We start from the raw sequence: 115,343 nt of genomic DNA, 5'->3' as shown, positions 1-115,343 counted from the left end.
ACTTTTATTTATTTATGGGAAAATTAGCCGAACAGCACAAATTCCAGTGTCAACTTCCGGAAAAAACAGACATTGTTAAATTCAGCCATTTCGAAGATGCTATGATTTATATTCGCCGAAACATTCGCCACCAAATCTCAGTGGAGCATCTTGCCAACTATATGCGTCTGGATCCTTCTCAGGTCTATCGTATTTTTATGGCAAATACGGGAAAATCTCCGAAACAGGTTATCAATGATATGAGAATGGAAAAAGCCTGCGAATTTCTTACAAAAACAGACCTCCCCATACGGGAAATTGCAGAATGGATGGATTATGAATATCAATCTCACTTCACCAAACAATTTAAAGCTAAAATGCATATGAGCCCCTCCCAATATCGACTTCTTTATAAAGTTTAAAGACAGATGAGGAACCTATACTGTATGATATCAACCTGAGTTTTATTAATCCCACTCCAGACAGACACATACCGGATAGTGGTCTGAAAGCCACACGCTCCCTTTTCTGTCCTTCCACTTTTCCACAGAAGTACAGGAAAAACCAGTCTTTTCCCCATTACGAACATAAATATAATCAATACTTTCTTCCTGTTCCTCTGATGAAAATCCATGATAGGTACTGCCAATTCCCTCTGTCAAATTCACATAATCCTTGTGTTCCCTCAAAATCTCCATCTCATCACTTTCCGGCTCTGCATTAAAATCTCCTGCCAGAATCACCGGAATACCTGCAAAATATCTTTCTTCCTCCAGTTTTCTCAAAATCTGAGAAAGCCCCAACTGCCTTGCTTTTGCCCCCAAATGATCCAAATGTGTATTCAGCACACGAAAAACTTTCCTTTCTGATAAGTCCTCAAGCACCAGTTCTGTACACACCCGCGGACATTCTGACTGTTCTGCATAACGACTTCCCGGCAAAAAGCAGTCCGGAGAAAGCCAGAAAGTTTCCATGGAAATCATATTAAAACTTTTATATTTAAAAGCTATGGCTACCTGCTCTCCGTCCAGTTCTCTGCTTCTTCCACATCCTACCACATAATAGTCACGCAGTGTTTCCTTTAACCATATAGCTACATGAGGAAGAACCTCCTGAAAGCAGATAAATATCCGGCTGCTCCCGCTCCAGCTTTTCCTCAATTTCCTGTTTCCGAAAACAAAAACTATTATCCTTGTCCTGATTATAATCACAGCGAATATTAAACGTTACAAATTTTAACATGCCTTATCCCTCTTTTCCTTCATACATTTCTATACCCAATTATAGTCTGCTTCCATACCTGTTTGCAGCTCTTGTTGATTCCACAATTTTCTGTATAATCCATTCCTTCCCTCATTGTTCTACCCTTACCGACAAGGTAATGGATATACAGAAGGTAAAGGAAGTAAATCCCTGTACCTCTCAATATTTCAGCCCCACTATTGGCTTAGAACCACAGAAAAACCCGTAGAACCGAAGTTCTACGGGTATCTTACGCTTGGACACAATGCACCTTTCGGTACTTCTATATTTTATTCTAATTAACTAAGGTAGTTCTTTTCGCTTTGCTCAAAGAACGGCTTTCTCACTAAATTCGTGCTATGCACTCATTAAGTGTTCAATGCCTACTCGATAACTGTAGCAACACGACCTGAACCTACAGTTCTACCACCTTCACGATATCAGACCGGTGTATTGCGGTGTTCAAATGGTGATTTTTCGTGTGATTTGTGTGGAAAATCCGCATTTTCCACTGTGTCCGTATGGTTTTTTGGGATTTTGTTATCATGGTGTTATCATGACAACCTATTCTTAATTCTATCTCCTTAAATATTTTCTTTCCTGAATATATGCTTCATATTCCGCAATAACATAATTGCACACTTCCTCCATATAATCACATCTATTTTTCAAATCTAAAATAGTAAAATTTCTTCCCACCTCTTTAGGTGTTTTATTTCCATGTGCAATATAATTACGATTATCTACCATTTCCTGTATGTAACCGCCAATTTCATTTCTCGGTAATACATTTTCTTTCATACCAAATGAATTAGCAATGCTTTTTAGTTGTTTATATCTTATATTTTTTCCATCTGTCGGCATCATATCATGAGAAATAACAACCTTGGGATTATTTATCATTTTATCTGATAACTTCCATCTTTTTTCCCATTTATGTTCATTACCTACATTATACATTCCATCATATTCATCAGAAAAAATCAAAGAATATAATTCATATGCACACTCATCAAGCTTTACATCTGCATTATTTAACTCATCTATTGTTGTTGATACCACCTGACGTATTGTTTCTTCGTAAATCCCATACATATATACAAAATATAACCCTTTTGTAATATTACAATATTGATTTCTCTCATCAATGTTAGCTAACCATAACTTCAATTCACAAACCTTACGAGTCAACTCATTTTTTATTTCATCAAACAACACTTTATCCCTCGAATTTATTTTTGCAGTATTCAATTCTCTTGATGACGCGTTCTTTTGTATTCGTAGCTCCTGTTGTATACTTTATAAGTTCACTATCTTTTATCCATTCTTCCACACCCTCTGTATTAATTGTTCCATTTTTAAGATATGCTAAAGCAGCTCCCACTGCAACAGCCTCATAAAGATTCAGTGGCGTATTTTTTCTTCCTTTACTAATTCCTTTTGGCAGCGCCATATTCAATGTCTTAAATACTTCACAGAATATTTTCTCATTTTTGCTGTAATTAAATTTTTTATCTGCTTTCTCCATGTAATCATTCAAAAAATCTCTTACACTATGAACAAAACTTTTCAAATCATACAAATATGCAAAAAATCTTAATACCAATTCCTCTCTAGTTCCGTCATTTTCTTGTCTTTCCGTTAAATGAACGCATTCGATAAAATCTTGATTCTTAGATAATTCTTTTATAAAATTATTAAATCCACCCCTATAAACACAACTTCTAATTTCCTGATCGGTAAGTGTAACACCACCTCTATTCAATCTTTCAAATAAATCAAACCTAACTTGTTTATCACTTTTATCGCTCAGCGTTGTAACTTTTATATTAGACAATCTGAATTTTGTTTGAATGTCTATCGGTAACTTGGTAAAACTTTTCCCATTAAATTCTGTCAATTTTTTTAATTGCTCTAATGTCAATTCGCTCAAATTGGGAGTTCCTATTTTTTCTCGCTCCTCATCTGTTCCAGCGAAACACAAAATAGTACTCACACGCTGTACTCCATCTATCAATTCCCATGTTCCATCCGCATTCGTAGCCATAAATAAACTGGGAATAGGAATCCCTAAAAATATTGATTCTATCAAGCTAGACTGCCTCTCCTTATCCCATCGAAATTGTCTTTGATATTCAGGGGCAATATTTATCAATTTATCATTTACCATACTAATCAATTCTTTTATCGAAAGATCGTAAGTATTAAAATCAACTTTCATTTTTTGCTCCATCAGTTGTTTCTGCAAATCCATTTTCACTATTTCCTCTTCTTAATATATTATGTTTATATGGTTCCAATTATTCATAAATATATCACTTAATTCAAACTATTTATTCCGCACTCACTTTGATACTAACAAGACTTTTCATCAAATTCTTCAAGAACTTCTCTCCATCTCGTCAGAACTTCTTTTCCAACAATAAGTTCATCTATAAGTCCCATGTTAAGCGTATCAATGAATCTACACAAATAAGATTTTCCTTTTACCCAGAAAGTATAATGACTATCAATAAACATCACATGATTTACCTGTTGTCCGGTTCTATCGTATATTTCATTAAATTCATATCCATCAAGTTCTGCTTCATACACAGCATCTGCAACTCTACTTCCAAATGACTTTGAATAATAATACTCTTTTATTTCCCACACTAGCTTAGGATTATAAATCGAAGGATATGCTCCATCAAACCTTCTGGAAGATGCTCCAATAATCTTTCTATTATTTAACAAATACACAAGCCCTCTTGGATCTGGATTAAATTCCTCATCTCCACCAAGCATTTCTTCTGCTATCATGGTAATAATTGCGGTAAAATAATTTACTTTTTTGATCTCTTTACGTTGTTTATTCATAATCAGCTTACATTTATATTTTCCGCTATTTCTCATTTCTTCAAATATCTGCTTAGCCTCATCAACGTCCATCAAATTTTTCTCAATCGTATTATTTAACAAGTCAGCTCTCATATTACAATATAAGACAGCTTTGTTAATTCTATCCGGAGAAACTTCAATATTCTCTTTGTCGCACAATTTTTCTATTTGCTCTACTGTATAAGTTAAAACGATTCCTTTTCTAGAATATCCCAATTTTTCGCTAATAAATCGTATAAAAAACCAAAACGATTTATCTTCTCTTCTAAATTCCTTAAATGCCTTCATATTGCTCCACCTCAATAAATAATTCCGACTTCTTCACTTGCAATGCATGCGCAATTTTGTCTATATTTTCCAAAGAAACATTACGCTTACCAAGTTCTATGTCACTTATATATGTCCTATGTAATCCGCATAAATCGCCTAGCTCTTCTTGTGATATTTTCTTATTTTGTCGTATTGCTCTTACTGCTTTTCCATAAGCGACACGTATTTCTTCCTGCATTGCTTGACACCTCCAATTAGTTAAATTATAATAGCACTGTAGACTTTGAGTCTACAGACTATAAGTTACATGTGAGGTTTGAGCAATGTCCAAAGTACCAGCATTATTAAAGTGGATCGGAAATAAGCAACGCTTTGCCGAAACCATTATTTCATATATGCCCGAACAATTTAATAACTACTATGAACCATTTTTAGGTAGCGGTGCTGTAATGGCACAATTACTATACCAAAACAGCACAACCAGCACCCCTAGTTTTACTCATTCATATGCCAGCGATATCTTACCATTTTTAATTGATATTTTTAATATCGTCAAATATGATCCGCAGCAAATAAAAAATTATTATTCAAAGGAAATTGAAGATTATTATAAAGATCCTAGTAACAAATACAATGAAATTAGAGATAGATTTAATAGCAATCACAATGCTCTTGATTTCTGTCTTCTATCACGTACATGCTACTCCGGAATAATCCGTTTCCGAAAAGCAGATGGGTATATGTCCACTCCCAAAGGTCCACATAACCCTATCAAGCCAGAAACCTTTTCAAAAAGAGTAGATTTATGGCACGATCTTATAAAAAACTCGACTTTTTCAACTATGTCATTTGAAGAATGTATGGATAAAGCACAACCTGGTGACGTAGTTTATTGTGATCCGCCATATACTCATAGCCAAAGCATTATTTATGGTGCTCAAACTTTCAATATAGAAACATTATTCAATAAAATAGCTGAATGCAAAGCCAGAGGTGTTTATGTAATGTTATCAATCAATGGCACACGGGAATCCAATAAAAAAGATATTTCTGTCACACCACCTATGGGTTTATTTGAAAGAGAAATTTTTGTCAACTGTGGTACCTCTATGATTGATCGATTACAAAACGCTGGTCAAACCATGCAAAATGAAGTTGTTCATGATAAACTACTTCTTACTTGGTAGATATTTCTTTACAAAGGAGATATACTCGACACTCGTCTCGTATCTCCTTTGTAAATATTTTTATTTTTCTAACACGAATATATATTCATGTGCCAACATTAAAAATGTTTTTTCTATATTATCCCAATATTCTGTAGCTTTGCAATTATACTGTTCTTTTATAATAATTTCTTTAAGTTTAAGTCCTGCATCAACAAATTTTTGCATAGAATTCATTCCCAGTGGTAGCACATAGCCTTTCTTCCGTATATCTCCAATCATAAATGCACATATTCCTTGCCTTTTTAGTACCCTATATGCTTCTTTTGCAACCTGTTCCAGTTCCTGCAAAAAATCCTCATATTTTAAATGAGAAATATCTCCTGGAATTTCTTTACTATATCGTATAATATCAGCATATGGTGGGTGGGTACAGATAAGATCTATACTTTCGTCTTTTATAAATGATAAATTGTTTGCATTTCCTTGTTTGGTGAATATTTTTGATTTTTCTTGACAAGTAAAATTTAGATTTGTGTTAGATAATTTGACAGCTTCAGAATTTATATCAACGCCAATTGCATTTCTTCCCAATAACTTTGCTTCAATCAACGTTGTGCCACTGCCTAAGAATTGATCTAGTATCCAGTCTTTTTTCTTTGAGTATCGTAAAATGATATTTCTAGGAATATACGGAGACCAGTTTCCTCTGTATTTTCCTGAATGCGTAGCCCAATTTCCTCTTTCAGGAAAAGACCATATTGTCGTATCTTCTAATTTGAATCTTTCTGGTGTTTCTCTTATAACAATCGCTCCCTTCTTTTTTGCTCATTATACTTCCACATTGTTTATTTGTCCATGAAAAATCTCCATCCAAATATTAATTATCAACTATAAATGAGCAAATATTGAAATTTGCACAAAACTACCCTACCAGTTTCAAAACAGCTTCAAGTGACGCGCCATTTTTTATGAACTGGTGCAGATTACCGATTCGCTCTGTTTTGACTTGATCTTGAAAATACCGGTATCCTTCCTCGAAGGTATTGTATTTCCCAGAATGCATACAGCACATGTAATGAACCAATGACATGATCAGCCAATACCGCTCGATTCCCTGCCGTGAGCGGATCTGACATTTGTCCAGCGCAAGTTTGTTTTTGCTCTGACGGAAAAATAATTCGATTGGCCACCGTTCTGTATATGTGTCAAGGATTTCCTGTGTGGATATTCCGGCATTTGTGGATATAAATACCCTCAGCGATTTCGGATTTCCAAAAGCTTCCCGGGGATAGCTGATAATAACCACCGCGTTTGGAATATCATTGAGTTCTCCTTCGTAGCGATACACATAGAATTCACGGCCGCCAACGGTCACAAGGCTGACAGCACGGTCTGTTTTTCTCAAATGAAGGGCAAACTCACTGACTTTCTGGCGGATTCCGCATGGATAGATGACCCGGTTGGTCTTCAGCGCTCCAATCGTATAAAATCCTTTCCGGATAAAACTCTCCATTACCTTTACGGAGGTATACCAGCTGTCGCATAGGAAATAGGAAATCACCGGTGCCACAGGAAGTTCATCCGCAATCTCCTGGACAATCTGTATCTTTGACTTTGATTTGTCATACAGGATGTCGGCATAATTCAGTATGAGCCCATTACAGGAAAGCATGACAGAAACAATCTGATGCCCATAATCCTGACAGCCCTTTAAATGGGATTGATGAAAGTACGCCGCTTCAATTGGATGCCCGGCCTGTAACGAAGGCCTGGTATGCGAAGCAATCGTATCATCCACAATACAGAAAACAGGCTGTCCTGAGCGTTGCGCTTCCAGATAAATAACCTGTATGACGGCATTTTTCAAAGTATCCTGGAGAGCGGAATCATTCCACTTGCCGTGGTTCAGGAAATAGGCGGTTGTGGTTCTATGCTGGTTACTTACTTCGGCGAAATCTACAGTTTTCCCCCTGTAACCACGGAGGAAAACGGAAACAATGATAGTCATCAGATGGTTTAGGTACACATCGGATAAAAATAAGCCGAGTTTTAAGGTTTTAAAGTAATTGTAAATACTGTTAGAATGATGTATACTGTTTGCAACGGGCACCCCCTTGTTGTTTGAGTATGTTGTTTGTTGGTACTTCAATTATACATCATTCAACAGCGGGTGTCTTTATTTTGTGCAATATTTGGTATTTACTCATTTATAGTTATCAATAAATATTTTGAACAGAGATTCCTTTTGCATTATAAATAATATATTATTTCTTTCAATGCTATTTCTTCAGCATTTGCTTTGATATTATTCATCCTTCTCACCCATTCCATCTGATTCTGCGTCTTTAGTTCTTCCGTAACGCCCCACCGTTCAGCCATCTGCTCCACCAGCATCTCAACTTTTTCTCTTGCTTCTTTGTCTACCTGATTCAAATGCTCCGTCAGTTTCCCGGTCAGTACCAGATATTGATACCTGGCACTCCTGTGTTCCTTCAAAAACTGTTTTCGCATTATTCCATACTTCCCATATGTAGGTTCTTCCTCATTGATTTCCAGGTCTGGCAGATAATAATCTCCATGCAGTGTGTAGTTCAGTCCGTTCTTTTCATCATAAATCTGTTTCTTCATATTCTTACAACTCCATTCCTCTGTACTTTGCTTTATTCTTCTTAATTTTTGCATTGTGTTCTTCACTTCGTTCTCTTGCCCATTGTATACGGTCACCTATTTTTTTCGGCATTTGCTCCTTCTGTTTTCTCGCTTCAAGTTCCGCCTGAATCCGGATATCGTCCTGTACCAGTCTTTCTACCATATCTTTCCCCAACATGCGTAAAAGCCGATTATATCTGTCCGCAAGTCCTTGCAACATTTCTTTCTCACCAGATAATTTCTGATAATCCTTCTTAACTTCTGCCAGTTCCTTTTTTATGTTCTCATGCTCCTGCTTTTTCTTCTGAAACTTACTTTTCCAGTTATCTCTTTCTCTGGTAAGTTCTTTCACCTGTGCAGCCATCGCACCTATTTTATTTTTCATTTCAATGAATAACGGTTTGATTTTCTTATCCCGGTAAGTTACCGCACGTTCTAACGTAGTAGCTTCCGGTAGAAATGTTTTGATCATTCCATATTCTTTTATTTCCTTACTGACATTATCCATCACTGGTTGCAGGAATTCTCTTCTGTCCTCCAGTTTTTTCAATTCCGTTTCTACTTTCTCCGCACGTTTTTCCGCTATCTCTTTATCTTTCTGGAACTGAATTTTTTCTTCTTCCAGTAGCTTAATATCTGCCCTTGCGTCCGCAATCTGAGAAGTCAGGCCTTCATTCTCTGCTGTCAGATTTTCTTTTTCCTGTTCCAGTTCCTGCACTTCCTTCTTACGTTCTTTTTTTTTGAAATTGTAAACATCCAGATGCTCTTCATGTGTACCTTTCTGCTCCCATTCAATTCCATGCTGCATTGCAATTTCTGCCAGCACTTCTTTTTCATGATTTATCCACTGGTTCAGTTCTGTGTCATGCTTATTTCCACCTTGAAATCCAAGACTTTTTAATGCCTGTTTCAGTGAAACTCTGGTATCCATTCCTTTTCCCTTCCAGTTGGTCACATAAGGAACAAAGTCAATATGCAGATGCGGAGTAGCTTCGTCCTGATGCAGATAGCAGCTAAATACCCGAAGTGTCGGATTCCGCTTCTGGAAGTCTTTCACATATTCGTCCAGTATCTTTACAGCCAGATTTCCTTCTGATGTTCCCACTGCCATATCCTCACGATTTCCTATCTGGAAGATTACTTCATGGAACAACTTCTCCTGTTTGCCCTGGCGGATTTTTTCATAATAATTTGCAATCTGCCGGTCCTTTCTTTTCCCGACATTGTATCTCTCCGCAGCATCGTCAAACAGTTCCTTATAAACTTCTTTCAGATTCTCATTATTATAACAAATGTTCAATTGCACTCTGTCCGGATCTACATTTTCTGCTACAAAATCCCGTCTGTTATGAGCCAGTGAACCGGCTCCGATCATGCCACTGATTGTCCGTTTCATCATAAATTTTCTCACCTCTTTTCTACTCGAGTGCCAGACATGGCACATAATTTTTATTTACGCCAGTTATGGCGATATTTAAGAAATTTTCACCGGATACGGCAGTTTTGTTACTTTTGTCAAAAGTAACGCAAAAGCACTTTCGACAGCCGTACCGTCCATCAAAAGTCCCCTTGCGCCCTGCCGGGGGCTATTTATTTCGATATCTTTGCCTGCACATATTCCAAATCTCCACAATAAGGTGTCCCCACCAGATACCATTCTCTTGCCAGATTCATCACCTACCAGCACTTCCAGTCCTTCTCCACAGTGAAATCCTGTATCAATCCATAAGTCTGATGATAATAATCCATATCTTCCATTACTACTGTTGTATCCTAATCTTCCCTGTTTCATCATTTTCTGCTCCTTTCCAATTTGTAAACGGAATTTGTAAACGGGGCTCAAAAGATTTTAAAAGTTAACTTTTTAAGTTTTTCCTTCAAGTTCCGTTTACATCGTTTACAATAATCTTTACTCAAACGGTATCTCCAACTGTTCCGGTACTTCCATAAAGCCGTCTTTATCTTTCTTCACAGAATCTTCCATCCTTTTCCATGAACGCTGTATTCCATATTCCTTTCCGAACCGATGTGTACCATGTGGTTTCCAGCCTTCAATTGCATTGTTCATAATATTAGCAATCTCTTTACTTTCCCACTGTTTCATTTCTCCAGTTCGATGTAGCGCTTCATCGAACAGAATTCTGGTACATACATACTCGTCATCGTAGTCATCAAGAAATGCCTGTATGATTCCGGCATTGGTATCTTCCGGCATAAATTCTTTCTGCAGACGCTTTGCCTCTTCCTCAATTTCCTTTGTAAATCCTAAGAACACATTTCCCTGTCGATACAGTACCATTGCCTCTGCCCAGGCCTGTTCGATATAGGCTTTGCTCTCTGCCTCATTGTCCAGAATATGAACTTCTGCTTTCGGCATATCTGTCATCACCGGAGCAAATCGTCTGTTTCCGGTTCTGTCCAGAGGAAGAAAATTCAGATCATTTGATGTTCCGCAAAATACACACTGTCTCGGTCTATCCTCCGGGTGAACTTCATAAGGCACTTTATAAGTTTCTTTCTGTCTGCTCAGAAACGATTTTATCTGTTCAATATTCTTTGCTGTGACAGTTGCCTTCATTTCTCCCATTTCGATAATCCAGTGGTTCTGCAGTTTTCTGTAAATATTTTCATCGTCCAGATGATCCAGATTGTCGCTGAACCATTCTTCTTTTATCGCCAGATATTTGAAAAATGTGGACTTTCCGGCTCCCTGACTCCCAACCAAACACAACATAATATCATATTTTATTCCCGGTTCATAAATTCTTGAAATCGCTGCCAGCATGTGCATTTTCATTACTCCGATTGTATATTTGCTCTTTTCTGCTCCCAGAAAATGTGGAAGCATATTTTCTATTCTTGGAATTCCGTCCCAGACCAGACTCTCCAGATAATCCCTAATTGGGTGATATTTATTTTCATTGGAAACAATATCTACTCCTGCTTTGATCACACGCTCACTTGTCAGTTCATAATTTTCTTCCAGATACATCTTCAAATTATTTTCATCAGTATCTGTAACCGTAGGACTATTATTCCTCCGCTCCCAGGGAACCTCTTTTACAATGTCCATTCTTCCAGAAAGTTCATTTCGTTTAATCGCTTTTTTCAATACCGGATCATTTTGAAGTACGGTTACACAATTTCTAATTGTCTGCTTTATTCTTCCTTTATCCGTATGCTCCAACATATTATTGACATCTTCTGTTGTAAGCATTTCCTCGTTCACAATATCTTCTAATTCCATCAAGGACTTCTCGCTGATATTCGTTAATTCTTTCTTCAATTTTTTCAACCTCCCTTCTCTTCATCTTGAAAAACTCTACAATCTCTTCTCCTGTTCCAAACATCAGCACGTCCAGATAGTCATTTATCTTTCTTTCATTTTCCAATGCCTCCGTAAATAATTCGTGCCACTCTTCTTCTGGTTCTGGTCTGTAAAACTCTTTCCAAAACTGAATCCATTTCAGATATCTGATCAGCACGTCTGTTGCATGTTTCAACCACTGCTCCAGTTTTTCTCTGATCATCACAACTTTAGGTTTCTTTGATATCAAAGTATTCCTGCTTTGGTGCGTCCTTTTGTATTTGTTTCTGTCTTCGACTTTTATATCCAGTCCAAAATCTTCTATCAGCTTTTTCGCAGCTTCATACTGTGATATTCTAAATAACCTTGCTGTAAAATCTATTGCATCACCACCCACTCCACATGCAAAGCAATGATATATTTTATCTGCCTTCATACTTGGATGCCGGTCTTTATGAAACGGACAACATGCCATTCCATTTCTTTTTACTTTAATCCCATAATGCTCTGCAGCCTGTCTGGCTGTCACACATTCTTTTACCTGTTCAAATAATGTCACTTCTACCTCCTGCCCCTCCGAGCAAGTCTCCGATGAACAGATATTCGGGAATTGTTGTATCTTTCAATTCGTGATATACTTAATCTGCCAAGATGGTATATCAGTGAATCTGATTATCAGAGAACTTGCTCAGATATTTTATCTGGGCTTTTTCTTTTTGTCTGTCAGTAGTCATAGCTTTTGCTCCTTACACAAATCTCCTTGTAGGAATAATAATGATTTCAAATTTGCTTCCGTCCTCTAATTCAAGAAGAATCACATAATCTGAATCTCGATCAGGTAAAATGGAACTTATCTTCAACTTTTTACTGTAGTTAATTGCATCGAATATTTTTCCGACTACTTTCTTTGTTTTCATTTGCTTCTTTTCCTCCGTATTAACGTTTATTGTCCAGCATCTCAGCAACTTTTTTCTGCTGTGACGGGTATAGATGCCCATAAGTGTTCAATGTCATCTGAATATCTTTGTGCCCCAGCCTTTCCTTGATAATCAATGGCTCTACCCCTTGATAAATAAGATAAGCCACATGACTGTGCCGGATATCATGCACTCTGATTGGTTTTACACCAGTCAATGCTTCATATTTTTTGAGACGTTTCTGCAGTGTTCTCGCCACAATCGGGAACAACCGCTGATCTTCCGGAAATCCATAATGCTTCTTTGCATACTCCTGTACCTCTTCCTTAAGAAAATTGGGAATATCAATAGTACGGACCGAATTTTCTGTTTTTGGAGTATCAATCACATCTCTTTTCTTGATCCGGTTATAGGTCTTATTGATATGCAGGAGATTTCCACTCATATCAAAATCCGAAAGACTCAATGCTAGAAGCTCTCCTTCCCTAATTCCTGTCCAGAACAGAATTTCAAATATCAGATAATCTTCACTCCCCGGCTCAATCCCGGCGATAAATCTGTCATATTCTGCTTTCGTCCAGAACTCCAGCTTATTTGCATCCGATTTCCCTATCTTTTTTACTTTCTTACATGGATTTTCCTTCAGATTGTAAATTTTCTGTGCATGATTAAACAGTGCATTTAACTGATTCTGGATCATACGCTCATAAGTCTTGCTGTATCCTTTTTCCTGAATGGCATTCTGCCACTGGATAATCTCTGCCGGTGTAATTTCATTCATTTTTCTTGTTCCAAAATATGGAACAATGTGCTTGTTCATCATGTGCTGCTTATTACGGATTGAATTTTCTTTCAGTTCATTCTTTTTATCTTCAAAATAGACTTGAATAAAACTGTTCATCTCCATTTTCATATCCGCTGCAGTCTTTCTTATGAATTCCTTTTCATAATTCAATGCTTCTTTCTTTGTCTTGAACCCTCTTTTCAGCTTCTGCGTTTTCTTACCTGTCCAGTCAATATAGCGGAAGCTCACATACCAGGTTCCCTGTGTTTTGTCCTTGTAAGCTGACATCTTAAAACCTCCTTCACACTGCTCTCTGAGAGCACCCATAAAATTTTGTTTCCCAGTAGGGACGTGGAATCTTTCCACGAACTGCCACATATCCTTCCTTTGCCAGTTCATCATTAAGCTGCTTCAGAATGGAATATGCTTTACTACGTTTCACGCCTAATTCTTCCATGACATCATCAACAGTCATCATATAATTAGTTCTCATAGCGTCCTCCTTTCCAGTCACTTTTGTGACTCTTTCGTTGTTCTCTTATAATAATTCACTTTTGTGAATTTGTCAATAAACATTTGCGAATTTATTTTTTCCATTCCATCCTGTATTTTTGAAATCCTCGAAAATCAACCTCTTTTGCATCATTCACTTTTGTGCTAAAATAAAATCACAAATATCATTAAGGAGGCAGCATTATGGTTGGTAAAAAAATCCGGGCATTCCGGGAATTTAGAGGATACAGTCAAATACAGTTAGCCGAGCTGTCCGGCATTAACGTAGGAACGATCAGAAAATATGAACTGGGAATCCGGAATCCAAAACCGGATCAGTTAGAAAAGATAGCAACTGCACTGGGATTAAATGTAAGTGTTTTTCTGGATTTTAATATTGAAACAGTCGGAGATGTACTCTCTCTGTTGTTTTCTATTGATGATTCAGTGAACCTCTCACTTGCTGAAACACCTGATCAGAAGGTTGCGCTGACATTCGATAATCCTACAATGCAGGACTTTTTCAGGAAATGGTGTCAATTTAAAAATATCTATGAAAAGGAAAAAGCTGAAATATTAGCTATCGAAACTGAAGATAAAAGACAGGAAGAACTGGATAAACTGAACGCTACCCAGGAAGAATGGAAACTACGTGCCATGGGAACTACGATAGGTTGTCATACCATCGTTAAGAAGGGCACTGAAGGTAATGACATCAAGACCTATGATCTGACTTAAGGAGGTATTAAATCATTTTGCAGAACACACCTGATTATCTATTCCATTATACAAATATTGAAACTCTCTCACTGATTTTAGCAAATCGTACATTTAGACTAACGTCTTTAAATCAGCTGGACGATCTTCAAGAGAAGGAAACTGGCGATACTCCTAATTTTGGTCAATTTTGTTATGTAAGTTCTTGGACTGATGACGAAACAGAAAGCATTCCTATGTGGAACATGTATTCATCTTTAGAGTCTGGAATTCGTATTAAATTAAGAGCAAATCCTTTTAAACTTTATAAAAATAGCCCTAATGATATCTCGAAAATAAAGCTTTTATCAATAATTGATTCTTCTACTGAAGCTTTTCAACAATCATACATCCCTTTGCGGCGTATGCTAGAACAACAATTTTCATGCTTACATGCCATGACTCCGTCATTTCTTCATCAGGTCAAATACACAAATGATCAAGCTAAATTATATCCTAATCTTATACTTAAGCACGATAACCAAATATTAATGATGCCAGATCAATTAGGATTATATAAAAACAAATACTGGAGTTTTCAAAAAGAGTGGCGTTACAAATTAATGTGCTTTCCTATAGGACCGGATAATTCTATGGAACAACTCAACATCATGGCTTCATTAATGGTAAATGGTATAGTAAAACAACCTTTTTCTTATTATGATTTAAAATTGGATGATGATGCCTTTTCACATATGGAAATAACATTAAGTCCTAAAATCAGTCCCGGTTATCGTCTTATAGTAAACAGCCTTATCGAAAAATATAATCCTACTGCTCAAATTTATAACAGCAGTTTAATTGGATTAGTATGATTTTGTTATCATTCTGTTATCACAAACGGTTGTCAGGATACTCTCCCGGCAACCGTTTTTCTATACTGTTCGTTATTCTTTTCCACTCTTTTTTATATTTCCACGCAACAGAAAAACCCCGGAAGCCTTTCGGCTCCGGGGTAATCTTACGCTTGGACACAATGAGCATTACTGCTCTAATCTATATTAAGATTTAATTACTCGATAACTGTAGCAACACGGCCTGATCCTACAGTACGTCCACCTTCACGGATAGCGAATGTAAGACCCTGAGCCATAGCGATTGGGTGAATCAGTTCGATTGTCATTTCTACGTTATCACCAGGCATGCACATTTCTGTACCTTCTGGTAACATACAAACACCTGTTACGTCTGTTGTTCTGAAGTAGAACTGTGGACGGTAGTTGTTGAAGAATGGTGTATGACGACCACCTTCGTCTTTTGTCAGAACGTAAACCTGAGCTGTGAATTTTGTATGGCATGTGATTGTTCCTGGTTTAGCAAGAACCTGTCCTCTTTCGATTTCGTTTCTCTGAACACCACGAAGAAGAGCACCGATGTTATCACCAGCCTGAGCTTCGTCTAACAGTTTACGGAACATTTCGATACCTGTTACAACTACTTTACGTGTTTCTTCTTTCAGACCAACGATTTCAACTTCTTCAGATACATGAAGAACACCAGCTTCTACTCTACCAGTAGCAACTGTACCACGACCTGTAATAGAGAATACGTCCTCTACAGGCATGATAAAGTCTTTATCTGTATCACGCTGTGGGTCTGGAATCCAGCTGTCAACAGCGTCCATTAATTCCATAATCTTATCGCCCCATTCTCCGTTTGGATCTTCAAGAGCTTTTAAAGCAGAACCCTGGATAATTGGAGTGTCATCACCTGGGAATTCGTACTCATTTAAGAGTTCACGGATTTCCATATCTACTAATTCAAGTAATTCTTCATCGTCAACCATATCACATTTGTTCATGAATACAACGATGTAAGGAACACCTACCTGACGGGAAAGAAGGATATGCTCTTTTGTCTGAGCCATAACACCGTCTGTAGCAGCTACTACTAAGATAGCACCGTCCATCTGAGCAGCACCAGTAATCATGTTCTTAACGTAGTCAGCATGTCCTGGGCAGTCAACGTGAGCGTAGTGACGTTTTTCTGTTTCATATTCAACGTGAGCTGTAGAAATTGTGATACCACGTTCTCTTTCTTCCGGAGCTTTATCGATGTTTTCGAAATCTGTAGCTGTGTTACCAGCAACTCTTGCTGCAAGAGTTTTTGTGATAGCAGCTGTTAAAGTTGTTTTACCATGGTCAACGTGTCCAATGGTACCAATGTTACAATGCGGTTTGCTTCTTTCAAATTTAGCTTTAGCCATTTTGAATGTCCTCCTTGTTTAACATGCGCCCCGTTTGGGCAAATAGTTTTTTTGATTTTGTTGCCTCATAACGAGGCGGTTGATATAGTCAACCTGCTATCCTTGATTATATTGCAAATCAAGGATATTTGCAAGTTTATTTTAACTATTTCTTATTTGTCAGCTTTTCCTGACAGAACCTTTTCCTGTACAGATTTTGGAACTGGTTCATATTTTTCAAAGAACATGGAATAGTTACCACGGCCCTGTGTTCTGGAACGTAAGTCTGTTGCGTATCCGAACATTTCAGCCAGGGGAACGAATCCGCGAATCATCTTACCACCGCCGATATCGTCCATACCTTCGATACGTCCACGACGGGAGTTGATATCACCGATAATATCACCCATGTAATCTTCCGGAGTTGTAACTTCAACTCTCATGATTGGCTCAAGAAGTACTGGTGACGCTTTTGCCATAGCATCTTTAAATGCAAGAGAACCTGCAATGTGGAATGCCATTTCAGAAGAGTCGACTTCATGGTAAGAACCATCATATACGTTAGCATGAACGCCTACTACCGGGAATCCACCCAGAATACCAGCTTTCATAGCTTCTTCGATACCTTCGCCAACTGCAGGGATGTATTCCTTCGGAATAGCACCACCAACAACTGTGGATTCGAACTTGAACAGTTCTTCACCGTTGGCATCCATAGGCTCGAATTTAACTTTACAGTGACCGTACTGTCCACGACCACCGGACTGTTTTGCATATTTGCTGTCAACATCTACAGCTTTTGTAAATGTTTCTTTGTAAGCAACTTGAGGAGCACCTACGTTTGCTTCTACTTTGAATTCACGAAGCAGACGGTCTACGATGATTTCCAGGTGAAGCTCACCCATACCAGCGATGATTGTCTGTCCTGTTTCTTTATTTGTATGAGCACGGAATGTTGGGTCTTCTTCAGCAAGTTTTGCTAAAGACTCACCTAATTTACCCTGACCAGCTTTTGTCTTAGGCTCGATAGCAAGCTCGATAACTGGTTCTGGGAATTCCATAGACTCCAGAATTACCGGATGCTGTTCGTCACAGATTGTATCACCTGTTGTTGTAAATTTCAAACCAACAGCTGCTGCGATATCACCGGCATATACTTTATCTAATTCCTGACGTTTGTTAGCGTGCATCTGAAGGATACGTCCAACACGTTCTTTCTTTCCTTTTGTAGAGTTCAGAACATAAGAACCGGAGTTGATTGTTCCTGAATATACACGGAAGAATGCAAGCTTACCAACAAATGGGTCAACCATGATTTTGAATGCAAGAGCTGCAAATGGTTCATCATCTGAGGAATGTTTTTCCATTGGGTTTCCATCTAAGTCTGTACCCTGAATAGCAGGTACGTCTACCGGTGATGGCATGTACTCAATGATAGCATCGAGAAGCTTCTGAACACCTTTGTTTCTGTAAGCTGTACCACAGCAAACAGGAACAGCAGCACATTCGCATGTACCTTTTCTCAGTGCAGCTTTTAATGCTTCTGTAGAAGGTTCTTCGCCTTCCAGATATTCCATCATTAAGTCATCGTCTAATTCGCAGATTTTCTCTACCAGTTCTGTACGGTACAGTTCTGCGTCTTCTTTCATGTCTTCCGGAATATCTACGATAGAAATATCATCACCTTTTTCATCATTGTAGATGTAGGCTTTCATTTCAAATAAGTCGATGATTCCTTTGAATTCATCTTCTTTACCGATTGGTAACTGAATGCAGATAGCATTTTTACCTAATCTTGTTTTAATCTGTTCTACTGCGTTGTAGAAGTCTGCACCAAGGATGTCCATCTTGTTGATGAAAGCCATACGAGGTACATTGTAAGTGTCAGCCTGACGCCATACGTTTTCAGACTGTGGTTCAACACCGCCCTTAGCACAGAATACACCTACCGCACCATCAAGTACACGCAGAGAACGCTCAACTTCTACTGTAAAGTCAACGTGTCCCGGTGTATCAATGATGTTGATACGATGCTCTAATGCACCTGGTTTCGGTTTGCAGTTTTCCTGCAGAGTCCAGTGGCATGTAGTAGCGGCTGAAGTAATTGTGATACCTCTTTCCTGTTCCTGCTCCATCCAGTCCATGGTAGCAGTACCTTCATGAGTATCACCGATTTTATAGTTTACACCGGTATAGTACAGAATACGCTCTGTTGTGGTAGTTTTACCAGCATCAATATGCGCCATAATACCGATGTTTCTGGTTCTCTCTAATGGATATTCTCTTCCAGCCAATTGGATTTCCTCCTCTTAGAAACGATAGTGAGCAAATGCTTTATTTGCCTCAGCCATCTTATGCATGTCTTCTTTCTTCTTAACAGATGCACCTGTGTTGTTCATTGCATCTAATAATTCATTAGCCAGTCTTTCTTCCATTGTTTTTTCTCCTCTTTTACGGGAGTACAATGTAATCCAGCGAAGAGCTAATGCCTGACGTCTGTCTGCTCTTACTTCGATAGGTACCTGGTAGGTAGCTCCACCGATACGTCTTGCTTTAACCTCTAATACAGGCATGATGTTGTTCATTGCTTCTTCAAATACTTCGATTGCTGGTTTTCCAGCTTTTTCTTCCACTCTGGCGAATGCACCGTAAACAATTTTCTGAGCTACACCTTTCTTACCGTCCAGCATAATGCTGTTAATAAGTTTAGTAACTACCTTGCTATTGTACATTGGGTCAGCCAGAACGTCTCTTTTCTGAGTATGTCCTTTACGTGGCACGTTACTTCCCTCCTTAATCATTTCCGATTAAATCATAGGTACTCACACAAACTATTCTGTATGTTCGCACTCGGTAACTTCTCTATATAAACCCGCAGCCACTCCTGGGCTTATGGAATCCCGGTACAATTTTAATAGTTCTTTGTGACTTCTATGAATTCATCATAATAAAAGCCTCTGATTTGCTTTTACTATTTCTGGATTTTTAAAAGTTACTTATTATTTTTTAGGTCTCTTAGCACCGTATTTAGAACGAGCCTGGCGTCTGTTAGCAACACCTGCTGTATCTAATGTACCACGAACGATGTGGTATCTGGTACCTGGTAAGTCTTTTACTCTACCGCCTCTGATAAGAACAACGCTGTGCTCCTGTAAGTTATGACCTTCTCCAGGAATGTAGCTTGTTACTTCGATTCCGTTGGAAAGACGAACTCTGGCGATTTTTCTAAGAGCAGAGTTAGGTTTTTTAGGTGTAGCAGTTTTAACAGCTGTACAAACACCTCTCTTCTGTGGAGAAGACATATCAGATGTCTTTTTCTGTAAAGAGTTGTAGCTCTTCTGAAGTGCAGGTGCTGTAGACTTTTTAGCTGTAGTCTGACGTCCTTTTCTTACTAACTGGTTAAATGTTGGCATTCCTTTCACCTCCTGTAAAATTTGCACGTCCTTCTTTCTACTAAGAAGGAACTAGTGGCTGCCAGTTATTCAATTCTGAATAAACTTTTTTGCACACAAAAAACTTACGTCTTTTATGCACGCTCTCTCATTATAGCCACGAAAAAAGCCTGTGTCAAGGGCTTTTTTTATTTTTTCTCCTGTAAATCCCTGTCCCTAAAAGCTGTTTTTCCTCTTTATAAAATCAAAACAGAAAAAAAGCCGCCCCGTGAACTGCATACAGAAAACTCTCACGAATTTCCTCTGCCTTTCACCGGACAGCCCCTTTACTTTTCAGTCTTTTCTTTATTGCCTATTATCTGTTCTGATAATCCTCTGCTGTGTAATCTTCTAACGGATTCCAGTTTTTAAATTCAAAATCTGCTGCTGAAACCTCTGCTCCGGCTTCCTGTGCCTTTGCAATGCCACTTTCCCATTCTTTCTGGGTGTTTTCAGCCAGTGTTTTCAGAGATTCTTTATAATCAGTCTTTCCTGTAAGAACACCCTGCACAATCTGTCCCAGGTTTGGAGATACTTCTGTAATGTTTGCGTATACAACTGCTGCATCTGCGTTTCCTACGATTGGATCCGGGCAAAGTTTACCCTGTTCCAGAGCCAGTGTGTAGTAATCTTTCATAACACCGTCTTTCATGTATTTTTCATTTACGCCTTCAATTGCAGATACAAAACCACCGTCTTCTACAACGCCTGCCTGATATTCTTCAGAGTAAAGTCCCTGGAGATATTTTGCTGCCAGTTCAGGATTTTCAGATGTTTTGGAGATACCCATCCATGGCTGTGCGCCGATGTAAGGAAGTCCGCCCTTAGCACCGTCGTCCGGTACCGGCATTTCCATAACGCCAAACTCTAAATCCGGGTTTTCTTTTTCCCATGTGGAAATACACCAGGAACCCTGAATCAGGAATGCTGCCTGATTCTGTGCAAACAATGCTCTTGCTTCCGGCGCTGCCAGGTTTGCAGAATCCGGGTGGAAGCTGCCGTCCTGAGCCAGTCCGCTGTAGAAATCAAATGCCTGAATCATAGCGTCGGAATCTAATACGTTCTTTCCGTCTACCATGCTGATAACGCCGATATCATTGGATTTGCTGCCTGCCAGACAGGATAATGCACGGATTGCGATTTCCAGTCTGTTTACCTGTTTTCCGCCTTCAATCATACCATAATATTTGCCTTTTCCGGCTTCTGTAACCTGTTTGCAGACTTCTCTGAATTCGCTCCAGGTTTTTGGAAGATTGTTTGTATCCACACCTGCGTCTTCCAGCACAGTCTTGTTGTAGAACACCAGGGTATTTACAATGTTTGCAGATTCCGGAAGTACATAAACTTCTCCGTCCATAGTGGTAATACCTTCATTTAATGCACCTTCTGCAAAGGTATCAAAAAATCCGTCTTCTACATAGTCATTCATTGGCATGTACCAGCCCTCTTCTACTGCTGTAGAAAGTTTCACACCACTTGGAAGTGCAAATAAGTCCGGCGCTGTATTTGCTTTAATAGAAGAGTTAATAGTTGTCTGATACTGGTCGCCTGCCAAAACCGTATACTCTACTTTACAGTTATTCTCTTCTTCAAATTTTTTGTTGTACTCTTCTCTTCTTGCTTTTGTAGAGTCACTCATATCTACAACCTGAAGTACAACCTCTCCGTCCCCTTTGGACTCTTTGGAATCTTCCTTCTTTTCAGAAGATGTTTCCTGTTTTGCTTCCTCAGAGCTTCCACCCACCTGAGGACCGCAACCTGCTGCTGATAAAACCATCAGACCAGCCATAGCTAATGCTGCTATTCTCCTTTTCATGTTAAAATACCTCCTTGAATTAAATATATAATATTTTTTTGTTTCTCAGCTCTTAACTGCACCTGCAACACCGTCTACAAAGTACCTCTGCAGACAGATGAATATCAGGATAATTGGCAGCACCGCAATACATGCGCCTGCCGCAATACCTGTCCAGTCTACTACGTTTTCGCCTCGGAGTGCGTAAAGACCAACGGCAAGGGTACGAAGTTCCGGTCTGCTTAAGGTTACAATCAATGGCAGAAGGAAAGAGTTCCATGTCCAGATGAACTGCATAATCACAACCGTTGCCATAATGGGTTTTGCAAGAGGGAACATGATGCTGGAATATGTTTTCAGAAAGCCGCTGCCATCAATGGTTGCAGCCTCTTCCAGTTCCTTGGGGATTCCTCCATAAAAACTGGAAAACAGCATCAGGAAAATCACATGACCGCCTCCGGCTTCCGCCAGAATCAGACCCAACAGATTCTGTTCCAGTCCCATTTCCTTTAATAGTTCGTAAATAGGAATTACTGTAAATACCAATGGAATGGTAATACTTGCCATAAAAATTCCCATGGTAAGTTTTTTGCCTACAAAGGTATATCTTCCCATAACATAACCTGCCGCAGAAGTTGCCAGAAGAACAATGACCACAACGCTGACCGTTACAATAATGGAGTTCTTAAAATACACGCCAAAATTTGCATTATTCCATGCTCTCACATAATTGTCAAAATTCAGACTCTTTGGTATCAGACTCAAACCGCTGGCAAAGAACTCGTCCTGCGTTTTCAAAGATGCGGTAATCATCCAGATAAAAGGGTATATCCAGATAAGCGCCACTACGGAAAGCAGTACATAAATCACAGATCTTCCAATTTTTCCTGCAATTCTTCCTTTTTTCATAATGAATTTTCTCCTTTCCTAAACATTTCTCTTCTTATTAAAATAAGCCTTCACCAGATTCAGAACAATACCAATGATGACTACCATAAGTCCAAACATCAGCGCTGCCGCACTTGCATAGCCAAGACGCGGGCTTCCGGTTGTACTGGAATAAGCTGTTCTGTATACAAAGGTTGCTACTACATCAGTTGCAAAGTACGGACCGCCATTTGTCATGGTCTGTACAATATCAAATACCTTCAGAGAACCGATAACGCAAAGCACTGCAATGACGCCGCCGATTGGAAGAATCAATGGAAAAACAACGTCTGTAAAAGTTCTGAACTTACCTGCGCCGTCAATTTTTGCGGCTTCGTATACGTCCTGGGATACGCTCTGCAAAGCTGCAATCCAGTAAATCATATAAGTACCTAAATCCTTCCAGATACCGATAAGCACTACGGTAAACAGCGCTGTTTTTTCATCGCCAAGGAAGTTAATAGTATCAATGCCAAGCATGGCTAAGACCTGATTCACAGGACCTGTTCCGCCGAAAATGAAAATCATGATAATTCCCACAATGGAAGCTGTTGTAACTACCGGAATAAAATACATGGTACGGAACACGGTTGCACCCTTGCGGATAATGCTGGTTAATATGTAAGCAATCACCAGGGAAAGTACCAGCTGAATGGGAACGCTTAAAAACATATACTTAAAGCTGTTCGCCACAGAGTTGTAAAACAACGGGTCTGCCAACAATTCCTTAAAGTTTCCCAGACCTACAAAGGTTGCATTCATAGTCATACCGGACCAGTCCAGTAAAGAGTACCATGCACTTGTAATAATGGGATAACCCTGAAACAGAATGTAAAGAAGCACTGTAGGAAGCATAAATACCCAACACCATGCATTCTTTCGCAAAATGCGTTTTTTCCTTACAGAATTCATGGCTTTGAATTCTGCCAAAGTTGTTTTCGTTTTCATATAGCCCTCCATTTATTTATTTTATATAATTATCTTTTTTGATTTTTTCTTTTCGTTTCCATGGGTATAATATACTATGTTATGAGCAATAAATCAACATTTATTTAACATTTTGTTAAATATAGTCAATTTCACTATGTGTTTTATGTATAATTTTCACATATACTTTTTATTTTCTTTTCGATATAATCAATATACAATTTATTACTTTTAATAATCAAATCACGGAGGGAGTAAAATGTATATCCGAATAGATTGTACATCTAATTCTGAAACAGTTTTATTTGCTGGTTCCGAATTAAAATATTACTTATCAAAAATAAATAATACCATTGCTTTTTCAAAGGATACCGACGCAGAAGAGGATAAAAATTGTAACAGAATCCTGCTTGGACTCTTTCCGGATTCTGAATGTTCCTCTGATGACGATGCATATGAAATAGAAATTTCTCATTTAAACGGGCATATCAAAGGCAGTAATCCCCGTTCTGTACTCCTGGGCATGTATCGGTATCTCACGCTTCTGGGCTGCCGCTTTCTAAGGCCTGGAAAAGAGTATGAATGGATTCCTTCTATCCCCCATATAGAAGAAATCCACATTTCCCGCCGCCAAAAGGCACTTTACCGTCACAGAGGCGTCTGTATAGAAGGGGCTGACGCACCTGAAAACATTCTGGAGTTTATTGACTGGCTTCCAAAGCTGGGCTACAATTCCTTTTTCCTGCAATTTGAACTCCCTTACGCTTTTTTAAACCTGTGGTACTCCCACAAAAACAACCCGCTGCTTACCCCTGAGGAGTTCACCCTTGAAAAAGCCGCCGAAATTTCCCTTCTTATTGACCGGGAACTACAGAAAAGAAATTTAAAACACCATCGTGTAGGACATGGCTGGACCTGCTCTGTCTTAGGCCAGAATACCCTGGGCTGGGTTTCCTCTGATGCCAGATTAAGCGATGAGCAGCTTTCCATGACAGCGCTGGTAAATGGAGAAAGAGGCTTTTATAAGGGAATCCCCATTAACACCAACCTGTGCTATTCAAGTCCAAAGGTGGTTTCCTCGTTTGTAGAAAAGGTTACCACTTATGCACAGATGCACCCGGAGGTAGATTATCTCCACATCTGGCTGGCAGACGCTTTTAACAACCACTGTGAATGCCATGCCTGCAAGAAGCATCTGCCTTCTGACCTGTATGTACACCTTTTAAACGAACTGGACAAAGCGCTGTCTGAGAAAGGTCTGACAGTTAAAATCGTATTTTTAATTTACGAGGAACTTTTATGGGCGCCTGAAAAAGAGCAACTTGCAAACCCTGACCGCTTTGTAATGATGTTTGCCCCCATAAGCCGAACCTTCCTTCACTCCTACGAGATTCCCGATGAATTTCCGGCGCCTCCTGAATATCAGCGAAATCAGATTACACTTCCCGTTAATCTGGGAGAAAATCTGTCCTTTTTGGCACAGTGGAAAAAGGTCTTTAACGGAGAATCCTTTGACTACGACTATCCTCTGGGAAGAGCCCACTATGGAGATATGGGATATGTACACATTGCTCACATTATTTATGAGGATATCCACCGCTTAAAGGATTTACATCTGGACGGATACATCAGCTGTCAGGAGCTTCGCTGTTTCCTGCCCAACGGACTCCCCAATTATATAATGGGAAACTGTCTGTTTGGAACAGACGCTTCTTTTGAAGAATTGGCAGAAGAATATTTCCAGGCTGCTTACGGAGAAAACTGGAAGGATTGCCTTACCTATTTATCAGAGCTGTCCTCCCTGTGTGACTGTGACTACTATAATGGTAAAAACAGTCGGCTGAATCCTCAGATAGCCGCAAATATGGAAACACTGTCTAATAAAGTTCAGAGTTTTCGCGGAAAATACTTTACGAAAAAAGAGCTTCTCGCAGTACCTGTACAGCAGCTTTTTTGGAAACACCTTGACTACCACAGCCAATATTGTATATTATTATCAAAAGCCCTCTCTTTTCTTGCAAAAGGCATGAAAAAAGAGGCAGAGGACGCCTGGAAGGACTTTACACATTACATCTGTTCACAGGAACAGACTTTCCAGAAGGCATTAGACGTTTATCGGGTTGTGGAAGTTTCCACAAATTATACAGGCTTTCCTCTTATCGAAGAATTTTAGTATGTACAGATACAGGAGGTTTCGCAGACTATGACCACTCAGGAAAACAGAAGTACCATTCTGGAATATATTTTTCGCCATGCTCCGGTTGCCCGTTCAACCATTGCAAAAAAAACGCAGATTACCCCTGCCACAGTAACTTCTATCACCGGAAATTTTATTCAGGAGGGTATTATACGGGAAATCGGCTCAGACGAAACACAGGGAGATTCCTCTCCCGGACGAAAAAAAATTCTGTTGGACATTGTGCCTGACCGGGTTTATGCCATGGGAGTGGAGTTTACCATGCGTCATGTGCGATTTCTCATCTGTAGCCTTCGAGGTATTTCTGTTTTTCAGACTTCTGCTCTTTTAGAAACAGAGGTAAAGGAGAACATTACAGAATTTCTTATACATAAAATTACGGAAATCTTAGACAGACTTCCTGAAATATCCAAATCACTCATTGGTATCGGCATTGCCGTTCCCGGACATATTGACCCCCAGCAGGATAAGGTGACTATAAACTCTTCCACCTATCCCGGCTTCAGCGGAAAGGAACTGAAAAATCGCCTCCCTTTCCCGATTATCTGTGAAAACAATGTGCGCTGCATGGCATTCGGCAGGTATTTGTTTGACAAAACCTCCCCGGAAACCTTTGCTTTTTTCCACATTGGCTTGGGTATGTTCTGCGCCATGATGAAGGATAGCCACCTCTTTCAGGGAACGAATTATTACGCCGGAGAAATCGGACATACCATTGTAAATCCGGAAGGCAAAAAGTGCGAATGCGGCAAACGGGGCTGCCTGCAGACCTATTGCAGTGAAACCTGGCTCTTAAAATACTGCCGGCTCCTCTACGAAAGCAACGCCAATACGGTTCTGACCTCTCTCAAACCTTCTTCCGAGGATCTGACCATAGAGGATATTTCAAAAGCCTTTTCTCTGGGCGATCCACAGATAGGAAATTATATTTCCACTGCACTGAAATATCTGGGAATTACCATTTCCAATCTGGCAATCATTATGAATCCCGACAGGATTTACCTGCACTGCTCTCTGTTTTCCAATAAAGAAATCAGTGAAGAGCTTATGGACTATATCAAACAGCAGCTTCTCTTTGTGGACGACCCCACAGACCAGACCGTACAGATTGTACCTTACAACCCTTTTGAAGGACCGAAAGGTGCCGCTGCTTATGCTATTAAGAACTTTTACATTGATACCATATAAAAAAGGCACGGAAAACTTTTCATTCGTTTTCCGTGCCTTCTTTTTATTCTTCTGTCAGTTCTGCTTCTTCTTCCTCTTCAGAAAGCTCTGCCTCTTCCAAGACTTCATCTTCTGTTACGGTTTCTTCTGCAGCTTCCAGTGCTTCCTCTTCTGCCTCGTCTAAATCGTCGTATTCTTCTTCCTCATCGCCATCTGTATCCAGCTTAATGTTTGCGTATGTCTTCATACCTGTACCTGCCGGAATCAGCTTACCGATAAGAACATTTTCTTTCAAGCCGATAAGCGGGTCAATCTTACCTTTGATAGCAGCCTCTGTAAGAACCTTGGTTGTTTCCTGGAAGGAAGCTGCGGATAAGAAGGAATTGGTTGCCAGGGAAGCCTTTGTGATACCCAGCATTACCTGCTGTCCCTCTGCCGGCTCTTTACCCTCTGCAATCAGTTTCTGGTTTTCTTCTTCAAAGTCCAGAACATCTACCAGTGTACCCGGCAGGAATTCTGTATCTCCGTTGTCCTCGATGCGGATTTTCTTCAGCATCTGACGAACAATTACCTCGATATGCTTATCGTTGATTTCTACACCCTGAAGGCGGTAAACTCTCTGAACCTCGCGAATCATGTAATCCTGTACCGCACGAACACCTTTGATTCTCAGAATATCGTGTGGATTTACAGAACCTTCTGTCAGCTCGTCACCTGCTTCCAGATAATCGCCGTCCTGTACTTTAATACGGGAACCGTATGGAATCAGGTAAGTCTTGGACTCACCGCTCTCATTGTCTGTAACAATAATTTCACGTTTCTTCTTTGTATCTTTCAGAGTTGCAACACCCTTGATTTCAGTGATGATAGCAAGACCTTTCGGCTTTCTTGCTTCAAAAAGCTCTTCGACACGAGGAAGACCCTGTGTGATATCGCCGCCGGCAACACCACCGGTATGGAAGGTACGCATGGTAAGCTGTGTACCAGGTTCACCGATAGACTGCGCTGCAATAATACCAACAGATTCACCAACCTGTACCGGCTCACCGGTTGCCATGTTAGCGCCGTAACATTTTGCACAAACACCAATCTTACACTTACAGGTAAGAATTGTACGGATTTTCACGGTATCGTATGGTTTACCTTCTGCATTCACGCCCTCTGTCACCACTCTAGCAGCACGTTTTGGCGTAATCATATGGTTTGCTTTTACGATAACATTTCCGTCTTTATCTTTAATTGTTTCACAGGAGAAACGTCCTGTAATACGCTCCTGAAGACTTTCGATTTCTTCTTTTCCGTCTGTAAAGGCTTTAATCCACATACCCGGAATTTCACCTGTACCTTCACAGCAGTCCACATCGCGGACAATCAGTTCCTGAGATACGTCAACCAGACGTCTTGTCAGGTAACCGGAGTCAGCGGTACGAAGAGCCGTATCAGACAAACCTTTACGCGCACCATGCGCAGACATAAAGTATTCCAGTACGTCCAGACCTTCACGGAAGTTAGACTTAATAGGCAACTCGATGGTGTGACCGGTTGTATCTGCCATCAAACCACGCATACCAGCCAGCTGTTTAATCTGCTTGTCAGAACCACGGGCACCGGAGTCTGCCATCATAAAGATGTTGTTATACTTATCCAGTCCTGTAAGCAGAGCCTTTGTCAGGGCATCGTCCGTCTTCTTCCATGTATCTACAACTTCTTTGTAACGCTCTTCTTCTGTAATCAGACCACGTTTAAAGTTCTTTGTAATTAAGTCTACAGTATCCTGTGCCTGTTTAATCATTTCCGGTTTCTGAGGCGGCACGGTCATATCAGAAATAGATACGGTCATAGCCGCTCTTGTGGAATATTTGTAACCCATTGCCTTGATTGCGTCCAGAACTTCTGCGGTCTTAGTTGCGCCATGGGTATTGATAACCTTTTCCAGAATCTGTTTTAACTGTTTCTTGCCTACCAGGAAATCCACTTCCGGAAGCAGTTCATTGCCCGGAATGCTTCTGTCCACAAATCCCAAATCCTGAGGAAGGATTTCATTGAACAGCAGACGTCCCAGTGTAGATGCCACTTTTCCTCTTAAAACAGTTCCGTCAGCCATTTTCTTCTCTGCGTAGATAAAAATCTTCGTCTGCAGAGTAATCACCTGGTTTTCATATGCCAGAATGGCTTCATTTACACTCTTGAACACCTTACCTTCGCCCTTGCTTCCCGGTCTTTCCTGAGTCAGATAGTAGATACCAAGTACCATATCCTGTGAAGGAACCGCTACCGGACCACCGTCAGACGGTTTCAGCAGGTTGTTTGGTGAAAGCAGAAGGAAACGGCATTCTGCCTGTGCTTCTACAGACAATGGAAGGTGAACCGCCATCTGGTCACCATCAAAGTCTGCGTTGAACGCTGTACAAACCAGCGGATGCAGCTTAATCGCTTTACCCTCTACCAGAATCGGCTCAAATGCCTGAATACCAAGTCTGTGCAGAGTAGGTGCACGGTTTAACATAACCGGGTGTTCTTTAATAACATCTTCCAGTACGTCCCATACAGCCGGTTCCAGCTTTTCTACCATCTTCTTGGCATTTTTAATATTATGGGCAGTACCGTTAGATACCAGTTCTTTCATAACAAATGGCTTAAACAATTCGATTGCCATTTCTTTCGGAAGACCACACTGGAAAATTTTCAGTTCCGGACCTACAACGATAACGGAACGTCCTGAGTAGTCAACACGTTTACCAAGCAGGTTCTGACGGAAACGTCCGGATTTACCTTTCAGCATATCGGAAAGGGACTTCAGGGCTCTGTTTCCAGGACCTGTAACCGGACGGCCACGGCGTCCGTTGTCGATAAGAGCATCAACTGCTTCCTGCAGCATTCTCTTTTCGTTGCGGACAATAATATCCGGTGCGCCCAGTTCCAACAGTCTTTTCAGACGGTTGTTTCTATTAATAATTCTTCTGTACAGATCATTTAAGTCAGAGGTTGCAAAACGGCCTCCGTCCAACTGTACCATTGGACGTAAATCCGGCGGAATAACCGGAACAACGGTCATAATCATCCATTCCGGTCTGTTTCCGGATTCACGGAAAGCTTCTACAACTTCCAGACGTTTTACGATTCTGGCACGTTTCTGTCCTGTAGAATCCTTTAAGCCTGCTTTTAACTCTTTGGATTCTCTTTCCAGGTCAATGGCTGCCAGAAGCTCCTGAATCGCTTCTGCACCCATGCCTACACGGAATTCTTCGCCGTATTTTTCTCTGGCGTCCTGATATTCTCTCTCTGTCAATACCTGTTTGTACTGCAGGTCTGTAGTTCCTGCGTCCAGTACAATATAGTTTGCAAAGTACAGAACCTTTTCCAGAGTTCTTGGGGACAGGTCAAGAATCAGACCCATTCTGGAAGGAATACCCTTAAAATACCAGATATGGGAAACCGGCGCTGCCAGTTCAATATGTCCCATACGCTCTCTGCGGACAGCTGCTTTTGTTACTTCAACACCGCATCTGTCGCAGATTACGCCTTTATAACGAATCTTCTTGTACTTACCGCAGTGACACTCCCAGTCCTTGCTCGGTCCGAAGATTCTTTCGCAGAAAAGGCCGTCCTTTTCCGGTTTCAATGTTCTATAGTTAATGGTTTCCGGTTTTTTCACCTCACCATGAGACCATTCCCGGATTTTCTCCGGGGACGCCAGTCCGATTTTAATGGCATCAAAGGTCATTGGCTTATATACCTCATTCTTTGCTGTTTCTGGCATTGTGGACTCCTTTCCTCCTTACTCTTCGTCAAGAGCATCTTCATCAAAGCCTAAGAATACATCGTCTTCATCAGCTTCTTCTTCAATATCTACCAGTTCTTCTCCCTCAAACTCCTGTTTGGAGAATCCATGGCTGCCGTAGTCCTCTTCTTCTCTTCCTCTGGAATCGCCTTCGATAATGGAACGCATGTCTGTATCGCCGTAATCCACGTTTTCCATGATTTCCACTTCCTGCATGTCCTCTCCCAGAACTCTTACATCAAGACCCAGGGACTGTAATTCCTTCAGAAGTACCTTAAAGGATTCCGGAACACCCGGTTTCGGAATATTATCGCCTTTGATGATTGCCTCATAAGTCTTCACACGGCCGATAACATCATCGGATTTTACGGTCAGGATTTCCTGCAGAGTATAAGATGCACCATATGCTTCCAGCGCCCAAACCTCCATTTCTCCGAAACGCTGACCGCCGAACTGAGCTTTACCACCCAGAGGCTGCTGTGTTACCAGAGAGTATGGACCAGTGGAACGTGCGTGAATCTTATCATCTACCAGGTGATGCAGCTTCAGGTAGTGCATGTGTCCGATAGTTACCGGACTGTCGAAATATTCACCTGTACGTCCGTCACGCAGTCTTACCTTTCCATCTCTTGATAGCGGAACACCCTTCCAAAGCTCTCTGTGAGCCTTATTTTCATCTAAGAACTGCATAACCTCAGGTCTTAAGGTATCCTCATATTTTGCACGGAACTCTTCAAAATCCTCTATATTTACATAATCGTTTGCAAGCTCCAGTGTATCCTGAATATCATTTTCGTTTGCACCGTCAAATACCGGTGTTGCAATATTGAATCCCAGCGCTTTTGCCGCAAGACTCAAATGAATTTCCAGCACCTGTCCGATATTCATACGGGAAGGTACGCCCAGAGGGTTCAACACAATGTCCAGAGGACGGCCATTTGGCAGGAACGGCATATCTTCTACCGGAAGTACACGGGAAACAACACCCTTGTTACCATGACGACCAGCCATTTTATCACCAACAGAGATTTTTCTCTTCTGTGCAATATAAATGCGTACCGCCTGGTTTACGCCCGGTGACAGTTCGTCGCCGTTTTCTCTTGTAAATACCTTTGCATCTACAACAATACCGTATTCTCCGTGAGGTACCTTCAGGGAAGTATCACGCACTTCTCTTGCCTTTTCGCCAAAGATTGCACGAAGCAGTCTTTCCTCTGCAGTCAACTCTGTTTCTCCCTTTGGAGTAACTTTACCAACCAGAATATCTCCGGCACGAACCTCTGCACCAATACGGATAATACCTCTTTCGTCCAGATCCTTTAATGCATCATCGCCGACGCCCGGAACATCTCTTGTGATTTCTTCCGGTCCCAGCTTCGTATCCCTTGCTTCTGCTTCATACTCTTCAATATGAATAGATGTATATACATCGTCCATAACCAGTCTTTCGCTCAAAAGAACGGCATCCTCGTAATTGTAACCTTCCCAGGTCATGAATCCGATTAACGGGTTCTTACCAAGCGCCAGCTCACCGTTTGAGGTAGACGGACCGTCTGCAATCACCTGTCCGGCTTCTACATGCTCTCCCTTAAACACAATCGGTCTTTGGTTGTAGCAGTTGCTCTGGTTACTTCTCATGAATTTTGTCAGATGGTAAACAGATTTTGTACCATCATCATTTTTTATAATAATCTCTTTTGATGCAGCACATTCTACTGTACCTGCTTTATCTGCAAGCACGCACACACCGGAGTCAACGGCTGCCTTGGACTCCATACCTGTACCAACAACCGGCGCATCTGTAGTCAGAAGCGGCACAGCCTGACGCTGCATGTTAGATCCCATGAGCGCACGGTTAGCATCGTCGTTCTGCAGGAACGGAATTAATGCCGTCGCAACGGAGAACACCATCTTCGGAGATACGTCCATGTAATCAAACATCTGACGTTCATATTCCTGTGTTTCTTCTCTGTAACGACCGGATACATTCTTGTGAATGAAGTGTCCTTCTTCGTCCAGCGGCTCATTCGCCTGTGCTACATGGTAATTATCCTCTTCGTCTGCTGTCATGTAAACAACCTCATCGGTAACGCGAGGATTCTTTTTTATCTGTTTTATCAATCTTTCTGTAAGGCGCCTCTACAAAACCATATTCATTGATTCTTGCATAGGAAGCCAGTGAGTTAATCAGACCGATATTCGGACCTTCAGGTGTTTCGATAGGACACATTCTTCCGTAATGGGAATAGTGAACATCTCGTACCTCGAATCCCGCACGGTCACGGGACAGACCACCTGGTCCAAGTGCGGACAGACGTCTTTTGTGAGTCAGCTCACCCAGCGGATTGTTCTGGTCCATGAACTGAGATAACTGGGAAGAACCGAAGAATTCCTTCACAGCTGCAGTTACCGGTTTGATATTAATCAGGGACTGCGGTGAAATACCGTCTAAGTCCTGTGTAGTCATTCTCTCACGAACCACTCTCTCCAGTCTGGAAAGACCGATTCTGTACTGGTTCTGCAAAAGTTCACCAACTGCTCGGATACGTCTGTTTCCCAAGTGGTCAATGTCATCATCTGTTCCAAGACCATATTCCAGATGCATGTTGTAGTTAATATAGATGCCAGAATATCTTCCTTTGTAATGTGCTTTGGAATCAATTCATGAATCTCTCTCTTGATTGCATCTTTGATATCTTCCAGCTCTTCGTTTTCTTCCAGAATCTTTGCAAGCACCGGATAATATACTAATTCTGTAACACCCAGTTCTTTTAATTCCTCTTCGCTTAAGTCCACATGGCTTCTGATATCCACTGCCATGCTGGAAAGCACCTTGATGTTACGCTCTTCGCCCTGAATCCATACATATGGAACAGCAGCGTTCTGAATCTGGTCAGCCAGTTCCTTTGATACAACAGTACCGGCTTCGGCGATAATTTCGCCTGTTGTTACGTCCACGACCTCTTCAGCAAGCATCTGCCCTGCAATACGATTACGAAGGAGTAATTTCTTATTAAATTTGTAACGTCCCACTTTTGCCAGATCGTAACGACGTGGATCAAAGAACATGCTTGTAATCAGACTCTCTGCGCTTTCCACTGCCAGAGGTTCGCCCGGTCGAATCTTTTTGTATAATTCCAGCAGACCTTCCTGATAGCTTTCAGAAGTATCCTTTGTAAAGCTGGCTAAAATCTTTGGTTCTTCGCCGAATAAATCTATGATTTCTGCATTCGTGCCAATACCAAGCGCACGAATCAAAACAGTAATAGGGACTTTTCTGGTTCTGTCTACACGCACATAGAATACGTCATTGGAGTCGGTTTCATATTCCAGCCATGCGCCCCTGTTCGGGATAACAGTAGAGGAATACAGGGTTTTGCCCAGTTTGTCGTGTGCGATTGCATAATAAATTCCCGGTGAACGTACTAACTGGCTGACGATAACACGTTCAGCACCGTTAATAACAAACGTACCGGTTGCTGTCATCAGTGGCAAATCACCCATGAAAATCTCATGTGTGGCAATTTCACCGTTTTCTTTGTTGTGTAATCTCACCTTTACTTTCAAAGGCGCTGCATATGTTGCATCTCTTTCCTTACACTGCTCGATGGAATATTTCTTTTCATCTTCACACAAAGTAAAGCCAACAAATTCCAAGCTCAATTTACCGCTATAGTCTGCGATTGGAGAGATGTCTTCAAAAACCTCATTTAAACCTTCGTCCAGAAACCACTGGTAAGAATCTTTCTGAACCTCGATGAGGTTTGGCATTTCCAGTACCTCTTTCTGGCGCTGGTATGACATTCTCATTGCCTTACCATTAGTTACGGAACGGATTCTGTTTTTCTCCATTGACGTTTCACCCCTTGTATGTTTTAATTTAAATTAATGCTGAAGTCTTTTTATAGACTTCTAGGCATAACTTGCCATAATAGTGCATTTCTCACTATATCATGCTTTGTCAAGAATGTCAATAGATTTCCGGGACATATTTTTTATTACATAGGACGCACTTTCCTATGTAATAAAAAAACTGCCGCACCGATGATTTGCATCACCATATGCGGCAGTTCTATTCTCTCGGAAATATTCAGAACACTTAAATTATTTAAGAGTAACTTTAGCGCCTTCTGCTTCCAGTTTAGTTTTGATTTCTTCAGCTTCTGCTTTAGATGCAGCTTCTTTCAGAACCTTAGGAGCTCCGTCAACTACTTCTTTAGCTTCTTTTAAGCCTAAGCCTGTAGCTTCACGAACGATTTTGATAACTTTAACTTTGTTTGGTCCAACTTCTGTTAATTCTACGTCGAACTCATCTTTTTCTTCTGCTGCTTCTGCTGCTCCGCCTGCTGCTGCTACTACAACACCTGCTGCTGCAGATACACCAAATTCTTCTTCACAAGCTTTTACTAATTCGTTTAATTCTAATACGGATAATTCTTTGATAGCTTCAATAAATTCAGCTGTTGTTAATTTTGCCATTATTATTTACCTCCAATTTTTCATTTATTATATGATTTGTTTTGCCCTCTGGGCGGTCACTCCACTAAAACTGCTTATTAAGCCTGCTGTTCAGCAATCTGGTTAAGCACACGAGCGAAGTTTGTAATAGGTGACTGGATACTTCCAAGCAATTTTCCAAGAAGTTCTTCTCTTGAAGGAACCTGGGAAAGTGCTTCGATTCCTGCCTTATCATAGTAAGCGTCTTCTACAACACCTGCTACTAATTCCAGTGTAGGAACTGTTTTTGCGTATTTAGCAAGGATTCTTGCAGGAGCTGTTGCATCTTCTGCACATACAGCTAAAGCATTTGTTCCTTCTAAATGCTGGCATAATTCTTCGCAAGCTGTTCCTTTGAATGCAAAGTTCATCATTGTGTTTTTGTAAACTTTGTAAACAACTCCAGCTTCTCTTAATTCCTTACGCATCTGTGTATCCTGTTCAACATTGATACCTTTGTAGTTTACTAAAACTACTGCTGCTGCATCTTTAATGCTGTTGGAAATCTCTTCTACGACAGGTTTTTTAAGTTCTACTTTTGCCATGAATGATTGCACCTCCTTATTTTTTTAGGCTGCGCTGCTCAAAATCAAGAAAACCTCTTTGCACAAGACAAAGAGGTTCAAAGTCAATCTTATATATCAAGAATGAATCTTTCCTCGGCAGGCGTTTTTATCCTTATGCCTTACGGCACCTGCTGTCTTCGGCAGCTATTCCTCTGATAAACTATCACAAAAACAGAGGATTGTCAACTGTTTTTTATAAATATTTTTTCAACTCTTCAACCTTATCCAGTTTTTCCCAAGGCAGATTCAAATCATTTCTTCCGAAATGTCCATAAGCTGCTGTCTGTTTGTAAATCGGACGGCGAAGGTCAAGCATTTTGATAATACCGGCCGGTCTTAAATCAAAATTTTCACGAATGATTTCCACCAGACGGTTATCAGAAAGCTTACCTGTTCCAAAAGTATCCACCATAACAGAGGTCGGGTGTGCCACACCGATTGCGTAAGAAAGCTGAATTTCACATTTCTTTGCCAGACCTGCTGCTACAATATTTTTTGCCACATAACGGGCTGCATACGCTGCAGAACGGTCTACCTTTGTGCAGTCCTTACCAGAGAAAGCGCCGCCGCCGTGACGGGCATATCCGCCGTAGGTATCTACAATGATCTTACGTCCTGTCAGACCGCTATCTCCGTGAGGTCCGCCGATGACGAAGCGTCCTGTAGGATTGATAAAGAATTTTGTATTTTCATCTACCATTTCCTGCGGAAGAATCACATCAAATACGTGTTTCTTAATATCCTCGTGAATCTGCTCCTGAGTCACTTCCGGGTCGTGCTGTGTAGAAAGAACTACTGCGTCCAGACGTACCGGTCTGTCATTTTCATCATATTCTACCGTTACCTGTGTTTTTCCGTCCGGTCTTAAATAAGTCAGCGTTCCGTCCTTGCGAACTTTTGTAAGCTGTAAAGCCAGTCTGTGCGCCAGAGCGATTGGGTACGGCATATATTCCTCTGTTTCATCTGTTGCAAATCCAAACATCATGCCCTGGTCACCGGCTCCGATCGCGTCCAGCTCTTCCTCTGACATTTTGTTTTCTTTTGCCTCCAGAGCTTTGTCTACGCCCAGTGCAATATCTGCTGACTGCTCGTCAATGGTTGTAATAACACCGCAGGTATCTGCATCAAAACCGTATTTTGCTCTTGTGTATCCGATTTCACGAACTGTATCTCTTACAATTTTCGGAATATCCACATAAGCGTTTGTTGTGATTTCACCCATTACCATTACCATACCGGTTGTGGTTGCTGTTTCACAGGCTACACGGCTCATTGGGTCTTTTTCCATAAGTGCGTCCAAAATGGCATCAGAAATGGCGTCGCACATTTTATCCGGATGGCCTTCTGTTACTGATTCAGATGTAAACAATCTTTTTTCCATGTATGAATTCTCCTTTTCTTTGTATGTATATTTTCTCCTGCCTGGGGGCTTCACGCAAAAATGAGCCCACCTAAGCGGACTCATGTATATTCGTAATATGAATCCTCTTATTGTTCGACTACTCGCTCAGGTTGGCACCTTCCGCTTGGCGGGGTTGCCGTGACTTCACAGTTCCTATGTAACTCCATCACTCTGAATAAGAGAAAATATAAATATTCAGTTGCAATACTACAATACAGGCTTTTTCGCGGTAAGTCAAGTCTTATTTATCCCACCCGCAGTTGAAACTTCTTCAATTCCTTTTCACTGGATACCTTCTCAATCTCTGCCCCAAGGCTTCTGAGCTTCTCCTCGAATCTCTCATAGCCTCTCTGGATATATACAATATCGTCCACAATGGTAATGCCTTCAGAAGCAAGTCCTGCAATAACCAAGGCTGCACCTGCTCGCAGATCCGGCGCGCTGACTCTGGCTCCGGTAAGCTTCTCCACACCGTCAATAATTGCGGTATTTCCTTCTACCTTAATGTTTGCGCCCATTCTTGCCAGCTCGTCCGCATATTTGAAACGATTCTCAAAAATACTTTCTGTTACAATGCTTGTCCCCTCTGCCAGCACCAGCGCTACAGCAAACTGAGGCTGCATATCTGTGGGATAGCCGGGATACGGCATGGTCTTTACATTTGTGCGTTTCAGACGCTTATTTGCCACTACACGCACGGCATCGTCAAATTCTTCCACCTGACAGCCGATTTCTTCTAATTTGGCAGTGGTTGCTTCCAGATGCTTTGGAATTACATTCTTCACCATAATATCACCCATGGTTGCCGCTGCCGCGCACATAAAGGTACCTGCTTCAATCTGGTCAGGAATAATGGAGTATGTGGTTCCATGAAGCTTGTCCACACCCTTAATACGGATAACGTCTGTTCCTGCACCCTTGATATTTGCACCCATGCTGTTCAAAAAGTTTGCCACATCAACCACATGAGGCTCTCTGGCTGCATTCTCGATGGTTGTATTTCCTTCTGCCATAGCAGCTGCCATCATAATATTAATGGTAGCGCCTACAGACACCATATCCAGGAAAATATGCTTCCCAGTGAGATGGTCAGCCTTTGCCACAACTGCGCCGTGAATAATATCTACAGACGCACCAAGCGCACGGAAGCCCTTTAAATGCTGGTCAATGGGACGACTTCCGATGTTACAGCCGCCGGGAAGGGGAACCTCCGCGTTTTTATATTTGCCTAACAAAGCGCCCAAAAGATAATAAGACGCTCTTATTTTCTTGATATATTCATATTCTACGCTGACATTTCCAATAGTAGCCCCTGCAATCTTTACTTCTGTGGGACCGATACGGTCAACGGTTGCACCAATTTCTCTGATAGCTTCCAATAAAACATTAATATCTCGAACATCGGGTAAGTTTTCAATGTGTACCGTTTCATCTGTCATAATCGCTGCTGCCAGAATGGCAAGCGCTGCATTTTTTGCACCGCCAATCTCCACTTCGCCGACTAACGGGTTGCCACCTTTGATAACATACTGTTCCATATACGCACCTCTTATTATTGACTGCACCTTTGCAGTATTGATATTTTCAAATTATTCTGTTAAATCTATAGAAAAAGCCATATCCGAATCAAAGTCTGTATTTCAAAATAGGTTGTTATTATTTTATGGCTTAACCATTATATTATAACAGATAAGCGCATTTGTAAATAAAAATTAACACTTTCAGCGTCTTCTGCCCATTTTCCCAGAGATATTCTCTATTATTTTTCCAGATTTTCCAATATTTTCTGTAAAGTTTCTTCAATATTCAGATTTTTCTCATCAACAACAATATCTGCGTATTTCTCATATAGAGGCGTTCTCTCATCATACAGGTCTTTTAAGGTCTGTCCCTTTCGCAGAACCACACCTCTGCATCTCAAATTCCCCAGTCTTTTTTTCAAAATTTCATAGTCCAGCTTCAAATACACCACTGTACCGATTTTCTTCAAATGCTCCATGGCCTCTGTGCAGTACACCACGCTTCCGCCTGTGGCAATCACTGTTTTTTCCATATCAATAGAAGCATTCACTCGATTTTCGATTTTGAGAAATCCCGCCTGTCCTTCCTGGGCAATGATTTCCCGCAGCAGTCTTTTCTCTGCCTTCTGAATCAGCAGGTCTGAATCTACAAATTCATAGCCCAGCACCTTTGCCAGAATCACACCTACCGTACTTTTCCCCACACCCGGCATGCCGATTAGCACCACATTCTGTTTATTCACAGTATCTCACCCCTTCTTTTTCGGCTGTTTTTTCTTTCTCTTTTTCTTAATGCTATATCCAAAGGTTCCCAGCTTTTTTCCCAGTCCGTAATATTCCCCATGGGAATAAACAATAGGATTTGCCAAAGCCAAGTCAAACTTGCCTTTTTCATCCATGTATGCAGTATCCACATGCACAGCCAGCACATCTGCAGTAAAAACGCTGTGACTGCCATATTCCTGAATTTCCCGCACCCGGCACTCAATAGACACCGGCGCTTCACCAATCATGGGAACACCCACATGACTTGCCTTTTCACGGGTCAGATGCAGTTCTTTAAACTTATCTACCTCTCTTCCTGACTTTACACCGCAGTAATCTGTGGCAAAGGCCAGCTTTTCCGTTGTCAGGTTGATCACAAATTCTCTGGTATCCAGAAGCATCTGATAAGAATAACGCTCCGGTCTTACAGAAATAGACACCATGGGAGGATTGGTACAGACGGTTCCCGCCCATGCAACTGTGATAATATTGTCATGCCCTTCCTCGTCTGCCACACTGACCATTACCACCGGCAGCGGATACAGCATATTTCCGGGCTTCCACTCTGCTTTTGCCATTTCAATCTCCTTTTCAAACCATTCCTAATTATTATTCTGCTGCAGGGTTCCGATAAAAGCAGGAATCAACTGTTTCTTCCTGGAAACTACCCCCGGAAGCACATAGCCTCCCTGACATTCTTTTACATCAAAGGATTCCTCTACCAGACGGCAACTTCCCTCTCCGTAACAAATAACTTCAGAGGATTCCTCTAAAATATTGGTAAGCATGAAAAAGACCATAGAAATTCCGTTCTTTCCACATTCATGCTCCATGAAAGGAATCAGCCGCTGCTTTAAATCTTCCAGCTCCTCTGCGTTCATGGAGCTTATCTGTCCCACGCCGAAATTCAGCTTATCAGAGGTAAAACGTTTGAAATCCTGATAGAAGATAACCTCTGTGGTCTTTCCTTTCAGGTTGCTGCCTGCTGTAAACATTTCCTTTGCATGCTCCTCAATGTTAATCCCTGCAATCAGAGCCAGCGCTCCTGCTGCCATTTTATCCGAAGAAGTGCAGGTAGGAGAACGGAACATCAGCGTATCAGAAATAATGGCAGAACACAAAAGTCCTGCTATGGCCGGACTGATTTCCAGCGCCTTTTCTGTATACATCTGATACATAATAGTTGCTGTACAGCCCACAGGCTGATTGCGGAACATAATGGGCTGCAGGGTTTCCAGAGAGCCGAGTCTGTGGTGGTCAATGATTTCCAGCACCTCTGCGGCGTCGATATTGTCTACTGCCTGTGTTTTTTCATTATGGTCAACCAGAATCAACTGTTTCTTCTTCATTCCCAGCAAATTACGGCGGGAAACCGTTCCTATGTATTTTCCATGGTTTATTTACCACAGGAAAGGCTCTGGTGGCCGGTTCTGGCACCATGATATCCTTAATATGGTCTGTAAAGTCATCAGTCTGGAAGGTAATCAGATTATTCTTTTTTCATAATATGCTTTACCGGAATACTCTGATTAATCAGACGCGCTACTGTAAAGGTGTCCAGAGAAGACTGAATAATCACACACTGGTTTCGCTCTGCTGCGATTTTAATATCCTCTGCCACCTCTGCGTGATTGCACACAATCATACAGCTTACGTTCTGCTCAATGGCACACAAATGATCTTCATGTCTGTCCCCCAGAATGACCAAATCGTCTTCTTCCAGAAATTCTCCCAGCTTGTCCGGGTGGGCTGGCACCGATAACCACCTTACCCTGTACAAAATAACCGTGGGAATTTCCTGTTACCACTGTGCCGTCCACCGTATTTGCAATACTTCTGTATTGAGTTCTGGCATTGGAAAGGAAGTAATTGTCATGGGCATCCATATAAGATTTCGCAATATCCCCTGTAGTAATCAGCCCTTCCAACTGTCCGTCTTCCTTTGTAATGGGAAGCGTTACTGCGCTGCTCTCCTTCATAATTGCCCAGGCATCTTTAATAGAAATGTTGTTCGGAACCCCCGGTGTTTCTCGAATTTCCATGTCTTTCACCTGAGTTCCCACATCAGAAAGATATCCCGGCGCTTCTACACCGAATTTTTTCAGCACATACTCTGTTTCTTCATTTATCTGTCCTGCGCGCTTTGCCGAATATCTGTATCCGTTATTCAGGCGATTCTTAATATCTGCATACGCAATAGCAGAGCAAATCGAATCTGTATCCGGATTTTTGTGTCCTATAATATATATTTTCCCCTGTTTCGCCATATTTTTTTCCTTTCGGGTTATGATGATTTTATAGTAACACACTTCTAAATCAATGGGCAATTGTGTTATACTGGACGCAAACTGAAAATTGGGAGGTACTAAAATGTCAGAAGAAATGAAAAAACAGGAAACCATGGAAGATTTCATGGACGAAATCAATGCGTCCTTCTCTGATTTCAGAGATGACGATATGCTTATCTGGGACAAACTGGAGCAGATGAAAGAAGATAAAACAGAATTTGAGGTTACAGTAGAAGGAATCGTAAAAGGCGGTGTCATTGCGTATGTAGAGGGAATCCGTGCTTTCATCCCTGTATCCAAGCTTGCTCTTACTTATGTGGAAGACCCGGAAGATTATCTGAAAAAGACTCTGACTGTCCGCGTGTTTGAAGTAGATGAGCAGGAAAACCGTCTGATTCTCTCTGCCAGAGAAATCTTAAAGGAAAAAGCCGATGCCGAAAAACTGAAAAAAATCAACAGCATTCAGGTGGGCAGCATTGTAGAAGGAAAGGTAGAATCCCTGCAGACCTACGGTGCATTTGTAGATTTGGGAGATGGCATTTCCGGTCTGGTACATATTTCTCAGATTTCCGAAAAGAGAATCAAATCTCCAAAAGCCGTGTTACGCATTGGGGATACGGTAACAGCAAAAGTTATTAAAAACGAAGACGGCAAAATCAGCCTGAGCATGAAAGCTTTAATCGAAATTCCGGAAGAAAAGGATGAAGAACCGGATTACGAATTACCGGAAAGTGAAGAAATCTCTACTTCCCTTGGATCCTTATTTAAGAATCTGAAATTATGAAAAGAATATTAAATCGCTTTTTTATTGAAGGTTTTAGCGGTATGGCATACGGGCTGTTTACCACACTGGTACTGGGAACCGGGCTTTGTCAGATTTCCGGTCTTTTAGACGGGCAAGTGGCAGCGTTTTTGCTTCACCTGGGACAGCTTGCCATTGCTCTTACCGGAGCAGGCATTGGCATTGGTATGGCCTGCCGCCTGGAGGAAAGCTCTCTTGCCGCTCTTTCTGCTGCCATTGCAGGGACTGTGGGAGCCTTTGCCAAAGAATTTGCTTCCGGAGCGCTTTTTCAGACAGAGGGAATCTCTTCTCTTGCTGAAAAAACAGAGCCTCTGGGGGCTTTTTTCGCAGCTTTTGCCGCCATTGAACTGGTACGCCTTATAGAGGGCAGAATCCGTTCTGACCTTGTACTTGCCCCTGCTGCCGGAATCCTGGGCGGCTCTCTTGTAGGCATTTGGGCAGGAATCCCTCTAAGTCATGGCATGGAATATCTGGGAAATGCAGTAAACTGGGCAGCGCAGCAAAAGCCTTTTCTCATGGGTATGACCATATCCCTGCTGATGTGTATTTTCATCACCCTGCCACTAAACGCTGCAGCGCTGGCAATCACCTTGCATCTTACCGGTCTTGCCGCAGGCGCTGCTACTGTGGGCTGCTGCTGCAGTATGGTGGGCTTTGCCATTGCCGGATATAAGGAAAACGGCGTGGGAGGTCTTCTGTCCCTGGGGCTTGGCACTCCCCTTTTAGAACTTCCAAACATTCTGAAAAGACCCCTTATCTGGCTGCCTGTCCTTCTCTCCAGTGCGATTCTGGGACCGGTCAGCACACTGATTGCCAAAATGAACAACACAGCTGCAGGAGCCGGAATTGGCAGTATGGCATTACTGGGACAGATTTCCACTTTCCAGACCATGACCGCCCAGGAAGAGCCTGCGGTTGTTATGGTGAAAATCGTACTTCTGCACTTTGTACTGCCAGGAGTGCTGACACTGGGAATCGCTCAGGGTATGCGGAAGCTGCATATGATAAAAGACGGGGATATGAAACTTGAGATGTGAGAAATAAAAGAAAGTCCAAAACTCTGACCCTTATCGCATTTTAAGAAATTATATTCAATTTACTTACAACAGGATTGATGAAGAAAATAAATTTATCCTTTCTCCTGACAAAAAATTCCGATGTATGAACACAGGATTATTGACTATATACAATCAGGAAATCGTTGCTATATTTGCCCGAAACACCGTCAAAGGAAAACAACCTTGGTTCTTCAATGGATTTTTTAAGGAAACGGATAAATTTTTCACAACTAATTTTTCTATGCTTCCACCACTTGCTGATTACTGTGACAACGTCAAAGAACTCGTTTATGAAAATTGCCTGGAAATGATTCTATCCAAAATGCCCTTGACAAAATAGATTAAATACGATATCGTTTATTCAATAAATAATAATTTACAATTACATTTTAAAACTTTTGTTATTTTTCCAGCTATAAATGAGTAAATACCAAATATTGCACAAAATAAAGACACCCGCTGTTGAATGATGTATAATTGAAGTACCAACAAACAACATACTCAAACAACAAGGGGGTGCCCGTTGCAAACAGTATACATCATTCTAACAGTATTTACAATTACTTTAAAACCTTAAAACTCGGCTTATTTTTATCCGATGTGTACCTAAACCATCTGATGACTATCATTGTTTCCGTTTTCCTCCGTGGTTACAGGGGGAAAACTGTAGATTTCGCCGAAGTAAGTAACCAGCATAGAACCACAACCGCCTATTTCCTGAACCACGGCAAGTGGAATGATTCCGCTCTCCAGGATACTTTGAAAAATGCCGTCATACAGGTTATTTATCTGGAAGCGCAACGCTCAGGACAGCCTGTTTTCTGTATTGTGGATGATACGATTGCTTCGCATACCAGGCCTTCGTTACAGGCCGGGCATCCAATTGAAGCGGCGTACTTTCATCAATCCCATTTAAAGGGCTGTCAGGATTATGGGCATCAGATTGTTTCTGTCATGCTTTCCTGTAATGGGCTCATACTGAATTATGCCGACATCCTGTATGACAAATCAAAGTCAAAGATACAGATTGTCCAGGAGATTGCGGATGAACTTCCTGTGGCACCGGTGATTTCCTATTTCCTATGCGACAGCTGGTATACCTCCGTAAAGGTAATGGAGAGTTTTATCCGGAAAGGATTTTATACGATTGGAGCGCTGAAGACCAACCGGGTCATCTATCCATGCGGAATCCGCCAGAAAGTCAGTGAGTTTGCCCTTCATTTGAGAAAAACAGACCGTGCTGTCAGCCTTGTGACCGTTGGCGGCCGTGAATTCTATGTGTATCGCTACGAAGGAGAACTCAATGATATTCCAAACGCGGTGGTTATTATCAGCTATCCCCGGGAAGCTTTTGGAAATCCGAAATCGCTGAGGGTATTTATATCCACAAATGCCGGAATATCCACACAGGAAATCCTTGACACATATACAGAACGGTGGCCAATCGAATTATTTTTCCGTCAGAGCAAAAACAAACTTGCGCTGGACAAATGTCAGATCCGCTCACGGCAGGGAATCGAGCGGTATTGGCTGATCATGTCATTGGTTCATTACATGTGCTGTATGCATTCTGGGAAATACAATACCTTCGAGGAAGGATACCGGTATTTTCAAGATCAAGTCAAAACAGAGCGAATCGGTAATCTGCACCAGTTCATAAAAAATGGCGCGTCACTTGAAGCTGTTTTGAAACTGGTAGGGTAGTTTTGTGCAAATTTCAATATTTGCTCATTTATAGTTTCCAGTTATAACTTACCATTACAACAAATTTTAAGGGAGATGTTTTTCATCTCCCATTTTATTTATGTCAAGCAATTATAAAACTCTTAACTTGTATTACCCTTCTGTCAGCCCCGCAAAAAATTCCTTAATGGCATTGATAATCTTCTGGAAAAAGCCTTCCACCTCTTCCTTGTTAATATCCAGCTTCAGTCCCAAATCCTCAATTTTTCCGTACAAATCCTTTGCCTGTTCCTTCAAAGTTTCCACATCCAGATTCAGACCGTCTATTTTTTCCATAAGCTTCACAATCGCCTGACGGTCTTCTTCAGAAAGCTGAATACTCAGCTCCTCGGCTGCCTGGTCTACTACTTCGCCGATTTCCTCTGCTGTCACTGCCTGGCCGTCTACCACCTGTTCTTTCACCGCGCCGATGAGCTGCTCCGCTTTCTCTGTATCTCCTACGCTCTCTGCCACCTGCCCGGTAATCACAAGCTCATTTGTAGCTGTTTCCACATTTTCCGTCTTCACAGTTTCCCCGGTCATATTTTCGTAGGATTTAATGGCGCCTACCAGCGCGGCTGTACCGGAAATCTCAAAAGGGCCTGCTACAATAATATCCGCGTCCTTAATTCCTGCTGTTGCCAGGGCGTTTTCATACATTCCCGGAGTACAGTAGGTAATATTCTTCGTAGTAACATTAATGCCGTTTCCGTCCTTCTTCCCTTCTACCAGCACAGAAGACAGCGCCCTTGAACCAATAACGCTCTTATCCAGATAAGAATCCAGATAATCATGCTCGTCTTTATTTGTCACTGTCGCCACAGTATACTCCTTCAGTTCCTCCTCTGTCACTCCCAGAAAATGCAACACTGCAGCACGCTCCGTTGTGTTCAAATCCGCACCAAGGGAAACATAAGGCACATTCAGCTTTGCATCTTCCCGGTCTGCATAGACAGAAAATGGGGTTGCTGCTATCATAAGCCCTGTCAACAGTAACGCAATTCCTTTTTTCTTCATATCTCTATCTCCTGTTTTTCAAAACTCTTTGTTTCAAATTTCCACCTCATTATAGCACAAAGTGCTATGAGAAACATCTAAAGTTTATCTAAAGACTTTCCTAATATTCCTTAAATCTTTTTGTTTACCCTTTAAACAAATCCCTCTTGCCCCTCTCCTTTAAACCGTGTATGATAGAAACAGATAAAATTTTTATGCAAAGGAGAACTGCTGTCATGCCCATTGCCAACCAGGAAATGATAAGAAACACCAACCGACGGCTGGTTTTAGAATACATTGTAAACAATCCCCCTGTTTCCAGAGCAGATTTAGCAAAGCATTTGCAGCTTACAAAGGCTACCATTTCCAACATTGTGCAGGAACTGCTGGACAAAAATCTGGTTCAGGAAATCGGAAGCGCCCAGACTGCCATGGGAAGAAAACCTATTTTACTGAAATTCCATCAAAGCTGCGGTCAGGTTCTTGCCATAGACGTGCGCCCGCACCAGATTATCACCCTGATAACAGATTTAAAAGGGGAGAACTGCCGGGTAAAGGAATTTCCCTTCTCTCCTGAAGCGAACCTGCTTCCTCTGTTGGAACACATTATTTCTGAACATATGGAAAACTGCAAAGAAAGTCCTTACGGCATTGTAGGAATAGGTATTGGTATTTACGGTGTTGTGCATAAAAACCGTATTGTTTTCACTCCTTACTATCCTCTTCCTGCGCCAAATCTGAGTGAACTGCTTTCCGGAAGATTTCAGATTCCGGTTTTTTCGGAAAATGAATCCAACTTTTCTGTGCTTGGAGAATCTGCCTTTCGCTGTGGATATCAAAATATGATACACATCAATGTCCACGATGGCATCGGTATGGGAATTTTAGTCAACGGAAAACTTTATAAGGGACAGGACGGATATGCCGGGGAACTGGGACATACCATTCTCTTTCCAGACGGAAAGCCCTGCGCCTGTGGAAATGAAGGCTGCCTGGAACAATATGCTTCTGAACGGGCTATCTTAGAGGAGTATGCACGCAAAATCGGTCAATCCCATGTCAATACAGAAGAATTTTTAAAAGATTACCAGCAAAAACGCCCAGAAGCCATAGAAATGATAAATCTGTTTGTCAAATACATGGCAATTGGTATGAATAACATTGTAAATACCTTTAATACAGACCTGATTGTACTGAACAGCTTTTTCTCCAACTGTATCCCGGATATCAATTCCCGGATTGCAGAATACCTTCGCTGCCACCAAAACAGGGACTGCAAAATCCTTGCTTCCCGACTCCAGGATATTTCCTGTCTAATCGGCGGAATCCGTGTCTGTATCGAACATTTTCTGGATATTGAGCACCTGCAGATTCAGACACTTTCTGCTGATTTGGAGAATCCTGAACATTCATAAAACTTTTGAATTTCGTTCATGATTTCTTCACAACTTCAACACGATTTGAACATATTTAAAGGATATACTAATATCATAAAAATAATACAAAGCACATTATTTTTATATTTTCTTTTTCATATGTCGACTCGCAAGAGTCGGCTCTCCTTCCTTTAATATTTATAGAAGAAAGCCATCGCAGAAAACTGCGGTGGCTTTTCCGTTATTGTATTTATTTTATTTTTGAAAACTCATTGGTAAGAGCCGCAAAATCTTCCAAACTCAGAGCTTCTCCCCGAACACCCTCCGGAAATCTGCAGGCTGCTATGGCATTTTGGATTTCTTCCTTTGTAAAGGAAATTTCCGGTGAATTCTTCAAACCATTTGCCAGTGTTTTTCTCCTCTGGTTAAAAGACGCCCGGATAATCCGAAACATCAGCTTTGTATCCTTCACATCAACCGGAGGGGTTTCATGTCTTGTAAGGCGTATCACCGCACTTCCCACCTTCGGTCTTGGCATAAAACAGTTTGGCGGTACATTTGCTACAATATACGGCTCTGCGTAATACTGCACAGCCAAAGACAGGGCGCCATAATCCTTTGTTCCCGGCCCTACCTGCATGCGGTCTGCCACTTCCTTCTGCACCATAACCGTAATGGAGTCAATAGGCACTTCTCCCTCAAACAATCCCATGATAATCGGCGTTGTAATATAATAGGGCAGATTCGCCACAACTTTTATTGGCCTTCCGCCGTTGCGCTCCTCTGCCAGCTTTCTGATATCTACCTTTAATATATCTTCATTGAGAATGGTTACGTTTTCGTAATCCTGCAGGGTATCTTCCAGAATAGGAATCAATGCCCTGTCAATCTCTACTGCAAAGACCTCTCTCGCCGCGCTGGCAAGATACTGGGTCATGGTCCCGATACCAGGACCAATCTCCAGAACAAAGTCTTCTTTTGTAATCCTTGCAGCATTTACAATTTTATCCAATACATGGGTATCAATGAGGAAATTCTGCCCGAATTTTTTCTGAAAAACAAAATCATATTTTTGAAGAACCTCTATGGTTTTCTTTGGATTTCCCAGATAAGGGGCTGTCATTTTGTTTCCTCCTGTTTAAACATCAAAGTCTTTTTCATACAGCATAATTCTGCCGCTTTCGTCCAGATGGCGTTTCCCCACTCTCTTGCCGGGTCTTCTGCCTTTTTTTGACGCTCTCTTAATGGCTTCGTCCATCATTTCCCGTACAGTGCCAATGGTTACCGGATTTTCCTCATTCTGATTGTCACCAATCAACGTATACAGGGCAAGTACTGCCATGTCGTCAATCTTATATCCCAGTTCCTTTGCATAAGTTTTTGCAAAGGAAACCAACTCGTCATTGGTAAACACCGGAATCACGATGCGGGAATCAAATTTCTTCATGAACTCAGGATAATCTGCCTCCAAAGCACGAATACCCGGTTTTAAATCCTCCAGAATCACGGTCAGACGATTGGTCTTAAATTCCATTGCCTTTGACAGGTTTTCTATGGTCTGGCTGCTTAATTTTCCTGCATTTTCCACTGCCAGAAATCCCCCTGCAAGGGTATTTACCACTGCTGCCGGGTCTTTTTTATTCAACTGTTCTGCAGTCAGGAATGCAACTCTCGCACCCTCCATCTGCCGCTCCTTGCAAAGTGCTTTAATCAGGCCTTCGGAAAGACGAGTCTTTCCGGATCCTTCCCTTCCTGTCACAATGATATTTCCTGTACAGGAGGTCTTTGCACATGCAGATTCCTGTGCTGTATCCAAAGCTTCGTTAATCTGCTGACTCATGCCCGGAATCGGTGCAAAATAAGTAAACAGACGTCTGTGTTCCTCTTCTGTAAGGTGATGACGCATCAGACCCTCAACCGCAGTCTGGAACGCATGTGCGCTGTGCTGTGTATCAGCTTCTACAGATGCAGTCACACGTTTAATATGAGAATCCTCCTTCTGCGGCTCTGCTATATCCTCCAGCTCCTGTGCCAGAACTTCTGAGAAATCAACCTCTCCCAGCTTCTCTTTTACTGCTTCTACCGGAATTTCCTTTGTAGCGCCTTCCGGAACCTGCAGATCAACAGCCTCTGCATCCTCTGTTTCAACCGTATTTACAAGCTCTTCTGCCAGTTCGTCTACCGGAAACTCCCCTGTTTCCTCTAAATTCTCTTCCACATCGACTACGTCTTCTGCTTCCGGACTTTCGGTTTCTGCTGTATCGGAAACTTCGGCTGCCTCCGGCTCTGTTTCAGCGATTTCCGCCTCAGGCGCCTCGTCTGTATCCGCTGTTTTTCTCTTCCACAACTTCAGCTTCCACAACCGCCGATTCCATTTTTTCTGCTGCCAGCGCATCAATTTCTTCTGCCTTTTCAGAAAGCGCTGCTCTTAAATTGTCTGCCACAATAGCTGCTCTTGCAGCTGCCGGTGCAGGTAATCCGGTATCCTGCGCGGTTTCCTTCACATCTTCTTCTACCGTTTCCTCTGGTGCAAAAGCATTTGCTACAGCTTCCAGTCCTGCCTGGAATGCATCCGTATCTTCTGCTTCAGACTCTGTTTCTTCTGAAACTTCTTCTGTACCCGCAGCCTCTTCCTGTACTTCCTCTTTGCTTTCAGACTCTGTTTCTTCTGCTACTGCCTGAGCCAACTCATTTGCTGTTTCTGCCAGAAGCGCTTCCAAATCAAATTCCAGATTTTTTGTATCGGTTCTGAAAGCTTCTGAATCCTCACTTTTTGGTGTAAACATCTGAGATTTCGGCGCTTCTGCCTTAACCTCCATTGTCATAGCGCCGCCTACATGGAACGGCTTAAAGCCTGACTGCCCGTGAATATCCTCAGGTTCTAAATCTTTTACAATATAATCACCCTTTTGAGGCGCAGCGTTCTTTTCCGGCTCACAGGTTGCAGCAATTACCTCTTCATCTGCATTTCCCTGGAAAACATCGCGCAGACCCTGGGCAACCTTATCCTGCAAATCTTCCGGCTGCTGCGGTTTTGCATCAGATTGAGGCATATACTCCGGCTGCTTCTCAGATGTAGGCGCCGGACTGCTCATATCTCCTATGGTAATGCTCTTTAAGATTTCTTCAATTTCCTTATCCTGGCTGCTGTTAAATGCATTTGCTGTAATGTCCGGTTTCTCCGTCTTTGTCGGTTTTGGTTCCGCAGCAGTTCTTCCTGCTGATATACTCTTAAAACGGCTTTCGTATTTCTCCTTCTGTGACGCTGTCAGTGGCGCAAATTTCATCTTTAATTCCATTGCTTTATTCACATATCTGCCTTCACTGAACCACAAAATCAGATCATCACATTCTTCCACACACGCTTCCTTCATTCCGGCCTTTGCATACAGCCTTGCCAGCTCGTAAGCCCAGCGTTCCGTATATTCTCTGTCCTTATATTCCTGCAATATGGAAATCTGTTCTTCAATAGGGGAACGTTTTGCTCTGTAAATTTTATATTTCAGAATGTAACGGCTGTTGTCATTTGGAGATACTTCCACAAACCGCTTGTAATAGTCCACAGCCTCGTCAAAATTCCCCATTTTAATAGAAAGCTCCACCAGTCTGTACAGAACTGTTTTTCCAATAGGCGCTCTCTGGTGCGCGAGAAGAAGCAGCTTCCGGCTGTCCTCATACCGTTTGTTTGCCTCGTAGATTTCACCCACCATACACAAGGTTCTGGCGCTGCGTACTCTTCTCCAGTCAATGGTATCAACAATTTTGAGGGCGCCCTTGTAGTCCTGTCTGTCTACCAGGTCATTAATTTCATCAAGTTTTGCCCTGTACTCGTTTTTGTCCAATTTTTTCACCTCTGTAACTTCTTGATTGGTATATAGTTTCAAATATGTATTCTTATCTATAATTGTTGTTGAGGGTATAAGATTCCATAATTGATTTTAGTTTATCATACTGGGATATAGATGTCAAAGTAAATGATTGGGAGATTCGAAAAGGATTGTGCAATTATAAGTGAATAAAGTGTTAGCTTTCACAGTATAAAACATCTATACTCAAAGGCTCTGCGTATTTTGAGCCGCCTCTCTACTTTGAATATGGAGAACATATTCAGATAGGAAAAATTTTCTTTGCAAATGTAAACTGTGTTATGCTGGACGTGGGTAAAATTACCATTGGAGATAATGTGCTTTTCGGACCTAACGTATCTCTTTATACTGCCGGAAATCCCTGCCGCATAATTCGGGAAATCACAGATGCAGACAGACCTTTTTACTTCAAAAACCGCAGATTTGATGATGAAGTGTGGAAAAAAATAAGTGAAAAACAAACAGAAAAAAGCTGCTGTACAAAACACATCTGACTTTTTGTGTTTTTGTCCAACAGCTTTCTGCCCTCATTTATCTTCTCTTTTTATACCCTGGCAGATGCAAAGATACGTCCTTTGTATTTTCCCAGCACGGCTGCCAGTATGTTTCCCATAATTCCACAGGAAATGACTTCACCAATTCCTACGGTAAGCATCATAAACGGAATCGGAAGCACAACGCCATAGGCATATCGCAGCACAAATGGAACAATAATGATATTTGCCAGTATAGGCGGTAAGACTGCAAGAACTCTGTGGCATTTTCTCAACTGGTAAGTGCCTGCTGCACCAATAAGGGTTGCAATGCTCCCGAAAATAATATCCGGTAAAACAGCGCCGCCGGTAATGTTCCCAATAAGACAGCCTACAAACAGCCCCGGAATCGCAGCAGGTGTAAAAATCGGCAGAATCGTCAGCGCTTCTGCCACCCGAACCTGGACCTCTCCAAAGCTGAAGGGCGCAAATACCATGGTCAGCACCACATAGATAGCAGCAATCATTGCCGCCTGGGTTAAAAAGGTTACACTCTTGTTCTTCATATTCTGTTTTCTCCTTTAGTTTTGTTTTACGTGTGGAAGGTCACGAACACACGATTCATTTTACGCCGGAAATCGGCGGAAAGCCCTTAAGACCTTATTTTTTCCGTAATATACGGAGCAGACTTCCAGTGGACGTCTCCTAGTAATGGGCTTTGCAACGTGTTGTAGTATAGCATAATCATTTCCTGAAATCAAGAAATGCATGAAAAAATACCACCCTCATATCAATAAATTTTGACAAGAGTGGTATTTTTTATCTTGGACTTATAACTGGTCAACCCCTTGTGAGCGGTTATCCTCTTCTACGATTTCCTGTCCGCTCATACCAATCCTTGGTTTTGTTTCCAGAATTCTCATAAATTCCTCTCCTGTAATAGTTTCATGCTCATACAGGAATTTTGCCAGCTCATGCAGCTTTGCAAGATTGTCCTCCAGTATTTTGTACGCCTTGTCATGCTGTTTCTTAACCAGCTCCACAACCTTTTTGTCAATCAGCGTCTGAGTTTCAAAAGAGCATGCCAGAGAACTGTCCCCGCCCAGATACTGGTTGGACATACTTTCCATTGCCACCATATCAAACTCATCGCTCATACCAAAGCGGCTAATCATGCCTCTTGCAATCTTGGTTGCCTGCTCAATATCATTTGATGCACCTGTGGTTACAGAGTGGAAAATCAGCTCTTCCGCCGCCCTTCCTCCTGTGAAGGTTGCAATCTTATTCTCCAATTCTTCCTTGGACATGAGGAAATGTTCTCCCTCATCTACCTGCATCGTATAACCAAGAGCCCCTGAGGTTCTGGGGATAATGGTAATCTTGTGTACTGGGGCAGAATTTGTCTGCAACGCTGCTACCAGAGCATGTCCCACCTCATGATAGGAAACAATCAGCTTCTCCTTCTCTGACAGCACACGGCTCTTCTTCTGGTATCCGGCAATAACTACTTCAATACTCTCTTCCATATCTGCCTGTGTGGCAAATTTTCTTCTGTCACGGACAGCGCGCAGGGCTGCTTCATTGACAATATTCGCCAGCTCTGCACCAGAGGCGCCGGAAGCTGCCTTTGCAATCTCATGGAAATTTACATTGTCGGAAATCTTAATTTTTCTTGCATGTACTTTTAGGATTTCCTCTCTTCCCTTTAAGTCCGGAAGCTCTACTGGAATACGCCTGTCAAAACGACCTGGTCTTAAAAGCGCTGCGTCCAGAGAATCCGGACGGTTGGTTGCCGCCAGAATTACCACACCTTTTGAACCGTCAAAACCGTCCATTTCTGTCAGAAGCTGATTCAAGGTCTGTTCTCTTTCATCGTTGCCGCCCATAGCGCTTCCATCACGCTTCTTACCAATGGTATCAATCTCATCAATAAATACAATACAAGGCGCTTTTTCATTTGCCTGCTTAAATAAATCCCTTACCTTGGCAGCGCCCATACCTACAAACATCTCTACAAATTCAGAACCTGAAATAGAGAAGAAAGGTACATTTGCTTCACCTGCAACTGCTTTTGCAAGAAGGGTTTTACCGGTTCCCGGAGGGCCTACAAGCAACGCGCCCTTTGGCATGGAGGCGCCGATTTCTCTATATTTTTCCGGATTGTGCAGATAATCCACAATTTCGCTTAACAGCTCTTTTGCCTCATCTTCTCCTGCCACATCAGAAAACTTAATTCCTGTAGAGGATTTTACATAAATCTTGGCATTGCTCTTTCCAAAGGTCATGGCGCCCGGTCCAGCGCCGCCGCCCATGTTTTTCATCATTCTTCTCATGAGCCAACCGCCCACAAACCAGATAAGCACAAATGGCAACACCCAGGAAACAAGGAAACTTACAAGGGGATTTACCTTATTGGGTATCTCAGAGGCAAACTCCACACCTGCTTCATCAAGTCTTTCTACTTCCTGTGCATCTGGAATACGTCCTGTCTTACAAACCTGCTCTTTTTCCTTTTTATCACCTTTCAGTGAAAAATAAATCACATCAGATTCCAGGCTGACTTCTTTTACCTTTCCATCGTCCAGGTATTCCAAAAACTTATCGTAGGATACCTGTTTAATGCTCTTTTCCGCTATCGCCGGGGTAACGAATAAATTAATTACCATTAACACCACCAGAATCATTGCATACCAAAACAGCAATGGCTTCTTTGGCGGCTGCGGCTTCTTTTTTTCTTCAACGTCCATTTCTATCTCCTCCGTCCTGGCATCTGTGCAAACTATTTGCCCGCTGTGCCATTCTCATTATATCAACTATACGTCTTCCCATGTGAATATGCAATGAAGAAAACATGTTAATTCTATTAAAAAATCATAAACCACTATTTGTCATCTCCTGTCAGCTGAAGCACAGCCTCCATCTCCTCCGGATCCATGTCCAGAAATGCCGCCAGTTCTTCCACACTGTATTTGATATTTTCGTCCTCTGTCAGTTCTTTCACCCGCGCCTCCAGGTTCCGCACCTTTTCCACCAAAATATTATCCTCTTTCTTTTGCTGAGTCATATCTTCAATGAAAAGACGCATAGCGCTTTTGGCCTCTTCCAAAAGCCATTCCACAGAACATTCCTGTTCGCTTCTGTTCTGCAGCGCCATAAGCAGCCCCATATTTCCTTCCTGCAACAAATCTCCGAAGAAAATTTCAGGACAATTCAATACCTTTGCCGCCTGTACCAAATCTTCCTGCAAAGAGCGAAGCAAATCCTCAGGCGCACAGTCTTTCCCTTCTTTAAACTTCTGGAGAATAGATTCCCTCTCTGCGGATTCCGGCAAAACAAAACCTTCCAGATATTCTTCCAGAAATGTTTCTTCTTCAGAGGTCAGCGCCGTCTGTTCTGTCTGTGTAGCCATCTCAGCTCTGTTCTCTCTGTCCCCACAAAAAGCAGAGCTGTCCCCTGATACAGAATCCATATCTGAGGCTGCAGCAGATTCAGACCTGTTTTCTGCAACAGAACTCCTATTCTTTCTGCTGTATCCTTCTATATAGATTCCCTGGATTTCCAGAAAATCATACACCTTTTGCAGCTTGTCCTTATCCATACCCGGTTCCTCAAAAAACTGCTCCACCAATTCCCTATGAACCTGCTTTCCATTCTGCATTGCCAAGGTCTGTATATCTTTTAATTTCTCCTGAAACTCTTGAATATCCATAAATTCCTCCTGTAGTATTCATCTAAAATATATAGCAATAGCTTAACATAAAGCGATTCATCTGAAAAGCGGTGAATCCTTTTATTTTCCCATTCCCGGAAATCTATATAGAAAATCCCGGAATCGTTGGGCGGAAAGGGATTCTCCCACTGTGCTGTCCAGTGTTTCCATCTGAATATAGTCCTCTGCCATATCTTTTACCTGAGGAAAATACTCCTTTGCCACAGCAGTGAGAAACTCTGTATTTGGCTTCTCTTTTTCCATATGACTGTATCGCTTCTCATAAAAAGAAGCAATCTCTCCCAAACGCCTGTGAATTTCCGGCTGCTGTATCTGCTCTGCCAGCTTCCCAAGTTCTTCCGCCTGTACTGCGCCCAAGAGAAAAATCTCCTGTTCCTTCAGGGGAATGCCTGCTCCCCTATACTTTTTCTGCTTCTCCGTCCAGCTTTCCCATACCTGTTGGTACTCTTTTGCCGCTTCCTCCGTAAGCAAAACCATTCCCTTTTGCCAGTCAAGTTTTGCACCTGGAAACAAATTTTTATCCAGCATCTTCTCCAGGTACTCTAATCCCTTTCTTTTAGAACAATGCCCCTCTTCACATAGTTCTGCTACGGATACCATATCTCTTTTTGCAGCTACACTTTGAAAGGTTCTGTACAAGCGCTGAAAAAGCACGGTTTTCCGACTATGACAGACCAGAAAAATTCCCAGAATTGCCAATCCTGCTGCCACCAGCATATCCACGTTCCACAAACGAAATCCCACAGCATAAAACTCCGGACTTCGCCTCATAGAAAACGTACGAATGATGTACATAAGACTGTCCAAAAACAGAAAAATACCCAGCACAAACTCAGCCGCGCTTAAAAACTTTCTTCCTGTCACCGAGATATCCTCCTTTCTCTCTCTGCTCCATCATCTTCTCCAGTGCCGCAATATCGTCAAAGATGTCAGACTCCATAGAATCGCAAAGGCGCTGCGATAATTCCTCAAATGCCTCTGCCAGTTCCCTCACACCTTTAAAAAGCTCTCTTCTCAGCTCTTCCCTGTTATCACCGGTCTGTTCCCCATCTGCTATCCAGGCATATTCTCTTACAAATTTTTCTGCAGTAGGAAGATAGTAATTCAGAAACAAGCTCATCTGAGGCAGATTCTGAGGGTCGTGTCTGCATGCGGAAATCAGCTTTTCTACCCCTTTTTCCAGCTTTTGCAAATCTGCTTCCATTCCAAAATCTGTCTGATTCTGTAAACAAATCCTCTCTGTCAGACTTCGGATTTCCGTAAGACAGTTCTGCGCCTGCTCCACAACTTTTTGCTTCTCCTCATCAAAGCCCTTTTCCTGCCAGTAACTCTGCTCCCGCTTCCATTCGGATAAAATCTTCTGGTATTCCTTATACCTGCGGTCTGTGACAATAAAGCAGGTATACTCCTGATTCAGATGCCCCTGCAGAAAGAAATTGTGCTGTATCATTTTTTCCAGCTCCCTGCGAAGCCGTTTTTGTGAACAATGCAGCTTACGGGACAGTTCTTCCAGAGAAATCATAGCCCTGTCGCCTAAAATTCTTTTTATACGCCAGAAACGTATTACTCTGGTAATTTTTACAACTCCCGCAAACGCAAGAATCAAAAACAACAGTGCGAAAACACCTTCAAAACACCCTGCAAGAAAGGAATCCCTTGCCAGTGTCTGATCCAGTTTCTGAATCTCTTTCCCCAGTGTAAAATTAACCCACATGTCTGAAATATTTTCCAAAACTCCTGAGATTCCCAGCAGAAGAAACACAATTCCCGTGACACTGCCCGGCGTTCTCCGATTGTAAATTTCCATGCCTTTTCCTCCACTGCTTTATTTTGTCCAAATAGAAAACATCACATCATTCATATGCTTTCTCGCGCCAAATTCATCAAGTTCCTCTCCATACCCAATATGGTTTCCAACCACCATATAACCGTCCTCCATGTTATAGGTATCACTTCTTATTTCCGGCGGAAAAGGTACTGCGGTTTCCTCGTAAATCTCCCAGTCTACACCGCTCCAGCCAATGATTCTGCCCTCCCTGCCTTCACACAGCCTTTCCCAGTCCAGAACCATGGCATATTCCCGGAAAAGAAAAATCTCTTCCGTGTTTTCCAGAAGACAAAATGTTTTTTTCATCGTCCAGCCGGGCAGTTCTTTTTCCGCCTTTGCCTGCAGCTCCTTATCCGGTTCGGTATTCTTATATTCATAGACATCTCCTATCTTCTTCTCTCCGGGAGAAAACAGATAAATCCCTTCCTCCATCTGCTCTGCCCGGGGAAGAAAAATTTCATCTCTGCTCATAGTAAGCAGCGTATAAGCCGGATTAAAAAAGACTGCTCCCTCTCCATAGTCTATATATTTTGTGGGAAATACCGCACTTCGCATTTTCTCATCAAGAGCAAGTTTCATTTCCTGATACGCCTTTTGATAAAGCACCGTACTCTGAATATCCACCTGGTATTTCTCTTCCATGGCCTTTAGACCTTCCTCAAACCTTTTGGCATAAGGCAGGGAAGGATTTTTCAGCCGTGCTTCCATGTCCTTTATATCCGGTTCTTCAAAATAAAAGGCAAGAGCGCCGTTTATTCGCGTTCCCTGCATTTCCTCTACAGCAGGCAGCGCCTCCCTGGCTTCTCTCTCATTTTGAAAAAACTCCGCCAAATTCCCCTCATATTTCGTGATATAACCTCCGGCTGCCAGCCACGGACAGAAATAATACAGCTTTCCTTTGTCTAAATCCGTAAAACAATAGGTATCACAAGATACTTCCTGCAAGCCCGTAGCCTCTGCTGCCTCTTTCTCCAAATCTACAGAAATCTCTTCCCATTGAAAGGTATCCAGATAAACAGCCTCTTCTTTAGAAAGATAAAGCATATAAACCTGTTCTCCCGGATTTTCTCTGGATACTCCCCTCACTCCAATATAATCTCTTGTATTAGAGGGGTCCCAGAAAGAGCAGTCCAGGTCTTCTGCGCTGCACACTTCTGCCCCGTACTTTTCGTTGACATGCTGTGCCATTTGTACGGCTGCCAGCCTGTAATCCTGACGCTTTACTGCACTTTTCAGCTTTCCGTATTCTGAACTGCGGGAAACCACAAAAGCGGTTCCCCCGATAATCCCTGCCAGAAGCACCAGACTCAGCGTTATCATACGAACTCTTTTCTTTACAAGCCTGCGCTGCTGCTCCGTTTTTTGATTTTCTATTTCCTGGCGGATAAAATACAGTTCCCATTCATTTTTGTTCATATCATCACCATTTTATATCACCATAAAGAGTATCCCACATGGAACCGTCCATAGAGCCTCTGGTTTCCTGACCCAGTTCCACGGACTCTCTGTATTCACATTTCAGAAGATATTTTCCGTCTATTTCTGCCCATGCCTCCCCTTTTAATCTCAACTGCTGGTATTCCGCATCTGTCTTCTTTTGTATCAGATAATGTACCTCAAACTCTCCCACCTGCCGGGTCTGAATACCGCTGCTCTCCTGTGTGTCGCCCTCTTTGACATTTTCTTTTGCGCTCTCTTCTTGCAACAGCGCCCATTCCTCTGCGCTTTCTGCTGCATTGGGATTCTCTCTCAAAGACTCCAGATTGTAAGAAATATCCACGTCCGAAAAGCCCATATCATTATAAATAGAAAATCTTTCTGTTCCAATATCGGATTCGTTTTCGCTGTCCCATACATATTCTTCTGGCAAACGCACCTTCACAACGCCGCTTTCCCCACATTTTACAGGCACATAACCTTCTTTTTTATCCTGTTCGGCAGCCGCTTTCTTTTTCTCTGCCCCGTCCTTCCAGGTATTTTCCAGCTTTGTGTTTATAATCTACTTCATACGGACTTGCCTGCATGGTTTTCAATTCTTCATATGTATCCCAACGTTCCTGGCTTTCATAATCATCAGGCAGCTCTTCTTTCCAGAAGGAAAATCCGTATAGATAGCTCTCTGCCACACCTTCCCAGCTCTCATAAGTACTTTGCAGCTTTTCTGCGATAGGAAGACTCATATCCAGACATTCCTCCAGATTAATATACTCCGCCTGATAGCAATCTCCCAATATTTGCAAAGCTCTGCAGTAATCCCAGCCGTCAATGCCATGCTCCCCATATTTCTGATATGCTTCGTGGGCAACCTGATATCTGGAAAGGTCTTCATCATCAGGCAAATTTGCCATAGCTTCCTCTGTAGATAAATCAAGCAGCTTTTTCTTCTTTAATTCCTGAATAGTCTTTGCATATTCTTCCTTATGTCCCTTTGCCAGCAGCTTATTTACCACCCGTTCTACATCTTTACGACCTTTGATTCCCCAACCGCCGGACAATTCTTCCTTAATAGAATCTCTGTACCATTCCCGGTCATCTCCTTCCAGACCTCCTATTGCGCTCAAAGATTTATCATTATACTTTGTATAAATGGCATAAGCCGCACAAATCCATTTCGTTGTATCACTGGAAATATCAAGCTGTTCAAAATCAGACGCCTTATACTTCCCTTCTACTTCTACGGAAACTGCATTTTCTCCGCTTCCGCTACTTCCGCACGCTCCCAGAGCAGATACCCCTAAAACTGCTGCCGCTGTTACGGAAATCATTTTCACCCGTATTCCTCTCCCTGACTGTTTCATGGTATTTCCTCCTTAATTTGAAGATATTTTTATAGAACTTATTATATCTGTATATATCAAAATGCACAACAAAAATATGTAAATCGTTGTTATTTCTGTCAATTTGAAGCAAAAAACTGCCACAAAAACCCTTATCAAAACTCTGACAGGCATTTTATGTGACAGTCTTCTTTTTTTCCATATTCTGTTTTAAAGAACAAATCTTTCCTTTATGCTTCCACCGCAAACCTCTGCATGCTCTGCCGAAATTCCTGACTTTCTCCATGGCAGCTTACAGTCAGCGGGTGATCCAGACCCAAAGCAAAAATTCCCAATAATGGATTTCCCATCTACTACAGCTCTTTCATAAGAAATATCCACATCAAACTCACATTTTCTGGCAGCCCGTACAAATTCCCTTACATCATCGGCTTTTGTCAGACGGATTTTCATTTCTTCCATATCCAAATCTCCTTTTCCAAGAGCATTGCTGCAGTCCTTCTGTTTTCTTTAATCTATGCAGGCACTGCTGTTTTCATGTATTTTGCTCTCTTTCCAGTATTGCCCTCCTGCTGCCTTCTATACAAGCATTCTATAGAAATCTATACCGTTCTTTTTTTATCCTTCAAACAATGGAGTGGAATAATAGCGGTCGCCGCTGTCCGGCAAAAGCGCTACAATGGTTTTCCCTTCATTTTCCGGTCGTTTTGCCAACTGGATTGCTGTGTGAAGCGCTGCGCCGGAAGAAATTCCCACCAAAATCCCTTCTTTCTGTGCAAAAAACTTCGCTGCTGCAAAAGAATCCTCTGCTGTGGCTGTGACAATTTCATCATAAATTTCTGTATTCAGCACCTGCGGTACAAAGCCTGCGCCGATTCCCTGAATCTTATGCGGTCCTGACATTCCCTTAGAAAGCACGGGTGAGTCTGATGGCTCCACTGCCACAACCTTTACCTCCGGCTTCTGCGCTTTCAGATATTCTCCCACACCTGTAATGGTTCCGCCGGTTCCCACGCCTGCCACAAAAATGTCTACTTCGCCGTCTGTGTCCTTCCAGATTTCCGGTCCTGTTGTGGCAATATGTGCCGCCGGATTTGCCGGATTGTCAAACTGCCCGGTGAGAAAACTGCCCGGAATTTTCTCCTGTAATTCCTTCGCTTTTGCAATAGCGCCTGTCATACCCTTTGTACCCTCTGTAAGCACAATCTCCGCGCCATAGGCTTTCAGAATATTCCTTCTTTCCACACTCATGGTTTCCGGCATGGTAAGAATCAAACGATATCCCTTCGATGCCGCAATAGACGCAAGTCCGATACCTGTATTTCCGGAAGTAGGCTCAATAATCGTTGCTCCCGGCTTTAAAAGCCCCCTGGCTTCTGCGTCCTCAATCATATTTTTCGCAATTCTGTCCTTGACGCTTCCCGCCGGATTCAAATATTCCAGCTTTACCAGAAGAGTTGCCTTTAATCCCTTTTCCTTCTCAATATTTGTCACTTCCAGAAGCGGTGTGTTTCCAATCAATTCCTGTACACCTGTATAAATTTTCTTTGCCATAACTGATTCCTCCTGTTTTCATTTAAGCATCTCTTTTCCCTATTAACTTAGTAGGAATTATATGTTATTATACGAAATTTGTCAAGAATTATTTTTCTGATTCTTCCACATGGCTCCCGGACAAAAGGTTATATCCGTCTTTGCCACTTTCTTTCACTTTATAAAGTGCAGTATCTGCCATTTTATAAAGCTCTGCAAAACTCCGTTCTCCTGTCCATACTGCAATTCCGATAGATGCGCTGACTGTAACTGTTTTCTCCTCTCCATAAGTCCGTTTCAGTGCTGCATTTATCTTTTCTGCACATTTTCGCAAAGCGGCGATATCCCTTGCCTCTCGGATAAACACCACAAACTCATCGCCGCCCAGCCTTCCTACCAAATCGCTGCCGCGCACCACAGAGTGCAGAATCCGCCCTGTATCTTTTAATATCCGATCACCCAGCATATGTCCCAGCGTATCATTTGCCTGCTTAAAACAATCCAAATCCAGCAAAAATAATGCAGAACAGGTTCCATTATGAGAGCAGGAAACAGTTGTTAAAATTTTTTCTACTTCCTGCACAAAATACCCTCTGCAATACAGCCCTGTCAAAGCATCTCTCTGTGCCTTCTCACTGATTTCCTGAATCTGTCTGTTCTGCAGCACCAGTTCATTATAATCCTCCAAAAATCCAATTATATGGTTTTGATTCAATATTTCCATGCTGATTCTGTTATAATTCCACTTTCCGCCCATTTTCATCTTTATAATCACAGGCTTTACGGGTTTACCCGACAATATGTTTTCGCAAAACTCCTTATACTCCCTGTACTGTTTCTTCTCAATCAGATCTTTTTTCAGCATATACTCAGGAGTGAATTCTTCCAAATCCCGTTCCAGCATTTTCCCGGAATCCTCATTGCTGTAAATAGACACTCTTTTCTTGGCAATATCTACTTCAAACGGAATGTCCTTTGTATACTTTAATGCCATAAACAATAGCTTATTCTTAGAAAACAGGCTCTCATTCTGCTCCTTTGTCAACCGCATGGTCTTATATACAAAAAATCCTAAAATTCCGATAGACAACAAAATAATCCCCAATGTCCCCATCAGAATGCGGGAAAAAATCTTTTCTATCTCTGTTACATAGCTTCCCAGATATTTCTCTGTTAACACAGAAAATACATACCAGTTCTTGATTCCCAAAGGCTCATAGGTCACATAACGTCCCTGCCCCTCAAATGTAAAATGAAAATAGCCGGTTTTTCCCTGTTCTATATTCTCATAAATTTCCTCAACCGTAACGCCATCAGAAAGTTCATACCTCTGCAGTTCCTCCCATACACTCATATTTTCTGCAAAAGAATTTACGTTATTTGAGTCGCTGATATATTTACCTGAGTCGTCAACAATCTGAAAATAACGGTGCGAATCCTTTGACAATTCAATCTCGTCCGCAATCAGCGCAACAGAATAATAGCCCCAGATAGCGCCTCTGACTTCGCCATTTTTCACAATGGGAACTGCCAATAAAATCCGGTCAGACACCTCTTCAATGTTGGATATATACCTCTGGTTTTTCCTTATGCTGTCCAGCCATTGCGTGTCTGTAATCACCTTTCCCTCTCCGGAGTCATCCATGCTCTTTCCCTGCAAATCCATGACGCCAATGGTATCAAATCGTTCCTCTTCCTTTATTTTTTTCAGCCTCTGTACAACACTTTCCAAATTTCCGTCCTCATGCTCCCAGAAAATCTTCTGGTTTGAACTTAATACAGAAAAAAGATTCTGAATTTTTGTATACAGCAGCTCTGTAACAAAATTAGAGGTGTCTTCCACCTGTTCCATGTCCTTTTCCAGAATCAGCTCGTATACTCTGCGGAAATTCAACTGAAATACAAGCATTGTCGCCAGGATAATCCCTGCCATAGCGCTAAAAACCAATGCTGTCTTCTTTTTCATCTTTTGTCCTCCAAAATCTGTTTCTCTGCCAAGAATTGTATACAAATTCCCCCGAAAAATCAACAACTTAAAACAATAAAAAACCAAACAGAAGATTTCTCTGTCCTGCGAGTCCTCTTCTATTTGGTCTTTTCTCCTTACGATTTCTTCTTATATGGTTTATGATTTACGTTTTCTGTAAAAATACCAGCCTGCACCTGCTCCGGCGGCAACAACTGCTGCTCCGCCTGCAACCCATGGAAGTGCGCTTCCGCCTTCTTCTTCCATATCCTTCTGTCCAAGGGGAACTTCTTCCTCTTCGATTTCAGCGGTTTCAGAATCCTCAGCGCCATCGGCTGTTTCTCCATCTTCCCCGCCTAAATCTACCTGTCCCAGAGGAACATCTTCCCCTTCAATGGTTTCTGTTCCCGCTGTGGTGTCTTCTGTTGTTCCTGCTGCTGCGTTTCCGGCAGCATTGTTCGCTGTTGTATCACCAGTTGTACCTGTTGTCTGATTTCCGGTTGTTCCGGTCTGGTTGCCGGTTGTGGTTCCTGCTGTAGTTGTCTGGTTCACAACAGTTGTGGTTCCGGGAACCCTCTCCTCCTGTACAACAGTATCACCCGGGACTTCTACACGGTTTACTTGCGGTTCTCTTGTGCTTGTATATTCAAAAGTAATCACATTGTCACCGGTTTCCGCCAGGGTAAGTGTCTGACTTGCCACATCACAGACATAATCTGCAATCTGCTGGCTGTAATAAGTATAGCTCTGTCCCGCATTTCCCTGTGTAATAACCGGAGGCGCCACATCTTCCCCACTCTGGCTGTCCACGTAACGCACCTTGTATTCTACTGCATTTACCAGGGCGTCATATTTCACTACAAAACTTTCATTTCCTGTCACCACATTGGTATCCGGATACCAGTCTGTATTCATCGTATAACGGCCTTTGGCGCTGTCCTTATATACCAAATCTCCGTCATCCGGCAGCATGGGAATGGATTCCCCCGGGCTGAGTTTCACTTTAATACTGCCCGTCGTTTCTGTAACCTTTGCTCCATATGTATTTACATAGGCATTTATAAATTCCTCACTGAACTGTGCAATGCTTCCCGGACGCAGGGTTACGGTATATTCTGCTGTATCTGCTGCTGCCAGTACCGGTGTTGCACTTAAAAGCATTCCTGTACAAACAGCCGCAGCTATATGAACCATTTTCTTTTTCTTCATATGGGTTTCCTGCCTTTCTGTGTCCTGTTTTCTGTATCCATTATACTTCCTTAAGCATTAACAAAAGAATTACATTTTTGATTTCTTTTTGTTTTTGTTAATAAAAAGAACTACAAGAATCACCAGAACACTGACTCCTAACAATGCCAAAACCGGCAGGAGTGCGGTGGTATCTCCGGTCTTCACCTTTCGCACAACCGTCTTGTCGGCTTCTTTTACCGTCTTTTTAACCACCTTGTCTTTTCCCTTCACTTCTTCTGTAACCGGATCCGGTGTGTCATCACTTGCATGGAACGCAAACTGGAAAGTACCCTGTACGTCCTGATAGGTATTTCCTCCTGTCATTCCGTCCAGCATAGCGGAAAGAGAAATGACTGCCTGCTGGCCCGGCTCCAGGGTTGCTACCTTTAATCCTCTTTCTCCGTACTGCTCCAGCACTTCATTGATATTGGCAAGACCTTCCTTATCCCCGCCAATCCATGCCTGGCTTTCCGCGCCGCCTCCGTAAATCATCTGCGGTTCTCCACCATTGACACCCTCCTGGGTAACGCTGAGAGAAAACTGATATGCTGCATCAGAAGCCTGTGTTGCTTCTTCTAATGCCCGGAGTACTTCAACCTCCATATAAAAATCCATGGCTCTGTCAGAAGTGTTCTCCAGAATAATTTCCTGTGTTCTCTCATCTCCCGGAAGAATCCCTACAAAGGCGTCTCCAAAATTTGCTGTATCGCTGTAATTGTATTTCAGCTCTTCGCTTCCGTCAAAAGTAACGGTGGGTGTTTCTGCTGCAAAGACTCCCATGGACGTTCCGAAGACCATTGTGAGAATCATGCAGAAAACTGTCATTAATTTTTTCATTTCTTCTCTACCTCCTGCACAACGTCCATTATTCTTCTATCCCGAGAATGTTTCCATCTCCATCAAATTCAGCCCAGACACCCCATTCTGCCAGAATTGCGTCCTGTCTTGCCGCTTCAGATTCAGAAGCCTGCACTGCGTCTACTTCTACATTCAACTGAATTCCTTTATCTGCATACTCGTTGGTCAGTGTTTTGGCAATCTCAAGTCCCTCCAGTATGGAAGACGTCTGACCTGACACTTCTAATGGAGCCCTGTAATACAGATACAAATTTTCGTCATTTTCCTCTGTATTCTCCATTATATACCAGTCACTGTTTGGCACCAGCTTAATTGCTTCGCTATCCTTATCAAACTCCTTCTTAAAAGAAGCATTTTCATAGCTGCCCCAGCATTTGCTCACGGTTACTCTGGTATATAAAGGAGTATCTCCTGTATTTGTCACAACAAGTTTATTTTCCAAGTTAATCTCTTCACCTGGCATGGCACCTTTTAAAAGAATCGAATCCTCCGGCAGCTCCCCTGACTGGGCATCTGTCAGGCTGATTCCCAATGTCCTTGTACTGATTTGCTGCTGGACATTTCTTCCATCTGCCTGAAAATATGCCAGAGATCCCCCGACTATTGCTGTTGTTGTGAGAGCGGCTGCCACGCCCATAAGTAATATTCTCTTTTTCACTTCGCACTCTCCTTTACCTTCATCTTCTCTGCCAGCACCCAAAGAACCATGGCTGCTGCGAAAACTCCTCCGCAGGCAAGCACTCCTGTTTTTGTATGCAGACAGGCAGAAAGCCTTCCCAGCAATGGTATCTGAAATACCACTTTTCCCACCACCTGAGAATAAGAAACCGCATCGACATCTGCGGACTGATTGGCATCTCCCTTGGTGATGAAGGCCTGCTGTTCGGAATCTATCTCTACAACTCTGTGAGTTGCAACTAAATCTGTGTCTGTCCCCAAACGATAGGTAATGGGGTCCCCTGTTTTTATTTCTTCAAAATCTATTTCTTTGACATATACGGCACATCCTACGGGATACTCTGGTTCCATACTCCCTGTAAGGACACCGAATATGTGAATCCCGAATAATTTCGGTAGGGTAAGCGGCAGAACCAGGAGGATTACCACTGCCATCAAAAAGATTCCTATGTAGTTTAAAATTTTTGAAAGCAATGGGAAATCCTCCTTTGCTGCTTAGTTGACTCCATTATTCGTACGTAACCTGTTCTACCTACTGAGCATCATATGTTTCTGTTGTAACACCACCCCAGCTTGTAATCATATCTCCCTCTCTTTCAGGTGTAAAATATTCTTCCTGAATAGCTTCTGCCTGAAGTTTGATAGAAAAAGTCTGGTCTGCTGTGTTGTTTGTCCATTCTTCTCCTGGAATTGTTACCTGTGTAAATAATGTAGCTGTATTGCTTTCCTCTGTCAAAGGTGCATTGTAGTAATAAAAATCTTCTTCTGCGTTGTAATACCAGTCACCGCTTTTCTCAATTTCATTATTAATATTCTCTCTTAATGCAGCTACATCATCTGCATCAATTGTAGTTTTGGAAGTATCAATTTCCATTTTCATTCTTACATATGCATCACCGGATCCGGAAACTAATTCGATAGTCGGATCTTTTGGAAGAGTTTCTCCTGGATAAACGTCTTCAAATACCAGTCCTTTCTCTGTTACAGGCTTTGTATTGTCTGTCACATAAGACTTACCGTTGTTATCTTTTTTTACTTCATGTTCTACTAAACGAACGTCTACATGACCCATAGTCACTACATTTTCTGTATCCGCCTGGTCTGTGAAATATGCCAGTGTTGCTCCGATTCCCACTACTGCTACTAATGCGGTTGATGCTGCTGCCATTAATACTTTTTTATTTTTCATGATTCATGTTCTCCTTACTCAGTCAATACTTATTCCCAATTGTCATTATCCTTCGCCATTGCTTTAGCAGCTTCCCAGTTATTATTTTCTGTTGCCTGCACTACAAAGGCTTTGACTTCAATATTTTTGTTTTCTAATTTATTGTCATAAATCTCTGCATCAGAGGTAAGCGTAATATTTTCAAATAATTCATCAGAAATAAATGCTTCCTCATCAGTATTAATTACTTTTCCATCTACATCTTTTATTGAATCAACATAATACCAAACATCTTCTGTGCCTTCTAACTTCTGCCAGTGTTCACTAGTGTTGGAAAAAATACCGTCAATGCTTACTCCCTTGACATCTTTCAGACCATTTGTTACTTTTGCAAACAGATAACAGTCTGCTGTACCTTTAGAAATCTGTACCGTTGGGTCTTTAGTAAGTACCATATTAGGTTCCAAATCCTTGTAATCTACACCATCTATATCAATCATTCCTTCTTTGTCTGTAGATGTACCATCCTTAAACACATTCTGGCTATCACCTTGATATCCTTCTTCATCAAGATATGGGTCATGCTCAAATAATGTGATATCCTTTGCTGCATCAATACCGTTTCCTGCTGCGAAAGTGTTTGTTACTGTATTAGACTTTGCTGACAATAATGCCATTGTTCCGCCTACACCAACTGCTCCAACTAAACCTAATGTTAAACCTAATTTTGCCAACTGTCTTTTCTTCATACCCCATATCCTCCTATATCTATATTTCTTTTATTTTGATATTACTGCTGATCTAATTCACCTTTTGCCTGAGCAAACGCAGCCTCGATTCCCTGTCTGTGTTCTGTTGCCTGTACTGCACATGCTTTTACGCTTACTTTCTGAGTTTTAACAGCAGTATTTTCTGGAAGTGCGTTTACATTGTTTACCTTGATAGTATTAAATACCTGTTCCGGTAACTGAATATGTTCACCCTCTGTTTTTAAGGATACATCTACAACACCATCGGTTGCCATCTGTCCCATATATACATAGTATCCATCGCCTTCTTTTCCCGGAGTCATAACACCTTTTTCGTCTAATTTAACCCAACTGCTTGTTGACCAATCTGCAATATCAAATACTTTGTCATTTGTTTCCGGTGCTGTGATGGCTTCCAACTCTGTTACACCATCTACTTTTACAAATACATACGATTCTACAGAACCACCAATCATAGTAACTTTAGGGTCCTTTGTAAGGCTGTTACCCGGATACAAATTCTCGTATGTATTTCCTTCTTCTGTACGTTTCCCTGTGTCCTCATTCTTTTTAGTATCCGGATTGTAATCGTAATCTGTTTCATCAAGGAACAGTCCTGTATGTCCGTCTTTATCTGGTGTATATCCCTGTCCTACTGTAAAAGCATTGTTTACTACATCAGACTGTGCTGATAAATAAGCTAATGTTCCACCTACACCTACAACTGCTACTAAACCTGCTGATAAACCTGCCATCATTAATTTTTTCTTTGTCATAACTTTATTCTCCTTTACTCTTTTTTGCCTTTTTGGCTTTTTCTTTCCCGTCTTCTTCCTCATCGTTCGAGAAGATTTCCGGGATAAAGGTCAATAGGATAATCACAACGAGTAAGCCACATATTCCTATAATACCTTTAGGGGTCTTTATATTCATGCTGATGAATCCTAAATATGGAACACAGAAATGTGCTTTTCCGATAATGTTATTATATGGAATAGGGCTTCCGTCATTGGATTCATTGGCATCACCTTTTGTTACTACAGACTGTTCGTCTTTGTTAATCTCCACAACTCTGTGGGTTACTACGGTATCTCCGCTAAGCCGGTAAGTAATGACATCTCCGACTTGCAGCTTTTCCGGATTTTCTTCTTTGACAAATATCAGAGAACCTACCGGATACTTTGGTTCCATACTTCCGGTCAAAACTGCCATTTCCTCATATCCCATAACCTTGGGGATAATCAGGATTCCGGCAAGTGCCGCAAGTACGATTAAAAGGATTCCTGATAAGAAGCCACATATTTTTTTTAACATCTAGTAATCTTCCTCTCGCCCTTTATTTGACTTCAACAGTCCCGCTCTTTTCAGCTTTATCAAAAGCTGCTTTTACTGTGTTTATATCCAGATCTTTATTTGAAGAAACATTTGCTACACAGGATTCTTCATACACGGTTACGTCAAACGTATCACCTTTGAAATCGTCAGATGGTGTTACACCGTTAAAAAGTTCTGTAGTTTTGCCTTTTGGTGCAACAGCTTTAAGATAATAGTAAAATCCATCTTCTTTGCAATATTCCCAGGATTCTGCTCTTGAAGTATCTACCTTACATGCTCCTTCAGGGGAAACGGTAACTCTTGCCCGGATAAAGGCTTTGTCTTTTTCTGATTCATTCTTAATAGATACTACTTTATTTTTGGGTTCTCCCCCGTCACCTTCGTCAATTCCGGTGTTATTATCCGCAGCCTGGAAGGTATTAATTACCTTATTTGATTTACCAACAGCAAGGGCTACTGTTCCTGCCGTTCCCACCACTGCTGCCAGCAGCAGCAGAGATAGGATAAATGACTTTTTATTTTTATTAAATTTGAATTTTTTCATTTTCTTCTCCTTTCTGCTTACTGCTGATTACTTGTTGGTTTTGATGTAGAAAGGTCATAACCTTTCCATGTCCACTTACCATTTTCCTTTGTGAAACGGTTTACTCTTACATCTGTGTCTGTTCTCTTTCCGCTGTCACCGGTTTTTGTGTTGACAAATTTGGCAACACCTCTAGCGCCAACCTCGTCGTTTTCAGATGGTGTTCCGATATGGAATACAACCCCGTCACCATCTTCATATGGAGTATCTGTACATGTGCTACCTTCGGTAGTTGTTTGATTTTTATCTAACGTATATCTTTGAGATTTCAACTCTGTAACCCTATAGTCACCTTTTTCCAATCCGCTTAACGCTTCAACTGTTTGTTCTTTCACGGTATTTTTGTTAAAACGAACGGTTCTGTACCAGGTTTTTTCAACCTTATCACCTTCGTCTAATTTCTCAATTTTAAAGGTAAATATTGGATCACCTTCTAATTTAGGCTGGAAATTACCGTCAATCTTTTTGGTAATCTGAATCTCTCCGGCAATTACGTTCACTGTGTATATTCCATCGTCTGTTGACTTAGACTGCTCAGCTCCTTCCGGTGAAATATAACCTTCTAAAGATGATTTTCTGTTCTCTACAGAACTTGCTTCGTAAGCAACCGTCAACTTGTATTCCTCTACACCGTTGCCTATCACAGTAGCCTCATGGTCTTGAACTGAAGTATCTTGCAGTTTTACAGGTACAAACTTGTATGTAAACTTTCCTACTGTATCGTTTGTACTACCATAACTATAATCCTTTTCTACAACACTTCCTTGCAAAAGAGATGCAATTTCATCTTGCGATGGCACGTAACCTGCAGGTATGCTAAACGTTCCACCAGAAACTTGATTTAGCTTCGTTCCTTTCAGCAATTCCTGAAGAAATGCAGTTACTGTAATTGTATCACCAAGAAATACTGTTTTTTCTTTGTTTTCAGCTTCTACGGTAAGTAATTTCACATTGACTGTTGGCTTCTGGAATTCTACGTCTATCGTATCATCTTCATCAACATAGATTCCTGAACCTGAACCATTTGTCGGAATCATATTTCCACCCACAAAATCATCTTTTGCCTGGATGTTAATAGTTTCCTTCCATCCATGAGCGCCTGGATTTTCTGAGTCTGGTTTTGGTTCTATAACCGCCGCCTTACCTGTCCATGCGATTTTCAAACTGCCGTCAGGTAACTCCTTAAAAGAAATATCTTGACCATATTTTTCTTGCAGTCTTTCTTTCTCACCATCTGCTAACTCAAATCTGCTGTCAATGACATCTACGATTTTATGTGCCTCTACATTTGTGGCTTCTGCAATATGACCTGCTATATCATTGAAAATGTCCGTAATTGCTGCATCTGTATTGGCATACTGATACTTGCCTTCTGATGAAATTCTATTACTTAGATAAGATGTTGCACTTTCATATGTCCAACCATAATATTTAGCTGTTCTGTCACTCCACCTCTCGTTCCATATAGCATTTCCATCATTGGGGTTCCACCAAAATTCAGCATCTTTAACATCTCCATATCCTACTGAAAAGATAGTTCCATATTCTTTTATTCTAGCTGCTGCATTTCGTGCTCCGTTGGCAATTGTATTATCTTCTGTTCTTTGCCCAGCCGTCTGTCCTTCTCCAGGTCCTTGAGGTTCTCCGTCTGTAAAAAATACCACATATTTTTCGTTTGTCTTATTTTTCAAAAGCTCATCTGCTTTAGCAAGAGCTCTATTCATGTAAGTATTTCCGCCTTTTCTATTATGACTTCCAATTTTCCTATTTAAAGCTGAAATCCCCTCTTTATCTAACGTAAAGAAATCAGTACATGTAACCTCATCTGAAAAGAACATTACAGCCACTTCACTGCCTGGTGCTTGTTCTCCCAGGCTCTCTACAAAGGATCTTGCTGCCGCCTTTAAACTCCTAAATGAATCTCCATCCATAGAACTACTTTCATCTAAGATCAATACCACGCTTGCATTCTTTCCCGTTATTTCTGAAGTCTTAGTTGTAGAATCTGCTGTCAGCGTAATCTTATAAGTTCTGTTATCCTCATCAACAACTTCAACCTTTTTATCACGCTCTACAGCGTCTTCCATTGCCTGGTGTTCAGTAATGTTTTCGATAACAGATACTGGAGCTTTACTTTCATCCCCTTGTAAATAAAGCAGGACTTTATCTTTCGTCACCTCAACAACCCATGTATCCGTTGACTGAATATATCCTCCCGGAGCGTCTGTTTCTTTCATTGTGTATGTTCCTAAAGGAATATTTTCAATAGTTACCTGTCCATCTGCATCAGAAGTATCTTCATACCCGGTTTTTTCACCTTCGCTATCATACAAAGTAAATGTTGCTCCTGATAATGCAGAACCACCTTTCTCTATTTTTGTAAAAGCCAAGGTTCCTTTTTGAAGTTGATTGATAATTTTATATTTTCCCGCTGAATCTACCTCTACGTTATCACCTTCTATAGTAATGCTACCATCATTTCCGACTGTTACACTCCAAGTGTTTTCTGGTGTTATGTAATTATCTGGTGCTTTTGTTTCTTTTAATGTGTAGGTATCAGGTGCAAGGTCAGCAAAGGTAACTGTTCCGTCTGTACCACTTGTTGCTGTTCCTTGGGATTCTCCATTTAAAAATAATTCAAACTCTGCATCTTTCAGTGGCTTGTAGTTTCCGTCAGTGTCTTTTTCTTCGGAAACTTTTGTGAATTCCAATTTGTATGTTTCAGCTGGGTTTTCGTGCCAGATGAAGACAGTCTGAGTTGTGATTTTTGCTTTTGAAGGATCTACTTTATTTTCTGTATCAGTTACCTGCTGTAACTGTTCCTCTTTATTAATCAATCCTCCACTATATTGTCCAAGAGTCCAATAGCCATTCGTCTTGTCAGGTGTTTTTGTCGGGTTTTTGCCTTTTTCCACACTCTCCCAAAAATCTTCCATTATCTTCTTTTAATAGGGTTTTTCCTTCCTCATCTATGAAAAATACGGGATAATATATTTTTTCTTGTTCTTCGCCGCCATACATATCACATCTCATATAAGCAATTTTGTAAGGATCGTTCGATGCATCCCAAGTATCATCTATAACAATATAGTGTTTATTTCTTGGTCCCACAACTTCCGCTATATTATCTCTATTATCATCAAACCAACAACATATCCATTTGTTTCCATCGTAACGCATATCATAGTCTTTTTTTGCCAAATGAGAGTAGACCTGCTGATTCTGACTTGACAAATATGGTGGATAGTCGAAACTTTTTAGCACTGATGCCTCTACTCCTATCCTATCGTCTGTTGCATCTCCAGCCCCCGGTCCTTCCTGTACTTGCGGTGCCTGAGGTGCTGCAAATGTCACAGGTTTTTCCACTTCTTCAGGATTTGTGGTTTCCTGATTTTCCGGAACTTCCGTTTTTTCCGGCTCTGTAACTGTTTCTGTCTTTGTTTCTGGCTCTGTTTCCGATTCCCCTGTTGGTTCGGTTTCTGTTACCGGTGTTACCGGCGTTTCCGTTGGTTCCGTTTCCGTTATATCTGCCGGAACTGCCTCATCAACTGCTGCCGGTTCTGTTTCCTCAATTACAGGCTCTTCCGTTACTGCCTGTACTTCTGTTCCGTTTTCTTCTGCTGCCATGGATACGACATTACTGCTCAGAACGAGTGTCATACATAAAATCATGGCAAGCCATCTTCTCACTCTGCTATTCTTCTTCATATCCGCTTTCTTCTCCTTCCCTTTCTTCTTCAACGCTTTGATCTAATGCGCTGTCTATAAGCTTTATTAATTCCAGAGCGCTGCGGAAATATTGCTTATTCTGTCTGTCTACCCATGTAATGGACCCCTGCCAGGTGGCATTCTGTCTGTGCTGAATCTCCAGCAAGAAAACAGCTCCGTCCTTTGTTACAGAGTGTTTCATGTCTGTCCGCACCTCCTTCTTGTTTTCTTTCATTTGATGTACCTATTGTAATAAAAGCACCATTACGAAAAGCATTACAAGCATTATAAATTTATAATTTTTTTAATTTTCCCATACAAATTACTTTTATGAGCGTAATAATTGATGGCATCTATTGAGAACTGTTATACTGTATTAAAGGAAGAATTGTATTGTCCGAAGGAATTGTATACCAAAACAAAGATATTGAATTTAAGCTGATGAGTGAAACTTATAAGGAAAAATCCTTTGAGGCTTATGGCTTGAACCTACCAAAGATTAAAGAGGTATTGCCAACAAATTTACCGGCAGTGTCTGCAAACGAAATGCGTATCGATAATTTGTTTTTACTGGAAGATGATACACTGGCTATCGTAGATTACGAGTCAGAAGATAAAGTTTCTAATCGCGTAAAGTATATCAACTACATTGGCAGAATTATGCAGCGATACGATTCGCAAAAGAAGAAAATCCCTAAATTGCGTATGATTGTAATATATACGGGAGATGTAGAAAATGCAAAGGATACCTGGGAAATGCCATGCCTGACATTGAAAATGGAACAGGTTGTGGAATTAGCAAAACAGATTGAAAATGAAAACATACAGGCATTTGTTATTACGGGTATTTTAGTAAGTAGTGATAAGTTTATAGACCGAGCTTATGCAAAGACAGTAAGGAGGTATTTGAGTATGACGAAGGTATTTCAGATTTTAGAGGAAGAAAAGCAGGAAGCTATAAATCTTGCCAGACAAAACGAAAAAATAGCGATTGCCGAGAATTTGATGAAAGATGGACTTGATACCATATTGATTATGCGGACTACCGGCTTAACCAGAGAACAGATTGAAAAAATCCGGGAAAATATGTTAGCTGCCAGATAAACCATATGGCAAATACATCAAAAGTCTGCTGTACTCCCAGGGAATACAGCAGACTTTTATTCTGTTTCTTCTATATTATTATATTCTCAATCTGTTATTCTTTATAAGCAGCCAATGCATTGTCCAAAAGCACCAGCAATTCCAAAGCGCTGCGAAATTCCAGAGTTTTTCCTCTCTCCTTCCACATGATCTGCCCCTGCCAGGTGGCATTTTGGCGATACTGCACATGCAGCAAAAAGGTTCCGCATTCTCCATCCTGTTTCATCAGAAATTCTCTGTCTTTTACAGGTTTTGGCAGTTGTTTTCTCCTTTTCACTTCAGCGGAATCATTCACAAATTCCCGAAGCTGCTCTGCCGCCTGCGGAAAATCAATCCGGTCATAAAACGCTTCCAGAATCCGCAATAACTGCATGGTGTCTTTTATGATTTCCGGTTGCTCTGTATAATAATGATAAATTCTTCCTTCTATTCGATTGTCCTTTACATTGTCTACACAAATACAGACCAGATTCGGAGCCGCAAGTCCAAGGTTCATCTGTTTCATATTCCTCTACTCCTGTTCCTTCCTATTTCCAGTAAGATTCCTTCTCTTGAAACCGAATGTGCGAATTACTGCTCTCCGTATCGGCTACGGAAGAAACGTAATACTGCAGGTTCTGTTTCCATGTTTTATGATTTTCTGCAAATCTGCCCAAAATCCGGTCATAAATAATATCGCAGTTTTCCCTGTTTGTACCTACCAGCATAATTAAAAACTGAGAAGGACTGTATTTGGTAAAGAAATCACCCCGACGCAAAGAACCTTTAATGGCTTTATGAAGATTATTGGACAATACTTCCAGCTTTTCTCTGCTTTCCATGGGTCTTCCCTGCCGGTCTGTAATGGAACAAATCATCAGAAAAACGGAACGCCCGTTTCTCTCAATCAGCCTCCTTACCAGGCGGTAGCTGTCACGAAAGCTGGGTAACTGAACATAAAAAGCGCCGTTTTCGTAGCTCTTTTCTTTCAGCCCTTCTTTAATCTCCTCTGCGTCCTGGTATTTCCGGCTCATTTTGCTGCTCATCTCGTGAAACTGGTTCATCATTTTCTCTGAAGGCGTAATCCCCAATTCTTCAAAGAACATTTTTGACGTTTCTTCATAATAGTCATGTGCCTCTTTATAACGATTTAATGCTATCAGGGCATCTATTCTATAGGTCTGGTACTCGTCAAAGGGATAAATCTCCACCGCTGTACGAGTCAGTTCCAGGATTGTTTCATACTCTTTTTGTTCCTTCAGATATTCACATATCTCTGTCATTGCATAAGCATAAAGTTTTTTATACTGAACACTGAGTACAATGACCCAGTCCTCCCCTGACAAACCGGGAAGAAATTCGCCCCGATACAGCCTGCAGGCCTCTAAAAGAAGCTTTGCTCTTTTCTCCTTCTCTGTTTCATTTTTTGCCTGCTCTACCAGTTTTGCGAATTCCAATGCATCAATATACAGAGGAATCGGACTCTCCCATTTATAAAGCCCCTTCTCTATATGAATATATTCATATTCAGGAAGGCAGGTATCTGACAGCATTTTCTTTAATCGGTGTACTGTTACCCTCAGGTTGTTTGCCACATTGGCTAAATCTTCTCTTCCGAAAAGTTCTTCCCAAAGCTGGGGTCGGGGATACCCCCCCCTTGCATTCCGGTGGCATGCAGAAGTATCTGCAGCAGTTTCATGGCATTGGTTGCTGTATTACGCTTAAAGGATACTGGCTGGCCGTTATAGCTCATAGAAAACTTTCCCAGCATGTTGACATATAAAATCGGTTCATTTTCCATATCGCGTTTTACCCTCCCCCTTTAATTTCTATATTTTCATTATTCATTTTTCATCGTACATTTGCTTCTGTCTATCGCTTGTACTATTTTTATATTATAGCAAGTTGTTTCCGTTCTTTCCAGCCCTATTCCTGTAAAATATTCATTTTACCAAAAAAATATACTGCTTTCTAACCCACTGCACACAAATGTATTTTTGTTCCACATTCACCAGAAACGCCAAAAACCGTTCCGCCAGCCTTCACCAGCGAAACGGTTTTCTCTATACAAAATCTGTTGGTCTTAATTTTCTGTCTTTATCCCTCAATGGAAATATATTTGTTTTCTTCTACCTCTTTCTTTACCTCTTTCGGAACCGTCAGCCTCAGGATACCATCTTCAAATTTTGCATGAATGTCTTCCTGATGAATCTGTTCGCCTACATAGAAGCTTCTGCTCATGGAGCCTGCATAGCGTTCTCTGCGGATATAGTTGCCCTTTTTGTCCTGCTCGTCTTTATCCAGACCTTTTGCAGCGCTGATAGTCAGATAACCGTTTTCCAGTTTCGCGGATACTTCGTCTTTCTTAAATCCCGGAAGGTCAATATCCAGTTCATAGGTTCCTTCTGTTTCTCTTACGTCTGTTTTCATTATGTTCTTTTCGTTTTTGCCGTACAGAGGATTCTTTCTTCCGAAAAATTCTCTTTCAAACGGGAAATCCATAAAATCATCAAATAAACTTTCTCCAAAAATACTAGGCATCATCATAAGTCATATCTCCTTTCAAATGACATACAAATTTATTTTAGCACTTTGGGAAATCCAGAGTGTCGATTTCAGGAACATGAGGAATCAGGATTTTATGAGAACCTGTGAGTTCTTTTTCTCTCTTCCTTTGTTCTAGTTGTAATATAACACTTATATTTATAATTGTCAATAGGTTTTTTGAAATTTATTCAAAACACCAAAGGCTGCCGTACAAAACAGCGCAATCTTCTGATTGCTGTTTCATACGACAGCCCTTTTTTCTTATTTCTCCCCGCGACGGCGAGCCAGTTCTGCAGCGTTTTCCTCTACACGCTTTTTATTCAGCGGATAAATAAAGATTAACGCCAGCGCTACAGCAATCAAACCTACAATTGGCACAATACAGGAAATCTTGAAAATTCCTTCTATAACAACCGGGTCAAATGCCGTTTTTTCTGTATACCCTACCAGAGATAGCAGACCACCGATCATACCGGAAGAAAATGCCTGTCCCAGTTTTCTTGCAAAAGAGTATACCGCATAGACAGTTCCATCCTCGCGGACACCGTTTTTCACCTCTGCATCATCAATAACATCTGTAATCATTGCCCAGATAACTGTGTTAAAGAATCCAAGTCCGATAAATGCCAGAGTGGAGAATCCAATGTAAACCCAAACATTTTCCGGGTGTACAATCAGACACAACAGGAAGCTTCCTGCACCCACCAGACAAGATACAATGGAAAGCTCTTTTTTGCCAAACTTTGCTGCCAGCTTGCTTGCCAGAGGCGCACATACTACAAGTATGGCAACACTGCTGACCAAAGAGGAAACAGACTGTGCGCCTGCATTTTTATAGTAGTTGGGGAATACATAGCCTGTCATTCCCTGCATGCCCAGCATAGCCAGCAGAAGCAGAAGTGCGGCAGCAATAATTCCCAGCAGCGCACGGTTTGTAACCAGGCTCTTTCCAATTCCCAGCAAATCCAGCTTCTGGTTATTCGCCGGAACTTCCACACGTTCACGAACCAGGTTAAAGCAAAGGATATAGCAGATGATTGCCAATACAGAGAACACACCTGCAATCATCGTCACACGACTTCCGTCCAGAACCGGATTTCCATCAACTGTTACATAAGCAACCAGAGGTGTACCTGTTCCGATGACAAGGCTTGCCAGTGTGGAACCAATGGTTCTCCATGTAGACAGAGAAGTTCTGTCCGTAGGGTCTGAAGAAATCGCAGACGCCATGGAACCATAGGGAATGTTAATGGAGGTATAGAAAATGGAACCCCACAAAAGGTAGGTCACAATCAGCCATACCAGCTTAAATCCGTAAGACATATCCGCAAATGCTGACTGATAGATCAGGAAACTGGCAATTGCCACAGGTCCGCACATGCGCTTGATCCACGGACGGAATTTCCCGTCTTTGGTTGGTTTGGAGCGGTCTACAATCTGTCCCATAGTCACGTCTGTAAACGCGTCTACAAAACGGGCGATCATCATGACCATACCTACCACTCCGGCTGAAATCCCCATAACGTCTGTGTAGAATTTCATCATAAACATAGAGGACAGTATGAAGGTGAAGTCGTTACCGAAATCACCAAACATATAGCCGAGCCTGTCCTTCATACCAAATGCCGGAACAGAAGAATTATTTGTTTTCGCCATTTTTCTTATTCTCCTTTTTTGATTTTAATCAGTTTTCCATTCAGACTTTCCACAAAGCCTTCCGGTGCCAGAGTTCCTGCCATTTCACCGATTCTGTCCAGAGTCATGCCCTTCATCATATCCCACATGCCCTGGCCTGGAACAACCGTCATATTCATGGTAAGTTTAATTGCTTTTGCCGCAATTTCCAGCGCTTCCGGATTTTTGGCAATTTCTTCCATACTGTCTTTAATGCTGTACATGCCTTCCGGGAATTCCATTGGAGCCTTTAAGTCCATATCTCCTACTGTGCTGAACCAGTTTGCAACACCTTCTGCACGTTCATTGACTTCCGGCAGAACGTAGATTTCCGGTTCTTTTTCTACCTTTTCCAGAGTCATGGTATCTTTTAAATCACCAGCCTGCGCTGTAATGATGTTAAATCCGTCTTTTAATGCTACAGTAAATACAAATACCTTGTCTGCTGTCTGTTCTTCTACTTTTTCTCCATTTAAGAACAGTGTTACCGTCTGCTGGTTGGAGTATACACGGATTTCTGTTGTTTCACCTGCGCGCTGTGCATAACGTTTTCCGCAGAGATGAACCATTGGCTCTTTATTCCAGTATGCTTTGTAAATATAGTAGCTATCTTTCTTAATCTTTCTGTCCATGGTCACAAGACCTTTGTTGTTTCTTCCTGCCACACCGCCTTCATCACGGGCTGCACAACCGAAGTCAAACATATTCCATACATGGCTGGACCAGATCCATGGACGCTCATCTAATACTTTTGCCATGTGTTCATGGTATAATGCCTGATATTCTTCGCTGTAGTCCTTGCATGCCGGGTTTGGTCCGTGATAAGTGATGATACCTTCACAGCCATATTCGGAAACACCCAGGCAGATGTTCGGGTGAATTTTGTGGAAGTTGTCAAGCCATGGGCCATTGTCTTCCATTTTGCCGCCGTACCAGCCAAAGTAGTGGTTGTAGCTCTCTGTGTCTGTGATGTAGTGCATTGGTCCTTCAATCGGTGTCATGGATACATGAGCGATAGTTGTCAGACGGCTTGGGTCAAGCTCTTTTGCCAGAGCGTTTAATTCTTTATGGTTTTCCACTAACTGCTCGGAAATACCGCCGATAAGGATTTCATTGGAAATTCCCCAGAAGCAGATAGATGGGTGATTGTAATTCTGAATAATCAGTTCTTTTAACTGGCTGATGCAGTTCTGGTGTGCCTCAAGGTCATTGTTCATCACACTGATAAACGGAATCTCTGCCCATACTACAAATCCCATTTCATCACATGCATCATAGAAGTCCTGTGAATGCTGATAATGTGCCAGACGAATGGTGTTTGCACCCAGTTCTTTGATGATTCTTGCATCTTCAAAGTGATCTTCTCTTGTCAGGGCATTTCCTTTGTAAAGCTGATCCTGATGACGGCTTACACCGCGAAGAGGCGTTTCCACACCGTTGATAATAAATCCTTTATTCGGGTCACAGGAAAAGCTTCTCACACCTGCGCGTACAGAAATTTCATCATAAGTTTCATTTCTTCTTTCCAGTCTTGCTGTAACTGTATAGAGATATGGATTGTCAATATCCCATTTTGTTACTTCCGGAACATAAACAGTTACCGCTGTGCTGTCTGCCGGGCGGCATGCGCTTGCCACTTCTTTTCCCTCAGCATCACAAATAGAATACAGTACTGTAAAGTTCTCGTCTGCTTCTTTTACATAAGAAACAATATCAAATTTTGCACCGCCGCAGTCACATGGAACAGGTGTCACCTGGATTCCCGGACCTCCGTAATATTCCAAATCAAAGTGTGCGTCCGGTACGCTGATGAGATTTACACCTCTGTACAGACCGCCGTAGAAGGTAAAGTCTGCGGACTGTGGATATACACTTTCTTTTCTTGCGTTGTCACAGGCAACAACCAGAAGGTTTTCTCCTTCTTCCTTGCACACCTCTGTAATATCAGCACGGAAGGTTGAGTATCCGCCTTCGTGGTAAACCACTTCTTTTCCATTTACATAAACAGTTGCCTGCTGTCCTGCTGCCAGAATTTCCACAAAGACTTTTCCGCCGCCAAGAGGCTGTTTTGGTGTTTCAAAGGTTTTGGCATACCAGTATTTTCCTCTGTCATAGCTGCCGTTTCCGTCATGTCCGTCAATAGCATTCCAGGTATGAGGAAGGTCAACCTTTGTCCAGTCAGACGGCATAACCTGAGGAAGTCCGGCGTCCTGCTGAATAAATGCCCAGTCTTTGTTTAAATTAATCACATTACGCATAACTTTTTCTCCTTCGCTTTGTATTTTTTTAATATTTTTGTGGATTTTCTCCTCGTTCTTTTGTACAATATTATATGTAATTTTATGCGAAAATAACAGTGATGATTTTTATGGTTTTTTGCACTATTTTGTGTTTTTAAGGGGAACGATTATGAAAAATGACGAATCCATTCATTTAATAGAAAATATACTAAAAGCAAACTATGTTCCTGTATATCGTTTTGAACTGCCATGCAAAGACCCGGACGTTCTGGACAAGGGACTCAGAAGCCATGTTCTGGGGCTTAAAAATACTGCACAGTTTTTTGAAGATTTATTTGAAAAGGCAACGCCGGGTAAAATTTATTTTAATACAGACCTGTTTCAATGTACCTTTGTAATTATGCTCATGCCGGACAAAAAATCTGTTTTTTACTGCGGACCGGTACTGTTTGAAAAAATTCAGGGTGAGCGGTTTGAGGAGCTTTTTTCCACTCTTTCTCTGTCTGAAGTCTACCATGATTCCCTGGAGTCATATTATCAGCAGCTCTCTTTTCAGGCATCTTATGCTATGTTTGAGAGCCTGTTTCTGGAACTTGGACGAATTTTATATGGAGATGAATGTGAAATTATATACTCCAATGCAGACTTTTTTGACCATTGGAACAACACCTACAAGAATTATTTAAGAAATACAGAAAAGCCTTTTTCCAATATTGATATGATTGAACAGCGTTACGAATCTGAAAATATTCTTATCAATGCGGTTACTTCGGGAAGAGAAAGCCGGGCGCTGGAAATGACCGCCCAGTTTGGTATCCATTTTCTCCCTCAGCGGGCTTCTAATGCTATACGCGATGTGAAAGATTACACTATTATTTTAAACACGTTGCTACGAAAGGCCGCAGAGCGAGCCGGGGTTCACCCCATACATATTGATTCCTATTCCAACTGCAATATTGCCATGTTGGAAAAGCTCACGACTGTTGAGCAATGCGTGGCTGCTCAGCGAAAAATTGTTCTGGGATACTGCCGGATTGTAAAGGAACACCAGCCAAAAGTACACTCTCCTCTTTTAAGGCGTGTACTTGCCTATATTGAAACAGACCTTGGGGCAGACCTGACCCTGAAATCCCTTTCTGAGCATCTGGGGGTCAATGCCAGCTATCTCTCTTCTCTGTTTTCTAAGGAAATGGGAATTTCTTTGACGGATTATGTAAACAACCTCCGCATTTCCCATGCCAAAATACTGCTGGAAAATACAGAGGTTCCCATTAAGTCCATTGCCCTGCGCTGCGGTATTGGAGATATTCACTATTTTACAAGGCTTTTCAAACGTATCACCAACATGACACCAAAAGCCTACCGCCAGTCACACCTGAATCTTACCCAGGAGCATCCGGAGGATTTATAAGGCTATTTATAAGTCTAGTTTCAGATCGTTTTCACCAATCCAGCCTTTCTTTCTGAACGGTATGGCAATCATCCAGGTAAGCACTGCCGGAAGCACAAAGCAGACAAGGAGCATGCCAATCCAATCCATAGGTGTAATGGCTGCCTTGACACCGCTGGCCACATCCTGTACCCAGCCAGTGTATACGCCAATCTGTCCTACAAAACCGCAGGTTCCCATTCCGGAAGCCACCGCTGCTCCGTTCATCTCCATGTGGAAAAGGCAGGTAGCAATGGGGCCTGTAATAGCAGAGGCCAAAGTAGGCGGAAGCCAGATTTTCGGATTCTTTACAATATTTCCCATCTGAAGCATAGAGGTTCCAATACCCTGTGCAAAAAGACCGCCCCATTTATTTTCTTTAAAGCTCATCACCGCAAAGCCTATCATCTGGGCACAGCAGCCTGCTACTGCCGCTCCGCCTGCCAGACCGGTGAGGGAAAGCGCCGCGCAGATGGCCGCGCTGCTGATAGGAAGTGTCAGAGCAATTCCCACGATTACTGATACCAGGATTCCCATGAAGAAGGGCTGCAGTTCTGTTGCCCACATAATGGCATTTCCCACACTGCTTGCCGCAAAGCCAATGGCAGGCGCCCACCACAGTGACAACAGCACACCAGTTGCGATTGCTACAAGAGGGGTTACGATAATATCAATTTTCGTTTCCTTGGACACCAGTTTACCTGCCTCTGCTGCAAAAATTGTTACAATCAACACTGCCAGCGGGCCTCCTGCACCTCCAAGCTCGTTGGCCGCCATACCTACTGCTGCCAGGGAAAACAGCACCAAAGGCGGACACTGCAGTGCGTAGCCGATAGAAATTGCCATAGCCGCTCCGGTTGCCCCTTTGGCATAATTCCCCACTGTTACCAGAATATCAATGCCAAGCTGCTCTCCCAGGGTACTGATAATCGTACCGATGAGCAGAGAAGCAAACAATCCCTGCGCCATGGCGCTCAAGGCATCAATGCCGTATCTTTTTGCCGAAAAGATAATATTCTTTCTTTTCAAAAATTCTTTCATTCTATAAGTTCTCCTTCCTTTTGACATTCACTGTCTTGCTTACTGTCTTGTCAGTCAGGTTCTATTATCCATATTTTGAAGGAATTCGTCAAGCAAAATACATTTATAAAATTTTGATGAATATTACAAAAACCCCTTGCACATTACGTTACGTCACCCTTTATAATAGAAGTATCATAAACGCAGAAGCTAGACGAAACTATAAAACACAAAAGGAGATTTCATTATGAAAGGTATTATCTTAGCCGGCGGCTCAGGAACCCGCCTTTACCCTTTGACCATGGTAACTTCCAAGCAGTTACTTCCTATTTACGACAAACCTATGATTTACTACCCTCTGTCTGTGCTGATGAATGCAGGAATCCGTGAAATCCTCATTATCTCCACACCACAGGATACCCCACGTTTCCGGGAACTTTTAGGGGACGGTCATCAGTTCGGCGTACAGCTTTCCTACGCCGTACAGCCAAGCCCGGACGGACTGGCACAGGCCTTTATCATTGGTGAAGAATTTATTGGAAATGATTCTGTTGCCATGGTACTGGGTGACAATATTTTTGCCGGACACGGCCTGAAAAAGCGTTTAAAAGCAGCTGTGGAAAATGCAGAAACAGGCAAGGGCGCAACTGTATTCGGCTATTATGTAGACGATCCGGAACGTTTCGGTATTGTAGAATTCAATCACGAAGGCAAAGCGATCTCCATTGAAGAGAAACCGGAGCACCCGAAGAGCAACTACTGTGTTACAGGACTTTATTTCTATGACAACAAAGTCGTGGAATATGCAAAAAATCTGAAGCCAAGCGCCAGAGGCGAACTGGAAATCACAGACTTAAACCGCATCTATCTGGAAGACGGCAGCTTAAATGTAGAACTTCTGGGACAGGGCTTTACCTGGCTGGATACCGGAACACACGAAAGCCTTGTGGAAGCCACCAACTTTGTAAAAACCATTGAAGACCACCAGCACCGCAAAATTGCCTGTCTGGAGGAAATCGCCTACTTAAATAACTGGATTACAAAAGAAGATGTGCTGAAGGTTTACGAAGTATTAAAGAAAAACCAGTACGGTCAGTATTTAAAAGACGTTCTGGACGGAAAATATCTGGACAGCCTGCACTAAAATATTGATATAAAACATATTCTATCCCCAATGGGAATAAAATTAAAAACAGATAAGGAGATTTTATTATGACTATTATTGTAACCGGCGGAGCCGGATTTATCGGAAGCAACTTTATCTTTCACATGCTGGACAAGTACCCGGACTACAGGATCGTTTGTCTGGACTGCCTGACTTATGCAGGTAACTTATCCACACTTGCACCTGTTATGGACAACCCGAATTTCCGTTTTGTAAAAGAAAGCATTACAGACAGAGAAGCTGTTTATAAATTATTTGAAGAAGAACACCCGGACATGGTTGTAAACTTCGCTGCTGAAAGCCATGTTGACCGTTCTATCGAAAATCCGGAAGTATTCCTGGACACCAACATCAAAGGAACTGCCGTACTTATGGACGCCTGCCGCAAATATGGTATTCAGCGTTATCATCAGGTTTCCACTGACGAAGTATACGGCGATTTGCCATTAGACCGCCCGGACTTATTCTTCACAGAGGAAACACCGATTCATACCAGCAGCCCTTACAGCTCTTCCAAGGCCGGCGCAGACCTTCTGGTATTGGCTTATCACCGCACCTACGGTCTGCCTGTGACAATCAGCCGCTGCTCCAACAACTACGGTCCTTATCATTTCCCGGAAAAACTCATTCCGTTAATGATTGCCAATGCTTTAAATGACAAACCTCTTCCAGTATACGGAAAAGGTGAAAATGTCCGTGACTGGCTGTATGTAGAAGATCACTGCAAGGCCATTGACCTGATTATCCATAAAGGACGCGTAGGCGAAGTTTATAACATCGGCGGTCACAACGAAATGACTAACATTGATATTGTAAAAATCATCTGTAAAGAACTTGGCAAACCGGAAAGCCTGATTACTTATGTGGCAGACAGAAAGGGACATGACATGCGCTATGCCATTGACCCAACCAAGATTCACAACGAGCTGGGCTGGCTGCCGGAAACAAAATTTGCAGATGGCATCAAGAAAACAATCCAGTGGTATCTGGACAACAAAGAATGGTGGGAAACCATTATTTCCGGCGAATATCAGAATTACTATGAAAAGATGTATGGAAACCGCTAAACAGGAGGGAATCTAAATGAAGGTTTTAGTTACAGGTGTTGCAGGACAGCTTGGACATGATGTGATGAACGAACTGGCAAAACGCGGCTATGAAGGCATTGGCTCTGATATCAAAGAAGTATACAGCGGCATTTCTGACGGAACGGCTGTGGAAACCATGCCTTATGTACAGATGGATATCACAGACCGCTCCTGTGTGGAAAAAATTCTGCGGAAAACAAAGCCTGACGTTGTGGTTCACTGTGCTGCATGGACGGCTGTGGATTTAGCCGAAGATGAAGACAAAAAGCCCCTTGTTCACGCAATCAATGCGGACGGAACAAAATACATTGCTGATGTCTGCAAAGAGCTGGACTGTAAAATGGTTTACATCAGCACAGATTATGTCTTTGACGGGCAGGGAACAGAACCCTGGCTGCCGGACTGCAAGGATTACAAACCATTAAATGTGTATGGAGAAACCAAGCTGGCTGGCGAATTGGCTGTGTCCGAAACACTGGAAAAATATTTCATTGTCCGCATTGCCTGGGTATTTGGCAAAAACGGCAAAAACTTCATCAAAACTATGCTGAACGTGGGAAAAACACATGAGCTGCTTACTGTTGTTGATGACCAGATTGGAACACCAACCTATACATTGGATTTGGCAACACTTCTGGTAGATATGATTGAAACAGAAAAATATGGCTACTATCATGCCACAAACGAAGGCGGCTACATCAGTTGGGCTGACTTTGCCAAGGAAATTTTCCGCCAGGCAGTGGAAGCCGGACATTCTGAATATGAAAAAGTAACCGTAAAGCCTGTCACCACAGCCCAATACGGTGCCTCTAAGGCAAAGCGTCCGTTTAACAGCCGCCTGGATAAGAGTAAGCTGGCAGAAAACGGCTTCACTCCTCTTCCAACCTGGCAGGACGCTGTGAAACGTTACTTAAAGGAAATCGAATTTTAAACATAACAAAAAGACTGAGAAAAGGAGCAGACAGATATGGGACAGATTAAAGTAAGCAAATGCCCGATTGAGGGGCTGTATGTCATCGAACCTGCCGTACACGGCGATTCCAGAGGCTACTTTATGGAAACTTATAATCAGAAAGATATGGAAGAAGCCGGCCTTACCATGAAGTTTGTACAGGACAACCAGTCCTGCTCTACAAAGGGCGTGTTAAGAGGTCTGCACTTCCAGAAGGAATTTCCACAGGGAAAGCTGGTTCGCGTCATCAAGGGAACTGTTTTTGACGTGGCTGTAGACTTGAGAAGCGGCAGCGAAACCTATGGAAAATGGTTTGGAATCGAATTATCTGAGGAAAACAAAAAACAGTTTTATATTTCCGAAGGTTTTGCACACGGCTTTCTGGTACTCAGCGATGTAGCTGAATTCTGCTACAAGGTAACTGACTTCTATCACCCCGGCGATGAAGGCGGTCTGGCATGGAATGACCCGGAAATCGGCATCGAATGGCCACAGCTTAAGGGTGAATATCAGGGAACTGCTTCTGCCAGGGGATATACTCTGGAGGACGGCACTGCTCTGAATTTAAGCGACAAGGATCAGAAATGGGCACAGCTTAAGGATACCTTTAAGTTCTGAGTTATTTCCGGATTTTATCAGTAAAAAATGCGCTGCATAGAAAATACGAGATATTTTGTATTTTCTATGCAGCCTTTTTGGTTTTAGTATTGTCCAGTTTTCCTTCCTACATATTTATGAATGGTTTCCTTTACCGCCCCCGGTCCGCTAATCATTTCACGGAACATGATTTCAATCTTTTCACCAAGACCTGTTTCATAAATATTTATAAAGAAAATACGTTCATTAGAAAGAATTGGTTTCAACTGATTTTTAAAGGTTTCAGGCTGTCCTACCACAATATCTTTTAACTGGTCCTGAATTTCTTCCTTCATCGGATCCGGGGCAAGTTCATATTTCTTTCCATAATCATCTACACCCAACATATAACGAAGCCAGCCTGCTATTCCAAGAGGAATTGCTGTCAATCGTGAAGCATCTCCGTATTTAGCCACATACGCTTTGATTGTTTCACCAAAACGGATACCTACCATTTGTGACACATCTACAGCAAGACGAAGATTTGTATCTCCCAGATATTCATTTGGGAAGCGATCCTTGAAAAGTTCATCTACAAATTCCTGAGGGGAAAGAATTCCCGGATCCGGCACTACCGGAAGTCCTTCATCATATGCAACCATGCGTGCCATTTTCAGCATATCTGCATTCGTATTCAGCATATGAGCAAATAAATCGTATCCCAAAACCACACCAAGAGGACCTGTCGCAGAATGTACTGGATTTAAACATACTGTTACTTTCATACGTTCTGATAAATTTACTGTTTCTCGATCTGCCATATAAACTCCAAAACCTTTTTCCAAAGCAGGACGGCCATTTGGAAAACTATCTTCAATTACCAGATACTGTGGTTTTTCTGCATTTACAAATGGAGCTATGTAAGTTCTTTTTCCGGTAATTACCGGCTGCATATTTTCTACTCCTAATGCCTCCAGATCATCTGCAATCTGTTTACTCGGACGTGGAGTGATTTTATCAATCATGGTCCATGGAAAAGCAACAACTTTTTCATTACTTACATAATCGGTAAATCCTGCTTCTACAAATCCGGCTTTTTTCCATTCCTCTGCCATTACCATTACTGATTCGCGAAGTTTAGCTCCATTATGAGAACAGTTATCCATAGATACCAAAGCTAACGGATACTTTCCTGCTTTATATCTTTCATAAAGCATTGCTGTCACAATTGCCATTGCGCCAACTGCTTTGTCCGGTCCATTCTGAATATCGGATTCTACAAATGGGAACCTTGTTCCATCCGCCTTCTGTAATGCATACCCTTTTTCCGTGATAGTAAAAGTAACCATTTGTAACGAAGGACTAACAAAAAATTTCCTTCAACCGTTTCCATTGAGCGGAATCTGAAGAAATCGCTTTAACTGCTTCCGCCAAGGAACCAAGTACTTTATATTCTCGTGTGCCGTTTCCATGTAACAGAACACTCAAACCGAGATTATCAAATGGTTCATAAATTTTGTCTACAACATCATAATCAAAGGTTTCTACACAAGTAATACCTCTGTCTAATTCTCCCTCTTCCAGAAGTCCGTCTGCAATGCCTCCGATAAAAATGCGGAAAATATTCCCTATTCCAAAATGCACCCAGACTGGTTTCTCTTTCGCTTTTTGGCAAACCTTTTCCACATCATATTTAGGAAGTTTAATTCCTGCTTTTTCCCATAATTCACGATTTTTGATTCCACTCATTGTCAGTTTCATTTCGTTCTCTCCTTTTTCTTTTTACTTACACTTATCTCTTAACTTTAAAGTTCTGTTGTATTTCCGCACTATCCAAATTGATTAGATAGCGAATTCCTTCAAGTGTTCTCATTCGTCTGTCCTCTGTTATAGTTCTTTGATGATGTGACAAGCCACACCCTGAATGCAGCATTCATCTACAAATGATGTCTTTCATCTTCTTATTTTCCGGATGGAGAATGATTTTCTTATTCTCATCATCTCGGAAGTAACGTTTCAATGTATTCTGATTATCCACAAGGGCAACTACTATATCGCCCTCATTGACTTCCACCTGCTTTTTGACAACCACAAGGTCGTCGTCATCAATTCCAGCTTCAATCATAGACTGACCGCTTGCTCTTAATATGAAGAAATCTCCTTTGCCGAAAATAGCAGTAGGAAGTGATACATATTCTTCAATATTTTCATTGAAAATTTCCGCCCATAAAGGCTTTTTTGTTCAACGAACTTTAATTTTGCAATTTGTGCAGACCGTCTGCACAAATTCTATTCTGTTTCTTTTTCTTCACTATCCTGCTGCTGAAGATAAAACATTGCCTTTTGAGTTTCAATCTCCGCTTTCAGTTCTTCTTTTGTCGGCAGGTATAATTTGTACTTGGAAGCAAATAATTGTTCATTGCCATGCATAACAGAATAACGGGCAATATCATCATCTGTATCGGAACAAAGAACAATACCGATTGTTGGGTTATCACCCTCACTACGTTTCAATTCATCATACATACGGATATACATATCCATCTGTCCTACATCTTGATGTGTTATCTTCTCTGTTTTCAGGTCGATGAGGACAAAGCATTTCAGTATGTAATTGTAAAATACAAGGTCGATATAATAGTCCTGCTTCTCCGTATGAATGTGCTGTTGCCTTGCCACAAAAGCATATCCCTTTCCAAGCTCCATCAAGAATTTCTGCAAATTGGAAAGGATACTTTTCTCAAGGTCACTCTCTGTAAAATCTGTATTCTGAGAAAATCCTAAAAACTCTGCAACTACCGGATTTTTGATAAACTCCAACTTATCATTTTGATACGGTGCTGTCAGTTCCTTCATTTCACTTTCTACAAGCTCTTTTTTCTGTGTCTTGAGCATACGGTAATAATACTGAGAAGAAATGTTTCTCTGCAAAGTACGGACACTCCAAGTCTGTTCTACTGCTTCTTTCTCATACCAATCACGAGCTGCCTCATCTTTAACCTGTAATAATGCTGCATAATGCGACCAAGACAGTAGTCCAACAGATTTTCCAAACGGTGTCTGGAAAATTTCAGGATAGGTCTTATAGAAAGAATAAAAGCTATATAGATTCGACTTTGTATAACCTTTTCCATATTCAGCCGATAATTCTTTTGCTAACTTTTTTATAATTTCAGCTCCATATTTTGCCCTATCCTCACCCTGCAATTCTTCACTTGCAATTCTATAACCAAGGAGCCAATTTCTCTGTATCAGCGTTGTTTTCATCAGGCTGTTATCACACCGTAAATCCACAAGGACTTTTTCGCCTGAGAACATAATAATAGTCCCCACACCAGAGAAGTTTATACGGACTGAGCTTATAAATTTCGCCCTTATTCTTCAGAACCTTTTTCTTTAATCCGGCTTAATTCGATTGAACACATAATTATTACGCTTCAACTTTGCCACCTGTCCCGGACCGGTCATCGTATGTATCTTCTCAATCAGAGTTTCGCTTTTTTGTAATGAACTTCGATGACTCCACTGCGTCTATCAGCAGTTTCAATTCCAGCAATTCAAACTTACGGCTGGCTACAAAATATTTGCTCTGAGTAGAATGGATAGTAACAATGTCCATTCCAAACTCCTGAAGAGCCGCAATATCTTTTGTGACTGTCGTTCTATGTGCAAATATTCCGTATTCATCATTCAATATATTGATTAACAGCTTTGAAATTGACGCTGACCTGATAGAGTTTGCCGAAGGATATACCGCCAACATCTATATGAAACCGTTTCAAGTTTTGTGTAAATTGAAAAACTGATATAAGATATGTTGTTAGTTACTTTGGGCAGAGCCGATTTTTTTGGGTTCTGCCCTTTCTTGTATTATAATGCAGTTTCAGGACATGTCAAGAAGGACTGGCTTTACCAGCCCTTTTTGTCTTGCCGCTGCTTATAATCCAGACAGTCTTTCTTCAAAAAATATTTCAAGCTGTGAATGAATCTGACCCCAGTCCTGACGATGACCAGTCCATTTTTTTGTGATATCCGTCATCGCCAGATACAGCATTTTCAACAGACTGCATCAGAAGGAAATACAGTCTTGGATTTTGTGACTTTTCGTAACTGGCGGTTAAATCCCTCAAGACAAGCTTTGATAAAGAACGTTCAGACAAGGAACAGGAGGAATTTCTTCGACATTATAAGGACAAGAATTCCAAGTCTTCTTCCTGAAGACTGATTTCCACACAGTAATTTGTTTCCTTCCACATATCCTTCGGCAGATGAATAACTATGGTAGGTGTTCCTTCACAGTTTAATGTATTCTGTGGCTCTAAAGCTCTGTCATTCTTTAGAACTCTGGCGCTTACAGAATGATTGGCAATATTGGGAAGTTCGATATACTCTCTTTTCTTCAATACATGCACATAGAGCTTATACTCCTTTCTGGTAAGCTCCGCCCAGTCCAATTCATAAGGTTAATATGGCATTGCCTTTGTTTTGAAAATTCCCTCGCCGTTTTCTTTTACATATTTGCCTACTTCATTTAAAACATCCAAGCTTCCCTTTGGTACTGCTCCTGTTCCGTCAGGGCCGATATTCAGAAGATAATTCCCCCCTCTGCTCACTACTTTTAAAAGCAGGCGGATAACTTCATCCGGATTTTTAAAGTTTTCATCTTCTATTTTATATCCCCATGTATCGTTTAAGGTAGCGGGAAGCTCCCAGTCTCCTTCGTAGGAAAGACGTGGAAGGAAGTTATCACTGGTTGTCATATATTCTCCTAAATCATTTCCAATTCTTCCGCTTACAATGCAGTCCGGCTGAATGGATTTTATCGTATCAAACAGTTCACGGCTCTGCTCTTTTGTTGTACTGAGCGGCGTATCAAACCAGATTAAGGCAATCTTTCCGTAATTTGTAAGGAGCTCTTTAAGCTGGGGTTACCCAACAGGGGCATTCCATTCAAAACATGGATGATCTTATGGCTCTTTATCAGAAATCTTTTACAGATAAAACCGTAGATCGGATTGCCAGCCTTCCTCACCCAACTGTACAGAAATTTACGGTGATCACCGTTGCGATCGTAGGGGCAAGCAGACGTTTTCTTGCACAGATCACCCGTCATCAAAATGAAGTAAATTTCATGAGTGCATCTCTGCAATATAGCAACTATTCAGAAAAAGCTGCATTTGCGATCCCATATGAAATCCTTTTTTCCGAACAGAGATACATTGATCTCTATCTGCAAAGCTGCTTATCGGATCTCAGATGTTATCAGGAATTGTGTTCTGTGGGATTTCATCATGATTCTGCCGGATATGCCCTCCCCCATGCTTTAAGAAATATTCTGATCATCTGCGCTACACCTTATGAGTGGAAACATATGATCAGTCAGCGAATCTGCAGGAGAAATACCGACGAAACAAGAATTGTAATGTTGGACATCTTGTTTAATCTTAAATATTACAAACAATACTCCTTATCAAACATCATTTTGCATCTTTCAATATGTCCACAGTGCTTTCCATCGTGTACCACCTGGAGGTGGTGCAGCTGGATGCTTTCCAGCTTGTCCTGGTAGGGACGGTTCTGGAGACCTCCTGCTTTCTGTTCGAGATACCCACCGGTGTGGTGGCGGATTTGTATAGCCGTCGGCGCTCGGTGCTGATTGGAATGTTCCTCTACGGCCTGGGCTTTCTGATGGAGGGTGCGCTACCGTGGTTCGCGCCGGTTCTGCTGGCCCAGGTTGTCTGGGGTTGCGGTGATACCTTCATCACCGGCGCTCTGGAGGCGTGGATTGCCTCGGAGGAAGAGGACAAACCCATAGACAAGGTGTTCCTGCGGGGCAGTCAAATGGGGCAAATCGGCGGCGTTCTGGGCGTGGTGCTGGGCACACTGCTGGGAAACATAAACCTGCAAATGCCTGTCATCTTGGGGGGCAGTTTGTGCTTGTTGTTGGGGCTGGTGTTGGTTCGCATCATGCCAGAAACCAACTTCTCCCCTGCTATTGAGGAACGGCAGGGCTTGCTTAAAGACTTTGTCTGCCTGTTCAAGCTCAACCTGGGCTTTGTGAAAGGCGCACCTGTGTTGCTGGCGCTCTTAGCAATCACACTATGCGGGGGACTTGCCAGTGAAGGCTTTGACCGGCTCTCCACCGCTCATTTTCTGGATGACACGGTAATACCCGTTATCGGGCCGCTGAACAGCGTCACTTGGTTCGGTGTTATCAGTCTTATCGGCAGCGGCTTAGGTATTCTGGCTTCTCAGTTGCTCATCGCCCGCATGGAGAAAAAAGGGACTGTCAGCCGAACCAGTGTGGTCATGTCCACCAGCGCCGGGTATATCCTGTGCCTGGTTCTCTTCGCGGTGGGGCGGAGCTTTTGGTTCATGTTGTTGGTGTTCCTGCTGGCGGGGCTTATGCGCACCATCAAGGAGCCTGTGCTGGCCGCCTGGATGAACGACCATGTGGATGAGAAAATGCGCGCCACAGTCTTTTCCACCAGCGGACAGCTGGACTCTTTCGGGCAGATCATCGGCGGGCCTATTGTGGGGCTGGTAGCCCAGCAGGTGTCCATACCCTGGGGGCTGGTCTGTACCGCTTTCCTGCTGTTGCCCGCGCTGTTCTTAGTGCCGGTGGCGGGAAAGAATCATTACATGCAATTTTATATCTGTGCTGTCCCCTGTTTGTACCTGTTCTGCCGGTTTTGATGGTTTTGAAGGTTTTGAAGGATTGTCAACCTTCTTATTATATGAATTGTAAAACATTAATTCTCCATACTTCTTACCATCATTTTTTTCTGCAATTACTTGTGGAACCAATTTCCCATTTTCTCCGTTTTTGATATAAACAGCTATAATATAAGAACTTCTATCATATGTATAATTTTCTTTATCCTTACTTGTTTGAACCAAATGATAACGGTATACTCCGCCATGCTGGAACTGCAATGAAATCATCTTTTCCGCATTATTACCATCAAGTACAAAAACATGTCTGTCGTTATCAGAATCTCCCGGCATAGGAATGCCTATGTCTAATGCACGAAATTCATAAGTTCCAGTAAGATCAATTCCTTTTTCATTGCTATTTTCTTCAAAATTTTGCTTAACTGTTAACGGAACCTCTACTACATTTGACGCAGCTAAAACTTTATCAGCAGGAAAACACAAGAAACCAAACAATAGAGCAGCTAACACAAGTATCTGTCTATTTTTCTTCATATTGCGGTTCTCCTTTTTCATCAGCAGTATTTTCTAAAATTCTTCCAATTAGAAGATGTCTGCCGTTTGTACTCTCTGAAGTACAAGTAGATAGCCTTACATATCTTTCATTATCATCAAAAGATGTTTTCTTCAAATATTTTGCGTGTTCTTTAGGTCAGTTTACAAGGAACTACACGCAGACCGTGAAACGGGCTGCTGACAACAAACGGCGCTATGCTCCCGGCTGGGTGCATAGCACCTGTTTGTTGCGGGGGTTTCCAAAGGGGGCAGCGCCCCATTTGGCACACGACTTTGCGGAGCAAAGTGTAGTGTGTTATACGCTCTGTCGGCGTTGCCCTGAAAATACCGTTGCCGCCGGGGAGGGCAAGGGCATTTGACGCGGCAGGAAAGCAGGGCTTTGTTTGGGGCTGGTAAGCCGGAAACAAAGGGCTGATTTCAGCAGCAGACAGGGCGTATTATGAAAGCCCCCGTCCCTCGTCCTCCGCCCCCGGCCTATGGGACAAAAAGTCCCAAAGCTCTGGACACCGTGACCAGATGTGTGGCCACACTCCGGGAAAAGTAGCAGGACGGCAGGAAACCGTCAAGGCTGAAATGAATGGGCTGACGCCCGGCCTTGACCGTTCCCCGCCGCCCCGCTGGATGGGTGGACAAGGTGGCCAATCCCTAAAAGTGTTTGGCCGCACTCGTTCATTTTGGGGCCTTTCTTCTCCCAAAATTGAAATGGGCGGGAAAGCCCTAAAATGGCTTTCCCGCCTTGATTACCCATTAGCAAAGACGGGCGAGACTGTCAACGGCGGCGCTGAAAGCGCCGTTCATCTTGACCGTTGACTGGCTCGCCTGGCTTTGCTACTGCCCGTAAGAGATGGAAAAACAAGATGGAAAACAAGGTTAAAAATGGTTGACAAGTCTATCGGATGTGTGTTATACTGTGCGACAGTTTGAGATTGGAAGGAGGCTTACGTGTGTTAATTTGTGTACGCTAATAAGCAATAAAAAGTAGAAGTACCTTTCCACATGATGGTGGGCTTTTTTTGCGTGCGTATGCAAAGGAACACGTAGGTTTGACACGAGCAGTCTTTGAACTGTATCGTGGTGTTTTTTCGTGCTTTGTTGTTATGCAGGCGTCTGCCCTCTCTGTGGGACAACGCCTGCTTTTTATTGCAGAAACAAAGGAACAATGCAATAAAAAAGGAGGTTCGCATTATGACCCAAAACAACAATTCATGGAGAAAAACTTATTTTACACTTCTTGCCGGACAAGCAATATCCTTTATTAGCAGCGGTATTTTGCAAATGGCCATTATCTTTTATTTGGTTGCGAAAACTAATTCTGCAATCATATTGACGGCGGCAACACTGATTGGATTTTTGCCGCAAGCCTGTTTAGGCCCGTTTGCAGGTGCTTTTGTTGACCGGCACAGCCGTAAAAGCGTAATGATTGGTGCGGATTTGATAATTGCCGCCGCTGGCGGTATTCTGGCGCTGGTGGCGTTTTACATGGAATTGCCCGTATGGTCTATTATGGTTGTCCTGTTAATCCGAAGTGCGGGAACTGCTTTTCATTCTCCAGCATTCAGCGCAGCAACACCTATGATTGTGCCAAAAGAGGAACTTACAAAATGCGCTGGTTACACGCAGACCATGCAAGCAGTAAGTGCGATTATCAGTCCAGCTGCCGCAGCGTTTTTATATGCTGTTTGGCCTCTTAATGCAATTATATTGTTAGATATTGTGGGTGCAATCCTTGCCTGTGTGACTGTTGCGATTTCGTCCATACCAACGCCTGAACTATGTCCAGAAACGAAAAGACAACAGTTTTTACAGGATATGAAAGAGGGGTATGTGGTATTAAAGCAAAACAGGGGCCTCTTTGCTCTGCTCTGGATTGGTGTAATTTATATGTTCTTTTATATGCCAATCAGTACGCTTTTTCCTCTCATCTGTATGTCATACTTCAAAGGAACACCGGCCCATGCCTCTGCCGCTGAAATTGCTTTTGCGGTTGGTATGCTGCTTGGCGGAGTCATTCTGAGCATTTGGGGCGGTTTTAAGAAACGGCGGTACACCATCGGTCTTTCCGTTCTCCTGATGGGCGTTAGCAATATGCTCTCCGGGCTTTTGCCGCCAGACGCATTTCTTGTCTTTGTTGTGTGCTGTACTGTTATGGGAATTTCCGCTCCATTTTACGGTGTGCAAAATGCGATTTTTCAAGAAACGGTCAAACCAGAATATCTGGGGAGAGTTTTTTCTCTACTGACAAGCGCCGCTTCCCTCGCCATGCCGTTTGGCCTTGTCATTTCCGGGCCTCTGGCGGAGCGGCTGGGAGTTGAGAAATGGTTTGTCATTTGCGGAATTGGCATTATCATCGTTGCGCTTGCCGTATTTTTACTACCCGGTTTGAGAGAGATTGACAATACGCAATAATCAACTGCACCTTTTTCTATTACTAAACAAAATGCCTGGATGGTGGTTCTGAAAAACCAGAACCGCCGTTCAGGCATTTTTTATCTTCGTCCTCTCTGCGGTTTTGGATTCTTCAGCAAGTCGGATTTTTCCGCAATCTTTTTCAGCCACTTCCGTTCTTCTACTGACAGCTTCCTAAAATTCAGCTTGAGCCGTTTGCAGATAAACGCCAAGTACGCTTGTTCCGTGTCGCTGTCCTGGCTGACGATTTCACCAGCAGTTTCCAGCATTTCTTTTAGCGGGTTATCCTCTGGGACGCTGAAAAAATCGTCCTTGTGTGTTTCCCGCAGAGCAAGGGCAATCCCGTTTCTTCTTTATTTTTCTTCCAAGGACTACCACTCCACTTAAGCTCATTCCAAGCACGATCAGCCATAAAAGCAAATTGGAGTTATCCCCAGTCTTAGGTGCATCTTTCGACGGTTTTCCACCTTCCGGAGTGCTTTCCTTTGGTTTTTCCTCATCAACCATAACAACCTTCTGCACTTCGGCGGTATCTTTTACTTCAAATACCACATCCTTTGCAATCAGATATCCTTCCGGTGCTGTCTCTTCTCGGAGCGTATATGTTCCGATTGGAAGCATCTCTATATAATGTGCCTCTTCTGTTGAAGTCCAACTTTCAATCACATTTCCTTCTTCATCCAAGATGGTCAGTTTTGCACCTGAAAGTTCCTTTCCTGCAATATCCTGTTTCGAGATCAATACCTTTGTCACATCATCTTTCATCTCCTGTTTCTGGATTTCTGCAGTATTTTCTACTGTAAAGGTAATGCTCTCTGCAGTTACATATCCATCTGCCGGTTTTGTCTCTGTCATCGTATAGGATTTTCCAACTGTCAGCTCTTTGATCACATGAGCTTTCTCTGTAGATACCCACTCATCGATTACATTTCCGTCTTCATCTGTCACCTTCAGATGTGCCCCCGGAAGTTCTTTTCCTGTGGTAAGGTCTGTTTTCGTAAGTTCTACCGTTGTCGGCTCATTTTCAAAAACAAACTCATAGGAAACCTCGGCTTCTTCTGGTTTTCCATACTCAAAAGAGAATTCCTTTTCTTCTTTCGATGTCACAAAACCATCCGGAGCATAGATTTCTTTTACGATATAAGTTCCATCTACTGGAAGATCTGCTTTGAAAAGGATCTGTCCATTTTCATCCGTTGTTTTCTGCTCGATCAGCGTTCCGGCTTCCATCAGGACTTTTCCATCTCTGCTTTTGATCTCTTCTTTTGTAAATAACCCGAAGATCGCACCTTCCAGCATACGGTCTGTATCCTTTGCTTTTTTAAGGACAGTTACTTTTATCTTCTGGCGGTTGTTCTGCCATTCTTCATCAAAAGTAACCACTGGCGTATCCTGATCGCGATAGGTCAGATCCACAAATCTAGGCTCTCCATCCAGTACAAAACCATGTGCCGTTTTCACTTCCTTCACATAATATTTTCCTACCGGAAGGTCTTCCATTTTTGCGATTCCCTTTTCATCGGTTGTGATCGTGCCTACCAGCTCATCTTTCTTATAATGGTTTGCGCTTACACCATCCGCAGCCTTGATATCTTCTGCAGCATAGACTTCAAAAGTGACTTCACTTAAGTTTCCTGTGATATATTCAAAGAAATGTTCTACCGTTCCTTTCACATTATCCAAAAGGGTGATCTTCTCTAAAAATTCTCCCTTTTTGTTGATGATCAAAAGTCCTTTTGGTACTTCATCCTTCATTTCCACTTTCTGTACTTCGGCAGTATCTTTGACCGTAAATGTCACATCCGTTGCTTTCAGATAACCATATGGAGCAAATTCTTCATGAAGGGTATAGGTTTCTCCGACAACCAGACGCTTGATCACATGTGGCTTATCCTTTTCAGATGTCCATTCATCGATAACATTTCCATCTTTATCCATGACCTTCAATCTTGCACCCTCCAGCTCTACGCCTGTAGTCAGATCAGACTTTGTGAATTCTGCTGTAGTTGGTTCATTTTTCTTTACAGTCTGTAAGAAAACAAGCTTTGTCTCCTGTCCCTGATACTCTGCAACAAATTCCAGCACCTCATCCGAAGAAACAAAACCTTCCGGCGCTTTTAATTCTTTTACATAGTATTCTCCAAATGGAAGATCCAGGGTGCATGTTGCCATACCGTTCTCATCGGATGTCATTTCCTGTAATAAGGTATCTGCTTTCACAAGAACTTTTCCATTTGCCTGGATATCTTTCTTGTTATAGATGCCAAACAAAGCTCCGGATAATACCTGCCCGTTTTCTATATCCTGTTTTTCTACGGAAATTGATACCTTCTGTCTGTCATTTCCTACCATTGCTTCTGCTTCAACGACTGGTGTTTCCTGATCCTGATATGTTAATGCAACCGTTACCGGTTCTGGATTTAATACAAATCCTTCCGGTGCCTTAGTTTCCACTACATAGTATCTTCCAAGAGGAAGATCCTTTGCTACAGCTTTTCCACTCTCTCCCGTTGTGATCGTTGCCACGAGCGTATCTTTTGCATAAAGTACGATACGGTTTCCATCTGCATCTTTCTGATGATCCGGAGTACAGATATCTTCTGCAGCTCTTACTTCAAATTCTGCTCCGGAAAGATACTGTTCCTCATAGATAAAGTCATTCTCAAAACCAGAAAGCATCTCACCTTTCTTATACACAATAAGATTTCCCTTTACCGGCTGATCTTCATAGGAAACTTCAATGATCACATCTCCACTTACTCCATCTACTTCATAGGCAGTATCCGAATCCACGGTGATCTCTACATAGTTTTTGTTGACAACATATCCATCCGGTGCTGTCACTTCTTCAATACGATAGTGCCCGATCTCTAAGTGTTTCGGTAAGATCAGGTATCCCTGGCTGTCCGTAAAGAAAGATTTATGGACTGTGACCGTAGGATAGGTTGTTACCTGTTCCACATATTTCTTATGATCCAGATCATAAATTTTAAATTCTGTACCGGCTACTAACACCGGTTTCTTTGTTTCATCATCTTTTTTGATGATCTTTAACTTTGCAGAAAACTCTTTATCCAGCAGTACCTTCCAAACCTGCGGTTTATCCGGATTGTTTTCACGGATGGTAATCTCAAAATCCTCTACCGGTTTATAATTATGAGGTGTGGTTGTTTCTCGTACAATATACGTTCCGTATGGAAGCGGAATACTGCACGCATACCCTTTCTCATCTGTGAACATTTCCGTTTTACCATCTGCTGTAAGGATGACTGGCTCTGCATGGGAGAAATCATAACTTCCATTTTCTTTTTTCTCCAGGCTGCTCTTTAAGTAAGCGCTGAAGCCTGCACCTTTTAACAGCTCTGCATCCGTTTCTCCATTGTTCGCAGCTTTTATGATCTGGAACGGCTGTTTCATAACAAGTTCTGTTGATTTCACAGTACGTTCTATCGTTGGAACTGTGCCACCTTCATAAGAACATTCCACATCATGCTCTGTCTCGTCTAACAGATATCCTTCCGGTGCCTGGATCTCTTTTACAAAATATTTTCCAAGATACAGGTCTTTAACCACCGCATCTCCCTTCTGATCTACTTTTAAGGTAGATACAAGATCACCGGCTTTATGGACAATTCCTGTTGTTCCATCTGGATGTACAATGTTTTCTCTCGCATAGAGGCCATACACCGCACCTTCTAAAGTCGCATCTCCTTGTGGATTTGCTCCTGTTTGTGCATCTTCTTTGATCAGATGGATCTTTGCATAAGTACGTTCATTCAGAACATTCTTTGTACTTGTTTTACCGATATTGACATCTACTGGATAAACAGTTGGATCTGCCTGATAATTTGCCGGTGGCTGGATCTCTTTTACATACACAACATCCTGTATTTTTTCAATCGTTACTTTAGAACCGCCCTTGCTATCTGTTGCTGGCATCTGCGTGATCAGATCTGAACACTCCTTATCACGGTAAACACCATAAATGGCTCCTGCCAGATGGTTTCCGGTGTCTTTATCATTTTTTACAATCGCAATTTCCGCCTGCTTTGTCCATGTAACATTCAGGCTTACTTTATTTGTTGTTTCCACACCTTCTCCAAAAATAAAGGCAAGATCCTGGGTACTGGAATTCGTTGTCAGCTTATACGCAGAATAATCTTTTTCCAGGCCGCCTGCCATGGTTGTAGCAAATACTTCTGCAGTATCACTTGCCTGTGTAAGCGGTGCAGAAAGGTAAAACTTTGTGCCACCTTGGATCGTTACCTTTGCTCCCGGTGCGCTTGTACTTCCTGTACTTACGTTGTGAAAACGCACTCCGGATGGAAGGCTGATCGTCACACTCTGCTGTCCTGCCGCATGGAATGTGATTTCCTTTGTACGCTGTGTATTTCCTTCTACATAAGCCTTTACATTGGCATCGGAAAATGACATAGACACATCCGGTATCTCAGGCTTCTTTACACAATAATTGTAAATATCCATTGCTAGTTCCTGTCCTGTTGCATTGGTTCCATAGAACGCATCACTACTGCCATAAGCATAAGCCGCCGCCATATGGACAAGAATAAATCTCTTTCCTGCTGAAAAATCACTGTGCTTGTTCGCAAAATAACTTTCTGCACCTGCCGCATCGGTACCGTAATAACATACCTTTGCAAGAGCCTGATTGTCAGCCAGCTTTGTGATTGTATAAGTGCCGGATTCTGGTCCCGGTTTTGCCGGCTGGATACAATAAGCCGTTGCTCTTACACTTCCATAAGAAATATAATACGGCTCTGTAAGATATGTTCCAAGCCCGTAGTCTGCATATCGGTATATTGGACCTTTTTCAATAGTTACCTGCTGAGATCCTACACCTGCAGTTCTAGCCATCGCTTTGATTGTAGTAATCTCACCTGGTTCCATTCCATTAAAATCAACACCTTGTTCTACTGCCTGTTCCATTACATCATGTAATGCTAATCCCGATCCTTCATCAAAGGTATCCTGCTCTGTCATCTGTTCTACCAAAGCATCAAAAGCAGCATTTCCTTCTGATACATCCGGTGTCTCTATTGGGATTTCTGACGGCTTCTCTGAATCCTCCTTATCTTCTTCCGTCTCTTTTGTTTCGGATTGCTCTGCATCTGCTGAAGGACTTTCACTCTCTTTTTCTATTTCCTTTACGACTACATTTCTGCTGATCTGATAATTCGGATGTTCCTGATTGACCGTTTCTACATAATAAACAGTTTTATAGGTATCTGCGTGGGATGTTGTAAAATCCTCTCCCTGCTCATTCTTTGCTTCCTCAAAAGTAATCTTTACCTTTGCTGAATCCTTGATCTCTAACCCTGTAAAATCTGTTTTCACGTCAAAACTTGTTCCCACTTCCACTTGATGATCCTTTGCCAAAACAATTTCATCTTCATCTAGCTGGCTTTGTACCTCTTCCAAAAGAGGCAGTTTTCTTTCTTTCGGAAGCTCCGCAGCATAACTGTTGATTGGTGATAACACCGTAGATAAAAGAGTGACCGCTGTCAGCAATCCGGATACAACCCGCTTTGCTTTTTGTTTCACTTTCATGTTCTTAAATCCTTCCTTTCTTCTGAATCTTATTTATCCGTTATACTTGTTCATCGTTTTCCATCATTCTTTCCTGAAAATAATCCCCTCCTTTCCTAGTCTTGTGCTATTTGGGACAGTCAGCACTTTGCTGAGATAACAGCACAAATATATGGCGGTATCTGCCTTTTCAAACAAACACCGCTATATGATTTCTACTGTCATCCTCATTTTGATTCAGACAATTATTTTTTATTTAAGATTTAAGCGTTTTCCTGTTCTCTTCCCCGGATCCGTTCCTGTTTTAGAGTCCATATCTCCAAAACGTTTTCTCTGTCAGGACACGCACAATGCACATTCAAGGCAGGTATCACTCCGGGCAGGCTATTCTCTTTTCAAGGTACATGAAGTGTTTCTTAGAAACGTCTTCATATAACGAAAGGAAAATGGCCTATTTTACAGGGTGCTTTTTAATTTTTTTTGATTTTTTTTATTTTTTTTCTGCATCTGCATGTTTTTTCATGACAGAAAGTGCTCTTTGCAGCATTTCACAAACACTCTGCTGTCTGATTCCAAGATAGTCCGCAATCTTCTCTTGATTCATTTCTTCAAAGTAAAATAACTGGATGATTTCTTTCTGTCTGGCAGTCAGACAACCTAAGAAATCGCGGACCACCTCTTTTTCAATATACTGGTCGAGAAGATCTGAAGCTGGATCTAGCAGTAAGATCCTGTCATCCGCATAATCGCTATACGAAACGAGTCTATGGTTTGATGCCACTTTAGCCTGATTTATTTCCATACGATCCGTTGCTTCCATTAACAGACGAATGTACCAGTTTTCGTTGTCAAAAAATTCTTCGTTCATAATGCTTCGATCTTCCTTCACATCCATGTATTGATAATCTTTACAGGAATGGAGTGGAAAGATGGTTTTCTTTCCGTTTTCCCTGTATAACACATACCCATTTGCGTAAACGGTAATATCACATTCCCCACTCAGAATTTCCTTTACTACAATCTCTTCTTTTTCTAACGCCTTTTCAGAAGGGACTCTCTTTGTCATACCTGCCACTTTTACTACTTTCTTTAATTCTTTTAATGTCAACATATGGACCACCTTTCTGCCTTACGGCTACGGGTGATCCATGAACTCTATAAAAAACTCATCACAATTAGCCACGAACTCACCCGTTTTTTTTGAACGGGAGCCCGCAGCTCCTATGTAATTACCTCCTTCGGCTATATCATACAAAACTCCGTATCATCTCTGATTTTTGCACACGAAACTTTGCCCTCTATATATCGAAAGGAAAAAGCCCTGTTTTACAGGTTAAAAACTCAACTTTTTTTTAAATTTTTGAGAAAACAAAAAAAGCCGGCAAAACAAATGCTTCCACAGACACAGAATGAAATATCATCCTGCATTGTATCTGCAAATGTTTTGCCGGGCTCTTCATGATTCCAGTCAGGTTCAGCTCCTTGACAAACTCTTGCTATCAGGTGCAGCCTTGATGGTTCCAGCCAAATCCACCGCTTATCCTGACAGATCATTTTATTTAGTTTCCTTTCGGGAATTCATCACTTTTTGAGAATATACCCGCATTCTTTCTTTCAGTTTTTCGTCTTTGATGTGCAAAGGCCGTACTGAAACAATATCATCTTTTACTAAAATCTCCAAAGTGCTTCTACATTTCTTACATTCTACTTCTGAATCGCAATGTGCGCTTTTTTCAATAAATGCTCCGCATACAGAGCAATGTACATGCCATCTGATAGCATCTGATCCCATAGGCTTCCTCCTTTAAGCAATAATAAAAAATTCCATTTTATTACTCAACGGATCAAAGGGAAATCAAATCCGCCTTATGAGCATCATGTTGTCCATTCCGTAAGTGCCAAAGCTGCACGAACAGCATGATCATCAAATCCCAGACCTGCTTTGTTGATCTGGCGCATCCATCCTTATTCTCTCCGGATTCCCACTCACCCAGAATCCTAAGAATTTCTGCCGATTGTATTTAACAAGGTAATTCCAATTCTTCAAATATATCTCCGGATAACTCACAAAGATCCGGGATCAAAATGATCGTATCATCAATCCGTAAATGAATCGATGGATCAAAAAATTCAACGGTTCCGCAAATCGTATGATACTGGCCTGCCGGTTTCATTTCCCGGCTTTCTTTAAAATAAGTTGCCTGTATCTTCATTCCAACAGAAACCATCTGTAGCTTCCTATCCAATCCGCATTTTTGTTCTTCGGATAACATCTTCCTTTGTTCATAAAGTATTTCCTGTTTCCGTACGATCTCTTCAAATCCCCGAAGTGCTGCAAAAGGGGCAAATTGTTTCGCTCTGTGCTGCACATCCATAGGGTATCTCTTGGAAACCGGTCTTGGAACATATAAATATTTCTGATACGCCTCTGCCAGCATATTTTCACCTCCTATGCACGATGTCCTCCAACCTGATTGTTCCTCTCTCGATAGGTGGAGCATTCCAACAGATTGGATCCCCGCATGATCGCATTTTTTCCATAACGCTTTTTCACCTGTAATACGGCTTCCTGCAGATGTCTTTCCTTTTCTGCTTTTATGGAATCCTGAAAAAGAGTATATTGCTGATATCCTTCCGGCTTTATCTTATTTGCAATAATTTCTATTCGTCTGATTCCGGTATATGGATCTGCGATTTTTCGATAAAGTGCTTCTACTGTATCGATTATTTCCCTGGAGCGATTGGTACAATCCGGAAACCTTACGGTTCCTTTCGATGACTCCCTCTCAAAACGATGATCGTAAGCGATCCACAAGGTTACAGAATTCGTTACCAGCCCCTTTTCCACCAGATCCAGAACCAATACATCTGTCATTTCTCTTACAACAACAGCAGCTTCTTCAATTGTATAATTTCTCATCAATACCTGTCCATTGGAAAGACTATGCTCTTCTGTATGATAATTCTTGATATCACTCATTTTACAGGATTCACAGCCCCAGGCATGATCGATCAATAGTTCTGCATCGATCCCAAACATTTTATACAGCCAGTCTTCCGATTGAATAGAGGCAAGTGCGATATCCCCCATCGTTTGGATTCCATATCCGGCTAATTTTCTCTCTGTTCTGGAACCAATGCGCCAGAAATCACTCAATGGTTTATGTCCCCATAACTGTTCCCGGTAAGAGATCTCATCCAGCATTCCGATATGATCCTCTATATGTTTTGCCACAATATCCATTGCGATCTTTGCAAGATACAGATTGGTTCCGATTCCTGCTGTTGCTGTAATTCCGGTTTCTTCCATGACCGCATCCATCAGTTTTTGTGCCATTTCCTTCGCTGTAAGGTGATACAGGGAAAGGTATCTTGTGACATCCATAAAGCACTCATCCACACTGTAAACATGGATATCCTCTTTTGCCATATAGTTTAAATAAATCCCATAGATCCTTGCCGAATACTCCATATAGAGCTGCATCCTCGGCTTTGCTACAATATATTCGATATGATCCGGTATCTCATGGATCCTGCAACGATTTCGGATCCCCAGCTTTTTCATAGCCGGCGTGATGGCAAGGCAAATGGTGGATACCGATCGGTCCGGATCTGCAACAACCAGATTGGTAGTAAACGGATCCAGTCCTCTTTCCACACACTCAACAGAAGCATAAAAAGATTTCAGATCAATACAGAGGAATGTTTCCTTCTGTTTCAAATCAATCACCTCCCATAAGTTGCCTATCTTTCTCTTTCCCATAAGCAATCAGATCTCATCCCAACTCGTTTTCACACGATAGAGATCGTGCCAAAACAGGCAATTTTCAGTAAATCCATTGACAAAAAAGGAAATATCATTTATATTATAGGCAAGTAGTTGCCGTTCTGTTGTGATTCACATTATAGGCAATCATTCGCCTCTTGTCAAGAGGCAACTTGTTGATTATGGGAAATTTATTTCCTATACCGTTTCAGCATCATACACAGGGATCCTGAAACGCCAATTAGAAAGTAGGTATTTTTATGACATTCGGTGAAAAAGTGAAAAATTTAAGAAAGAACAAAGGACTCAGCCAAACCCAATTAGCCGATGCTGTCGGTGTCTCCCTTCGGACTGTTCGGGGATGGGAAATTGAAGGCCGTTACCCAAAGAAGCACGATCTTTACCAGAAACTTGCAGACATTTTAAGCTGTGATATCTCCTATCTCATGACAGAAGAAGAGACTTTTATCACAGAAGCATCTGAACAATTTGGAAACCGCGGAGCAAAACAGGCTCAGCAGATCTTAGAACAAGCCGCTGCAATGTTCGCCGGCGGGGAACTTTCTGATGAAGACAAAACGGCCTTTATGGATGAAATCCAGTCTTTATATCTGGATTCCAAGAGACGTGCAAAGAAATTTACACCAAAGAAATATTTAGATGCCAAATAGATGGGGTGATTATGGGACAGCCTATAGGATATAGTTTTATTGTCAGAAGTACATTACCACTTCTGTTTGATTCATACACGAGGTGATATATTTGGGGAATTCATATATTTACAACAAAGTAGAAAAACTTGTAAAAAAGTTCAAGACCAGGGATCCTTTTGAAATACTGGAAGAAATGAATGTGATCGTTGGAGAAACAGACCGCTACGAAAAATTAAAAGGATACTGTTTCATGAGCTGCCAAACCATTTATGTTATGGTAAGCAGTTTTCTCTCTGAGGAAGAGAAAAAGATTGTTGCCGCCCACGAACTCGGTCACATCATTCTGCATCGTTCTCAGCTCAAAATGGCGCCAATGAAAGATGATGTCTTATATAACATGAGGGATAATACGGAATACGAAGCGAACCTTTTCGCTGCAGATCTTATCCTGGATGATAAAGAAATCGCAGACCTGTCAAAGAACGAAGACCTGAACTATTTCGGGCTCTGTAGCTGCTTAAACTCCAGTCCGGAACTCATGAGCTTCAAGTTATACAGTCTGATCAAGCGTGGTCAGAACTACAATATGCCGTTGGAAATACAGAGCAACTTCCTGGCCAAATAAAATTTGCCCGTTCCATACAACTGAACGGGCTTTTCTTATATCCATATATGAAGATTCTTTTATTTCAGTTCGCCATGCTTATTTTCAAATTCCATGATCGCCTGACGTATTAAATATAACACTTCTCCATTGATTGAACGCCCTTCAAATTCTGCCAGGCTTTTCAGTTTTTTATGCGTTTCAGCATCAATCCGTAATCCTAAATGCTTCTCTTTCTCCATGATTATTCTCTCCATCTCTATAAGTACATATTAAGTTCATATTTCAAGTTCATTTTAAGTACAAATAATGGTAGAATGTTTTAAACGGACTTATTTTAAGTACACTATATTTTTTCACGGAGGAATTCGATTATGCATGAAAAAAGAAAAAAATATTATCATATCAGGAAAGATTTATTCTGGTGCACCATCCTATTAGCTGTATCCTTTCTCATCGGTTATGCTATCCATCAACATCACGGTATTTTTCTAACACATTCCCTGAAAGCAGACGCCCCAAAAGAACGGATAGAAATAACCTTTGACGATCTGCAATCAAGCCTGAATGATATCTCTACATGCTATTTATGTGGAAGCTCTGATTATAGTATGATGGACTATTATCGAAAATTTGATACGGTTGGACTGATTTCTCTTAATGATTGGCACGTCTTAGATTTCCAACTGAAAGCATATGATGAAAGCGGAAATGAAATATTAAATAAGACCAGTTCAAATATGCTTTTTGGAAACACAGGCGAAATCACCTATTCCTCTCATGGAGATGTTTCCAGAGGAATGGCTGAGATAGATATCACGTTACCGGAAAACTATAAATTGAACAAAAGAAATCTAACGGATCATCTCTGCCAAAGTTGCCTTGATAAAGTTGCTGCTTCTTTAGAATATTGGAAATATGAAGATGAAAAGAAAGAACCGATCCCGCTGTGTTTGGTCGATTTTAAAACTCTTGATATTTATTCTTTACAGGATTATTACCGATCCGTTTTCATCCGAGATTATTATGTAGAAATGGGCTTTGAAGAAATTTCTGTAGAAGTAAAAACTTTTTATCTGCCGAAGAGATAATAATTATGATATACTGAAAAAAATGACAAATAAGAATTTGAGGTGATGAAACTATGTCTGAAATACAAATTGCATGGTTAGAATTGATGACAGTTGGAGGTCTTGGTGTAATATTAGTTCTGCTAGGAGTTACTTTCAATATCATTGTAAAAAGACAAAATAAATTGTGTACAAAAAAGACAGACGGTATTATTAAACAATATGGGTTTCCTGGAAATGGAAGAGTGTACCCAATCGTTGAGTACTTTGTGAATGGAACTTGTTATAAAGCAAAGAAAAAATTTCGAGGAATTAAAACAACGCAACTATCAGGAGTACCTGTACCGATGAAACCAGAAGTCTATGAAGATGAAAAAGGATGGCTACATGTAAAAACTGGAGCTATTGCAAATTTGCATCAACTTGCGGAGCAGTTGTGGCCTATCAACAGTAAGATGACAGTTTATTATAATCCAAACAATCCTAAAAAGTGTTATATTGATAGACCAATTTCAAAAAGATTTACTTCCATGATGTTTATCATAATGGGGACAGTAACAATACTCTTGAGTGTACTGGTATTCTTTTTGATGCAGTTATAAATTGCAAAAGATAATTGCTAATCAGACAAATCCCAGTTTGGACTTTTCTTATAGAGCCTTTCCATGAAGGAGAGGCTCTTTTCATCTGAAATTACTAAGATGACTATTTCAACTATCATCATCTTTTTTAACCTAAAATCAATGCACATATTCTTTCTCTAAATAAGTCCATTACAGCATCTATAAATTCTCCGGCAAATACAATAAACTTCAAAACACCGCCCATACAAGCTAAAAAAGCTGCCTGTATCCAGTCTTGATAACAGAGCACTGTTCCTATAAACAAAACTACAATTCCAAATCCCAATATCTTTTTTGCGATTGCCACCATATGTACTAGTAGTTTCACTCCGACACCTATGATTGAAACAATAAACCACAATGGAATCAATAACACTTTTCCTGACACTTTTAAAATCCCCATATCCATCCTCCTCGCTATCTTGCCAGCCATGGCATATCATGATTTACTTCTGCCCGGTAATACCCACTTATCGTTGAAGGAGCATTGAACAATGCTGCAAGTAAATATTTCTTGATATTCTTGATTTTACTCGTATTTCCTTCCAGACAATGCAGCACATACTCTACATGCGAATAATCCAGCTTCATGAATTTTCCTCTTACCAAAGCTCCTGAATACCAGTTGCTTGCAATCAATACTCTATCACTCCTACACATGACAGTCTCTACAATCAGATCCACTATTTCATCAATCTGATTTTTGTCATGAGGATGACTCACAAGTAGGGCATCATACTCCAGGTTTTCTTTGATCAGAGATTGATACGCATGTAATGTTTCCATCTCATCCTCTTCGGATCCTATCCCATCTGCAGATACGATAGGATTAGATTTATTCTCACTAAGATTAGTATTGTTAATATTAGTATTATTAGAGTTTGAAATGTAAACTTCTTGAAGTTTATTTTCGGGACTTCTTGAAGTTTGTTTTTGGGACTTCTTGAAGTTTGAAATGTAAACTTCTTCTGTCTCTTCTTCCTCTACTGAAGTTTGATTTGTAAACTTCACCATCTTTGGTTTTTCTTTTTTCTGTTCCTCACATTCCTCCTGAATAAATGATTTTACTTCCGTCATCATTTCCTCCTTCTTCGGTCAGACAAAAAAAGCCCGTCTGGATCCGATTATTTTTGAAATCAGTTCCAAACGAGCATCTCGTTTTCTATTAGCTATAGCTAATATATTTCTCTATTGTTTCAGCTAATATATGTTTGCAAATTATATTCTGCAAAGAATTTTTCCTTTGATCTACTGTATTTTACATTCCTAAATCAATGGTGACAACAGATACTTCCCCAAATGTTAGCAATATATTTTCTGCAACTGCCAATAACCACAAAACAATCAAAATTACATCGTTTGCGGCATACCAAACGGCATAAAACGGACTGCGTTTGAATGTTAAGAACACAGCCATAAAACTTGTTGTTACAGACAGTGTACTCGGTATTAAGTTCGCCGTGTTGAAATATTTCAATACAAAGTAAAATCCCGTTGTTACAGTAATCGCAAGGACTGCCGTAACAATATATTCTTTTGGCTTTAGTATCTGCACTTTTACTTCTGACTTGTTTCCGTTGTAGGGATTCTTCAGCCAGAAAATCAGCGAAAATACTGCCATAGGCATTGTCATTCCCAAATATGTCAGCATCTCGCCGTAATACGAACAGGAAAACGATATAATACCGTAGAGCAGGCTGAAAATCACGGTTAATAACTGTCCCAATGGGTTGCCTTTTGCAATGAAAATCAAAGCGGTTACACCTATTAAGGACGCAATCAAGGAAATATAAGCGCTTCCTCCAAAAATCAAAAAAGACACTAAAATCGATATTACGGAGCCTGTCCACAGTGCGATTTCCACACCTGTGAAATACTTTCTCTTTTTTTCTTCATAACACATTTACAAATAACCTCCCAAAGTTAAGAAAAGCATCCGCATACACATCTTCTAAGACCTAACGATGTGTAAACGAATGCTTGGAAAAGCAATCAAAGGTGCCGTTACAAAAGAAACCGCAGTTAAACCAGAATATGTTGGCGAAGGCTGTCTGGTACTGGAACCAACATGATATTGTCAATATTGGTTGACACATTTATCTCAAAGATATCATTTCCTATGCAGCCAGGCCCAGAGATTGGTAGTATCTCTGACGCTTAATCATAGGAGGAAGCCCACCGTTGGCAGAGCAGATCCTCCTGTTGTTCCAGTAACTGATGAAATATCTCCAAATAAGAACTTTCAGTTCATCCGTGGTCAGGCTTTCCGTATTGTAGCGGTCATAGAGAAGCTCGCTTTTCATTCTGACCCACATGCTTTCACATCGAGCATTATCGTGGCACCTGCCGCCAGCACTGTTATTGTGAATGTTAATGATGTGCCAAAAGGCACATTCCAGAATCATATGCGTTTGCCAAGGTCCTGGACAAGCTGGGATTTTGGCGCATCCCCCTTGCAAATAAAAGAGACAAGATGCTGATCTTGTCCCTTATCATTTATTGTTTCTTTATTCTGATATTGAAAAATTCTTTGAGCCCTTTCGGAAAATTCAAACTCATATGTTTATTAATGCTCCCAGATAAATCTACCGCTCAGAATGTTTTTTTCAGAGTTTCCGTTCCATCTGTTTCGGCCTTCACTATTATCTTTCCTCTTCCGACAGGCCGCACTGCCAGCTGCGCCCTTCCGTAAAATGTGGTATATTCACCTTGTGTGAAATTTTCCGTACTGGTCATAAGTGCACTTCCAAATCCTTGAAGGACTCCTTCTCCCTCCACACTCACTGTGATCTTTCTGTCACAGTCAGTCTTTAATACACCGTTTCTATCTGTAAGGCACACTTCAAAGAACCTGACGTCTCCCCACTCTCCATTTTCTTCACAGATACGGAGCTCCAATTCATCTGAAGCTGTTTCGACACGATATTTCCCGAATTCTTTACCTTCTGCATATAGGATTGCTTCAATATATCCAGGTTGATAGATTGTTTCAAACACAGTAACTCCTGCAAGATCTTTACCTTCTGTTACCTTTCTTACAGGCTTTCGACCTACACTCTTGCCATTTATGATCAATTCTGCTTCTTCACCGACCCCATACACTTCTACACGAACCGGTTCTCCTTCATGACCTCTCCAGCTCCAACTTGAGACTACATCTGGCCAGGACCAAGGGGTTTTTATAGCTTTTTCTGCCTCACATTTCATATTATACACAGCAAGATAAGGATCTGTCCTGTGTCCGATCATACATTCACGATAATAACTCTGGGGACGGCGATATCCGGTTATATCAAAATCTCCGCAATTTGCTGTTTTATAGGGGAAAACTTCATAAATATCCCCGCTTCGATTAACGGTTCCCCGGTTCCGCCCAATTCCCGGTTCTCCAAGATAATCCCAGGAGGTCCAGGAGAAATCTCCCAGAATAGCAGGGTATTTTTTTACAAGTTCCCAGTTTTTAGCAATATCTTTTGGAAATGTCTCGCTGCCCACGCAGATCCAATCCGTAAAGTTCTCCATATCCAGTAACTGTTTATCCTCCGCATAATTATAACCGACAATATCAAGGATACCACTTGTTTCTTTCGTTGATTCTATCACCGGTTCCGCACACTGCATTTCATTTATCTTATCCATAAAATCAAAGATCACCGTATTGATATCAACTTCTTTTTTCTTCTCCGGTATAGCTGACGGACCTGGTTTTACTGTCAACATGGAATTAATACCTGCTGTAATAAAGCGTGTGGAGTCAAGCAGACGAAATGTATTAGCAAGCTCTCTGCAAATAACTTTCCCATCCAGACGACCCAGTTCACGTATCTCATTTCCGATGGAATACATAACAACACTCGGATGATTAAAACACAGATTTACCAGTGCTTCTGCGGACTGCTTCCAGTCTGTCTCAAAATTCTCACTGAAATCATTTTCCGATTTTCTGTAGTTCCACATATCTGTAAGTTCCGCCATCACCAGCATGCCGTATCTGTCACATGCTGACATGAGTTCCTCACTCATTGGATTATGAGAGCAGCGGACTGCGTTATATCCGGCTTCTTTAAGCATTCGGATTTTTCTGTATTCCGCTTCTTTATACACAGCGCTTCCCAGGATTCCATTATCATGGTGGATACACCCTCCATACATACACACGGTCTTTCCATTGACACAAAATCCTTTTTTTCTGCTGAGGGAAATCATACGGATCCCGGTTTCTGTCTGCACCTCTTCTATCGTTTCTTCTTTCAACAGCTTTACCGTACATCTGTAAATATGAGGATCATCCGGACTCCATAATTTCGGATCATCAACATAAATCCTCCACGATACACGGGTCGTCTCTCTATCTTTTAATGTAACTGCTCTTTTGCTGACAGCCGCGATGTTTCCATTTCCGTCTCGCAGTTCCACCACGGCTTCCACCTCATGAGTGAGCATATCTTCATTACAGATATATAGCTCTGTCTCAAGAACCGCTTCTTCCTCATTGGCAGATATGGTGCTAAACCTTACTTTTCCCGGGCAGAAATGAATCTTTCCTCCCCTGAGTAGATAAACGTTCCTGTATATTCCTGCTCCTGAATACCAACGGGAATCACATGATGAGTCCGCTTCCACCGTGATCAGATTTGTCTCTCCATATTTCAGTAATGCATGAACTTCTATTATAAAACGGTCATAACCGCACCTGTTCCCCCCGGCATAAACTCCGTTGACATATACTCTGGAATTCTTATATATTCCATCGAACTGAAGAGCGATATACTCTCCTTTCCACTCTGACTGTATATAAATCTCTTTTGAATATAGAAGATGTACATTTGGATAAAATCCTTTTTTTCTATCGCCATCTTCTGAACAGTCCAGTCCTATCATCGCATCATGCGGAAGAGTGATCATTTGCCCAGGTATGTCTGCCGCCTTATTCCCAATTGTTTTATATTTAAAGTACCACTCTGAATTAAGCAATATTTTCTTCATTTTGATTTCCCTACTTTTTCCCTAATTCTCTCATTCTTTTATTTTCCTTTTCTACATTCAGGAAAACCAGCACAAGCAGTGTCACAACCGAAGGAATCACAACCGCCAGGATATATCCATAATTAATAACGCTCACTGTAAAAGCCGACTGTGCCTCTGTAGTTCCATTAAACTTTGCAAATTCGAGTAAAATCCCTGTCACTGCTGTTCCAAATCCAGTACCCACTTTCAATCCTACAGAAGAACAGGAATACATCATTCCCGTCACACGTTTTCCGAACTTCAGTGCAGAATAGTCATCAGCAGCAGCAATAAG

103 protein-coding genes, 9 pseudogenes, 1 riboswitch and 1 other annotated feature (2 of these 114 running past the window's edge) are annotated in these 115,343 nt (G+C 41.7%); of the genes and pseudogenes, 25 read left to right on the top strand and 87 right to left on the bottom strand.

All coding sequences use genetic code 11. The features are described 5' to 3' along the window. Positions 1–401, top strand: partial view of an AraC family transcriptional regulator gene (locus DQQ01_RS01710; protein WP_111917914.1) — the final stretch only. It extends 439 nt beyond the left edge of the window; the window shows 401 of its 840 coding nt (coding positions 440–840); the start codon falls outside the window, past its left edge; the stop codon is at positions 399–401. A gap of 45 nt (positions 402–446) precedes the next feature. Here the strand turns inward: DQQ01_RS01710 and DQQ01_RS01705 are convergent, their stop codons facing one another. The 6 genes from DQQ01_RS01705 to DQQ01_RS01685 form a co-directional block, all read right to left on the bottom strand. Continuing rightward, positions 447–1,052 carry an endonuclease/exonuclease/phosphatase family protein gene (locus DQQ01_RS01705; protein WP_242980707.1) on the bottom strand — a complete coding sequence of 202 codons (606 nt, stop codon included), beginning with the start codon at positions 1,050–1,052 and terminating at the stop codon, positions 447–449. After that, positions 1,045–1,221 carry a hypothetical protein gene (locus DQQ01_RS16260; protein WP_242980740.1) on the bottom strand — a complete coding sequence of 59 codons (177 nt, stop codon included), beginning with the start codon at positions 1,219–1,221 and terminating at the stop codon, positions 1,045–1,047. The genes DQQ01_RS01705 and DQQ01_RS16260 overlap by 8 nt, the downstream gene beginning before the upstream one ends. A gap of 576 nt (positions 1,222–1,797) precedes the next feature. Next, positions 1,798–2,439: an MAE_28990/MAE_18760 family HEPN-like nuclease gene (locus DQQ01_RS01700; protein WP_111917912.1), complete on the bottom strand. Its 642-nt coding sequence runs from the start codon at positions 2,437–2,439 to the stop codon at positions 1,798–1,800. A gap of 1 nt (position 2,440) precedes the next feature. Beyond that, entirely contained in the window at positions 2,441–3,475 is a 1,035-nt protein-coding gene (locus DQQ01_RS01695; RefSeq protein ID WP_111917911.1) for a DUF262 domain-containing protein, read from the bottom strand. A gap of 101 nt (positions 3,476–3,576) precedes the next feature. Beyond that, a complete protein-coding gene (locus tag DQQ01_RS01690; RefSeq protein ID WP_111917910.1) occupies positions 3,577–4,389 on the bottom strand; it encodes a DUF7687 domain-containing protein in 813 nt (270 codons plus the stop codon). Further along, complete coding sequence (locus DQQ01_RS01685; RefSeq protein ID WP_111917909.1) at positions 4,376–4,609, bottom strand: helix-turn-helix domain-containing protein; 234 nt, start codon at positions 4,607–4,609, stop codon at positions 4,376–4,378. The genes DQQ01_RS01690 and DQQ01_RS01685 overlap by 14 nt, the downstream gene beginning before the upstream one ends. Positions 4,610–4,694: 85 nt before the next feature. Here DQQ01_RS01685 and DQQ01_RS01680 point away from each other — a divergent pair, with 85 nt between their 5' ends. Beyond that, the gene (locus DQQ01_RS01680) at positions 4,695–5,558 is read left to right on the top strand and encodes a DNA adenine methylase (RefSeq protein ID WP_111917908.1); all 864 of its coding nucleotides are present in this window, start codon (positions 4,695–4,697) and stop codon (positions 5,556–5,558) included. A gap of 60 nt (positions 5,559–5,618) precedes the next feature. Here the strand turns inward: DQQ01_RS01680 and DQQ01_RS01675 are convergent, their stop codons facing one another. From DQQ01_RS01675 to DQQ01_RS01635, 10 genes and pseudogenes are all read right to left on the bottom strand, one after another. Next, entirely contained in the window at positions 5,619–6,299 is a 681-nt protein-coding gene (locus tag DQQ01_RS01675; protein ID WP_330407714.1) for a TRM11 family SAM-dependent methyltransferase, read from the bottom strand. Between the two features lie 163 nt (positions 6,300–6,462). Further along, positions 6,463–7,548: a transposase gene (locus DQQ01_RS01670; RefSeq protein WP_111917880.1), complete on the bottom strand. Its 1,086-nt coding sequence runs from the start codon at positions 7,546–7,548 to the stop codon at positions 6,463–6,465. A 242-nt stretch (positions 7,549–7,790) separates the two neighbouring features. Next, positions 7,791–8,168 (bottom strand): TnpV protein, encoded by a 378-nt coding sequence (locus tag DQQ01_RS01665; protein WP_111917906.1) that lies wholly within the window; start codon positions 8,166–8,168, stop codon positions 7,791–7,793. A gap of 4 nt (positions 8,169–8,172) precedes the next feature. Further along, positions 8,173–9,588, bottom strand: a complete 1,416-nt coding sequence (locus tag DQQ01_RS01660) for a plasmid recombination protein (protein ID WP_278278164.1) — start codon at positions 9,586–9,588, stop codon at positions 8,173–8,175. Positions 9,589–9,779: 191 nt separating this feature from the next. Further along, positions 9,780–9,981: pseudogene (locus DQQ01_RS17985) on the bottom strand (DUF5348 domain-containing protein). 117 nt (positions 9,982–10,098) lie between these two features. Further along, positions 10,099–11,436, bottom strand: coding sequence for a virulence-associated E family protein (locus DQQ01_RS01650; protein WP_111917904.1), 1,338 nt, complete (start codon positions 11,434–11,436; stop codon positions 10,099–10,101). Beyond that, a complete protein-coding gene (locus DQQ01_RS01645) occupies positions 11,381–12,055 on the bottom strand; it encodes a CHC2 zinc finger domain-containing protein (RefSeq protein ID WP_111917903.1) in 675 nt (224 codons plus the stop codon). The genes DQQ01_RS01650 and DQQ01_RS01645 overlap by 56 nt, the downstream gene beginning before the upstream one ends. Positions 12,056–12,242: 187 nt before the next feature. Continuing rightward, positions 12,243–12,413, bottom strand: a complete 171-nt coding sequence (locus tag DQQ01_RS16000) for a hypothetical protein (RefSeq protein ID WP_009243121.1) — start codon at positions 12,411–12,413, stop codon at positions 12,243–12,245. Between the two features lie 19 nt (positions 12,414–12,432). Beyond that, entirely contained in the window at positions 12,433–13,485 is a 1,053-nt protein-coding gene (locus DQQ01_RS01640; protein WP_111917902.1) for a site-specific integrase, read from the bottom strand. 13 nt (positions 13,486–13,498) lie between these two features. Continuing rightward, entirely contained in the window at positions 13,499–13,690 is a 192-nt protein-coding gene (locus DQQ01_RS01635) for a helix-turn-helix domain-containing protein (protein WP_009243123.1), read from the bottom strand. Between the two features lie 203 nt (positions 13,691–13,893). On the opposite strand from DQQ01_RS01635, the gene DQQ01_RS01630 reads away from it, so the two are divergent. After that, entirely contained in the window at positions 13,894–14,427 is a 534-nt protein-coding gene (locus DQQ01_RS01630) for a helix-turn-helix domain-containing protein (RefSeq protein ID WP_111917901.1), read from the top strand. A 17-nt stretch (positions 14,428–14,444) separates the two neighbouring features. Continuing rightward, entirely contained in the window at positions 14,445–15,260 is an 816-nt protein-coding gene (locus DQQ01_RS01625) for a DUF2971 domain-containing protein (protein ID WP_111917900.1), read from the top strand. A gap of 197 nt (positions 15,261–15,457) precedes the next feature. Here the strand turns inward: DQQ01_RS01625 and tuf are convergent, their stop codons facing one another. From tuf to DQQ01_RS01585, 7 genes are all read right to left on the bottom strand, one after another. Beyond that, entirely contained in the window at positions 15,458–16,651 is a 1,194-nt protein-coding gene (tuf, locus tag DQQ01_RS01620) for an elongation factor Tu (protein ID WP_111917899.1), read from the bottom strand. A 152-nt stretch (positions 16,652–16,803) separates the two neighbouring features. Next, the gene (fusA, locus tag DQQ01_RS01615; protein WP_111917898.1) at positions 16,804–18,924 is read right to left on the bottom strand and encodes an elongation factor G; all 2,121 of its coding nucleotides are present in this window, start codon (positions 18,922–18,924) and stop codon (positions 16,804–16,806) included. A 15-nt stretch (positions 18,925–18,939) separates the two neighbouring features. Beyond that, positions 18,940–19,410 carry a 30S ribosomal protein S7 gene (gene rpsG / locus DQQ01_RS01610; protein WP_207657634.1) on the bottom strand — a complete coding sequence of 157 codons (471 nt, stop codon included), beginning with the start codon at positions 19,408–19,410 and terminating at the stop codon, positions 18,940–18,942. A gap of 219 nt (positions 19,411–19,629) precedes the next feature. Next, positions 19,630–20,043: a 30S ribosomal protein S12 gene (gene rpsL / locus DQQ01_RS01605; RefSeq protein ID WP_111917896.1), complete on the bottom strand. Its 414-nt coding sequence runs from the start codon at positions 20,041–20,043 to the stop codon at positions 19,630–19,632. A 334-nt stretch (positions 20,044–20,377) separates the two neighbouring features. After that, a complete protein-coding gene (locus tag DQQ01_RS01595; protein WP_111917894.1) occupies positions 20,378–21,877 on the bottom strand; it encodes an ABC transporter substrate-binding protein in 1,500 nt (499 codons plus the stop codon). Positions 21,878–21,922: 45 nt separating this feature from the next. Continuing rightward, positions 21,923–22,765, bottom strand: a complete 843-nt coding sequence (locus tag DQQ01_RS01590) for a carbohydrate ABC transporter permease (protein WP_111917893.1) — start codon at positions 22,763–22,765, stop codon at positions 21,923–21,925. Between the two features lie 18 nt (positions 22,766–22,783). Further along, on the bottom strand, positions 22,784–23,731 hold the full coding sequence (locus DQQ01_RS01585; protein WP_111917892.1) for a carbohydrate ABC transporter permease: 948 nt from the start codon (positions 23,729–23,731) through the stop codon (positions 22,784–22,786). 238 nt (positions 23,732–23,969) lie between these two features. Between DQQ01_RS01585 and DQQ01_RS01580 the strand changes: the two genes are divergently transcribed. Both DQQ01_RS01580 and DQQ01_RS01575 read left to right on the top strand, forming a co-directional pair. Then, positions 23,970–25,883, top strand: coding sequence for a DUF4838 domain-containing protein (locus DQQ01_RS01580; protein ID WP_111917891.1), 1,914 nt, complete (start codon positions 23,970–23,972; stop codon positions 25,881–25,883). Positions 25,884–25,913: 30 nt separating this feature from the next. After that, a complete protein-coding gene (locus tag DQQ01_RS01575) occupies positions 25,914–27,095 on the top strand; it encodes an ROK family protein (RefSeq protein ID WP_111917890.1) in 1,182 nt (393 codons plus the stop codon). A 43-nt stretch (positions 27,096–27,138) separates the two neighbouring features. On the opposite strand, the gene rpoC is transcribed toward DQQ01_RS01575, so the two are convergent. The 9 genes and pseudogenes from rpoC to DQQ01_RS17980 form a co-directional block, all read right to left on the bottom strand. After that, the gene (gene rpoC / locus DQQ01_RS01570) at positions 27,139–30,834 is read right to left on the bottom strand and encodes a DNA-directed RNA polymerase subunit beta' (protein WP_111917889.1); all 3,696 of its coding nucleotides are present in this window, start codon (positions 30,832–30,834) and stop codon (positions 27,139–27,141) included. An 18-nt stretch (positions 30,835–30,852) separates the two neighbouring features. Then, a pseudogene (gene rpoB, locus DQQ01_RS01565) lies at positions 30,853–34,707 on the bottom strand (DNA-directed RNA polymerase subunit beta). Between the two features lie 252 nt (positions 34,708–34,959). Further along, positions 34,960–35,334 carry a 50S ribosomal protein L7/L12 gene (gene rplL / locus DQQ01_RS01560; protein WP_111917888.1) on the bottom strand — a complete coding sequence of 125 codons (375 nt, stop codon included), beginning with the start codon at positions 35,332–35,334 and terminating at the stop codon, positions 34,960–34,962. 77 nt (positions 35,335–35,411) lie between these two features. Beyond that, the gene (gene rplJ, locus DQQ01_RS01555) at positions 35,412–35,897 is read right to left on the bottom strand and encodes a 50S ribosomal protein L10 (protein ID WP_111917887.1); all 486 of its coding nucleotides are present in this window, start codon (positions 35,895–35,897) and stop codon (positions 35,412–35,414) included. Positions 35,898–35,935: 38 nt separating this feature from the next. Further along, positions 35,936–36,077: a sequence feature (ribosomal protein L10 leader region), on the bottom strand. Between the two features lie 34 nt (positions 36,078–36,111). Then, positions 36,112–37,299: a methionine adenosyltransferase gene (metK, locus tag DQQ01_RS01550; RefSeq protein WP_111917886.1), complete on the bottom strand. Its 1,188-nt coding sequence runs from the start codon at positions 37,297–37,299 to the stop codon at positions 36,112–36,114. A gap of 104 nt (positions 37,300–37,403) precedes the next feature. Beyond that, positions 37,404–37,502: riboswitch (SAM riboswitch) on the bottom strand. A gap of 63 nt (positions 37,503–37,565) precedes the next feature. Next, positions 37,566–38,858, bottom strand: coding sequence for a UDP-N-acetylglucosamine 1-carboxyvinyltransferase (locus tag DQQ01_RS01545; RefSeq protein WP_111917885.1), 1,293 nt, complete (start codon positions 38,856–38,858; stop codon positions 37,566–37,568). A 221-nt stretch (positions 38,859–39,079) separates the two neighbouring features. Beyond that, a complete protein-coding gene (locus DQQ01_RS01540) occupies positions 39,080–39,553 on the bottom strand; it encodes a shikimate kinase (RefSeq protein ID WP_111920791.1) in 474 nt (157 codons plus the stop codon). Positions 39,554–39,589: 36 nt separating this feature from the next. Beyond that, a complete protein-coding gene (locus DQQ01_RS01535; RefSeq protein WP_111917884.1) occupies positions 39,590–40,183 on the bottom strand; it encodes a flavin reductase family protein in 594 nt (197 codons plus the stop codon). Positions 40,184–40,207: 24 nt separating this feature from the next. Next, a pseudogene (locus tag DQQ01_RS17980) lies at positions 40,208–41,872 on the bottom strand (putative manganese-dependent inorganic diphosphatase). Positions 41,873–41,975: 103 nt separating this feature from the next. Here DQQ01_RS17980 and DQQ01_RS01525 point away from each other — a divergent pair. The 4 genes from DQQ01_RS01525 to DQQ01_RS01510 all read left to right on the top strand — a co-directional run bounded on the left by DQQ01_RS01525 (position 41,976) and on the right by DQQ01_RS01510 (position 45,457). Further along, entirely contained in the window at positions 41,976–42,677 is a 702-nt protein-coding gene (locus DQQ01_RS01525; RefSeq protein ID WP_111917883.1) for a S1 RNA-binding domain-containing protein, read from the top strand. Then, positions 42,674–43,732, top strand: coding sequence for a PTS sugar transporter subunit IIC (locus DQQ01_RS01520; protein WP_111917882.1), 1,059 nt, complete (start codon positions 42,674–42,676; stop codon positions 43,730–43,732). The genes DQQ01_RS01525 and DQQ01_RS01520 overlap by 4 nt, the downstream gene beginning before the upstream one ends. A 37-nt stretch (positions 43,733–43,769) precedes the next feature. Then, positions 43,770–44,093 (top strand): DUF3825 domain-containing protein, encoded by a 324-nt coding sequence (locus DQQ01_RS18335; protein ID WP_111917881.1) that lies wholly within the window; start codon positions 43,770–43,772, stop codon positions 44,091–44,093. A gap of 278 nt (positions 44,094–44,371) precedes the next feature. Next, the gene (locus DQQ01_RS01510) at positions 44,372–45,457 is read left to right on the top strand and encodes a transposase (RefSeq protein ID WP_111917880.1); all 1,086 of its coding nucleotides are present in this window, start codon (positions 44,372–44,374) and stop codon (positions 45,455–45,457) included. A 132-nt stretch (positions 45,458–45,589) separates the two neighbouring features. On the opposite strand, the gene DQQ01_RS01505 is transcribed toward DQQ01_RS01510, so the two are convergent. Then, the gene (locus DQQ01_RS01505) at positions 45,590–46,492 is read right to left on the bottom strand and encodes a DUF1002 domain-containing protein (RefSeq protein ID WP_111917879.1); all 903 of its coding nucleotides are present in this window, start codon (positions 46,490–46,492) and stop codon (positions 45,590–45,592) included. A 215-nt stretch (positions 46,493–46,707) separates the two neighbouring features. On the opposite strand from DQQ01_RS01505, the gene DQQ01_RS01500 reads away from it, so the two are divergent. Continuing rightward, positions 46,708–47,886: an ROK family transcriptional regulator gene (locus DQQ01_RS01500; RefSeq protein WP_111917878.1), complete on the top strand. Its 1,179-nt coding sequence runs from the start codon at positions 46,708–46,710 to the stop codon at positions 47,884–47,886. Positions 47,887–48,097: 211 nt separating this feature from the next. On the opposite strand, the gene rsmA is transcribed toward DQQ01_RS01500, so the two are convergent. The 3 genes from rsmA to DQQ01_RS16250 are packed head-to-tail and all read right to left on the bottom strand — an operon-like array spanning position 48,098 to position 51,698. Continuing rightward, positions 48,098–48,970 (bottom strand): 16S rRNA (adenine(1518)-N(6)/adenine(1519)-N(6))-dimethyltransferase RsmA, encoded by an 873-nt coding sequence (gene rsmA, locus DQQ01_RS01495; RefSeq protein ID WP_111917877.1) that lies wholly within the window; start codon positions 48,968–48,970, stop codon positions 48,098–48,100. Positions 48,971–48,985: 15 nt separating this feature from the next. Further along, on the bottom strand, positions 48,986–50,194 hold the full coding sequence (locus tag DQQ01_RS16255; RefSeq protein WP_242980483.1) for a hypothetical protein: 1,209 nt from the start codon (positions 50,192–50,194) through the stop codon (positions 48,986–48,988). Beyond that, positions 50,154–51,698 (bottom strand): tetratricopeptide repeat protein, encoded by a 1,545-nt coding sequence (locus DQQ01_RS16250; protein WP_242980482.1) that lies wholly within the window; start codon positions 51,696–51,698, stop codon positions 50,154–50,156. The genes DQQ01_RS16255 and DQQ01_RS16250 overlap by 41 nt, the downstream gene beginning before the upstream one ends. A 296-nt stretch (positions 51,699–51,994) precedes the next feature. Between DQQ01_RS16250 and DQQ01_RS01485 the strand changes: the two genes are divergently transcribed. Beyond that, the gene (locus DQQ01_RS01485) at positions 51,995–52,207 is read left to right on the top strand and encodes a hypothetical protein (RefSeq protein ID WP_199797976.1); all 213 of its coding nucleotides are present in this window, start codon (positions 51,995–51,997) and stop codon (positions 52,205–52,207) included. A gap of 50 nt (positions 52,208–52,257) precedes the next feature. On the opposite strand, the gene DQQ01_RS01480 is transcribed toward DQQ01_RS01485, so the two are convergent. The 23 genes from DQQ01_RS01480 to DQQ01_RS01370 form a co-directional block, all read right to left on the bottom strand. After that, a complete protein-coding gene (locus DQQ01_RS01480; RefSeq protein ID WP_111917876.1) occupies positions 52,258–52,752 on the bottom strand; it encodes a QueT transporter family protein in 495 nt (164 codons plus the stop codon). Positions 52,753–53,016: 264 nt separating this feature from the next. Beyond that, entirely contained in the window at positions 53,017–54,933 is a 1,917-nt protein-coding gene (ftsH, locus tag DQQ01_RS01475) for an ATP-dependent zinc metalloprotease FtsH (RefSeq protein WP_111917875.1), read from the bottom strand. A gap of 134 nt (positions 54,934–55,067) precedes the next feature. Further along, entirely contained in the window at positions 55,068–55,895 is an 828-nt protein-coding gene (locus DQQ01_RS01470) for an RNA polymerase subunit sigma-70 (RefSeq protein ID WP_111917874.1), read from the bottom strand. 81 nt (positions 55,896–55,976) lie between these two features. Beyond that, positions 55,977–56,780, bottom strand: a complete 804-nt coding sequence (locus tag DQQ01_RS01465) for a hypothetical protein (protein ID WP_111917873.1) — start codon at positions 56,778–56,780, stop codon at positions 55,977–55,979. Beyond that, on the bottom strand, positions 56,749–57,723 hold the full coding sequence (locus DQQ01_RS01460) for a 5-bromo-4-chloroindolyl phosphate hydrolysis family protein (protein ID WP_111917872.1): 975 nt from the start codon (positions 57,721–57,723) through the stop codon (positions 56,749–56,751). The genes DQQ01_RS01465 and DQQ01_RS01460 overlap by 32 nt, the downstream gene beginning before the upstream one ends. Positions 57,724–57,741: 18 nt before the next feature. Further along, positions 57,742–59,160, bottom strand: coding sequence for a hypothetical protein (locus tag DQQ01_RS01455; protein ID WP_111917871.1), 1,419 nt, complete (start codon positions 59,158–59,160; stop codon positions 57,742–57,744). A gap of 4 nt (positions 59,161–59,164) precedes the next feature. Further along, positions 59,165–59,656 (bottom strand): hypothetical protein, encoded by a 492-nt coding sequence (locus DQQ01_RS01450; protein WP_111917870.1) that lies wholly within the window; start codon positions 59,654–59,656, stop codon positions 59,165–59,167. 13 nt (positions 59,657–59,669) lie between these two features. Next, the gene (locus tag DQQ01_RS01445; protein ID WP_111917869.1) at positions 59,670–60,542 is read right to left on the bottom strand and encodes a DUF1266 domain-containing protein; all 873 of its coding nucleotides are present in this window, start codon (positions 60,540–60,542) and stop codon (positions 59,670–59,672) included. A gap of 189 nt (positions 60,543–60,731) precedes the next feature. Beyond that, the gene (locus DQQ01_RS01440) at positions 60,732–60,983 is read right to left on the bottom strand and encodes an HPr family phosphocarrier protein (protein ID WP_242980481.1); all 252 of its coding nucleotides are present in this window, start codon (positions 60,981–60,983) and stop codon (positions 60,732–60,734) included. 156 nt (positions 60,984–61,139) lie between these two features. Continuing rightward, a complete protein-coding gene (cysK, locus tag DQQ01_RS01435; protein WP_111917868.1) occupies positions 61,140–62,075 on the bottom strand; it encodes a cysteine synthase A in 936 nt (311 codons plus the stop codon). An 88-nt stretch (positions 62,076–62,163) separates the two neighbouring features. Then, the gene (locus tag DQQ01_RS01430) at positions 62,164–64,020 is read right to left on the bottom strand and encodes a sensor domain-containing diguanylate cyclase (protein ID WP_162624215.1); all 1,857 of its coding nucleotides are present in this window, start codon (positions 64,018–64,020) and stop codon (positions 62,164–62,166) included. 159 nt (positions 64,021–64,179) lie between these two features. Further along, complete coding sequence (locus DQQ01_RS01425; RefSeq protein WP_111917866.1) at positions 64,180–65,229, bottom strand: MucBP domain-containing protein; 1,050 nt, start codon at positions 65,227–65,229, stop codon at positions 64,180–64,182. Positions 65,230–65,298: 69 nt separating this feature from the next. Continuing rightward, positions 65,299–66,087 carry a hypothetical protein gene (locus DQQ01_RS01420; protein ID WP_111917865.1) on the bottom strand — a complete coding sequence of 263 codons (789 nt, stop codon included), beginning with the start codon at positions 66,085–66,087 and terminating at the stop codon, positions 65,299–65,301. 28 nt (positions 66,088–66,115) lie between these two features. Next, positions 66,116–66,766, bottom strand: a complete 651-nt coding sequence (locus tag DQQ01_RS01415; RefSeq protein ID WP_111917864.1) for a hypothetical protein — start codon at positions 66,764–66,766, stop codon at positions 66,116–66,118. After that, positions 66,763–67,260, bottom strand: coding sequence for a signal peptidase I (locus DQQ01_RS01410; RefSeq protein WP_111917863.1), 498 nt, complete (start codon positions 67,258–67,260; stop codon positions 66,763–66,765). The genes DQQ01_RS01415 and DQQ01_RS01410 overlap by 4 nt, the downstream gene beginning before the upstream one ends. Before the next feature lie 58 nt (positions 67,261–67,318). Then, entirely contained in the window at positions 67,319–67,975 is a 657-nt protein-coding gene (locus DQQ01_RS01405; protein WP_111917862.1) for a SipW-dependent-type signal peptide-containing protein, read from the bottom strand. A 29-nt stretch (positions 67,976–68,004) separates the two neighbouring features. Further along, the gene (locus tag DQQ01_RS01400) at positions 68,005–68,703 is read right to left on the bottom strand and encodes a SipW-dependent-type signal peptide-containing protein (protein WP_111917861.1); all 699 of its coding nucleotides are present in this window, start codon (positions 68,701–68,703) and stop codon (positions 68,005–68,007) included. Positions 68,704–68,744: 41 nt separating this feature from the next. Then, entirely contained in the window at positions 68,745–69,479 is a 735-nt protein-coding gene (locus tag DQQ01_RS01395; protein WP_162624214.1) for a SipW-dependent-type signal peptide-containing protein, read from the bottom strand. 4 nt (positions 69,480–69,483) lie between these two features. Beyond that, entirely contained in the window at positions 69,484–70,017 is a 534-nt protein-coding gene (locus tag DQQ01_RS01390; protein ID WP_111917859.1) for a signal peptidase I, read from the bottom strand. A 22-nt stretch (positions 70,018–70,039) separates the two neighbouring features. Then, positions 70,040–70,582, bottom strand: coding sequence for a hypothetical protein (locus DQQ01_RS01385; RefSeq protein ID WP_111917858.1), 543 nt, complete (start codon positions 70,580–70,582; stop codon positions 70,040–70,042). Positions 70,583–70,599: 17 nt separating this feature from the next. Then, on the bottom strand, positions 70,600–73,557 hold the full coding sequence (locus tag DQQ01_RS01380) for a vWA domain-containing protein (protein ID WP_111917857.1): 2,958 nt from the start codon (positions 73,555–73,557) through the stop codon (positions 70,600–70,602). Next, the gene (locus DQQ01_RS01375; RefSeq protein WP_111917856.1) at positions 73,502–74,329 is read right to left on the bottom strand and encodes a hypothetical protein; all 828 of its coding nucleotides are present in this window, start codon (positions 74,327–74,329) and stop codon (positions 73,502–73,504) included. Before DQQ01_RS01375 ends, DQQ01_RS01380 begins: the two co-directional genes overlap by 56 nt. Beyond that, positions 74,316–74,531, bottom strand: coding sequence for a hypothetical protein (locus tag DQQ01_RS01370; protein ID WP_111917855.1), 216 nt, complete (start codon positions 74,529–74,531; stop codon positions 74,316–74,318). Before DQQ01_RS01370 ends, DQQ01_RS01375 begins: the two co-directional genes overlap by 14 nt. A 191-nt stretch (positions 74,532–74,722) precedes the next feature. On the opposite strand from DQQ01_RS01370, the gene DQQ01_RS01365 reads away from it, so the two are divergent. Continuing rightward, a complete protein-coding gene (locus tag DQQ01_RS01365; RefSeq protein ID WP_111917854.1) occupies positions 74,723–75,433 on the top strand; it encodes an Rpn/YhgA-type helix-turn-helix domain-containing protein in 711 nt (236 codons plus the stop codon). A 94-nt stretch (positions 75,434–75,527) separates the two neighbouring features. On the opposite strand, the gene DQQ01_RS01360 is transcribed toward DQQ01_RS01365, so the two are convergent. The 6 genes from DQQ01_RS01360 to DQQ01_RS01340 form a co-directional block, all read right to left on the bottom strand. Beyond that, positions 75,528–75,977: a hypothetical protein gene (locus DQQ01_RS01360; RefSeq protein WP_111917853.1), complete on the bottom strand. Its 450-nt coding sequence runs from the start codon at positions 75,975–75,977 to the stop codon at positions 75,528–75,530. 22 nt (positions 75,978–75,999) lie between these two features. Beyond that, a complete protein-coding gene (locus DQQ01_RS01355; RefSeq protein WP_242980480.1) occupies positions 76,000–77,046 on the bottom strand; it encodes an AfsR/SARP family transcriptional regulator in 1,047 nt (348 codons plus the stop codon). 5 nt (positions 77,047–77,051) lie between these two features. After that, positions 77,052–77,252 (bottom strand): hypothetical protein, encoded by a 201-nt coding sequence (locus DQQ01_RS16245; RefSeq protein WP_242980479.1) that lies wholly within the window; start codon positions 77,250–77,252, stop codon positions 77,052–77,054. A 296-nt stretch (positions 77,253–77,548) separates the two neighbouring features. Continuing rightward, positions 77,549–77,998, bottom strand: coding sequence for an Hsp20/alpha crystallin family protein (locus DQQ01_RS01350; protein WP_111917852.1), 450 nt, complete (start codon positions 77,996–77,998; stop codon positions 77,549–77,551). A 261-nt stretch (positions 77,999–78,259) separates the two neighbouring features. Beyond that, on the bottom strand, positions 78,260–79,654 hold the full coding sequence (locus tag DQQ01_RS01345) for an MFS transporter (protein ID WP_111917851.1): 1,395 nt from the start codon (positions 79,652–79,654) through the stop codon (positions 78,260–78,262). A gap of 5 nt (positions 79,655–79,659) precedes the next feature. Further along, entirely contained in the window at positions 79,660–81,930 is a 2,271-nt protein-coding gene (locus tag DQQ01_RS01340) for a glycoside hydrolase family 2 protein (RefSeq protein ID WP_111917850.1), read from the bottom strand. A 151-nt stretch (positions 81,931–82,081) separates the two neighbouring features. Between DQQ01_RS01340 and DQQ01_RS01335 the strand changes: the two genes are divergently transcribed. Beyond that, a complete protein-coding gene (locus DQQ01_RS01335) occupies positions 82,082–83,323 on the top strand; it encodes a helix-turn-helix transcriptional regulator (protein ID WP_111917849.1) in 1,242 nt (413 codons plus the stop codon). Between the two features lie 6 nt (positions 83,324–83,329). On the opposite strand, the gene DQQ01_RS01330 is transcribed toward DQQ01_RS01335, so the two are convergent. Then, positions 83,330–84,382 carry a PTS sugar transporter subunit IIC gene (locus tag DQQ01_RS01330; RefSeq protein ID WP_111917848.1) on the bottom strand — a complete coding sequence of 351 codons (1,053 nt, stop codon included), beginning with the start codon at positions 84,380–84,382 and terminating at the stop codon, positions 83,330–83,332. 226 nt (positions 84,383–84,608) lie between these two features. Here DQQ01_RS01330 and rfbA point away from each other — a divergent pair, with 226 nt between their 5' ends. The 4 genes from rfbA to rfbC all read left to right on the top strand — a co-directional run bounded on the left by rfbA (position 84,609) and on the right by rfbC (position 88,184). Continuing rightward, on the top strand, positions 84,609–85,505 hold the full coding sequence (gene rfbA, locus DQQ01_RS01325; RefSeq protein ID WP_111917847.1) for a glucose-1-phosphate thymidylyltransferase RfbA: 897 nt from the start codon (positions 84,609–84,611) through the stop codon (positions 85,503–85,505). 68 nt (positions 85,506–85,573) lie between these two features. Continuing rightward, a complete protein-coding gene (gene rfbB, locus DQQ01_RS01320) occupies positions 85,574–86,593 on the top strand; it encodes a dTDP-glucose 4,6-dehydratase (protein ID WP_111917846.1) in 1,020 nt (339 codons plus the stop codon). Positions 86,594–86,609: 16 nt separating this feature from the next. Then, entirely contained in the window at positions 86,610–87,545 is a 936-nt protein-coding gene (gene rfbD, locus DQQ01_RS01315; protein ID WP_111917845.1) for a dTDP-4-dehydrorhamnose reductase, read from the top strand. 36 nt (positions 87,546–87,581) lie between these two features. After that, positions 87,582–88,184, top strand: coding sequence for a dTDP-4-dehydrorhamnose 3,5-epimerase (gene rfbC / locus DQQ01_RS01310; protein ID WP_111917844.1), 603 nt, complete (start codon positions 87,582–87,584; stop codon positions 88,182–88,184). Positions 88,185–88,267: 83 nt separating this feature from the next. Here the strand turns inward: rfbC and DQQ01_RS01305 are convergent. From DQQ01_RS01305 to DQQ01_RS16225, 7 genes and pseudogenes are all read right to left on the bottom strand, one after another. Beyond that, positions 88,268–89,903, bottom strand: a pseudogene (locus DQQ01_RS01305) (mannitol dehydrogenase family protein). Positions 89,904–90,075: 172 nt separating this feature from the next. Continuing rightward, positions 90,076–90,315, bottom strand: coding sequence for a LexA family protein (locus DQQ01_RS16240; RefSeq protein ID WP_242980705.1), 240 nt, complete (start codon positions 90,313–90,315; stop codon positions 90,076–90,078). A gap of 116 nt (positions 90,316–90,431) precedes the next feature. Beyond that, the gene (locus tag DQQ01_RS01295; protein WP_330407589.1) at positions 90,432–91,460 is read right to left on the bottom strand and encodes a PDDEXK nuclease domain-containing protein; all 1,029 of its coding nucleotides are present in this window, start codon (positions 91,458–91,460) and stop codon (positions 90,432–90,434) included. A gap of 163 nt (positions 91,461–91,623) precedes the next feature. Beyond that, positions 91,624–91,761, bottom strand: coding sequence for a hypothetical protein (locus DQQ01_RS18485; RefSeq protein ID WP_330407588.1), 138 nt, complete (start codon positions 91,759–91,761; stop codon positions 91,624–91,626). Between the two features lie 318 nt (positions 91,762–92,079). Beyond that, a pseudogene (locus tag DQQ01_RS16235) lies at positions 92,080–92,273 on the bottom strand (IS256 family transposase); the annotation flags it as partial. Positions 92,274–92,326: 53 nt separating this feature from the next. After that, a complete protein-coding gene (locus DQQ01_RS16230; protein ID WP_242980478.1) occupies positions 92,327–92,554 on the bottom strand; it encodes a hypothetical protein in 228 nt (75 codons plus the stop codon). A gap of 51 nt (positions 92,555–92,605) precedes the next feature. Continuing rightward, on the bottom strand, positions 92,606–93,025 hold the full coding sequence (locus DQQ01_RS16225) for an alpha-L-fucosidase (protein WP_242980702.1): 420 nt from the start codon (positions 93,023–93,025) through the stop codon (positions 92,606–92,608). 74 nt (positions 93,026–93,099) lie between these two features. On the opposite strand from DQQ01_RS16225, the pseudogene DQQ01_RS01280 reads away from it, so the two are divergent. Both DQQ01_RS01280 and tet(40) read left to right on the top strand, forming a co-directional pair. Then, positions 93,100–93,576 (top strand): annotated as a pseudogene (locus tag DQQ01_RS01280) (FAD-dependent thymidylate synthase); the annotation flags it as partial. A 59-nt stretch (positions 93,577–93,635) separates the two neighbouring features. Next, a pseudogene (gene tet(40), locus DQQ01_RS01275) lies at positions 93,636–94,838 on the top strand (tetracycline efflux MFS transporter Tet(40)); the annotation flags it as partial. On the opposite strand, the gene DQQ01_RS01270 reads toward tet(40), so the two are convergent. Then, positions 94,755–95,351 (bottom strand): streptococcal pilin isopeptide linkage domain-containing protein, encoded by a 597-nt coding sequence (locus DQQ01_RS01270; protein WP_111917843.1) that lies wholly within the window; start codon positions 95,349–95,351, stop codon positions 94,755–94,757. The pseudogene tet(40) and the gene DQQ01_RS01270 sit on opposite strands and share 84 nt — an antisense overlap. A gap of 1,206 nt (positions 95,352–96,557) precedes the next feature. Between DQQ01_RS01270 and DQQ01_RS01255 the strand changes: the two genes are divergently transcribed. Then, positions 96,558–97,778 (top strand): Mef(A)/Tet(V) family efflux MFS transporter, encoded by a 1,221-nt coding sequence (locus tag DQQ01_RS01255; RefSeq protein ID WP_002584949.1) that lies wholly within the window; start codon positions 96,558–96,560, stop codon positions 97,776–97,778. A gap of 80 nt (positions 97,779–97,858) precedes the next feature. Here DQQ01_RS01255 and DQQ01_RS01250 read toward each other — a convergent pair. From DQQ01_RS01250 to DQQ01_RS01220, 6 genes and pseudogenes are all read right to left on the bottom strand, one after another. Next, positions 97,859–98,125 (bottom strand): annotated as a pseudogene (locus DQQ01_RS01250) (helix-turn-helix domain-containing protein); the annotation flags it as partial. Then, positions 98,061–103,346, bottom strand: coding sequence for a SpaA isopeptide-forming pilin-related protein (locus tag DQQ01_RS01245; protein WP_111917842.1), 5,286 nt, complete (start codon positions 103,344–103,346; stop codon positions 98,061–98,063). The gene DQQ01_RS01245 and the pseudogene DQQ01_RS01250, both read right to left, overlap by 65 nt. A gap of 469 nt (positions 103,347–103,815) precedes the next feature. Continuing rightward, the gene (locus DQQ01_RS01240) at positions 103,816–104,436 is read right to left on the bottom strand and encodes a sigma-70 family RNA polymerase sigma factor (RefSeq protein WP_016439427.1); all 621 of its coding nucleotides are present in this window, start codon (positions 104,434–104,436) and stop codon (positions 103,816–103,818) included. Positions 104,437–104,880: 444 nt separating this feature from the next. Continuing rightward, positions 104,881–105,117, bottom strand: a complete 237-nt coding sequence (locus tag DQQ01_RS01230) for a hypothetical protein (RefSeq protein ID WP_009268912.1) — start codon at positions 105,115–105,117, stop codon at positions 104,881–104,883. A gap of 229 nt (positions 105,118–105,346) precedes the next feature. Next, positions 105,347–105,763, bottom strand: coding sequence for a hypothetical protein (locus DQQ01_RS01225; RefSeq protein WP_009268913.1), 417 nt, complete (start codon positions 105,761–105,763; stop codon positions 105,347–105,349). Between the two features lie 11 nt (positions 105,764–105,774). Further along, complete coding sequence (locus tag DQQ01_RS01220; RefSeq protein ID WP_009268914.1) at positions 105,775–107,046, bottom strand: Y-family DNA polymerase; 1,272 nt, start codon at positions 107,044–107,046, stop codon at positions 105,775–105,777. A 305-nt stretch (positions 107,047–107,351) separates the two neighbouring features. Here DQQ01_RS01220 and DQQ01_RS01215 point away from each other — a divergent pair, with 305 nt between their 5' ends. Next, positions 107,352–107,762, top strand: a complete 411-nt coding sequence (locus tag DQQ01_RS01215; RefSeq protein ID WP_009268915.1) for a helix-turn-helix domain-containing protein — start codon at positions 107,352–107,354, stop codon at positions 107,760–107,762. A gap of 91 nt (positions 107,763–107,853) precedes the next feature. After that, positions 107,854–108,369 carry an ImmA/IrrE family metallo-endopeptidase gene (locus DQQ01_RS01210; protein ID WP_009263235.1) on the top strand — a complete coding sequence of 172 codons (516 nt, stop codon included), beginning with the start codon at positions 107,854–107,856 and terminating at the stop codon, positions 108,367–108,369. 59 nt (positions 108,370–108,428) lie between these two features. On the opposite strand, the gene DQQ01_RS01205 is transcribed toward DQQ01_RS01210, so the two are convergent. Continuing rightward, a complete protein-coding gene (locus DQQ01_RS01205) occupies positions 108,429–108,590 on the bottom strand; it encodes a type II toxin-antitoxin system antitoxin (protein WP_009263236.1) in 162 nt (53 codons plus the stop codon). A gap of 132 nt (positions 108,591–108,722) precedes the next feature. On the opposite strand from DQQ01_RS01205, the gene DQQ01_RS01200 reads away from it, so the two are divergent. Both DQQ01_RS01200 and DQQ01_RS01195 read left to right on the top strand, forming a co-directional pair. After that, complete coding sequence (locus DQQ01_RS01200; RefSeq protein ID WP_016439425.1) at positions 108,723–109,439, top strand: hypothetical protein; 717 nt, start codon at positions 108,723–108,725, stop codon at positions 109,437–109,439. Positions 109,440–109,492: 53 nt separating this feature from the next. Then, entirely contained in the window at positions 109,493–110,020 is a 528-nt protein-coding gene (locus DQQ01_RS01195; RefSeq protein WP_009268917.1) for a DUF3592 domain-containing protein, read from the top strand. Between the two features lie 127 nt (positions 110,021–110,147). Here DQQ01_RS01195 and DQQ01_RS01190 read toward each other — a convergent pair whose 3' ends face one another. The 6 genes and pseudogenes from DQQ01_RS01190 to DQQ01_RS01160 all read right to left on the bottom strand — a co-directional run. Beyond that, positions 110,148–110,444 (bottom strand): hypothetical protein, encoded by a 297-nt coding sequence (locus DQQ01_RS01190; protein WP_009268918.1) that lies wholly within the window; start codon positions 110,442–110,444, stop codon positions 110,148–110,150. A 14-nt stretch (positions 110,445–110,458) separates the two neighbouring features. Beyond that, a complete protein-coding gene (locus DQQ01_RS01185) occupies positions 110,459–111,118 on the bottom strand; it encodes a DUF6017 domain-containing protein (RefSeq protein WP_242980476.1) in 660 nt (219 codons plus the stop codon). 181 nt (positions 111,119–111,299) lie between these two features. Next, the gene (pnuC, locus tag DQQ01_RS01180; protein ID WP_111917841.1) at positions 111,300–111,944 is read right to left on the bottom strand and encodes a nicotinamide riboside transporter PnuC; all 645 of its coding nucleotides are present in this window, start codon (positions 111,942–111,944) and stop codon (positions 111,300–111,302) included. A 214-nt stretch (positions 111,945–112,158) separates the two neighbouring features. Continuing rightward, a pseudogene (locus DQQ01_RS01170) lies at positions 112,159–112,401 on the bottom strand (IS3 family transposase); the annotation flags it as partial. Between the two features lie 232 nt (positions 112,402–112,633). After that, positions 112,634–115,027 carry a glycoside hydrolase family 2 TIM barrel-domain containing protein gene (locus DQQ01_RS01165; RefSeq protein WP_111917840.1) on the bottom strand — a complete coding sequence of 798 codons (2,394 nt, stop codon included), beginning with the start codon at positions 115,025–115,027 and terminating at the stop codon, positions 112,634–112,636. Between the two features lie 10 nt (positions 115,028–115,037). Continuing rightward, positions 115,038–115,343: the final stretch of an MFS transporter gene (locus DQQ01_RS01160; protein WP_111917839.1), read on the bottom strand. 1,071 nt of this gene lie beyond the right edge of the window; 306 of the gene's 1,377 nt are visible here — the last part of the coding sequence; its start codon lies beyond the right edge, outside the window; it ends in the stop codon at positions 115,038–115,040.

The sequence above is a fragment of the Blautia argi genome (genome assembly GCF_003287895.1).
Taxonomy (GTDB): domain Bacteria; phylum Bacillota; class Clostridia; order Lachnospirales; family Lachnospiraceae; genus Blautia; species Blautia argi.
This window is presented reverse-complemented; position numbering and strand designations above follow the sequence as displayed.

What these genes read in the sequence shown, in the direction of transcription:
- DQQ01_RS01470 (WP_111917874.1), bottom strand. Translation starts at nt 55,895, where the DNA reads ATGGATATTCAAGAGTTTCAGGAGAAATTAAAAGATATACAGACCTTG.
- DQQ01_RS01595 (WP_111917894.1), bottom strand. Translation starts at nt 21,877, where the DNA reads ATGAAAAGGAGAATAGCAGCATTAGCTATGGCTGGTCTGATGGTTTTA.
- DQQ01_RS01670 (WP_111917880.1), bottom strand. Translation starts at nt 7,548, where the DNA reads ATGACTATCATTGTTTCCGTTTTCCTCCGTGGTTACAGGGGGAAAACT.
- DQQ01_RS01535 (WP_111917884.1), bottom strand. Translation starts at nt 40,183, where the DNA reads ATGGCAAAAGCAGAGTGGAAGCCCGGAAATATGCTGTATCCGCTGCCG.
- DQQ01_RS01480 (WP_111917876.1), bottom strand. Translation starts at nt 52,752, where the DNA reads ATGAAGAACAAGAGTGTAACCTTTTTAACCCAGGCGGCAATGATTGCT.
- DQQ01_RS01525 (WP_111917883.1), top strand. Translation starts at nt 41,976, where the DNA reads ATGTCAGAAGAAATGAAAAAACAGGAAACCATGGAAGATTTCATGGAC.
- DQQ01_RS01585 (WP_111917892.1), bottom strand. Translation starts at nt 23,731, where the DNA reads ATGAAAACGAAAACAACTTTGGCAGAATTCAAAGCCATGAATTCTGTA.
- rsmA (WP_111917877.1), bottom strand. Translation starts at nt 48,970, where the DNA reads ATGACAGCCCCTTATCTGGGAAATCCAAAGAAAACCATAGAGGTTCTT.
- DQQ01_RS01380 (WP_111917857.1), bottom strand. Translation starts at nt 73,557, where the DNA reads ATGGAAGATTTTTGGGAGAGTGTGGAAAAAGGCAAAAACCCGACAAAA.
- DQQ01_RS01335 (WP_111917849.1), top strand. Translation starts at nt 82,082, where the DNA reads ATGAAAAATGACGAATCCATTCATTTAATAGAAAATATACTAAAAGCA.
- DQQ01_RS01405 (WP_111917862.1), bottom strand. Translation starts at nt 67,975, where the DNA reads ATGAAAAATAAAAAAGTATTAATGGCAGCAGCATCAACCGCATTAGTA.
- ftsH (WP_111917875.1), bottom strand. Translation starts at nt 54,933, where the DNA reads ATGGACGTTGAAGAAAAAAAGAAGCCGCAGCCGCCAAAGAAGCCATTG.
- DQQ01_RS01340 (WP_111917850.1), bottom strand. Translation starts at nt 81,930, where the DNA reads ATGCGTAATGTGATTAATTTAAACAAAGACTGGGCATTTATTCAGCAG.
- metK (WP_111917886.1), bottom strand. Translation starts at nt 37,299, where the DNA reads ATGGAAAAAAGATTGTTTACATCTGAATCAGTAACAGAAGGCCATCCG.
- rplL (WP_111917888.1), bottom strand. Translation starts at nt 35,334, where the DNA reads ATGGCAAAATTAACAACAGCTGAATTTATTGAAGCTATCAAAGAATTA.
- DQQ01_RS01425 (WP_111917866.1), bottom strand. Translation starts at nt 65,229, where the DNA reads ATGAAGAAAAAGAAAATGGTTCATATAGCTGCGGCTGTTTGTACAGGA.
- DQQ01_RS16260 (WP_242980740.1), bottom strand. Translation starts at nt 1,221, where the DNA reads ATGTTAAAATTTGTAACGTTTAATATTCGCTGTGATTATAATCAGGAC.
- DQQ01_RS01240 (WP_016439427.1), bottom strand. Translation starts at nt 104,436, where the DNA reads ATGTTGACATTAAAAGAATTAAAGAAAGTAGTAAAAGTGGCAGGTATG.
- rfbB (WP_111917846.1), top strand. Translation starts at nt 85,574, where the DNA reads ATGACTATTATTGTAACCGGCGGAGCCGGATTTATCGGAAGCAACTTT.
- DQQ01_RS01395 (WP_162624214.1), bottom strand. Translation starts at nt 69,479, where the DNA reads ATGACAAAGAAAAAATTAATGATGGCAGGTTTATCAGCAGGTTTAGTA.
- DQQ01_RS01165 (WP_111917840.1), bottom strand. Translation starts at nt 115,027, where the DNA reads ATGAAGAAAATATTGCTTAATTCAGAGTGGTACTTTAAATATAAAACA.
- DQQ01_RS01635 (WP_009243123.1), bottom strand. Translation starts at nt 13,690, where the DNA reads ATGAGAACTAATTATATGATGACTGTTGATGATGTCATGGAAGAATTA.
- DQQ01_RS01385 (WP_111917858.1), bottom strand. Translation starts at nt 70,582, where the DNA reads ATGAAAAAATTCAAATTTAATAAAAATAAAAAGTCATTTATCCTATCT.
- DQQ01_RS01195 (WP_009268917.1), top strand. Translation starts at nt 109,493, where the DNA reads ATGTCTGAAATACAAATTGCATGGTTAGAATTGATGACAGTTGGAGGT.
- DQQ01_RS01345 (WP_111917851.1), bottom strand. Translation starts at nt 79,654, where the DNA reads ATGGCGAAAACAAATAATTCTTCTGTTCCGGCATTTGGTATGAAGGAC.
- DQQ01_RS01295 (WP_330407589.1), bottom strand. Translation starts at nt 91,460, where the DNA reads ATGTTCTCAGGCGAAAAAGTCCTTGTGGATTTACGGTGTGATAACAGC.
- rpoC (WP_111917889.1), bottom strand. Translation starts at nt 30,834, where the DNA reads ATGCCAGAAACAGCAAAGAATGAGGTATATAAGCCAATGACCTTTGAT.
- DQQ01_RS01230 (WP_009268912.1), bottom strand. Translation starts at nt 105,117, where the DNA reads ATGGGATCAGATGCTATCAGATGGCATGTACATTGCTCTGTATGCGGA.
- DQQ01_RS01505 (WP_111917879.1), bottom strand. Translation starts at nt 46,492, where the DNA reads ATGAAGAAAAAAGGAATTGCGTTACTGTTGACAGGGCTTATGATAGCA.
- DQQ01_RS01680 (WP_111917908.1), top strand. Translation starts at nt 4,695, where the DNA reads ATGTCCAAAGTACCAGCATTATTAAAGTGGATCGGAAATAAGCAACGC.
- DQQ01_RS01695 (WP_111917911.1), bottom strand. Translation starts at nt 3,475, where the DNA reads ATGGATTTGCAGAAACAACTGATGGAGCAAAAAATGAAAGTTGATTTT.
- DQQ01_RS01350 (WP_111917852.1), bottom strand. Translation starts at nt 77,998, where the DNA reads ATGATGATGCCTAGTATTTTTGGAGAAAGTTTATTTGATGATTTTATG.
- rfbD (WP_111917845.1), top strand. Translation starts at nt 86,610, where the DNA reads ATGAAGGTTTTAGTTACAGGTGTTGCAGGACAGCTTGGACATGATGTG.
- DQQ01_RS01510 (WP_111917880.1), top strand. Translation starts at nt 44,372, where the DNA reads ATGACTATCATTGTTTCCGTTTTCCTCCGTGGTTACAGGGGGAAAACT.
- DQQ01_RS01245 (WP_111917842.1), bottom strand. Translation starts at nt 103,346, where the DNA reads ATGAAAGTGAAACAAAAAGCAAAGCGGGTTGTATCCGGATTGCTGACA.
- DQQ01_RS01540 (WP_111920791.1), bottom strand. Translation starts at nt 39,553, where the DNA reads ATGCCGGGTGTGGGGAAAAGTACGGTAGGTGTGATTCTGGCAAAGGTG.
- rfbA (WP_111917847.1), top strand. Translation starts at nt 84,609, where the DNA reads ATGAAAGGTATTATCTTAGCCGGCGGCTCAGGAACCCGCCTTTACCCT.
- DQQ01_RS01370 (WP_111917855.1), bottom strand. Translation starts at nt 74,531, where the DNA reads ATGAAACACTCTGTAACAAAGGACGGAGCTGTTTTCTTGCTGGAGATT.
- DQQ01_RS01200 (WP_016439425.1), top strand. Translation starts at nt 108,723, where the DNA reads ATGCATGAAAAAAGAAAAAAATATTATCATATCAGGAAAGATTTATTC.
- DQQ01_RS01460 (WP_111917872.1), bottom strand. Translation starts at nt 57,723, where the DNA reads ATGGAAATTTACAATCGGAGAACGCCGGGCAGTGTCACGGGAATTGTG.
- DQQ01_RS01500 (WP_111917878.1), top strand. Translation starts at nt 46,708, where the DNA reads ATGCCCATTGCCAACCAGGAAATGATAAGAAACACCAACCGACGGCTG.
- DQQ01_RS01190 (WP_009268918.1), bottom strand. Translation starts at nt 110,444, where the DNA reads ATGGGGATTTTAAAAGTGTCAGGAAAAGTGTTATTGATTCCATTGTGG.
- DQQ01_RS01520 (WP_111917882.1), top strand. Translation starts at nt 42,674, where the DNA reads ATGAAAAGAATATTAAATCGCTTTTTTATTGAAGGTTTTAGCGGTATG.
- DQQ01_RS18485 (WP_330407588.1), bottom strand. Translation starts at nt 91,761, where the DNA reads ATGGACATTGTTACTATCCATTCTACTCAGAGCAAATATTTTGTAGCC.
- DQQ01_RS01545 (WP_111917885.1), bottom strand. Translation starts at nt 38,858, where the DNA reads ATGGAACAGTATGTTATCAAAGGTGGCAACCCGTTAGTCGGCGAAGTG.
- DQQ01_RS01400 (WP_111917861.1), bottom strand. Translation starts at nt 68,703, where the DNA reads ATGAAGAAAAGACAGTTGGCAAAATTAGGTTTAACATTAGGTTTAGTT.
- DQQ01_RS16000 (WP_009243121.1), bottom strand. Translation starts at nt 12,413, where the DNA reads ATGAAAACAAAGAAAGTAGTCGGAAAAATATTCGATGCAATTAACTAC.
- DQQ01_RS01270 (WP_111917843.1), bottom strand. Translation starts at nt 95,351, where the DNA reads ATGAAGAAAAATAGACAGATACTTGTGTTAGCTGCTCTATTGTTTGGT.
- DQQ01_RS01185 (WP_242980476.1), bottom strand. Translation starts at nt 111,118, where the DNA reads ATGACGGAAGTAAAATCATTTATTCAGGAGGAATGTGAGGAACAGAAA.
- DQQ01_RS01430 (WP_162624215.1), bottom strand. Translation starts at nt 64,020, where the DNA reads ATGAAAAAGAAGACAGCATTGGTTTTTAGCGCTATGGCAGGGATTATC.
- DQQ01_RS01485 (WP_199797976.1), top strand. Translation starts at nt 51,995, where the DNA reads ATGCTGGACGTGGGTAAAATTACCATTGGAGATAATGTGCTTTTCGGA.
- DQQ01_RS01205 (WP_009263236.1), bottom strand. Translation starts at nt 108,590, where the DNA reads ATGGAGAAAGAGAAGCATTTAGGATTACGGATTGATGCTGAAACGCAT.
- DQQ01_RS01375 (WP_111917856.1), bottom strand. Translation starts at nt 74,329, where the DNA reads ATGAAGAAGAATAGCAGAGTGAGAAGATGGCTTGCCATGATTTTATGT.
- DQQ01_RS01360 (WP_111917853.1), bottom strand. Translation starts at nt 75,977, where the DNA reads ATGAAACAGATGAACCTTGGACTTGCGGCTCCGAATCTGGTCTGTATT.
- pnuC (WP_111917841.1), bottom strand. Translation starts at nt 111,944, where the DNA reads ATGTGTTATGAAGAAAAAAAGAGAAAGTATTTCACAGGTGTGGAAATC.
- DQQ01_RS01225 (WP_009268913.1), bottom strand. Translation starts at nt 105,763, where the DNA reads ATGCTGGCAGAGGCGTATCAGAAATATTTATATGTTCCAAGACCGGTT.
- DQQ01_RS01660 (WP_278278164.1), bottom strand. Translation starts at nt 9,588, where the DNA reads ATGATGAAACGGACAATCAGTGGCATGATCGGAGCCGGTTCACTGGCT.
- DQQ01_RS01640 (WP_111917902.1), bottom strand. Translation starts at nt 13,485, where the DNA reads ATGTCAGCTTACAAGGACAAAACACAGGGAACCTGGTATGTGAGCTTC.
- DQQ01_RS01690 (WP_111917910.1), bottom strand. Translation starts at nt 4,389, where the DNA reads ATGAAGGCATTTAAGGAATTTAGAAGAGAAGATAAATCGTTTTGGTTT.
- DQQ01_RS01390 (WP_111917859.1), bottom strand. Translation starts at nt 70,017, where the DNA reads ATGTTAAAAAAAATATGTGGCTTCTTATCAGGAATCCTTTTAATCGTA.
- DQQ01_RS01445 (WP_111917869.1), bottom strand. Translation starts at nt 60,542, where the DNA reads ATGAAACAGTCAGGGAGAGGAATACGGGTGAAAATGATTTCCGTAACA.
- cysK (WP_111917868.1), bottom strand. Translation starts at nt 62,075, where the DNA reads ATGGCAAAGAAAATTTATACAGGTGTACAGGAATTGATTGGAAACACA.
- DQQ01_RS01455 (WP_111917871.1), bottom strand. Translation starts at nt 59,160, where the DNA reads ATGAACAAAAATGAATGGGAACTGTATTTTATCCGCCAGGAAATAGAA.
- rplJ (WP_111917887.1), bottom strand. Translation starts at nt 35,897, where the DNA reads ATGGCAAAAGTAGAACTTAAAAAACCTGTCGTAGAAGAGATTTCCAAC.
- DQQ01_RS01575 (WP_111917890.1), top strand. Translation starts at nt 25,914, where the DNA reads ATGACCACTCAGGAAAACAGAAGTACCATTCTGGAATATATTTTTCGC.
- DQQ01_RS01255 (WP_002584949.1), top strand. Translation starts at nt 96,558, where the DNA reads ATGACCCAAAACAACAATTCATGGAGAAAAACTTATTTTACACTTCTT.
- DQQ01_RS01420 (WP_111917865.1), bottom strand. Translation starts at nt 66,087, where the DNA reads ATGAAAAAATTAATGACAGTTTTCTGCATGATTCTCACAATGGTCTTC.
- rpsL (WP_111917896.1), bottom strand. Translation starts at nt 20,043, where the DNA reads ATGCCAACATTTAACCAGTTAGTAAGAAAAGGACGTCAGACTACAGCT.
- DQQ01_RS01630 (WP_111917901.1), top strand. Translation starts at nt 13,894, where the DNA reads ATGGTTGGTAAAAAAATCCGGGCATTCCGGGAATTTAGAGGATACAGT.
- DQQ01_RS01665 (WP_111917906.1), bottom strand. Translation starts at nt 8,168, where the DNA reads ATGAAGAAACAGATTTATGATGAAAAGAACGGACTGAACTACACACTG.
- DQQ01_RS01440 (WP_242980481.1), bottom strand. Translation starts at nt 60,983, where the DNA reads ATGGAAGAAATGAAAATCCGTCTGACAAAAGCCGATGATGTAAGGGAA.
- DQQ01_RS01580 (WP_111917891.1), top strand. Translation starts at nt 23,970, where the DNA reads ATGTATATCCGAATAGATTGTACATCTAATTCTGAAACAGTTTTATTT.
- DQQ01_RS01685 (WP_111917909.1), bottom strand. Translation starts at nt 4,609, where the DNA reads ATGCAGGAAGAAATACGTGTCGCTTATGGAAAAGCAGTAAGAGCAATA.
- DQQ01_RS01330 (WP_111917848.1), bottom strand. Translation starts at nt 84,382, where the DNA reads ATGAAAGAATTTTTGAAAAGAAAGAATATTATCTTTTCGGCAAAAAGA.
- DQQ01_RS16245 (WP_242980479.1), bottom strand. Translation starts at nt 77,252, where the DNA reads ATGGAAAATGAACCGATTTTATATGTCAACATGCTGGGAAAGTTTTCT.
- tuf (WP_111917899.1), bottom strand. Translation starts at nt 16,651, where the DNA reads ATGGCTAAAGCTAAATTTGAAAGAAGCAAACCGCATTGTAACATTGGT.
- rfbC (WP_111917844.1), top strand. Translation starts at nt 87,582, where the DNA reads ATGGGACAGATTAAAGTAAGCAAATGCCCGATTGAGGGGCTGTATGTC.
- DQQ01_RS01590 (WP_111917893.1), bottom strand. Translation starts at nt 22,765, where the DNA reads ATGAAAAAAGGAAGAATTGCAGGAAAAATTGGAAGATCTGTGATTTAT.
- DQQ01_RS01215 (WP_009268915.1), top strand. Translation starts at nt 107,352, where the DNA reads ATGACATTCGGTGAAAAAGTGAAAAATTTAAGAAAGAACAAAGGACTC.
- DQQ01_RS01650 (WP_111917904.1), bottom strand. Translation starts at nt 11,436, where the DNA reads ATGGAATTAGAAGATATTGTGAACGAGGAAATGCTTACAACAGAAGAT.